General features: G+C 64.6%; 108 protein-coding genes, 4 tRNA genes and 3 pseudogenes (2 of these 115 cut by a window edge). 59 read left to right on the top strand and 56 right to left on the bottom strand.

Annotated features, from left to right (window positions below; translation table 11 throughout):
- The 3 genes in view from ACDI39_RS12895 to ACDI39_RS12885 are tightly spaced (each overlapping or abutting the next) and all read left to right on the top strand, a layout consistent with a single transcriptional unit that may run on beyond the window.
- Positions 1-572: the 3' portion of a paraquat-inducible protein A gene (locus ACDI39_RS12895; RefSeq protein WP_225789508.1), read on the top strand. The gene continues 88 nt to the left of window position 1, outside the view; only the last 572 of its 660 coding nucleotides appear in the window; its start codon lies beyond the left edge, outside the window; its stop codon occupies positions 570-572.
- Positions 559-1182 (top strand): paraquat-inducible protein A, encoded by a 624-nt coding sequence (locus tag ACDI39_RS12890; protein ID WP_225789509.1) that lies wholly within the window; start codon positions 559-561, stop codon positions 1180-1182. Before ACDI39_RS12895 ends, ACDI39_RS12890 begins: the two co-directional genes overlap by 14 nt.
- Complete coding sequence (locus ACDI39_RS12885) at positions 1175-3475, top strand: PqiB family protein (RefSeq protein WP_225789510.1); 2301 nt, start codon at positions 1175-1177, stop codon at positions 3473-3475. Before ACDI39_RS12890 ends, ACDI39_RS12885 begins: the two co-directional genes overlap by 8 nt.
- Before the next feature lie 256 nt (positions 3476-3731).
- On the opposite strand, the gene rpsT is transcribed toward ACDI39_RS12885, so the two are convergent.
- Positions 3732-4010 carry a 30S ribosomal protein S20 gene (gene rpsT / locus ACDI39_RS12880; RefSeq protein ID WP_023382471.1) on the bottom strand — a complete coding sequence of 93 codons (279 nt, stop codon included), beginning with the start codon at positions 4008-4010 and terminating at the stop codon, positions 3732-3734.
- 250 nt (positions 4011-4260) lie between these two features.
- On the opposite strand from rpsT, the gene murJ reads away from it, so the two are divergent.
- The 6 genes from murJ to ispH all read left to right on the top strand — a co-directional run bounded on the left by murJ (position 4261) and on the right by ispH (position 11596).
- Positions 4261-5799, top strand: coding sequence for a murein biosynthesis integral membrane protein MurJ (murJ, locus tag ACDI39_RS12875; protein WP_486538833.1), 1539 nt, complete (start codon positions 4261-4263; stop codon positions 5797-5799).
- A gap of 118 nt (positions 5800-5917) precedes the next feature.
- Positions 5918-6868 (top strand): bifunctional riboflavin kinase/FAD synthetase, encoded by a 951-nt coding sequence (gene ribF / locus ACDI39_RS12870; protein ID WP_225789512.1) that lies wholly within the window; start codon positions 5918-5920, stop codon positions 6866-6868.
- On the top strand, positions 6865-9696 hold the full coding sequence (gene ileS / locus ACDI39_RS12865) for an isoleucine--tRNA ligase (protein WP_253080045.1): 2832 nt from the start codon (positions 6865-6867) through the stop codon (positions 9694-9696). The genes ribF and ileS overlap by 4 nt, the downstream gene beginning before the upstream one ends.
- On the top strand, positions 9689-10204 hold the full coding sequence (gene lspA / locus ACDI39_RS12860; RefSeq protein ID WP_225789514.1) for a signal peptidase II: 516 nt from the start codon (positions 9689-9691) through the stop codon (positions 10202-10204). The genes ileS and lspA overlap by 8 nt, the downstream gene beginning before the upstream one ends.
- Entirely contained in the window at positions 10197-10634 is a 438-nt protein-coding gene (fkpB, locus tag ACDI39_RS12855) for an FKBP-type peptidyl-prolyl cis-trans isomerase (RefSeq protein WP_225789515.1), read from the top strand. The genes lspA and fkpB overlap by 8 nt, the downstream gene beginning before the upstream one ends.
- 14 nt (positions 10635-10648) lie before the next feature.
- Complete coding sequence (gene ispH / locus ACDI39_RS12850; RefSeq protein WP_225789516.1) at positions 10649-11596, top strand: 4-hydroxy-3-methylbut-2-enyl diphosphate reductase; 948 nt, start codon at positions 10649-10651, stop codon at positions 11594-11596.
- Here the strand turns inward: ispH and ACDI39_RS12845 are convergent, their stop codons facing one another.
- Positions 11597-12220, bottom strand: coding sequence for a GspH/FimT family pseudopilin (locus ACDI39_RS12845; protein ID WP_486538829.1), 624 nt, complete (start codon positions 12218-12220; stop codon positions 11597-11599). It lies immediately after the preceding gene.
- On the opposite strand from ACDI39_RS12845, the gene ACDI39_RS12840 reads away from it, so the two are divergent.
- The 5 genes from ACDI39_RS12840 to thiO are packed head-to-tail and all read left to right on the top strand — an operon-like array spanning position 12219 to position 15232.
- Positions 12219-12560, top strand: coding sequence for a type IV pilus modification PilV family protein (locus ACDI39_RS12840; protein ID WP_253091173.1), 342 nt, complete (start codon positions 12219-12221; stop codon positions 12558-12560). The genes ACDI39_RS12845 and ACDI39_RS12840 overlap by 2 nt on opposite strands.
- On the top strand, positions 12557-13222 hold the full coding sequence (locus ACDI39_RS12835; protein ID WP_410045281.1) for a PilW family protein: 666 nt from the start codon (positions 12557-12559) through the stop codon (positions 13220-13222). The genes ACDI39_RS12840 and ACDI39_RS12835 overlap by 4 nt, the downstream gene beginning before the upstream one ends.
- Positions 13219-13701: a hypothetical protein gene (locus ACDI39_RS12830; RefSeq protein ID WP_225789520.1), complete on the top strand. Its 483-nt coding sequence runs from the start codon at positions 13219-13221 to the stop codon at positions 13699-13701. The genes ACDI39_RS12835 and ACDI39_RS12830 overlap by 4 nt, the downstream gene beginning before the upstream one ends.
- A gap of 1 nt (position 13702) precedes the next feature.
- Positions 13703-14101, top strand: a complete 399-nt coding sequence (locus ACDI39_RS12825) for a type IV pilin protein (protein ID WP_225789521.1) — start codon at positions 13703-13705, stop codon at positions 14099-14101.
- A 33-nt stretch (positions 14102-14134) separates the two neighbouring features.
- Positions 14135-15232: a glycine oxidase ThiO gene (gene thiO, locus ACDI39_RS12820; RefSeq protein WP_486538825.1), complete on the top strand. Its 1098-nt coding sequence runs from the start codon at positions 14135-14137 to the stop codon at positions 15230-15232.
- Positions 15233-15360: 128 nt separating this feature from the next.
- On the opposite strand, the gene ACDI39_RS12815 is transcribed toward thiO, so the two are convergent.
- From ACDI39_RS12815 to ACDI39_RS12770, 10 genes are all read right to left on the bottom strand, one after another.
- A complete protein-coding gene (locus tag ACDI39_RS12815) occupies positions 15361-16770 on the bottom strand; it encodes an amidase (RefSeq protein WP_486538823.1) in 1410 nt (469 codons plus the stop codon).
- Between the two features lies 1 nt (position 16771).
- Entirely contained in the window at positions 16772-18049 is a 1278-nt protein-coding gene (locus ACDI39_RS12810; protein ID WP_486538821.1) for a Zn-dependent hydrolase, read from the bottom strand.
- Between the two features lie 13 nt (positions 18050-18062).
- Positions 18063-18758, bottom strand: a complete 696-nt coding sequence (locus ACDI39_RS12805) for an ABC transporter ATP-binding protein (RefSeq protein WP_225789524.1) — start codon at positions 18756-18758, stop codon at positions 18063-18065.
- Positions 18758-19510 (bottom strand): ABC transporter ATP-binding protein, encoded by a 753-nt coding sequence (locus tag ACDI39_RS12800; RefSeq protein WP_225789525.1) that lies wholly within the window; start codon positions 19508-19510, stop codon positions 18758-18760. The genes ACDI39_RS12805 and ACDI39_RS12800 overlap by 1 nt, the downstream gene beginning before the upstream one ends.
- Positions 19510-20517, bottom strand: a complete 1008-nt coding sequence (locus tag ACDI39_RS12795) for a branched-chain amino acid ABC transporter permease (protein WP_225789526.1) — start codon at positions 20515-20517, stop codon at positions 19510-19512. Before ACDI39_RS12795 ends, ACDI39_RS12800 begins: the two co-directional genes overlap by 1 nt.
- Before the next feature lie 2 nt (positions 20518-20519).
- On the bottom strand, positions 20520-21380 hold the full coding sequence (locus ACDI39_RS12790) for a branched-chain amino acid ABC transporter permease (RefSeq protein WP_225789527.1): 861 nt from the start codon (positions 21378-21380) through the stop codon (positions 20520-20522).
- Positions 21381-21444: 64 nt separating this feature from the next.
- Positions 21445-22647: an ABC transporter substrate-binding protein gene (locus ACDI39_RS12785; RefSeq protein ID WP_225789528.1), complete on the bottom strand. Its 1203-nt coding sequence runs from the start codon at positions 22645-22647 to the stop codon at positions 21445-21447.
- 89 nt (positions 22648-22736) lie between these two features.
- Positions 22737-23501 (bottom strand): FadR/GntR family transcriptional regulator, encoded by a 765-nt coding sequence (locus ACDI39_RS12780; RefSeq protein WP_225789529.1) that lies wholly within the window; start codon positions 23499-23501, stop codon positions 22737-22739.
- Positions 23502-23709: 208 nt separating this feature from the next.
- Positions 23710-23940, bottom strand: coding sequence for a PP0621 family protein (locus ACDI39_RS12775; protein ID WP_225789530.1), 231 nt, complete (start codon positions 23938-23940; stop codon positions 23710-23712).
- A 92-nt stretch (positions 23941-24032) separates the two neighbouring features.
- Complete coding sequence (locus ACDI39_RS12770; protein WP_225789531.1) at positions 24033-25052, bottom strand: outer membrane protein assembly factor BamD; 1020 nt, start codon at positions 25050-25052, stop codon at positions 24033-24035.
- A gap of 148 nt (positions 25053-25200) precedes the next feature.
- Here ACDI39_RS12770 and rluD point away from each other — a divergent pair, with 148 nt between their 5' ends.
- The 6 genes from rluD (at position 25201) to ACDI39_RS12740 (ending at position 30240) form a co-directional block, all read left to right on the top strand.
- The gene (gene rluD, locus ACDI39_RS12765; RefSeq protein WP_486538816.1) at positions 25201-26163 is read left to right on the top strand and encodes a 23S rRNA pseudouridine(1911/1915/1917) synthase RluD; all 963 of its coding nucleotides are present in this window, start codon (positions 25201-25203) and stop codon (positions 26161-26163) included.
- Positions 26160-26900 (top strand): peptidoglycan editing factor PgeF, encoded by a 741-nt coding sequence (gene pgeF / locus ACDI39_RS12760; protein WP_486538814.1) that lies wholly within the window; start codon positions 26160-26162, stop codon positions 26898-26900. Before rluD ends, pgeF begins: the two co-directional genes overlap by 4 nt.
- 122 nt (positions 26901-27022) lie before the next feature.
- A complete protein-coding gene (gene clpB, locus ACDI39_RS12755) occupies positions 27023-29587 on the top strand; it encodes an ATP-dependent chaperone ClpB (protein ID WP_253104170.1) in 2565 nt (854 codons plus the stop codon).
- 414 nt (positions 29588-30001) lie between these two features.
- Positions 30002-30077: transfer RNA gene (locus ACDI39_RS12750), tRNA-Asn, on the top strand.
- 4 nt (positions 30078-30081) lie between these two features.
- Positions 30082-30158, top strand: a tRNA-Pro gene (locus tag ACDI39_RS12745).
- Between the two features lie 6 nt (positions 30159-30164).
- Positions 30165-30240 (top strand) — tRNA-Lys (locus tag ACDI39_RS12740).
- Positions 30241-30490: 250 nt separating this feature from the next.
- On the opposite strand, the gene ACDI39_RS12735 is transcribed toward ACDI39_RS12740, so the two are convergent.
- The 3 genes from ACDI39_RS12735 to ACDI39_RS12725 form a co-directional block, all read right to left on the bottom strand.
- Positions 30491-31786, bottom strand: a complete 1296-nt coding sequence (locus ACDI39_RS12735; protein WP_225790869.1) for an NAD(P)/FAD-dependent oxidoreductase — start codon at positions 31784-31786, stop codon at positions 30491-30493.
- Positions 31787-31870: 84 nt separating this feature from the next.
- Positions 31871-32044, bottom strand: a complete 174-nt coding sequence (locus tag ACDI39_RS12730) for a DUF3094 family protein (RefSeq protein ID WP_225790870.1) — start codon at positions 32042-32044, stop codon at positions 31871-31873.
- Between the two features lie 132 nt (positions 32045-32176).
- The gene (locus ACDI39_RS12725; protein ID WP_225790871.1) at positions 32177-32806 is read right to left on the bottom strand and encodes a DUF1780 domain-containing protein; all 630 of its coding nucleotides are present in this window, start codon (positions 32804-32806) and stop codon (positions 32177-32179) included.
- Between the two features lie 119 nt (positions 32807-32925).
- Here ACDI39_RS12725 and ACDI39_RS12720 point away from each other — a divergent pair, with 119 nt between their 5' ends.
- A complete protein-coding gene (locus tag ACDI39_RS12720) occupies positions 32926-33609 on the top strand; it encodes an energy-coupling factor ABC transporter permease (protein ID WP_225790882.1) in 684 nt (227 codons plus the stop codon).
- Positions 33610-33686: 77 nt separating this feature from the next.
- Here the strand turns inward: ACDI39_RS12720 and yacG are convergent, their stop codons facing one another.
- Genes yacG through ACDI39_RS12700 form a run of 4 tightly spaced genes read right to left on the bottom strand, consistent with a single transcriptional unit; the run spans position 33687 to position 36583 of the window.
- Positions 33687-33887, bottom strand: a complete 201-nt coding sequence (gene yacG / locus ACDI39_RS12715; RefSeq protein WP_225790872.1) for a DNA gyrase inhibitor YacG — start codon at positions 33885-33887, stop codon at positions 33687-33689.
- Positions 33884-34507 carry a dephospho-CoA kinase gene (coaE, locus tag ACDI39_RS12710; RefSeq protein ID WP_225790873.1) on the bottom strand — a complete coding sequence of 208 codons (624 nt, stop codon included), beginning with the start codon at positions 34505-34507 and terminating at the stop codon, positions 33884-33886. Before coaE ends, yacG begins: the two co-directional genes overlap by 4 nt.
- Positions 34507-35373: a prepilin peptidase gene (locus tag ACDI39_RS12705; RefSeq protein WP_486538810.1), complete on the bottom strand. Its 867-nt coding sequence runs from the start codon at positions 35371-35373 to the stop codon at positions 34507-34509. The genes coaE and ACDI39_RS12705 overlap by 1 nt, the downstream gene beginning before the upstream one ends.
- A 1-nt stretch (position 35374) precedes the next feature.
- Positions 35375-36583, bottom strand: coding sequence for a type II secretion system F family protein (locus tag ACDI39_RS12700; RefSeq protein ID WP_225790875.1), 1209 nt, complete (start codon positions 36581-36583; stop codon positions 35375-35377).
- 217 nt (positions 36584-36800) lie between these two features.
- Between ACDI39_RS12700 and ACDI39_RS12695 the strand changes: the two genes are divergently transcribed.
- The 8 genes and pseudogenes from ACDI39_RS12695 to ACDI39_RS12660 all read left to right on the top strand — a co-directional run.
- Positions 36801-37211 carry a pilin gene (locus ACDI39_RS12695; protein ID WP_225790876.1) on the top strand — a complete coding sequence of 137 codons (411 nt, stop codon included), beginning with the start codon at positions 36801-36803 and terminating at the stop codon, positions 37209-37211.
- Positions 37212-37292: 81 nt separating this feature from the next.
- A tRNA-Thr gene (locus ACDI39_RS12690) sits at positions 37293-37368 on the top strand.
- Positions 37369-37597: 229 nt separating this feature from the next.
- Entirely contained in the window at positions 37598-38479 is an 882-nt protein-coding gene (locus ACDI39_RS12685) for a tyrosine-type recombinase/integrase (RefSeq protein ID WP_486538989.1), read from the top strand.
- Between the two features lie 258 nt (positions 38480-38737).
- Entirely contained in the window at positions 38738-40108 is a 1371-nt protein-coding gene (locus ACDI39_RS12680; protein WP_368816675.1) for a sigma-54 interaction domain-containing protein, read from the top strand.
- Positions 40109-40270: 162 nt separating this feature from the next.
- Positions 40271-41419: an iron-containing alcohol dehydrogenase gene (locus ACDI39_RS12675; protein WP_368816676.1), complete on the top strand. Its 1149-nt coding sequence runs from the start codon at positions 40271-40273 to the stop codon at positions 41417-41419.
- 173 nt (positions 41420-41592) lie between these two features.
- Positions 41593-42399: an N-acyl homoserine lactonase family protein gene (locus ACDI39_RS12670; RefSeq protein WP_368816677.1), complete on the top strand. Its 807-nt coding sequence runs from the start codon at positions 41593-41595 to the stop codon at positions 42397-42399.
- A gap of 125 nt (positions 42400-42524) precedes the next feature.
- Positions 42525-43076, top strand: coding sequence for a hypothetical protein (locus ACDI39_RS12665; RefSeq protein WP_368816678.1), 552 nt, complete (start codon positions 42525-42527; stop codon positions 43074-43076).
- A gap of 454 nt (positions 43077-43530) precedes the next feature.
- A pseudogene (locus ACDI39_RS12660) lies at positions 43531-43656 on the top strand (hypothetical protein); the annotation flags it as partial.
- A 68-nt stretch (positions 43657-43724) separates the two neighbouring features.
- On the opposite strand, the pseudogene istB reads toward ACDI39_RS12660, so the two are convergent.
- Positions 43725-44503 (bottom strand): annotated as a pseudogene (gene istB / locus ACDI39_RS12655) (IS21-like element helper ATPase IstB).
- Positions 44500-45186 (bottom strand): annotated as a pseudogene (istA, locus tag ACDI39_RS12650) (IS21 family transposase); the annotation flags it as partial. The pseudogenes istB and istA, both read right to left, overlap by 4 nt.
- 107 nt (positions 45187-45293) lie before the next feature.
- Between istA and ACDI39_RS12645 the strand changes: the two are divergent.
- Positions 45294-45788 (top strand): GNAT family N-acetyltransferase, encoded by a 495-nt coding sequence (locus tag ACDI39_RS12645; RefSeq protein WP_486538806.1) that lies wholly within the window; start codon positions 45294-45296, stop codon positions 45786-45788.
- Positions 45789-45962: 174 nt separating this feature from the next.
- Here ACDI39_RS12645 and ACDI39_RS12640 read toward each other — a convergent pair whose 3' ends face one another.
- On the bottom strand, positions 45963-46493 hold the full coding sequence (locus ACDI39_RS12640; RefSeq protein WP_368816680.1) for a glyoxalase superfamily protein: 531 nt from the start codon (positions 46491-46493) through the stop codon (positions 45963-45965).
- A 652-nt stretch (positions 46494-47145) separates the two neighbouring features.
- Between ACDI39_RS12640 and ACDI39_RS12635 the strand changes: the two genes are divergently transcribed.
- Positions 47146-47361 (top strand): hypothetical protein, encoded by a 216-nt coding sequence (locus ACDI39_RS12635; protein ID WP_225790878.1) that lies wholly within the window; start codon positions 47146-47148, stop codon positions 47359-47361.
- 73 nt (positions 47362-47434) lie between these two features.
- On the opposite strand, the gene ACDI39_RS12630 is transcribed toward ACDI39_RS12635, so the two are convergent.
- A complete protein-coding gene (locus ACDI39_RS12630; protein ID WP_486538803.1) occupies positions 47435-48988 on the bottom strand; it encodes a methylenetetrahydrofolate reductase C-terminal domain-containing protein in 1554 nt (517 codons plus the stop codon).
- 294 nt (positions 48989-49282) lie between these two features.
- On the opposite strand from ACDI39_RS12630, the gene metE reads away from it, so the two are divergent.
- Entirely contained in the window at positions 49283-51589 is a 2307-nt protein-coding gene (gene metE, locus ACDI39_RS12625) for a 5-methyltetrahydropteroyltriglutamate--homocysteine S-methyltransferase (RefSeq protein ID WP_486538801.1), read from the top strand.
- Between the two features lie 69 nt (positions 51590-51658).
- Here the strand turns inward: metE and ACDI39_RS12620 are convergent, their stop codons facing one another.
- The 3 genes from ACDI39_RS12620 to ACDI39_RS12610 all read right to left on the bottom strand — a co-directional run bounded on the left by ACDI39_RS12620 (position 51659) and on the right by ACDI39_RS12610 (position 54002).
- Positions 51659-52288, bottom strand: a complete 630-nt coding sequence (locus tag ACDI39_RS12620) for a TetR/AcrR family transcriptional regulator (RefSeq protein WP_225789499.1) — start codon at positions 52286-52288, stop codon at positions 51659-51661.
- Between the two features lie 313 nt (positions 52289-52601).
- Complete coding sequence (locus ACDI39_RS12615) at positions 52602-53780, bottom strand: acetyl-CoA C-acetyltransferase (protein WP_225789498.1); 1179 nt, start codon at positions 53778-53780, stop codon at positions 52602-52604.
- Between the two features lie 66 nt (positions 53781-53846).
- Entirely contained in the window at positions 53847-54002 is a 156-nt protein-coding gene (locus ACDI39_RS12610) for a hypothetical protein (RefSeq protein ID WP_253168106.1), read from the bottom strand.
- Positions 54003-54121: 119 nt separating this feature from the next.
- On the opposite strand from ACDI39_RS12610, the gene fabV reads away from it, so the two are divergent.
- The 3 genes from fabV to ACDI39_RS12595 all read left to right on the top strand — a co-directional run bounded on the left by fabV (position 54122) and on the right by ACDI39_RS12595 (position 57244).
- Entirely contained in the window at positions 54122-55333 is a 1212-nt protein-coding gene (gene fabV, locus ACDI39_RS12605) for an enoyl-ACP reductase FabV (RefSeq protein WP_225789496.1), read from the top strand.
- A gap of 169 nt (positions 55334-55502) precedes the next feature.
- Entirely contained in the window at positions 55503-56189 is a 687-nt protein-coding gene (locus ACDI39_RS12600; protein ID WP_253099546.1) for a GNAT family protein, read from the top strand.
- Between the two features lie 149 nt (positions 56190-56338).
- Positions 56339-57244 carry an alpha/beta hydrolase family protein gene (locus ACDI39_RS12595; protein WP_253099548.1) on the top strand — a complete coding sequence of 302 codons (906 nt, stop codon included), beginning with the start codon at positions 56339-56341 and terminating at the stop codon, positions 57242-57244.
- A gap of 37 nt (positions 57245-57281) precedes the next feature.
- On the opposite strand, the gene chrA is transcribed toward ACDI39_RS12595, so the two are convergent.
- The 5 genes from chrA to ACDI39_RS12570 all read right to left on the bottom strand — a co-directional run bounded on the left by chrA (position 57282) and on the right by ACDI39_RS12570 (position 60794).
- Complete coding sequence (gene chrA, locus ACDI39_RS12590) at positions 57282-58586, bottom strand: chromate efflux transporter (RefSeq protein ID WP_225789493.1); 1305 nt, start codon at positions 58584-58586, stop codon at positions 57282-57284.
- A gap of 224 nt (positions 58587-58810) precedes the next feature.
- The gene (locus ACDI39_RS12585) at positions 58811-59152 is read right to left on the bottom strand and encodes a HopJ type III effector protein (RefSeq protein WP_225789492.1); all 342 of its coding nucleotides are present in this window, start codon (positions 59150-59152) and stop codon (positions 58811-58813) included.
- Positions 59145-59441 (bottom strand): DUF1244 domain-containing protein, encoded by a 297-nt coding sequence (locus ACDI39_RS12580; RefSeq protein WP_225789491.1) that lies wholly within the window; start codon positions 59439-59441, stop codon positions 59145-59147. The genes ACDI39_RS12585 and ACDI39_RS12580 overlap by 8 nt, the downstream gene beginning before the upstream one ends.
- Before the next feature lie 9 nt (positions 59442-59450).
- On the bottom strand, positions 59451-60143 hold the full coding sequence (gene folM, locus ACDI39_RS12575) for a dihydromonapterin reductase (RefSeq protein WP_225789490.1): 693 nt from the start codon (positions 60141-60143) through the stop codon (positions 59451-59453).
- A gap of 78 nt (positions 60144-60221) precedes the next feature.
- Complete coding sequence (locus ACDI39_RS12570; RefSeq protein ID WP_225789489.1) at positions 60222-60794, bottom strand: antibiotic biosynthesis monooxygenase; 573 nt, start codon at positions 60792-60794, stop codon at positions 60222-60224.
- Positions 60795-61011: 217 nt separating this feature from the next.
- On the opposite strand from ACDI39_RS12570, the gene ACDI39_RS12565 reads away from it, so the two are divergent.
- Positions 61012-61926 (top strand): MerR family transcriptional regulator, encoded by a 915-nt coding sequence (locus ACDI39_RS12565; RefSeq protein WP_225789488.1) that lies wholly within the window; start codon positions 61012-61014, stop codon positions 61924-61926.
- A gap of 11 nt (positions 61927-61937) precedes the next feature.
- Here ACDI39_RS12565 and ACDI39_RS12560 read toward each other — a convergent pair whose 3' ends face one another.
- Positions 61938-62555 (bottom strand): hypothetical protein, encoded by a 618-nt coding sequence (locus ACDI39_RS12560; RefSeq protein WP_225789487.1) that lies wholly within the window; start codon positions 62553-62555, stop codon positions 61938-61940.
- Between the two features lie 217 nt (positions 62556-62772).
- Between ACDI39_RS12560 and ACDI39_RS12555 the strand changes: the two genes are divergently transcribed.
- Positions 62773-63228 (top strand): flavodoxin, encoded by a 456-nt coding sequence (locus tag ACDI39_RS12555; RefSeq protein WP_225789486.1) that lies wholly within the window; start codon positions 62773-62775, stop codon positions 63226-63228.
- Between the two features lie 31 nt (positions 63229-63259).
- On the opposite strand, the gene ACDI39_RS12550 is transcribed toward ACDI39_RS12555, so the two are convergent.
- Positions 63260-64150: a LysR family transcriptional regulator gene (locus tag ACDI39_RS12550; RefSeq protein WP_225789485.1), complete on the bottom strand. Its 891-nt coding sequence runs from the start codon at positions 64148-64150 to the stop codon at positions 63260-63262.
- A gap of 99 nt (positions 64151-64249) precedes the next feature.
- Here ACDI39_RS12550 and ACDI39_RS12545 point away from each other — a divergent pair, with 99 nt between their 5' ends.
- From ACDI39_RS12545 to ACDI39_RS12530, 4 genes are all read left to right on the top strand, one after another.
- Complete coding sequence (locus ACDI39_RS12545; protein ID WP_225789484.1) at positions 64250-64636, top strand: CidA/LrgA family protein; 387 nt, start codon at positions 64250-64252, stop codon at positions 64634-64636.
- Positions 64626-65312 carry an LrgB family protein gene (locus tag ACDI39_RS12540; RefSeq protein ID WP_253091182.1) on the top strand — a complete coding sequence of 229 codons (687 nt, stop codon included), beginning with the start codon at positions 64626-64628 and terminating at the stop codon, positions 65310-65312. Before ACDI39_RS12545 ends, ACDI39_RS12540 begins: the two co-directional genes overlap by 11 nt.
- A gap of 176 nt (positions 65313-65488) precedes the next feature.
- Complete coding sequence (locus ACDI39_RS12535) at positions 65489-66394, top strand: alpha/beta fold hydrolase (RefSeq protein WP_253091183.1); 906 nt, start codon at positions 65489-65491, stop codon at positions 66392-66394.
- A 140-nt stretch (positions 66395-66534) separates the two neighbouring features.
- Positions 66535-67449: an SDR family oxidoreductase gene (locus ACDI39_RS12530; RefSeq protein WP_225789481.1), complete on the top strand. Its 915-nt coding sequence runs from the start codon at positions 66535-66537 to the stop codon at positions 67447-67449.
- 436 nt (positions 67450-67885) lie between these two features.
- On the opposite strand, the gene ACDI39_RS12525 is transcribed toward ACDI39_RS12530, so the two are convergent.
- Complete coding sequence (locus ACDI39_RS12525; RefSeq protein ID WP_225789480.1) at positions 67886-68668, bottom strand: IclR family transcriptional regulator; 783 nt, start codon at positions 68666-68668, stop codon at positions 67886-67888.
- Positions 68669-68865: 197 nt separating this feature from the next.
- On the opposite strand from ACDI39_RS12525, the gene hmgA reads away from it, so the two are divergent.
- From hmgA to maiA, 3 genes are read left to right on the top strand one after another with little or no spacing between them, the layout of a single operon-like run.
- Positions 68866-70167, top strand: coding sequence for a homogentisate 1,2-dioxygenase (gene hmgA, locus ACDI39_RS12520; protein ID WP_225789479.1), 1302 nt, complete (start codon positions 68866-68868; stop codon positions 70165-70167).
- Between the two features lie 3 nt (positions 70168-70170).
- On the top strand, positions 70171-71463 hold the full coding sequence (fahA, locus tag ACDI39_RS12515) for a fumarylacetoacetase (RefSeq protein WP_225789478.1): 1293 nt from the start codon (positions 70171-70173) through the stop codon (positions 71461-71463).
- A gap of 11 nt (positions 71464-71474) precedes the next feature.
- A complete protein-coding gene (gene maiA / locus ACDI39_RS12510) occupies positions 71475-72107 on the top strand; it encodes a maleylacetoacetate isomerase (protein ID WP_253079968.1) in 633 nt (210 codons plus the stop codon).
- On the opposite strand, the gene ACDI39_RS12505 is transcribed toward maiA, so the two are convergent.
- Positions 72101-72907: a SirB1 family protein gene (locus ACDI39_RS12505; RefSeq protein ID WP_225789476.1), complete on the bottom strand. Its 807-nt coding sequence runs from the start codon at positions 72905-72907 to the stop codon at positions 72101-72103. The two genes, maiA and ACDI39_RS12505, sit on opposite strands and share 7 nt — an antisense overlap.
- 123 nt (positions 72908-73030) lie before the next feature.
- Between ACDI39_RS12505 and ACDI39_RS12500 the strand changes: the two genes are divergently transcribed.
- On the top strand, positions 73031-74050 hold the full coding sequence (locus tag ACDI39_RS12500) for a Leu/Phe/Val dehydrogenase (RefSeq protein ID WP_225789475.1): 1020 nt from the start codon (positions 73031-73033) through the stop codon (positions 74048-74050).
- Between the two features lie 139 nt (positions 74051-74189).
- On the opposite strand, the gene ACDI39_RS12495 is transcribed toward ACDI39_RS12500, so the two are convergent.
- Positions 74190-74453, bottom strand: coding sequence for a YebG family protein (locus ACDI39_RS12495; protein ID WP_253079967.1), 264 nt, complete (start codon positions 74451-74453; stop codon positions 74190-74192).
- A 252-nt stretch (positions 74454-74705) separates the two neighbouring features.
- Here ACDI39_RS12495 and ACDI39_RS12490 point away from each other — a divergent pair, with 252 nt between their 5' ends.
- Positions 74706-75179 carry a phosphate-starvation-inducible protein PsiE gene (locus tag ACDI39_RS12490; RefSeq protein ID WP_225789473.1) on the top strand — a complete coding sequence of 158 codons (474 nt, stop codon included), beginning with the start codon at positions 74706-74708 and terminating at the stop codon, positions 75177-75179.
- 75 nt (positions 75180-75254) lie between these two features.
- Here ACDI39_RS12490 and ACDI39_RS12485 read toward each other — a convergent pair whose 3' ends face one another.
- From ACDI39_RS12485 to ACDI39_RS12465, 5 genes are all read right to left on the bottom strand, one after another.
- A complete protein-coding gene (locus ACDI39_RS12485; protein ID WP_486538789.1) occupies positions 75255-75557 on the bottom strand; it encodes a DUF3509 domain-containing protein in 303 nt (100 codons plus the stop codon).
- A 123-nt stretch (positions 75558-75680) separates the two neighbouring features.
- Positions 75681-76016, bottom strand: a complete 336-nt coding sequence (locus ACDI39_RS12480; protein ID WP_225789471.1) for an HPF/RaiA family ribosome-associated protein — start codon at positions 76014-76016, stop codon at positions 75681-75683.
- A gap of 257 nt (positions 76017-76273) precedes the next feature.
- A complete protein-coding gene (fecA, locus tag ACDI39_RS12475) occupies positions 76274-78601 on the bottom strand; it encodes a TonB-dependent Fe(3+) dicitrate receptor FecA (protein ID WP_486538787.1) in 2328 nt (775 codons plus the stop codon).
- Positions 78602-78705: 104 nt separating this feature from the next.
- Positions 78706-79635, bottom strand: coding sequence for a FecR domain-containing protein (locus ACDI39_RS12470; RefSeq protein ID WP_253079965.1), 930 nt, complete (start codon positions 79633-79635; stop codon positions 78706-78708).
- On the bottom strand, positions 79632-80126 hold the full coding sequence (locus ACDI39_RS12465) for a sigma-70 family RNA polymerase sigma factor (protein WP_253079964.1): 495 nt from the start codon (positions 80124-80126) through the stop codon (positions 79632-79634). The genes ACDI39_RS12470 and ACDI39_RS12465 overlap by 4 nt, the downstream gene beginning before the upstream one ends.
- 196 nt (positions 80127-80322) lie before the next feature.
- Here ACDI39_RS12465 and ACDI39_RS12460 point away from each other — a divergent pair, with 196 nt between their 5' ends.
- The 3 genes from ACDI39_RS12460 to ACDI39_RS12450 are packed head-to-tail and all read left to right on the top strand — an operon-like array spanning position 80323 to position 82513.
- Positions 80323-80625 carry a DUF3649 domain-containing protein gene (locus ACDI39_RS12460; RefSeq protein ID WP_225789467.1) on the top strand — a complete coding sequence of 101 codons (303 nt, stop codon included), beginning with the start codon at positions 80323-80325 and terminating at the stop codon, positions 80623-80625.
- Positions 80622-82196, top strand: a complete 1575-nt coding sequence (locus ACDI39_RS12455; protein ID WP_225789466.1) for a PepSY-associated TM helix domain-containing protein — start codon at positions 80622-80624, stop codon at positions 82194-82196. Before ACDI39_RS12460 ends, ACDI39_RS12455 begins: the two co-directional genes overlap by 4 nt.
- The gene (locus ACDI39_RS12450) at positions 82196-82513 is read left to right on the top strand and encodes a DUF3325 domain-containing protein (protein ID WP_225789465.1); all 318 of its coding nucleotides are present in this window, start codon (positions 82196-82198) and stop codon (positions 82511-82513) included. The genes ACDI39_RS12455 and ACDI39_RS12450 overlap by 1 nt, the downstream gene beginning before the upstream one ends.
- Positions 82514-82552: 39 nt before the next feature.
- On the opposite strand, the gene ACDI39_RS12445 is transcribed toward ACDI39_RS12450, so the two are convergent.
- On the bottom strand, positions 82553-83428 hold the full coding sequence (locus ACDI39_RS12445) for a helix-turn-helix domain-containing protein (protein ID WP_225789464.1): 876 nt from the start codon (positions 83426-83428) through the stop codon (positions 82553-82555).
- Positions 83429-83676: 248 nt separating this feature from the next.
- Between ACDI39_RS12445 and ACDI39_RS12440 the strand changes: the two genes are divergently transcribed.
- The gene (locus ACDI39_RS12440) at positions 83677-84579 is read left to right on the top strand and encodes a DMT family transporter (protein WP_225789463.1); all 903 of its coding nucleotides are present in this window, start codon (positions 83677-83679) and stop codon (positions 84577-84579) included.
- A gap of 68 nt (positions 84580-84647) precedes the next feature.
- Here the strand turns inward: ACDI39_RS12440 and ACDI39_RS12435 are convergent, their stop codons facing one another.
- Both ACDI39_RS12435 and ACDI39_RS12430 read right to left on the bottom strand, forming a co-directional pair.
- Positions 84648-85622, bottom strand: coding sequence for a 2-hydroxyacid dehydrogenase (locus ACDI39_RS12435; RefSeq protein ID WP_225789462.1), 975 nt, complete (start codon positions 85620-85622; stop codon positions 84648-84650).
- A gap of 81 nt (positions 85623-85703) precedes the next feature.
- Positions 85704-86651 carry a LysR family transcriptional regulator gene (locus ACDI39_RS12430; RefSeq protein WP_225789461.1) on the bottom strand — a complete coding sequence of 316 codons (948 nt, stop codon included), beginning with the start codon at positions 86649-86651 and terminating at the stop codon, positions 85704-85706.
- Positions 86652-86830: 179 nt separating this feature from the next.
- On the opposite strand from ACDI39_RS12430, the gene ACDI39_RS12425 reads away from it, so the two are divergent.
- The 5 genes from ACDI39_RS12425 (at position 86831) to ACDI39_RS12405 (ending at position 93134) form a co-directional block, all read left to right on the top strand.
- Positions 86831-88357, top strand: a complete 1527-nt coding sequence (locus ACDI39_RS12425) for an efflux transporter outer membrane subunit (protein WP_225789460.1) — start codon at positions 86831-86833, stop codon at positions 88355-88357.
- Complete coding sequence (locus tag ACDI39_RS12420; protein ID WP_225789459.1) at positions 88354-90531, top strand: FUSC family protein; 2178 nt, start codon at positions 88354-88356, stop codon at positions 90529-90531. The genes ACDI39_RS12425 and ACDI39_RS12420 overlap by 4 nt, the downstream gene beginning before the upstream one ends.
- A complete protein-coding gene (locus tag ACDI39_RS12415) occupies positions 90521-90721 on the top strand; it encodes a DUF1656 domain-containing protein (RefSeq protein WP_225789458.1) in 201 nt (66 codons plus the stop codon). Before ACDI39_RS12420 ends, ACDI39_RS12415 begins: the two co-directional genes overlap by 11 nt.
- 10 nt (positions 90722-90731) lie before the next feature.
- Complete coding sequence (locus tag ACDI39_RS12410; RefSeq protein WP_225789457.1) at positions 90732-91592, top strand: efflux RND transporter periplasmic adaptor subunit; 861 nt, start codon at positions 90732-90734, stop codon at positions 91590-91592.
- Between the two features lie 507 nt (positions 91593-92099).
- Positions 92100-93134, top strand: coding sequence for a PDDEXK nuclease domain-containing protein (locus ACDI39_RS12405; protein ID WP_486538781.1), 1035 nt, complete (start codon positions 92100-92102; stop codon positions 93132-93134).
- A gap of 11 nt (positions 93135-93145) precedes the next feature.
- Here the strand turns inward: ACDI39_RS12405 and ACDI39_RS12400 are convergent, their stop codons facing one another.
- On the bottom strand, positions 93146-93592 hold the full coding sequence (locus tag ACDI39_RS12400; RefSeq protein WP_486538779.1) for a universal stress protein: 447 nt from the start codon (positions 93590-93592) through the stop codon (positions 93146-93148).
- A 163-nt stretch (positions 93593-93755) separates the two neighbouring features.
- Between ACDI39_RS12400 and ACDI39_RS12395 the strand changes: the two genes are divergently transcribed.
- From ACDI39_RS12395 to ACDI39_RS12380, 4 genes are all read left to right on the top strand, one after another.
- Entirely contained in the window at positions 93756-94661 is a 906-nt protein-coding gene (locus tag ACDI39_RS12395) for a LysR family transcriptional regulator (RefSeq protein ID WP_225789454.1), read from the top strand.
- A gap of 155 nt (positions 94662-94816) precedes the next feature.
- The gene (locus tag ACDI39_RS12390; RefSeq protein ID WP_225789453.1) at positions 94817-96355 is read left to right on the top strand and encodes an MFS transporter; all 1539 of its coding nucleotides are present in this window, start codon (positions 94817-94819) and stop codon (positions 96353-96355) included.
- Between the two features lie 27 nt (positions 96356-96382).
- The gene (locus ACDI39_RS12385; protein ID WP_225789452.1) at positions 96383-97444 is read left to right on the top strand and encodes an HlyD family secretion protein; all 1062 of its coding nucleotides are present in this window, start codon (positions 96383-96385) and stop codon (positions 97442-97444) included.
- Positions 97441-98889 carry an efflux transporter outer membrane subunit gene (locus tag ACDI39_RS12380; RefSeq protein WP_225789451.1) on the top strand — a complete coding sequence of 483 codons (1449 nt, stop codon included), beginning with the start codon at positions 97441-97443 and terminating at the stop codon, positions 98887-98889. Before ACDI39_RS12385 ends, ACDI39_RS12380 begins: the two co-directional genes overlap by 4 nt.
- A 73-nt stretch (positions 98890-98962) precedes the next feature.
- On the opposite strand, the gene ACDI39_RS12375 is transcribed toward ACDI39_RS12380, so the two are convergent.
- The 11 genes from ACDI39_RS12375 to algK form a co-directional block, all read right to left on the bottom strand.
- Positions 98963-99787 (bottom strand): SDR family oxidoreductase, encoded by an 825-nt coding sequence (locus ACDI39_RS12375; protein WP_225789450.1) that lies wholly within the window; start codon positions 99785-99787, stop codon positions 98963-98965.
- 77 nt (positions 99788-99864) lie between these two features.
- Complete coding sequence (locus ACDI39_RS12370; RefSeq protein WP_253079962.1) at positions 99865-100329, bottom strand: multidrug transporter; 465 nt, start codon at positions 100327-100329, stop codon at positions 99865-99867.
- Positions 100330-100471: 142 nt separating this feature from the next.
- Positions 100472-101926, bottom strand: a complete 1455-nt coding sequence (locus ACDI39_RS12365) for a mannose-1-phosphate guanylyltransferase/mannose-6-phosphate isomerase (protein WP_486538775.1) — start codon at positions 101924-101926, stop codon at positions 100472-100474.
- Between the two features lie 33 nt (positions 101927-101959).
- A complete protein-coding gene (locus tag ACDI39_RS12360) occupies positions 101960-102607 on the bottom strand; it encodes an alginate O-acetyltransferase AlgF (RefSeq protein WP_225789447.1) in 648 nt (215 codons plus the stop codon).
- A 13-nt stretch (positions 102608-102620) separates the two neighbouring features.
- Positions 102621-103778, bottom strand: coding sequence for an alginate O-acetyltransferase (locus ACDI39_RS12355; RefSeq protein WP_225789446.1), 1158 nt, complete (start codon positions 103776-103778; stop codon positions 102621-102623).
- 10 nt (positions 103779-103788) lie between these two features.
- Positions 103789-105246, bottom strand: coding sequence for an MBOAT family O-acyltransferase (locus tag ACDI39_RS12350; RefSeq protein ID WP_225789445.1), 1458 nt, complete (start codon positions 105244-105246; stop codon positions 103789-103791).
- Positions 105247-105424: 178 nt separating this feature from the next.
- On the bottom strand, positions 105425-106528 hold the full coding sequence (locus ACDI39_RS12345) for a mannuronate-specific alginate lyase (protein ID WP_225789444.1): 1104 nt from the start codon (positions 106526-106528) through the stop codon (positions 105425-105427).
- Between the two features lie 7 nt (positions 106529-106535).
- Complete coding sequence (locus tag ACDI39_RS12340; protein ID WP_225789443.1) at positions 106536-107978, bottom strand: alginate O-acetyltransferase; 1443 nt, start codon at positions 107976-107978, stop codon at positions 106536-106538.
- A gap of 13 nt (positions 107979-107991) precedes the next feature.
- Positions 107992-109554, bottom strand: a complete 1563-nt coding sequence (algG, locus tag ACDI39_RS12335; protein WP_253079960.1) for a mannuronan 5-epimerase AlgG — start codon at positions 109552-109554, stop codon at positions 107992-107994.
- Between the two features lie 31 nt (positions 109555-109585).
- Positions 109586-111064: an alginate export family protein gene (locus ACDI39_RS12330; protein WP_486538771.1), complete on the bottom strand. Its 1479-nt coding sequence runs from the start codon at positions 111062-111064 to the stop codon at positions 109586-109588.
- Positions 111061-111168 carry the final stretch of an alginate biosynthesis TPR repeat lipoprotein AlgK gene (algK, locus tag ACDI39_RS12325; protein ID WP_253079958.1) on the bottom strand. The gene runs 1323 nt beyond the window's last position, so only the last 108 of its 1431 coding nucleotides appear in the window; its start codon lies beyond the right edge, outside the window; the stop codon is at positions 111061-111063. Before algK ends, ACDI39_RS12330 begins: the two co-directional genes overlap by 4 nt.

Below are 111168 nucleotides of genomic sequence, written 5' to 3'. Positions count from 1 at the left end.
AGCCAGTGCTGCAGAATGACGAAAAGGCCCATTGCCCCCGCTGCGGCTACGAGCTCTACGCCCACCGCCATAACGTGGTCAATCGCAGCCTGGCGCTGGTGTTGACGGCCCTGCTGCTCTATGTGCCTGCCAACTTCCTGCCCATCATGCAGTTGCACCTGCTCGGCCAGACCTCCGACGACACCGTCTGGAGTGGCGTCGTCGGCCTGTACAACTCGCAGATGCGCGGCGTCGCCGTGGTGGTGTTCCTGTGCAGCATGGCCATCCCCTTGCTCAAGCTGCTGTGCCAACTGGTCGTGTTGCTGAGCATTCGCCTGAACATCGGACGCAGCCATGGCCTGCTGTTCTACCGCATCTATCACCACCTGCGTGACTGGGGCATGCTCGAGGTGTACTTCATGGGCGTCCTGGTGGCCATCGTCAAGTTGGTCGACCTGGCGGAGCTGACCATAGGCCTTGGCCTTTTCTGTTTCATCAGCCTGCTGCTGGTCCAGGTATGGCTGGAAGTGGTGATGTCGCCACACCAGATCTGGATCGCCCTGTCAGGGGAGGATATCCATGCGGGCGATTGATGCAGGCATCCTGGTCTGCAATGAATGCCATGAGCTGAACCGGCAGGTGCCTGGCGGCGACTCTCAGACCTGCACCCGCTGCGGCGCCGTGGTCCATGCGCGCCGCCCCAACAGCATCGTGCGCACCTGGGCCCTGCTCATCACGGCCTCGATCCTCTACATCCCCGCCAACGTGCTGCCGATCATGACGGTGAGCGCCTTGGGCCAGGGCAGCCCGGACACCATCATGTCCGGCGTCATCACCTTGCTCAAGCACGGCATGTTGCCGATCGCCGCGGTGGTGTTCATCGCCAGCATCCTGGTGCCGACCTTCAAGCTGGTCGGCATCGGCCTGCTGCTCTACTCGGTGCAGCGTCACCAGCCCTTGTCGGCGCGGCAGAGGATCCTGATGTACCGCTTCATCGAATTCATCGGACGCTGGTCCATGCTGGATATTTTCGTCATCGCCATCCTCGTGGCGGTGGTGAATTTTGGCCGCATCGCCAGTGTCGAAGCCAACCTGGGCGCCGTCGCCTTCGCCTCCGTGGTGATCTTGACGATGCTCGCAGCCTTAACTTTCGATCCCCGACTGATCTGGGACAATACGGAGTCGGATGACGACCATGAGTGACATGCCTACGGCTAAAACCCGCCCAGCTTCGAATTGGTCGGCCATCTGGATCCTGCCGCTGATCGCTTTGGTGATCGGTGGCTGGCTGGCCTGGCAGGCCTACCGTGACGCCGGTGTGGAGATCCAGGTCCGCTTCCTCACCGGCGAGGGCATCGTCGCCAACAAGACCGAAGTCATCTACAAGGGCATGTCGGTCGGCAAGGTGAAGAGCCTGGTGCTCGATGTCGAAGGCGACGGCACCGGGGTTATCGCCACCGTCGAGATGAACAAGGCTGCGGAGCCGCACCTGACCACCGGGACGCGCTTCTGGCTGGTCAAGCCGAGCGTCAGCCTGGCTGGCATCTCCGGCCTGGAAACCCTGGTATCGGGTAACTACATCGCCGTGAGCCCAGGCGAAGGCGAGAAGACCAAGCAGTTCACCGCCTTGTCGGAGGCGCCGCCGTTGTCCGACAGCGAGCCGGGCCTGCACCTGACCCTCAAGGCTGATCGCCTCGGTTCGCTCAACCGCGACAGCCCTGTGTTCTACAAGCAAATCCAAGTCGGTCGGGTGAAGAGCTACCGCCTCTCCGAGGACCAGGACACAGTAGAGGTCAAGGTCTTCATCGAGCCGGCCTACGCCAACCTGGTGCGCAAGCACACGCGGTTCTGGAACGCCAGCGGCATCAGTATCGACGCCGACCTGTCTGGTGTGAAGCTGCGCAGCGAATCCCTTGCCAGCATCGTCGCCGGCGGCATCGCCTTCGCCACGCCCGAGCACCGCAAGGACAGCCCGCCCACCGACCCGAGCCTACCGTTCCGCCTGTACGAGGATTTCGACGCCGCCCAGGCGGGGATCCGCGTCAAGGTCAAGCTGAGCGACTACGAGGGCCTGCAGGCCGGTCGTACGCCGGTCATGTACAAGGGGATCCAGGTCGGTTCGCTGAAGACCCTGAAGATCGAGGAAGACCTGTCCAGCGCCTCGGCCGAGCTGACCTTGGATCCGCTGGCCGAAGACTACCTGGTCGATGGCACCCAGTTCTGGGTGGTCAAGCCCTCCATCTCCCTGGCCGGCATCACCGGCCTGGAAGCCTTGGTGAAGGGCAACTACATCGCCATTCGTCCGGGCGAGAAGGGGGCCAGGCCGCAGCGTGAGTTCGAGGCGCGGGCAAAGGCGCCGCCGCTGGACCTCAAGGCCCCGGGTCTGCACATGGTGCTGTTCGCCGACACCCTCGGCTCCCTCGAAGTCGGCAGCCCGGTGACCTATCGCCAGGTCAAGGTCGGCAGTGTGCAGAGCTACCAGTTCGCCCGCGACAGCAAGCGCATTCTGATCGGGGTGCACATCGAGAAGGAGTATGCGAACCTGGTCAACGGCTCCACACGCTTCTGGAACGCCAGCGGCATCACCCTCTCCGGCGGGTTGTCGGGGATCAAGATCAAGAGCGAGTCGCTGCAGACCCTCATGGCCGGTGGCATCGCCTTCGACACGCCCAGGGCCGACGTGCCCCTGAAGCGGCGCATTCCACGCTTTCGCCTGCACGAGAGCCAGGAGGCCGCCGATCGCGCCGGTACCCTCATCACCATCCGTGTCGATCGCGCCGATGGCCTGAAGCCGGGCACCCCGATTCGCTTCCGCGGCCTGGACGTGGGCAGCATCGAGAGCGTCGACCTGACCGCGGACCTGCAGGCAGTCCTGCTCAGGGCACGCATCACCGCCGCGCAGGAGCGCATCGCCCGGGCCGGTACGCGCTTCTGGGTGGTCAAGCCGGCCTTCGGCCTGGTGCGTACCGAGAACCTCGATACCTTGGTGGGTGGCCAGTACCTGGAAGTCCAGCCGGCAGTGCAGGACAGGGGGCCGCAGCGTGATTTCATCGCTCTGCCCGAGGCCCCGGAAGCGGTCGCGCAGCAAGCCGGCCTGCCGCTGACGCTCAGCGCACCGCGCCGTGGCTCGATCAAGCCGGGCGTACCGGTGACCTATCGCGAGGTCACGGTGGGCAAGGTCACCGGCTTCGAGCTGGGGCAGACCGCCGACCGGGTGCTGATCCACATCCTCATCGAGCCTCGCTATGCGGCGTTGGTCCGGGGTGGCAGCCGGTTCTGGAACAGCAGCGGCTTCGGCTTCGACTGGGGGTTGTTCAAGGGCGCCACGGTGCGCACCGAGTCCCTGGAGACCTTGATCGACGGCGGCATTGCTTTCGCAACGCCCGATGGCGAGAAGATGGGTAACCCGGCACGCCCGCAGCAGACCTTTGCCTTGTTCGACAAGCCGGAGGATGAGTGGCTGCAGTGGGCACCGAAGATCCAGATCGCGAAGTGAGGCCTAAGGTCGGGCTTCGGTGCTGGCCGGTGGTCAGGTAGGGTTGTAAGCCTGGGGCTGCTTTGCAGCCCATCGCCGGCAAGCCGGCTCCCACAGGGTGCGAGTCGACCGAGAATGACGCGGTTTACAGGGGCCCTATGTGCGCGGGCTTGCCGGAGAACAGGCCAGCTTAGGCACCCGTTATCGATGGCAATGAACACAAATCACAGGCAACAAAAAACCGACCCTAGGGTCGGTTTTTCGACAAGCGTGTCGCTTAGGCAGCTGCAGCTTCTTTCAGCGCCTTGATGTGGCCATTCAGACGGCCTTTGTGGCGAGCAGCCTTGTTCTTGTGGATGATGCCCTTGTCGGCCATACGGTCGATTACAGGCACAGCCAGAATGTAGGCGGCTTGCGCTTTTTCGGCGTCTTTTGCGTCGATGGCCTTGACTACATTCTTGATGTAGGTACGGACCATGGAACGCAGGCTGGCGTTGTGGCTGCGACGCTTCTCAGCCTGTTTTGCACGTTTCTTGGCGGAAGGTGTGTTGGCCACCGTCGAGCTCCTCGAAAGACTTTAGGTAAATAGCAAACAAAATAGGCCGCGAATCATGCCGATCAGTCGAGCGGATGTCAAGGCCACTTGCAGGGTTCCGCCGAGTGGAGCGCAAGCGCGAAGGAATGATTCCTTTCTGCGCAGCGACCTGTAAACTCGGGAGTTTTGGCTTGCCCTGCATAGACGCGCAAGTATCGCATATTCGCGCGCCTTCTGGCAGCGCTCTCCGTCCCAGGCGTGAAACTTTTCGATGAACCTGCTCAAATCCCTGGCCGCGGTCAGCTCCATCACCATGATTTCCCGGGTGCTGGGGTTCGTCCGCGATACCATCCTGGCGCGGGTGTTCGGTGCCGGCATCGCCACCGACGCCTTCTTCATCGCCTTCAAACTGCCCAACCTGCTGCGCCGGATCTTCGCCGAGGGCGCCTTTTCCCAGGCCTTCGTGCCGATCCTGGCCGAATACAAGACCCAGCAGGGCGAGGAGGCGACCCGAACCTTCATCGCCTATGTCAGCGGCTTGCTGACCCTGTCCCTGGCCTTGGTCACCGCCCTGGGTATCCTCGCCGCGCCCTGGGTGGTCTGGGTCACCGCGCCCGGTTTCGTCGACAGCGCCGAGAAATACGAGCTGACCACCGCGCTGCTGCGGGTGACCTTTCCTTATATATTGCTGATCTCGCTGTCCTCGCTGGTCGGGGCGATCCTCAATACCTGGAACCGCTTCTCGGTTCCGGCGTTCACGCCGACCCTGCTGAACGTGGCGATGATCGCCTTCGCCGTGCTGCTGACCCCGTACTTCGACCCGCCGATCATGGCCCTGGCCTGGGGCGTGCTGGCCGGCGGCCTGGCGCAACTGCTGTACCAACTGCCCGCGTTGAAGAAGATCGGCATGCTCGTGCTGCCGCGCCTGAACCTGCGCGACACCGGCGTCTGGCGGGTACTCAAGCAGATGCTGCCGGCGATCCTCGGGGTATCCGTCAGCCAGATCTCGCTGATCATCAACACCGTCTTCGCCTCGTTCCTGGTAGCCGGGTCGGTCTCCTGGATGTACTACGCCGATCGCCTGATGGAGCTGCCTTCGGGGGTGCTGGGCGTGGCCCTGGGCACGATACTGCTGCCGACCCTGGCCAAGACCTACGCCAACCGTGACCGCCAGGAGTACTCGCGGATCCTCGACTGGGGCCTGCGCCTGTGCTTCCTGCTGGTGCTGCCCTGCACCCTGGCCCTGGCGATCCTCGCCGAGCCGCTGACCGTGGCGCTGTTCCAGTACGGCAAGTTCACCGCCTTCGACGCCGCCATGACCCAGCGGGCGCTGATCGCCTATTCCGTCGGCCTGTTGGCGATCATCCTGGTCAAGGTGCTGGCCCCCGGCTTCTATGCGCAGCAGAATATCCGCACGCCGGTGAAGATCGCGATCTTCACCTTGGTCTGCACCCAGCTGTTCAACCTGGCCTTGATCGGCCCGCTCAAGCATGCCGGCCTTGCCCTGGCGATCAGCCTCGGCGCCTGCCTCAACGCAGGCCTGTTGTACTGGAAACTGCGCAGCCAGCAGTTGTTCCAGCCACAGCCGGGCTGGCCCCTGTTCCTGGCCAAGCTGGTCCTGGCGGTGTTGCTGATGTCTGCGGTGCTGCTGGTGGGGATGCACTACATGCCCGCCTGGGCGCAGGGCAACATGCCCGAGCGCTTCCTGCGCCTGGGTGGGTTGATCCTGGCAGGCGTGCTGACCTATTTCGGCTGCCTGCTCCTGTGCGGTTTCCGCCCGCGGCACTTCGCCCGCAAGGCCTTGCACTGAGGCGAGGAGCGGGCCAGGCGTCGGTTTTTCGCATTCCACGCCCCACTGTGGCGCTGCTGCCTGTCACCGGCGCCCGGGTGTGGTTATAATCGGCCACTTTATGAGCAAGAAGCGCGTTATGCAGCTGGTTCGAGGACTTCACAACCTGCGCCCCGAGCACCGGGGCTGTGTCGCCACCATTGGCAACTTCGACGGGGTTCACCGGGGCCACCAGGCGATCCTGGGGCGCCTGCGCGAACGTGGGCAGGAACTTGGCCTGCCGACCTGCGTGGTGATCTTCGAGCCGCAGCCGCGCGAGTACTTCGCCCCCGATACCGCCCCCGCCCGCCTGGCCCGCCTGCGCGACAAGATCGAGCTGCTCGCCGCCGAGGGCATCGACCGGGTGCTGTGCCTGGCCTTCAACCAGCGCCTGAGCAAGCTCGGCGCCGATGAATTCGTCGAGACCATCCTGGTCGACGGCTTGGGCGTGCGTCACCTGGAGGTCGGCGACGATTTCCGCTTCGGCTGCGACCGCTCTGGCGACTTCGCCTTCCTGGTCGAGGCCGGGCGCCAGCATGGCTTCACCGTCGAGGCCGCCAATACCGTCGAGCGGGACGGCCTGCGGGTCAGCAGCACCGAAGTGCGCAATGCCCTGGCCAACGCCGACTTCGTGCTGGCCGAGCACCTGCTGGGCCGCCCCTATTGCATCAGCGGCCGGGTGCTGCACGGCCAGAAGCTGGCCCGCCAGCTCGGCACGCCGACCGCCAATATCCAGCTCAAGCGCCGCCGCGTGCCGCTGAGCGGGGTCTACCTGACCAGCGCCGAGATCGATGGCCAGGTCTGGCCAGGTGTCGCCAACATCGGGGTACGGCCCACCGTCGCCGGTGACGGGCGCCCCCATCTGGAGATTCACCTCCTGGATTTCGCCGGCGACCTGTATGGCCGGCGCCTGACGGTGGAGTTCCACCACAAGCTGCGCGAGGAGCAGCGATTCGCCTCCCTGGAGGCGCTGAAGTCGGCGATCGACGCGGACATCGCCGCCGCACGTGCCCACTGGCACGCTCAACCGCTAACGAAGAGCCTGAAATGACCGACTACAAAGCCACGCTAAACCTTCCGGACACCGCCTTCCCGATGAAGGCCGGCCTGCCTCAGCGCGAACCGCAGATCCTGCAGCGCTGGGACAGCATTGGCCTGTACCAGAAGCTGCGCGAGATTGGCAAGGACCGTCCGAAGTTCGTCCTGCACGACGGCCCGCCCTATGCCAACGGCAAGATCCACATCGGTCATGCGCTGAACAAGATCCTCAAGGACATGATCGTCCGCTCCAAGACCTTGTCGGGCTTCGACGCGCCCTACGTGCCGGGTTGGGACTGCCACGGCCTGCCGATCGAGCACAAGGTCGAGGTCACCCACGGCAAGCACCTGTCCCCGGACCAGACCCGCGAGCTGTGCCGCGCCTACGCCGCCGAGCAGATCGAAGGGCAGAAGACCGAGTTCATCCGCCTGGGCGTGCTGGGTGACTGGGACAACCCCTACAAGACCATGAACTTCGCCAACGAGGCCGGCGAGATCCGCGCCCTGGCCGAGATGGTCAAGCAAGGCTTCGTGTTCAAGGGCCTCAAGCCCGTGAACTGGTGCTTCGACTGCGGCTCGGCCCTGGCCGAGGCCGAGGTCGAGTACGCCGACAAGAAATCCCAGACCATCGACGTGGCCTTCGAGGTCGTCGATGCCGACAAGCTGGCCGCTGCCTTCGGCCTGGCGAGCCTGGCCAAGCCGGCCGCCATCGTGATCTGGACCACCACCCCCTGGACCATCCCGGCCAACCAGGCGCTGAACATCCATCCGGAGTTCAACTACGCCCTGGTCGATACCGGCGAGCGCCTGCTGGTGCTGGCCGAGGAACTGGTCGAGTCGTGCCTCGGGCGCTATGGCCTGGAAGGTTCGGTGATCGCCACCGCGCCGGGCTCGGCGCTGGAGCTGATCAACTTCCGCCACCCGTTCTACGACCGCCTGTCGCCGATCTACCTGGCCGACTACGTCGAGCTGGGCGCCGGTACCGGCGTGGTGCACTCGTCGCCAGCCTACGGCGAGGATGACTTCGTCACCTGCAAGCGCTACGGCATGCTCAACGACGACATCCTCACCCCGGTGCAGAGCAACGGCGTGTACGTGCCCTCGCTGGAATTCTTCGGCGGCCAGTTCATCTGGAAGGCCAACCCGGCCATCGTCGAGAAGCTGCGCGAAGTCGGCGCGCTGATGCACACCGAGACCATCAGCCACAGCTACATGCATTGCTGGCGCCACAAGACCCCACTGATCTACCGTGCCACCGCCCAGTGGTTCGTCGGCATGGACCGCCAGCCCAACAGCGGCGATACCCTGCGCGAGCGCGCCCTCAAGGCCATCGAAGAAACCAAGTTCGTGCCGTCCTGGGGCCAGGCGCGTCTGCACGCGATGATCGCCAACCGTCCCGACTGGTGCATCTCGCGTCAGCGCAACTGGGGCGTGCCGATCCCGTTCTTCCTCGACAAGCAGACCGGCGAGCTGCACCCACGCACCGTCGAGCTGATGGAGGAAGTGGCCAAGCGCGTCGAGCAGGAAGGCATCGAGGCCTGGTTCAAGCTGGACGCCGCCGAGCTGCTCGGTGATGAAGCCGCCCAGTACGACAAGATCACCGATACCCTGGACGTCTGGTTCGACTCCGGCACCACCCACTGGCATGTGCTGCGCGGCTCCCATGACATCGGCCACGCCACCGGACCGCGCGCCGATCTGTACCTGGAAGGTTCCGACCAGCACCGTGGCTGGTTCCATTCCTCGCTGTTGACCGGCTGCGCCATCGACAACCACGCGCCGTACCGCGAACTGCTGACCCACGGCTTCACCGTGGACGAGAGCGGCCGCAAGATGTCCAAGTCGCTGGGCAACACCATCGAGCCGCAGAAGGTCAACGACACCCTGGGTGCCGACATCCTGCGCCTGTGGGTCGCCGCCACCGACTATTCCGGCGAGATGGCCGTGTCCGAGCAGATCCTGCAGCGCAGTGCCGACGCCTACCGCCGTATCCGCAACACCGCACGCTTCCTGCTCTCCAACCTGACCGGCTTCGACCCGGCCCGTGACCTGCTGCCGGCCGAAGAGATGCTGGCGCTGGACCGTTGGGCGGTCGACCGTACCCTGCTGCTGCAGCGCGAGCTGCAAGAGCACTACGGCGAGTACCGCTTCTGGAACGTCTATTCCAAGGTGCACAACTTCTGCGTCCAGGAGCTGGGCGGCTTCTACCTCGACATCATCAAGGACCGTCAGTACACCACTGGTGCCAACAGCGTCGCCCGCCGCTCCTGCCAGACCGCGCTGTACCACATCAGCGAGGCCCTGGTGCGCTGGATCGCGCCGATCCTGGCGTTCACCGCCGACGAGATCTGGCAGTACCTGCCAGGCGAGCGCAACGAGTCGGTCATGCTCAACACCTGGTATGAAGGCCTGGCCGAGCTGCCCGAAGGCTTCGAGCTGAATCGCGCCTACTGGGATCGCGTCATGGCGGTCAAGGCGGCGGTCAACAAGGAGCTGGAGAACCAGCGCGCGGCCAAGGCCATCGGCGGCAACCTGCAGGCCGAGGTGACCCTGTTCGCCGAGCAAGGGCTCAGCGCCGACCTGGCCAAGCTGGGCGACGAGCTGCGCTTCGTGCTGATCACCTCCGCCGCCAGCGTGGTGCCGTTCGTCCAGGCGCCGGCCGATGCCGTGACAACCGAGGTCGAAGGCCTCAAGCTGAAAGTCGTCAAGTCCGGCCATGCCAAGTGCGGCCGCTGCTGGCACTTCCGCGCCGACGTCGGCAGCCATCCGGAGTACCCGGAGATCTGTGGCCGTTGCGTAGACAACATCAGCGGTTCCGGCGAGGTGCGTCACTATGCCTAACCCTGCTGCGGGGCGCTTCGGGCGCCTTGCCTGGCTCTGGCTGAGCCTGGTGGTCCTGGTCCTCGACCAGGCCACCAAGGTCTATTTCGAGGGTGCCCTGAGCCTGTACCAGCAGATCGTGGTCATCCCCGACTACTTCAGCTGGACCCTGGCCTACAACACCGGCGCCGCCTTCAGCTTCCTCGCCGACAGCTCCGGCTGGCAGCGCTGGCTGTTCGCCCTGATCGCCCTGGTGGTCAGCGCGGTGCTGGTGGTCTGGCTCAAGCGCCTGGGGCGCAACGAGACCTGGCTGGCCATCGCCCTGGCCCTGGTGCTGGGGGGCGCGCTGGGCAACCTGTACGACCGCATCGTGCTGGGGCACGTGGTCGACTTCATCCTGGTGCACTGGCAGAACCGCTGGTATTTCCCGGCCTTCAACCTGGCCGACAGTGCCATTACCGTTGGCGCGGTGATGTTGGCGCTGGATATGTTCAAGAGCAAGAAGTCCGGAGAACCTGTCCATGACTGAGACCCGTATCGGCCAGAACACCGAAGTCACCCTGCACTTCGCGTTGCACCTGGAAAACGGCGACACCGTCGACAGCACCTTCGACAAGGCACCGGCCTGCTTCAAGGTCGGTGATGGTAACCTGCTGCCCGGCTTCGAAGCCGCCCTGTTCGGCTTCAAGGCCGGTGACAAGCGCACCCTGACCATCGCTCCGGAGAACGCCTTCGGCCAGCCGAACCCGCAGAACGTGCAGGTGATGCCGCGCTCGCAGTTCACCGACATGGCGCTTTCCGAAGGCCTGCTGGTGATCTTCAACGATGCCGCCAACGCCGAGTTGCCGGGCGTGGTCAAGGCTTTCGACGACAACCAGGTGACCATCGACTTCAATCACCCACTGGCTGGCAAGACCCTGAACTTCGAGGTAGAGATCCTCGAGGTGAAGGCGCTGTAAGCCTGGAGCCGAGCATGCAAATCAAACTCGCCAACCCTCGCGGCTTCTGCGCGGGGGTCGACCGGGCGATCGAGATCGTCAACCGGGCCCTGGAAGTCTTCGGCCCGCCGATCTACGTGCGCCACGAAGTGGTGCACAACAAGTTCGTGGTCGAAGACCTGCGCAATCGCGGTGCTATTTTCGTCGAAGAACTCGACCAGGTGCCGGACGATGTCATCGTCATCTTCAGCGCCCACGGTGTTTCCCAGGCCGTGCGCCAGGAAGCGGCCGGCCGCGGCCTCAAGGTGTTCGATGCCACCTGCCCGCTGGTCACCAAGGTGCACATCGAGGTGGCCAAGTACAGCCGCGACGGCCGGGAATGCATCCTCATCGGCCATGCCGGGCATCCGGAGGTCGAGGGCACCATGGGCCAGTACGACGCCAGCAATGGCGGCTCGATCTACCTGGTCGAGGACGAGCAGGATGTCGCCAACCTGCAGGTGCGCGACCCGGATCACCTGGCCTTCGTCACCCAGACCACCCTGTCGATGGACGACACCAGCCGGGTCATCGATGCCCTGCGCGCGCGCTTTCCGAACATCGGCGGGCCACGCAAGGACGATATCTGCTATGCCACCCAGAACCGCCAGGATGCGGTCAAGCAACTGGCCGGCGAGTGCGATGTGGTCCTGGTGGTCGGCAGCCCCAACAGCTCCAACTCCAACCGCCTGCGCGAACTGGCCGAGCGCATGGGTACCCCGGCCTACCTGATCGACGGTGCCGAGGACTTGCAGCAAGGCTGGTTCGAGGGCGTCGCGCGTATCGGCATCACCGCTGGCGCCTCGGCCCCCGAGGTGCTGGTGCGTGGCGTGATCGACCAGCTCAGGGCCTGGGGCGCCAGCGGCGCCGAAGAGCTCGATGGCCGCGAGGAGAACATCACCTTCTCCATGCCCAAGGAGCTGCGGGTTCGCTCGCTGATCTGATCAGCGGCCTGCGCACAGTGGCGGATCAGCCGTCCCGGTGCGCAGGCTGATCCTGCCGCTGGGGGCGAGCACCACCTGCAAATGACTCGCTTGCGTGGTGCCCTGGCAGATCTCGAAGGTGCCCCCCAGAAACGCGCCGTTGCCACGCAGCGGAACCCCCAAGCCACTGAATTTCACTTCATTGCCCAGGTTACCGACGACCTTGAGCCTGCGGCCCAGGCGTCGCTCGTGCAGCAATTGCCCATCGTGCGCCAGCAGCGTACGCCAGCCGATCCCCCAGTCGTTTTGCAGTGCCCGAACCAGCACCGTTTGCTGTCGCAGCAAGGCATGGCCGCGTGCATTGCGCAGTGCATGTGCCAGCTCGCGGGCCGCAGCGGCCTGGTGCAGGCCTTCGCTGAGATGGTTGTAGGCCGGTATGCCCACCTGTGTCAGCAGGCTGACCAGCGCCAGCGCGCACAGGGTTTGTATCAGTGTTACTCCCTGTTGCTTCACCGTGCATTCCTCCCTGGAAGTGCTTCGCTGTAGCTTCGAGGCCGATGGGCAGAAGGTCCAGTCGGCCGGGTAGGAGAGGGCGGCAGGGAAAATTCGCAGGAGGCGCAGGATGCGGACAAAGGAATGCGGCATGACGTTGCTGGAGGTGTTGCTGGCGATGGGAGTACTGGCGCTCGGGCTGTTCGCCACCGCCGCCTTGCAAGTGCGTGCCTTGCAGGTGCTCGACAACACGCGGCGCGATAGCCAGGCGATCCACCTGGCGCAGGGGCTGCTCGAGCGGGCGAGGGCGGCGGGCCGGTTGGAGGCGGGCGAGCAGGCCGGCTGGCAGGCACGAATCCGGCAGGTGCTCGGTGGGGCAGCCGAGGGGCGGGTGCGGCGTAGCGGGGCGAACGTCGTGCTGGAAATCCATTGGCTGGAGGCCCGGGAGGGGACGCAACAGTCCGTCAGCCTGCAGGGCAGGGTACTGCCATGAGCAGGGCCCAGGCCGGTTTTGGCCTGCTGGAAGCATTGTTGGCGTTGGCGCTGGGCCTGATGCTGCTGGCGGCAGCGAGCCAGGTGTTCGTCGCCGCCTACCAGGCCTGGCGCCTGCAAGGCGCGGCGGCACGCCTGCAGGACGATGCCCGGCTGGCGCTGCACAGAATGGCCCAGGACATCCGCATGACAGGCATGTCCGGGTGCCTGCGCCAACAGGCGATCACGTTCGATACGGCCGCTGCCGCCCAGGCGTTTGCCCAACCGCTACGGATCACCCTGGCCGGCGATGGGCGCCTGGACAGCCTGAGCCTGGTGCTGGAGCAACTGCCGGGCAGCGCCAGGCAGCCAGCCTGGACCTTGCTGACCGATTGCCGCAGTTGGGCGCAGGTCAAGGAAGGGCGCCACCCCGGCAACGAGCGGACATTGGCATTCCCCATCGCCCGGATCACCTATCAACTGCGTGCGGGCAACTTGAGACGGATGAGCGGCAGTCAGGCCGAGGCGTTGATCGACCACGTTCGCGACCTGCGTGCGACCTTGGTGCCGACGGCGGAGGGCGGGCGCGTGGACCTGCAACTGACGCTGTTCGAGCCGCAACAGCGGATCGAGTTGCAGCACGAGCTGAGCGTGGCCCTGCGCAACCGGTTGCCCGAACCATGAGGCGCCAGCGCGGCATGGTCCTGCTGGTGGGGCTTCTGCTCAGCCTGTTGCTGGGGCTGCTCAGTGCTTCGGCCCTGCACGATGCCCTGATCCAGGCGCGCCTGGGCGGCCTGCTGCTGGCGAACGCACGAGCCCTGGAGCAGGCCGAAGCAGCCTTGCTCGAGGGGGCGGCCCGGTTGCTGCTGGCGCCTCCGGCACCTTGCCAGGCCTGCCTGCCGCCTCCTGACGCCCATGATGTGCAGGGCGGGGACCTGTCATGGCAGCGTACGGAAAACGGATTCTTCCTGTTACAGAACCTGGGCGAAAGCGCCCTGGCGGCACAGGTCCCTGAAGGTGTGCAGGTGACCCTCTACAGGGTCACCGCCGTCAGCCGCGAGCGCCAGGCGCGGCATGTGCTGGAGGCTGTGTACGCCCTGCAGGCCGACCAGGCTGTAGCGCCACGGCGGCTTCTGTGGCGCCAGCGATTGAGAGGACAATGACATGCAGCAAGGCCTGAGCCTGATCGAATTGTTGATTGTCGTGGCCGTGACCGGCATTCTGGCAGCCATTGCCTACCCCAGTTACCACGACCCGTTGAGACGTGCCGCGCGAAGCGAAGTGGTCGGCCTGCTGCACGATGCCGCCCTGCGCCTGGAGCGCCACCATGCACGTACCGGCCAGTATGCCGACAGTGACCAGCAGCAGACGCCATTGCCCGCCGGCAGCCGCTACTACAGCCTGCAGGCAGAGCGTGGCGACGACAGTTTCCGCCTGCTCGCCAGGCGCCTGCCCGGCGCTCTGATGGCGGACGATGGTTGTGGTGACTACCAGCTCGACCAGGCCGGCGTGCGGAGCAATCCGGGGGCTGTCGAGCCCGCCGAGGGCTGTTGGGGTAGCTGAAGGTCGCGTTTATTTCAGGTAGTGGATCGACGGATGAGCAAGCAAGTAGTGATTGTCGGTGGCGGGGTCATTGGCCTGCTGACAGCGTTCAACCTGGCGCCCAAGGTCGGCCAGGTGGTGGTGTGCGACCAGGGTGAAGTGGGGCGCGAGTCGTCCTGGGCCGGTGGCGGTATCGTCTCGCCCCTGTACCCCTGGCGCTACAGCCCGGCGGTGACGGCACTGGCGCACTGGTCGCAGGATTTCTATCCACAGCTGGGCGAGCGCCTGTACGCGAGCACGGGGATCGACCCCGAGGTGCACACCACCGGCCTGTACTGGTTGGACCTGGACGACGAGGCCGAGGCCCTGGCCTGGGCCAGGCGCGAGCAGCGGCCACTGAGCGCCGTGGATATCTCGGCGGCCTACGATGCGGTGCCGGTGCTCGGCCCAGGCTTCACGCGCGCCATCTACATGGCGGGTGTAGCCAACGTGCGTAACCCACGCCTGGTGAAATCGTTGAAGGCAGCCCTGCAGGCCCTGCCTAACGTGACCTTGCGCGAGCACTGCCAGGTCACCGGGTTCCGCCAGGAAGGCGGGCGGGTCACCGGTGTGCACACCGCCGAAGGCGTGCTGGCGGCCGATGACGTGGTGCTCTGCGCGGGTGCCTGGAGCGGCGAGTTGTTGCGCACCCTCGGCCTGGCGCTGCCGGTGGAGCCGGTGAAGGGCCAGATGATCCTGTTCAAGTGTGCCGAGGACTTCCTGCCGAGCATGGTCCTGGCCAAGGGACGCTATGCCATCCCACGGCGCGACGGGCACATCCTGGTCGGCAGTACCTTGGAACATGCTGGCTACGACAAGACCCCGACCGTGGACGCGCTGGAAAGCCTCAAGGCCTCGGCGGTCGAACTCCTGCCGGCGTTGGCCGATGCCACCCCGGTGGCGCACTGGGCCGGGCTGCGTCCGGGGTCGCCCGAAGGTATTCCCTACATCGGCCCGGTGCCGGGGCATGAGGGGTTATGGCTGAACTGCGGGCATTACCGCAACGGGCTGGTGCTGGCGCCGGCGTCGTGCCAGTTGTTCACCGACCTATTGACCGGCAGCCAGCCGATCATCGATCCGGTGCCCTATGCCCCGGCAGGGCGCCTGGGCTGAAGACTGGGGCTGCAAAGCAGCCCCCAACGCCACTCGAGAGATCAAGCCCTCCCGCAAATCACACACTCTGTGGCTGACTCGATCCCGGGGCGCCGAACCGCCGCGAACAGGGTTCAACGCACAGCCCCTCAACCAACGACCGGTTCCTGCAAATGCCGGCTCGGATAGTGCTGTTCATAGACCTTGCACACCCTCAGCACCTGCTCATCGGCAAACCGCCCGGCCACCACCTGCAACCCCACCGGCAGCCCTTCCCGGGTAAAACCGCAAGGCACCGAGGCCGCTGGCTGCTGGGTCAGGTTGAAGGGGTAGCTGAACGGCGTCCATTCCATCCACTGCGCCATCGCCGACCCTGGCGGTACGTTGTGCCCCGCTTCGAAAGCCACCAGTGGCAGCATCGGTGACACCAGCACGTCGTAACGCTGGTGGAAGGCGTTCATCCGCGCCACCAGTTCCGCCCGTGCCTCAAGGGCCAGGGTGTACTCGTCCAGGCCGATCCGCGCCCCTTGTTCGGCGAGCCACCGCAACCCTGGGTCGAGCAGCGCCCGCTGTTCATCCGAGAGCTGGCCAGCCAGCCGGGCAGCACCGGCGAACCACAAGGTATTGAACGCCTGCAGCGGGTCGGCGAACCCTGGGTCAACTTCCTCCACCTGCGCGCCCAGCCGCGCCAGGCGTTGCACCGCCTGGGCCACCAGCGCCTGTATCTGTGGATCGACCTGCACGTAGCCGAAATCGGCACTGTAGGCGATGCGCAGACCGCTCAGGTTTTGTTCGTCGCCCAGCCAGGGCGTTCGCCGTGGCGCGCCGGCCAAGCCGTCGCGTGGATCCGGCTGGGCTACGCAATCGAGCATCAGCACGGCATCGTCGACCGTGCGGGTCATTGGCCCCAAGTGCGACAGCAGGGTCATGGCACTGGCCGGCCACTGCGGCACATAGCCAAAGGTCGGTTTGATGCCGAAGGTGCCGGTGAAGGCACAGGGAATGCGGATCGAGCCGCCTGCGTCGCTGCCCTGGTGCAGCACGCCGAGGTTGAGCGCCGCCGCGGCGGCCGCGCCACCCGAGGAGCCGCCGGCGGTCAGGCGAGTGTCCCAGGGGTTGCGGGTGATGCCGTACAACGGGTTGTCGGTGACGCCCTTCCAGCCGAACTCCGGGGTGGTGGTCTTGCCCACCAGCACTGCGCCGGCCTCGCGCATGAACGCGCTGAATGGCGCATCCACCTCCCACGGCCCGGCCGCCGACGTGGTCCGTGAGCCCTTGCGGGTCGGCATGCCGCGGGTCAGGGTAAGGTCCTTGATCGAGGTCGGCAGGCCATCCAGCCTGCCACAGGGCTCGCCACGCCGCCAGCGCTGCTCGCTGGCGCGGGCAGAGGCGCGGGCGCCTTCGCCATCCACATGGCAGTAGGCATTCACCACCGGGTTGTAGCGGTCGATGCGCGCCAGTACATCGTCGATCACTTCCACGGGAGACAGCTGGCGGCGCTGGTACAGGTCGAGCAACTCGAGGGCGGTCAGTTCGCCGATGCAGGTCTTGCTGGTCATCTCATTGGGCTCCCTTGTTGGCGGCCTGGAACATGGCGCGCAGCAGCACGTCGCAGCCGTCGGCCAGGTCCTGCGGCGCAGCGTTCTCGATCTCGTTGTGGCTGATGCCACCTTCGCAGGGCACGAAGATCATCCCTGCAGGGCCCAACTCGGCGAGGAAGATCGCGTCGTGGCCGGCGCCACTGACGATGTCCATGTGGCTCAGGCCCAGCTCGCGGGCACCCTGGCGCACGGCATCGACGCACGCTTCGGCGAAGTACAACGGTGGGAAGTCCGCGGTGGGCGTGAGCTCGAAGCGCAGGCCGTGCTTGGCCGCGCAGGCCTCGATCGTTTGGCGTACCTCGCCGACCATGGCATCCAGGTGGCCGGGGTCGAGATGGCGCAGGTCGATCGTCATCTGCACCTGGCCCGGGATCACGTTGCGCGAGGCTGGGTGCACGTTCAGGCAGCCGACGGTACCGCAGGCATGGGGCTGATGAGCGTGGGCGATGCGGTTGACCGCGGTGACCACCTCGGCGGCACCGACCAGGGCATCCTTGCGCAGGCGCATCGGGGTAGGGCCGGCATGGGCCTCGACGCCGGTCAGTACCAGGTCGAACCACTTCTGTCCCAGGCAGCCCTGGACCACGCCGATGGTGGTGCGCAGGTCTTCCAGCACCGGGCCCTGCTCTATGTGCGCCTCGAAGTAGGCGCCGACCGCATGGCCGGTGGGCACACGGGGGCCGGCATAGCCGATGCGGGTAAGCTCCGCGCCCACCGACAGGCCCTGGTCGTCGACCTTCTCCAGGGTCTCCTGCAGGTCGAACTTCCCGGCGAACACCCCCGAGCCCATCATGCACGGCGGAAAGCGCGAGCCTTCCTCGTTGGTCCATACCACCACCTCCAGCGGCGCCTCGGTGGCAAGGCCCAGGTCGTTGAGGGTACGCACCACCTCCAACCCGGCCATGACCCCATAGCAACCGTCGAACTTGCCGCCGGTGGGCTGGGTGTCGATGTGGCTGCCGGTCATCACTGGCGCCAGGTTGGGATTGCGTCCGGGGCGGCGGGCGAAGATATTGCCGATGGCATCGATGCTGACAGTGCAGCCCGCCTCGGTGCTCCAGTGCACGAACAGGTCGCGGGCCTGGCGGTCGAGGTCGGTCAGGGCCAGGCGGCAGACGCCTCCCTTGGGCGTGGCGCCGAGCCGGGCCAGGTCCATCAGCGATTGCCACAGGCGTTCACGGTTGACCAGCGTGCCCTGGCCGAGCAGGTGCCGCGAGGGATCGATACGGGTATTCATGGGCCGTCTCCTTTCAGGCACTCAGGGCCAGATAGCGATTCTTGATGCTCGGGTCGGCGCGAAACTGTGCAGCGCTGCCCTGGTAGGCCACCCGACCTTGTTCGAGCACGTAGTGACGGTCGGCGAGGGCGTCGCAGACCATCAGGTTCTGTTCCACCAGCAGGATCGACAGCCCTTCGTCCTTGATCCGCCGCAGGATCCTCACCAGTTCGTCGACGATCACCGGTGCCAGGCCTTCGGTGGGTTCGTCGAGGACCAGCAGCCTGGGGTCGTTGAGCAGGGCGCGGGCGATGGCGAGCATCTGCTGTTCGCCGCCCGACAGGGCAAAACCGCCATTACGCCGCCGTTCCTTTAGCCGCGGGAACATGGCGTATACGTCCTGCAATTGCCAACGACTGTCCTTGCGCACGGCGATCTTCAGGTTTTCCTCGACACTGAGCTGGCGGAAGATCCCGCGATGCTCCGGCACCAGCGCGATACCTTGCCGGGCGATGTCGAAGATCTCGCGGCCGACCAGGGGCTGGCCATTGAAGGTGATCTGCCCCTGGCGCGGCCGCACGATGCCGAGGATGCTGCGCAGGGTGGTGGTCTTGCCGGCGCCGTTGCGCCCGAGCAGGGTCACCAGTTCGCCGGCCTCGACCTTCAGCGAGACCCCTTCGAGCACATGGCTCTTGTCGTAGTAGGAATGGATCGAATCGACGTTGAGCATCAGGCGGCCTCTCCTAGGTAGGCGGTGCGCACGCGCTCGTCGTTGCGCACCAAGTCCGGGGTGCCTTCGACCAGGATCTGGCCATGGCTCATGACAGTGATGCGCTGGCTGATCGACATGACGATGCTCATGTTGTGCTCGATCAGCAGCACGGTGTGGTCGCGGCCCAGGTCGCTGATCAACTCGGTCATCACCGGGATGTCGTCGATGCCCATCCCGGAGGTGGGCTCATCGAGCATCAGCAGGGTTGGGCGGGCGCAGATCGACATGCCCACCTCCAGCACCCGCTGCTGGCCGTGGGACAACTCGCCGGCCAGGGTGTCGGCGCGGGCGGTGAGCTTGAGGCGTTCGAGCACCTGGTCGGCGGTGTCCCAGTGGCTGCGCTTGTGCTCGACGCTGCGCCAGAAGTTCAGCGCACCGAGGCCATCGCGGCCCTGGGCCGCCAGGCGCAGGTTCTCGCGCACCGACAGGTTCTGGAACAGGCTGGTGAGCTGGAACGAGCGCGCCATGCCCAGCGCTACCCGGCCATGGGACGGCTTGCGCAGGATGTCCTGGCCATTGAACAGGATCTTGCCACCAGTGGCCTGGCGCTCGCCGGTCAGGCAATGGAACAGGCTGGTCTTGCCGGCGCCATTAGGGCCGATGACGGTATGGATGGTGCCGGCACGCACGTTCAGGTCGACGCCGTCGACCGCGCGAAACGGCCCGTAGGCCAGTTCCAGGCCACGGGTTTCCAGGAGGTAGTCGCTCATCACAGGGTCTCCTTGGTCTTGGCGCTGAACGGGCGGCTCGGGCACAGGCGCTTGCCCAGTTCGGCGAGGCCGCCCCACAACCCGCCGCGCATGAACACCACCACCAGGATCAGGATCGCCCCCAGCAGCATCAGCCAGCGCGGCCACAGTTCCGACAACACGTCGCCCAGCACGACGATGGCGCCGGCGCCCAGCAAGGAGCCGAACAGCGAGCCGGTGCCGCCGACGATGGTCATGATCAGGATGTTCTCGCTCATCATCAGGTCGATGTTCGACAGCGGCGCGAAGTGCAGCAGCATCGCGTACAACGCCCCGGCGATACCGGTGATGGCGCCGGACAGCATGAACACCAGGATCTTGAAATGGCGGGTGTCGTAGCCGATGGCCGCGGCGCGGGTCTCGTTCTCGCGGATCGCCAGCAGGGTGCTGCCGAACGGCGAGCGGATCACCCGCAGGGCGCCGGCGAAGATCAGCAGGAACAGCACCGCGACGAAGGCATAGAAGTGCCGTGGGTCGGCCAGGTCCACCAGCACCTGGCCGGCGACCTGGATGTTCGGCCGTGGTACGTCGAGCAGGCCGTTGTCGCCACCGGTCCAGTCACTCAGGGTATAGGCCAGGAAGTAGGCCATCTGGCTGAAGGCCAGGGTCAGCATGACGAAGTAGATGCCCTTGCGGCGGATCGCCAGGGCGCCTACCAGCAGCGCCAGGAAGGCGCCGAACACCGCCGCGCCGAGCAGGGCGCTGAACAGCCCCCACTTGAGGTGGATCATCAGCAGCGAGGCACCATAGGCCCCGACGCCGAAGAAGATGCCCTGGCCGAACGACAGCAGGCCCGTGTAGCCCAGCAACAGGTTGCAGGCCAGCGCCGCCAGGGCAAAGATCAGGATCTCGGTGGCCAGGGTCGCCGACGGCAGCAGCAGTGGCAGGCCGACCAGGGTGACGATCACCAGGCCCAGCAGGGCCGGCGCGCGGCCCTTGGCCACGGGCAAAGGATTTTTCTCGCTCATCTTCATGCTCTCCCGAACAGGCCGTAGGGACGTACCAGGATCACCGCCGCCATGGCGCCATAGATCATCAGGCTGGCGCCTTGCGGCCAGAGGCTGGTCATCATGCTCTGCACCACGCCCACCAGCAGGCCTCCTACCAGGGCGCCGCCGAACGAGCCCATGCCGCCGATCACCACCACCACGAAGGCGATGCCGAGGATCTCCGGGCCGACGAACGGCTGGGCGCCGCGCAAGGGAGCGAACAGCACCCCGGCGACCCCGGCCAGGCCCACGCCGAGAGCGAAGGTCAGGGAGAACAGGCGGAAGATGTTGGTGCCCAGCAGCGAGACCGTTTCGGTGCTTTCACTGCCGGCGCGCACCAGCGCCCCGAAGCGCGTGCGCTCCAACAGCAGCCACAGGCCCAGGCCGATCAGCGCGGCGAAGCCGATGAGGAACAGGCGGTAGTAGGGGTAGATGAAATCGCCGACGATCAGCACCCCGCGCAGCTCCGGCGGCACCGCGATATGTTTGCCGACCGGGCCCCAGATCAGCACCGAGGCTTCCTGGATGATCAGGGCTATCCCCAGGGTGACGAGGATCTGGAAGGTATGCGGCAGGTGGTAGATGCGCTTGATCAGCATGCGCTCCACGGCCCACGCCAGCGCAGCGACGGCCAGTGGCGCCAGCAGCAGGGCCAGCCAGAAATTGCCGGTCAGGGCCACGGCGGTGTAGCACAGGTAGGCGCCGAGCAGGAAGAACGCACCATGGGCGAAATTGACGAAGTTGAGCAGGCCGAAAATGATCGTCAGGCCCACGGCGATGAGGAAGTAGATCATCCCCAGGCCCAGGCCGTTGAGCAGCTGGAACAGGTACAAGTCGAGCATGGACGTGCCCTCTGCAGCGCGCCGGGCGGCTGCATGTCTGGATGGTTGGGACGAACGCCGCGGCTCAGGCCAGGGCGCAACCGGTGTGGTCGACCTCGATGAACGAGCGGCCGGCACTGAGTACCTCGGCCAGGTCGTCCTCGTCGCGCATCTGGCCCTGGGGTTTGCCGCGCAGCAGGTAATAGTCCTTGAGCACCTGGTGGTCGCCCGGGCGGATCAGCTCGTCGCCGGTCGGGCCCTGGAAACGCATGCCCTGGAGGGTGCGGGCCACGCTCGGGCCATCGAAGGTGCCGGCCTTGGCGATGGCCTCGAGCATGACCTTGGTGCCGATGTAGTCGGCCGCCAGCGGGTAGTTGGGGTTGACGCCATAGGCCTTGCGCGTGGCTTCGACCAGGTGCCTGTTCAGCGGCGTGTCGACCTGGTGCCAGTACTGTGCGCCCAGGTACACGCCCTCCAGTACGTCGCTGCCCAGTTCCTGGAACTGGTCGAGGCCGGCCGACCACACCAGCAGTACTTTCATGCGCTCCTTGATGCCGAAGTTGACCGCCTGGCGCAGGGCGTTGGACGACTGGCTGCCGAAGTTGAGCAGTACCAGCACATCGGGCTTGGCAGCGATGGCGTTGGTCAGGTAGCCGGAGAATTCCTGTTCCTGCAGGGAGTGGTAACTGTTGCCGATGTGCTCGACGCCGAACTCGGCGAACACCTTGCGTGCGTTGTCCAGCAGGGCATCGCCGAACACGTACTGCGGGGTGATGGTGTACCAGCGCCTGGCCTGCGGCAGTTGGCGGATCATCGGCACCAGGGTCTCGCGGATGGCCCCGTAGGTCGGCACCGACCAGCGGAAGGTCGAGGCGTTGCAGTCCTTGCCGGTGATCTCGTCGGCGCCGACTGGGGTCATGAACACGCCACCGGCCTTATGGATCTCCTTCGACACCGCCAGGGCCGAGGACGACAGGGTGCAGCCCTGGAAGAAGCGGGCGCCATCCTGGCCGATGGCTTCCTGTACCTTGCGCACTGCCTTGCCGGCGTTGCCCTCGGTGTCGATAACCTTGTACTTCAAGGGCCGTCCGAGCAGTTGGGGATGCTCGGCGATGGCCAGGCGCGAGCCCATGTCGGCGTACTTGCCATAGCTGGCGAAGGCACCGGACATGGACTTGAGCCCGTAGAAGGTCAGCGGTTCGTCGGCGAATGCCCGGTGCGCCCCGAGGGGGAGGCTACCGAGGGCACCCAGGGCAAGGCCTGCCTTGAGCAGGGTACGTCTTTGCATGGGTAACTCCTTGGTTGTGGTTATTAGGCAGGAGTGGCAATGGCAAAGCGGGTACGGCGGGCCTGTGTGCAGGCCTCTTTCCAGGCTGATCAGTGGTGGTGTTCGAACTCCAGCAGGAAGTTGCGTGCGACCTCGCCCTCCAGCGCGGTCATGTGGTGCTCGGCGTCGCACATGTGTGCATGCATCAGCCGGCGCACGGCCTGTTCGTCGCTGGCGCGCAGGGCCAGCAGGAGCTGCTTGTGGTAGTCGATGTTGGCGGCGGCGAACTGCTGGCGCTTGGGCAGGTAGGCCTTCTTCAGCACCACCAGGTCGCGCAGCAGGTCGTTGAGGAACACCGCCATGAAGCGCAGCAGCGGGTTGGGGCAGCGGTGCGCCAGCAGGGTGTGGAACTCCAGCTCCGCCAGGCGCTGCTCGCGCTGGCCCTGTTCGCTGTCTTCCGGGGCGCTGCAGAAGTCGATGTTGGCCTGTAGCGCGGCGTAGTCGGCTTCGCTCAACTGGCCCATCACCGACACCGCCAGTTCCACTTCGATGACCTTGCGCAGTTGGTACACCTGCTCGCCGTCCAGGTGCTGGAAGTGCAGGTAGTTGCGCAGGGCGCGGCTGGCCGGCTCGGTGCCCACCTCGTTGAGGTAGGCGCCGCCGGCCGGGCCGGTGCGGGTGCTGACCAGGCCCTCGACCTCCAGGGCCTTGAGTGCCTCGCGGGCGGTGCCCTTGGAACATTCGAAGTGCTCCATCAGCTCGCGCTCGGTGGGCAGGCGATCGCCGGGGTGCAGGGCCTCGGTGACGATCGAGCGCTTGACCGATTCGACGATCACGTCGGAGAGCTTCTGGCGCTTACGCTTGGGTTTGAGCATTTGTACTGTTTTTCATATTTATGCGGATAAATAGGATTTAGCGAACTTTGCCGGGTTCGGTCAATGGTGGCGTCAGGGAAGGGGTCGTAAATGGTGCGAAAGGGTCGGGGAGGGATAAGTGGGAGGGCTTGGCCTAATGCCGGTTTTGGGGCTGCACGGCAGCCCCAGGATCACAAGGCGCTATTCGACGGGCCGGTAGGGCAATCGATCAGTCTTTCTGGCCAGGCCCCTGCTCCAGGTGCGCCTGGCTGCAATACCAGTCGTTACCCAGTTTCAGGGCCCGGTCGTTGGGCAGGTGCACGCCGCAGTGGGCGCAGCGCACCATCTTCAGCGGGTCGTCGAGCGTAGGCTCGTGACGGCCTTGCTGACTGGTCTTGAACTTGCGCCACAGCCAGAACGCGGCGGCGATCAGGGCGATCCAGAAGAGTAGGCGAACCATGGTGTCCAGCTTGTCGGTAAATAGAGCAGACAGTCTAGGGCGCAGGCATGAAAAAAGGGAGGTCTGGACCTCCCTTTCTCATGCGTTGCAGATCAGTCGAACAGACCGAAGGTCATGTAGCTGAACCAGGAACGCTCCTTCTCGGCTTCCTTTGGACCTTCCGGCAGGATCGGGTCGCCGTTCTCGTCCTTGGGCAGCAGCTCTTCTGGCATCTCGGCGCGGGCATCCTGGAACTGCTTGACCACGTCCTGGTTGGCGCGGGTCTCGCCCGGCGGCAGCGGGGTTTCGGTCTCGATCAGGCCCAGGGTGGCCTTGGACAGCCAGGAGCGGTTGTCGGCCTCGTCCCGCTTGGGGCGGAACTCGCCATCGACCAGGCTCGGGTGGTCGGGGTAGTTGAGCTTGAGGGTTTCCAGGCTGGTGGCGGCCAGATCGTCCAGGTGCAGGCGCTGGTAGGCCTCGACCATCACGGCCAGGCCGTCGCCGACCGACGGCGTCTCCTGGAAGTTCTCCACCACGTAGCGGCCACGGTTGGCGGCGGCCACATAGGCCTGGCGGCCCAGGTAGTAGTCGGCCACGTGGATCTCGTAGGAGGCCAGCAGGTTGCGCAGGTAGATCATGCGCTGCTTGGCGTCCGGGGCGTAGCGGCTGTTGGGGAAGCGGCTGGTGAGCTGGGCGAACTCGTTGTAGGAGTCGCGGGCGGCACCCGGGTCACGCTTGGTCATGTCCAGCGGCAGGAAGCGCGCCAGCAGGCCGCGGTCCTGGTCGAACGAGGTCAGGCCCTTGAGGTAGTAGGCGTAGTCGACGTTGGGGTGCTGCGGGTGCAGGCGGATGAAACGCTCGGCGGCGGATTTGGCAGCCTCCGGCTCGGCATTCTTGTAGTTGGCGTAGATCAGCTCCAACTGGGCCTGGTCGGCGTAGCGGCCGAACGGATAGCGCGACTCCAGGGCCTTGAGCTTGCTCACGGCGCTGGTGTAGCTGTGGTTGTCCAGGTCGGCCTGCGCCTGCTGGTACAGCTCGGCTTCGCTGAGATTCTCGTCGATGACTTCCTTGTTCGAGGAACAGGCAGCGGTAAGCCCGAGGATGGCGATCAGCAGCAGGTGTTTCACTTGCATGGCGGCTTGCGTCCCTTTGACGGCCGCTGTCTTGGGCGGTGCCGTCCTGTTATGATGAGCGCCCCCGGCCAATCCCGGGGCAAAAGAAGCCGTATTTAACCACAAGCGCGCAGCCGAAACCAAAGGCTGTACGCCCGCCGAATCGAGCATGTCCGAGATCATTCAACTTAGCGCAGAGGTACCGTCCGAACTGGGCGGTCAACGCCTCGACCAGGTCGCTGCCCAACTGTTCGCCGAGTATTCGCGCTCGCGTCTTGCCGCGTGGATCAAGGAAGGCCGCCTGACGGTCGACGGCGCGGTGCTGCGCCCGCGCGACATCGTCCATGGCGGCTCCCTGCTGGCCCTGGAGGCCGAGCACGAAGCCCAGGGCGAATGGGAGGCCCAGGCCATCGAACTGGACATCGTCTACGAAGACGACCAGATCCTGGTGATCAACAAGCCCGCCGGGCTGGTGGTCCACCCCGCTGCCGGGCATGCCGATGGCACCCTGCTCAATGCCCTGCTGCACCATGTGCCGGACATCGTCAACGTACCGCGCGCTGGCATCGTCCACCGCCTGGACAAGGACACCACCGGCCTGATGGTGGTGGCCAAGACCCTGCAGGCGCAGACCAACCTGGTCGAGCAACTGCAGCGCCGCAGCGTCAGCCGCATCTATGAATGCATCGTCGTCGGCGTGGTCACCGCTGGCGGCAAGGTCGATGCACCGATCGGCCGGCATGGCACCCAGCGCCAGCGCATGACGGTCACCGAAGGCGGCAAGCCGGCGGTCAGCCACTACCGCGTGCTGGAGCGCTTCCGCTCGCACACCCATGTGCGGGTCAAGCTGGAAACCGGGCGGACCCACCAGATCCGCGTGCACATGGCCCACGTCAACTTCCCGTTGGTCGGCGACCCGGTGTACGGCGGGCGCTTCCGCATCCCGCCGGCGGCCAACCCGACCATGGTCGAGGCGCTCAAGACCTTCCCGCGCCAGGCCCTGCACGCGCGTTTCCTGGAGCTGGACCACCCGACCACCGGCAAGCGCATCGGCTGGGAGTCGCCGCTGCCGGACGATTTCGTCTGGCTGCTGTCGCTGCTCAAGCAGGACCGCGAGAGCTTCATCGGATGAACGACCTGACGCAGGCGCTGCTGTTCCCCGACTGGCCGGCCCCGGCGTCGGTACACGCCTGTGTCACCACGCGCGGGGGCGGCAGCAGCCTGCCGCCCTACGACACCTTCAACCTCGGCGACCACGTTGGCGACGACCCGGCAGCGGTCGCCGAGAACCGCCGGCGCCTGAGCGATGCGCTGCACATCCAGCCGGCCTGGCTCAAGCAGGTACATGGCCTGGCCGTGGTCGAGGCCGACCCGACCGTGGTGGCCGAAGCCGACGCCAGTTGGACCGCCCGTCCCGGCATCGCCTGCGCGGTGATGACCGCCGACTGCCTGCCGGTGCTGTTCTGCGACCGCGCCGGTACGCGCGTGGCGGCCGCCCATGCCGGCTGGCGCGGGTTGGCCGGCGGGGTGCTGGAAGCCACCCTCGACACGCTGGCCGTGCCTGCCGAGGACGTGTTGGTCTGGCTCGGCCCGGCCATCGGCCCGCAGGCCTTCGAGGTCGGGCTGGAAGTGCGCGATGCCTTCACCGCCGTGCACCCCGAGGCTGCCGAGGCCTTTGTCCCAGGCGAGCGGCCCGGCAAGCTGATGGCCGACATCTACACGCTCGCGCGTATCCGCCTGGCTGCCCGTGGCGTGACGGCCATTCATGGCGGCGGCTTCTGCACGGTCAGCGACCCGCGCTTCTTTTCCTATCGGCAAACCCCGCAAGGCGGGCGCTTTGCATCGCTGGTCTGGCTCCAGCCGAGCTGACCCAGGTCAAGCCCGCTAAGCTTGAAACTTCCAGAATCAACCTTATCTACAGGTTATCTCTGGCAGGTTTCTTCATCAGGTGTGTCCATCGCTCCGACCTGCCCTTATAGGAAGGTATCCCCATGCGAATAGACCGTTTGACCAGCAAGTTGCAACTGGCGTTATCCGATTCCCAATCCCTGGCGGTGGGCATGGATCACCCGGCCATCGAGCCCCTGCACCTGATGCAGGCGCTGATCGACCAGCAGGGCGGCTCCATCAAGCCGCTGCTGATGCAGGTCGGCTTCGACATCAACAGCCTGCGCCAGGCCCTGGTGAAAGAGCTGGACCAATTGCCGAAGATCCAGAACCCCACCGGCGACGTGAACATGTCCCAGGACCTGGCGCGCCTGCTCAACCAGGCCGACCGCCTGGCCCAGCAGAAGGGCGACCAGTTCATCTCCAGCGAACTGGTGCTGCTCGCCGCCATGGACGAGAACAGCAAGCTCGGCAAGCTGCTGCTCGGCCAGGGCGTGAGCAAGAAGGCCCTGGAGAACGCCATCAACAACCTGCGTGGCGGCGCGGCGGTCAATGACGCCAATGCCGAGGAATCGCGCCAGGCCCTGGACAAGTACACCGTCGACCTGACCAAGCGTGCCGAGGAAGGCAAGCTCGACCCGGTGATCGGCCGTGACGACGAGATCCGCCGCACCGTGCAGGTGCTGCAGCGGCGCACCAAGAACAACCCGGTGCTGATTGGCGAGCCGGGCGTGGGCAAGACCGCCATCGCCGAGGGCCTGGCCCAGCGCATCATCAACGGCGAAGTGCCCGATGGCCTCAAAGGCAAGCGCCTGCTCGCCCTGGACATGGGCGCGCTGATCGCCGGCGCCAAGTACCGCGGCGAGTTCGAGGAGCGCCTCAAGGCCCTGCTCAACGAGCTGTCCAAGCAGGAAGGCCAGATCATCCTGTTCATCGACGAGTTGCACACCATGGTCGGTGCCGGCAAGGGCGAGGGCGCCATGGATGCCGGCAACATGCTCAAGCCGGCCCTGGCCCGTGGCGAGCTGCACTGCGTCGGTGCCACCACGCTCAACGAGTACCGCCAGTTCATCGAGAAGGACGCGGCGCTGGAGCGGCGCTTCCAGAAGGTGCTGGTGGAAGAGCCGAGCGAGGAAGACACCATCGCCATCCTGCGTGGCCTGAAGGAGCGCTACGAGGTGCACCACAAGGTGGCCATCACCGACGGCGCGATCATCGCCGCGGCCAAGCTCAGCCACCGCTACATCACCGACCGCCAGTTGCCAGACAAGGCCATCGACCTGATCGACGAAGCGGCCAGCCGCATCCGCATGGAGATCGACTCCAAGCCGGAAGTGCTCGACCGCCTCGACCGTCGCCTGATCCAGCTGAAGGTCGAATCCCAGGCACTGAAGAAGGAAGAAGACGAGGCCGCCAAGAAGCGCCTGGAGAAACTGACCGAGGAAATCGAGCGTCTGGAGCGTGAGTACTCTGACCTCGAAGAGATCTGGGCGTCCGAAAAAGCGGAAGTGCAGGGTTCGGCGCAGATCCAGCAGAAGATCGAGCAAGCCCGCCAGGAGCTGGAAGCTGCCCGCCGCAAGGGCGACCTCAGCCGCATGGCCGAGCTGCAGTACGGGGTGATCCCGGACCTTGAGCGCAGCCTGCAGATGGTCGACCAGCACGGCAAGACCGAGAACCAGCTGCTGCGCAACAAGGTCACCGAGGAAGAGATCGCCGAAGTGGTGTCCAAGTGGACCGGCATCCCGGTGGCCAAGATGCTCGAAGGCGAGCGCGAGAAGCTGCTGAAGATGGAAGCGCTGCTGCACCAGCGTGTCATCGGCCAGGACGAGGCGGTGACCGCCGTGGCCAACGCCGTGCGCCGTTCCCGCGCCGGCCTTGCCGACCCCAACCGGCCGAGCGGCTCGTTCCTGTTCCTTGGCCCGACCGGCGTGGGCAAGACCGAGCTGTGCAAGGCGCTGGCCGAGTTCCTGTTCGACACTGAAGAGGCGATGGTGCGTATCGACATGTCCGAGTTCATGGAGAAACACTCCGTCGCTCGCCTGATCGGCGCCCCACCCGGATACGTGGGCTACGAGGAGGGTGGCTACCTGACCGAGGCCGTGCGGCGTAAGCCTTACTCGGTGGTGCTGCTCGACGAAGTGGAGAAGGCCCACCCGGACGTGTTCAACGTGCTGTTGCAGGTGCTCGAGGATGGCCGCCTGACCGACAGCCATGGGCGCACCGTGGATTTTCGCAACACCGTGATCGTGATGACCTCCAACCTGGGCTCGGCGCAGATCCAGGAACTGGCGGGTGACCGCGAAGCGCAGCGTGCAGCGGTGATGGATGCGGTGAGTTCGCACTTCCGTCCGGAGTTCATCAACCGGATCGACGAAGTGGTGGTGTTCGAGCCGCTGGGCCGCGAGCAGATCGCCGGTATCACCGAGATCCAGCTTGGCCGCCTGCGCAGCCGCCTGGCCGAGCGCGAGCTGTCGCTGACCCTGAGCCCGGAGGCGCTGGACAAGCTGATCGCTGTCGGCTACGACCCGGTGTATGGCGCACGGCCGCTCAAGCGTGCGATACAGCGCTGGATCGAGAACCCGCTGGCGCAGTTGATCCTCGGCGGGCAGTTCCTGCCTGGCGCGGCGATCACGGCCAAAGTCGAGGGCGACGAGATCGTCTTTGCCTGAGCCTTGCTCCCGACGAGCCCCGCATTCGCGGGGCTTTTTTGAACGCCTACAAGCCATTTGGGGCTGCCTTGCAGCCCCAAATGGCCGCTGAAAGCCTTGACCGACCGGCATTGCTCCACAGGCTTCCAGCGGCCGTAACGTTGGATTCTGAATAACTCTTTGAGAATGTTGAAAATTTTCTTTGCATTTTGCTTCGGGTGCGCTTAATATGCGCCCCGCTGTCAGGCACTACACAGATCACCGGCGGTAGAGGCGATCTGAAAACAATTTGCAAATCAGTAAGTTGAAAGCAAATTGGGGGTTGACAAGCGATTCGGAGGATGTAGAATAGCGCGCCTCGGAGACATGAACGCAAACGCGAATGTCGAAGAGTTCGAAGCTGAACAGCCTTCGGAAGTAGTACGAAGTTGTAGTTCCGCGATAGCTCAGTCGGTAGAGCAAATGACTGTTAATCATTGGGTCCCTGGTTCGAGTCCAGGTCGCGGAGCCAAATTCGGGGTGTAGCGCAGTCCGGTAGCGCGCCTGCTTTGGGAGCAGGATGTCAGGAGTTCGAATCCCCTCACCCCGACCATTTTCCGGGTCGTTAGCTCAGTTGGTAGAGCAGTTGGCTTTTAACCAATTGGTCGAAGGTTCGAGTCCTTCACGACCCACCATGTAAAAAGGGCATCTCGCATGAGATGCCCTTTTTCTTTTGTCTGTCGAATTTTTCTCGTGCAGCTTGTTGCACAGAGAGCATTCGGCACTTGGCAAATTGCTTCGTGCCGCTTCCCCACAGGCTACAGCGCCGCTCTCGAGGGCAACGGTACCGGCGATGGGCTGCGCAGCAGCCCCAGAACCTGTCCAGTCGCATCCCAGCGACAAAAAGGGCCGCATCGCGGCCCTTCAGTTTCAATTCCATATGGATCAGTGCAGCTTCAAGCGCGGTTCGGTCCCACGCCCGATCTTGCTGCCCAGCATCAGCATCAACGTGCGGAAGGTCCCATACAGCGCCATCTGGTGCATCCGGTACAGCGACACATAGAACATCCGCGCCAGCCACCCCTCCAGCATCACGCTGCCGGTGAGGTTGCCCATCAGGTTGCCCACCGCCGAGAAGCGCGACAGCGACACCAGCGAGCCGTAGTCACGGTATTCATAGCTCGGCAGCGGCTTGCCTTCCAGGCGCGCCTTGAGGCTCTTGGCCAGCATCGAGGCCTGCTGGTGCGCGGCCTGGGCCCGTGGCGGCACGTTGCGGTCGCTGCCCGGTTGCGGGCAGGCGGCGCAATCGCCGAAGGCGAAGATGTCGTCGTCGCGGGTGGTCTGCAGGGTCGGGCGCACCACCAACTGGTTGATACGGTTGGTCTCCAGCCCATCGATATCCTTGAGGAAGCCCGGTGCGCGGATACCCGCCGCCCAGACCTTGAGGCTGGCCTGGATGACCTCGCCGCTGGCGGTCTTCAGGCCATCCTCGGTCACTTCGCTGACGGCTGCATTGGTCATCACCGTCACTCCCAGCTTCTCCAGGGTCTTGTGCACCGGCACGCTGATGCGCTCGGGCAGGGCCGGCAATACCCGTGGCCCGGCCTCGATCACGGTGATGTGCATGTCCTTGGGCTGGATGCGGTCCAGGCCATAGGCGGCCAGCTCATGGGCGGCATGGTGCAGCTCGGCGGCCAGCTCCACGCCGGTGGCGCCGGCGCCGACGATCGCCACGCTGATCTTCTCGCTGGCCGTATCGCCCGCATGGGCGCGCAGGTAGTGGTTGAGCAACTGCTGGTGGAAGCGCTCGGCCTGCTTGCGGGTGTCGAGGAACAGGCAGTGCTGGGCTGCGCCAAGGGTGCCGAAGTCGTTGGTGTTGCTGCCCACGGAAATGACCAGGGTGTCGTAGCCCAGGGTCCGCGCAGGCAGCAGTTCGCGGCCCTCTTCGTCGAGGGTCGCGGCCAGCTGGATCTGCTTGTTCTCCCGGTCCAGCCCGCTCATGCGTCCCAGCTGGAAGTTGAAGTGGTTCCACTTGGCCTGGGCCACGTAGTTCAGTTCGTCTTCCGAGGAGTTGAGCGAACCTGCGGCCACCTCGTGCAGCAGCGGCTTCCAGATGTGCGTCAGGTTGGCGTCGACCAGGGTGATCTCGGCCTTCTTGCGCTTGCCCAGGCTTTTACCCAGGCGGGTCGCCAGTTCCAGGCCGCCGGCGCCGCCGCCGACAATCACGATGCGATGAGTCATGGGGATATCTCACAAGTTTTACGGAATCCTTGGCCCCGGGGGCCGGCCGCACACTGCAGGAGGGGAGGGCGAGCGCGAGGCAGCTCATAGCACCAGTCCACTCAACAGGCGGCTAAGCAGGCCCAGACCGATGGTCACGATCACCACCAGCGCAAGGAGCAGCAAGGGCCGGAAAGGCTTGCGCTCGACCTGGTGCTGGGGGGCTCGCAGGTATTCATCGACACGACGCTGATCTTCTGGATTCAGGCGGCTGGTCATGGTGGGCCTCGTCAGATAGACGTTTGTGATTGCATGAACGCTACAACGATCACGCAAGCGCTTGAAACAAATGATAATGCTTTCTATCTCCGGCGCCGAGTGTACGCCATCGCAAAGACTCTCGGCACTGGATCAAAGACTGATACCTACATCGAAGACGATGCTGCGCCCCAGGTTGCCGCGTAAAAAATCCGGCGCGTCAGGGTGGGCGAACAGCACCCGGGCGAAGGTCGGCCCGACCAGCGACAGCGAGCGCCAGCCCTGGCGCAGGTATTCGGTGGGGGGCGGGAAGTGGCTGTTGAGGTCCAGCACTTCGCGCTTGAGGCTGGCGAAGGCGATGATGTCCAACTCGCCCAGGTCGAGCCCACGCTCCCGGTAGTTGTGCGCCTTCTTGCGCAGCGTTGGCGCCAGGCGCGCGAGCAGCTCCTGGGCACTGATCCGTCGTGGCCGTGCTTCGCGGCGCACCAGCTGGCTCAGGGAGAACGCACTGCGCCTGCGCTGCAGCTCCTCACGCCACTCATCGTTGAGCCGACGCCCCTCGTCGAGGACGAAGAACACCTCGAAGGCAGCATCGCGAAACAGCACGTCCGGCGGTTCCTGGCCGGCCGGCATGAAGTCTTCGCTGCGATAAGGGATGTTCAGCCCTTGCAGCAGGCGCTGGCACACCCAACGCTCACGCTCCCACTTGCGTGCATTGGAGAGAAAGGCATTGGCTTGTTCGGCCTGGATGGTGAGCAGGCGCAGGTAGTCTGAGTCATCCATGGGAACAAGCTTAGCCGCTAATCCATGACGGTAAGATGCTGTTTGTGCGCAGGATTCGGTCGGGGGCCGAGTTGAATGGGTGTAGACTCGTGATTGTTCGACACGGGAGCGAGTTCGAGGTGATCAGCGCACAGGTCCTGTCCACCACCAGCCTGACCCTGGGCTGGCTGGCCTATGTACCGCTATTGATCTGGGCGGCGAGCCGTACCCGCTGGGTCGAGCTGTTCAGCGACAGCCGCCGCCAGCACCTGTTGTTCGGCACGGTGTTCGGCCTGTTCGCCCTGTGGTTGGTGCGGCGCGATTTCGATACCGGCGTGTCGTACCACTTCATCGGCATGACCGCCGTGACCCTGCTGCTGGACTGGCCGCTGGCGATCCTCGGCGGTTTCCTCGCCCAACTCGGCCTGCTCCTGCTCGGGCGCCAGGACCTGGCGGCCCTGGGCATCAACGGCCTGTTGCTGATCGGGTTGCCGGTGCTGGTCACCGAGGTGTGTGCGATCCTGGTCGAGCGGGCGCAGCCGCGCAACCTGTTCGTCTATATCTTCTGTTCAGGGTTTTTCGCCGCAGCGCTGGCTGCCTTGCTCTGCCTGTTGGCCGGGCTTGGCCTGTTGTGGCTGGATGGGCGCTTCGCCATGCCGGAATGGTTGGAGGATTTCGTCGGCTACCTGTGGTTGATCATCTTCCCCGAGGCCTTCATCAACGGCACGGTGATCAGCGCCCTGGTGGTGTTCTGCCCCGAATGGCTGGAGACCTTCAACCGTACCCGCTATTTACAGGCGCCCTGGAAGGATGATGAACGCTGAGGCACTTCTGCTTCTAAGTAGGGGCGTCTTGGGGCTGCAGCGCAGCCCCAGCAATCTCCCAGGCCCCACAAGCAGACTCAGTGCCGTGGCTCCAGATCCCCGGAGTACAGCTCATCCTCGGCCTCGCTCGAGCCAGGAATCTTGTGCTCCTCCGCCGCCCAGGCGCCCAGGTCGATCAGCTTGCAACGATCGGAGCAGAACGGCCGGAACGGGCTTTTCTCGCTCCATTCCACAGGTGCACCACAGGTCGGGCAGTCAACGGTCAATGGCTGGCTCATGGCTGGCCTCCTCGTAAAGTCAGGTAAAAATGATGCAGGCGATCGACCTGCTCGTGCAGCCAGCCCAGGTCGCGGTCATTGACCACCACGTCATCGGCATGACGCAACCGCGCTTCGCGCTCCAGCTGGGCCTGGAGGATGGCCTGCACCTGCTCGGGGCTGGTGTTGTCGCGCAGCAGGGTGCGCTGTACCTGCAGCGCAGGCGGGGCATCGATCACCAGCACCCGCTGGGTCTTCTGGTGCTGCCCAGACTCGATCAGCAGCGGTGAGACGTACACCGCATAGGGCGATTCGGCCTTGGCCAGGTAGCTGAAGATCTCCTGGCCGATCAGCGGATGCAGCAGCTCCTCCAGCCAGCGGCGCTGGGCCGGGTCGGCGAAGATCAGCTGGCGCAAGGCCGCACGGTCGAGCTGGCCGTCATCCAGCAGCACGCCAGCACCGAAGCGCTCGACGATGCTGGCCAGGGCAGGGCGGCCAGGCTCGACGACCCAGCGCGCCGCCTGGTCGGCATCGACCAGGTGCACGCCCAACTCGACGAAGCGCTGCGCCGCAGCGCTCTTGCCACTGCCGATGCCGCCGGTCAGGCCAAGAATCCAAGGGGTAAAAGCCGCGGTGGTCATCAGATTCCAAGCAGTTGCATGTAGGAGGTGTATATTTCATCACCCCAGAGCACGGCGATCCAGCCCGCAATGGCCAGATAGGGGCCAAAGGGCATGGCCGAGCCCATCGACGCCTTGCGCAGGCGCAGCAGGCACAGCCCGATCAGCGCGCCTAGCACCGAAGACAACAGCAGCGTCAACGGCAGCACCTGCCAGCCCCCCCAGGCGCCGATCATCGCCAGCAGCTTGAAGTCGCCATAGCCCAGCCCCTCCTTGCCGGTCACCAGCTTGAACAGCCAATACACCAGCCACAGGCTCAGGTAGCCGAAGATCGCTCCCCAGAGCGCGTCGTGCAGCGGTACGAACAACCCCAGTGCATTGCCGACCAGGCCCAGCCAGAGTAGCGGCAGCACCAGCACGTCCGGAAGTAGCTGATGTTCGCTGTCGATCAGGCTCAGGGCCAGCAGCCCCCAGGTCAGCAGCAGGGCGAAAAGCAGTTCGAGGGTCGGCCCCGAATGCCAGGCGACAGCCACGGAAAACGCCGCGCAGCCCAACTCCACCAGCGGGTAGCGCGGGCTGATGGAGGCCTTGCACGCAGAGCAGCGCCCCCGTAGCGCCAGGTAGCTCAGCAGCGGAACGTTCTCCCACGCGCGCAGGCGATGGCCGCAATGGGGGCAATGCGAGGCAGGCAGGCACAGGTCGAAGCGCTCGTGCGCCACCGTCGGCAGGCCAAGCGCCTCCTGCGCCTCCCGTTGCCACTGGCGCTCGAGCATGACCGGCAGGCGGTGCGCCACGACATTGAGAAAACTGCCGGCCAACAGGCCCAGCAGCCCCGCCAACGTCAGGAAAAGAGCCGGCTCGCCGGCCAGAACAGTCCACAGGTTCATGTCAGATCAAGCTACCCAACTGGAAGATCGGCAAGTACATGGCCACCACCAAACCACCCACCACCACGCCGAGAATCAGCACGATGGCAGGCTCCAGCAGGCCTGTCAGCTGGTCGAGCGCCTGGCTGACCTGTTCCTCGTAGTGGCTGGCGGCCTTGCCCAGCATCTGGTCGAGGGTGCCACTGGATTCACCGATGGCCGTGAGCTGTACCAGCAATGGCGGAAACAGCGGTTCCAACGCCATCGCCTGGTGCAGCCCCTGGCCGTTGGCCATGCCCTGGCGCAAGCGCAGGATCGCCTGTTCATGCACTCCCGAGCCACTCACCGCCGCCACCGTGCCCAGCGCATCGAGCAGCGGAACCCCGGCGGCATAGGCCGTGGACAGGCTACGGGCAAAACGCGCCAGCGCCGCCCGGCCCAGCAGCCCGCCGAGGACCGGCAGGCGCAGTACCTGCCGGGATATCCACAGGCGTGCGCATTCATGACGTCGATACAGCTGCACCAGGCCCGCGCCCAGCATGATGCTGGTGACCAGCAGCCACGGCGCATGGCGCCCCAGCCCTGTGGACAAGTCGATGACCCACTGGGTGAGCGGCGGCAGAGCCCTGTCGAAGCTGGCGAACAGCGCCTGAAAGCGCGGCACCACCTCCAGCAGCAGAAGCGCCGACACGCCCAGCCCGGTCAGCAACAGCAGAAGCGGGTAGAGCATCGCCTTGCGCACCCGCCGCCGCAGGGCCTGGCGCTGTTCCAGCAGGGTGGCCAGCTGTTCGAGCTGGCCATCGAGCGTGCCGGACTGCTCGCCCACCCGCACCAGGTTGCAGTACAGCCGATCGAACCAACGCGGATGGCGCTGCAGCGCATCGGCCAGGCCCAGGCCTCCGGCGACATCCTGCTGCAACCGCGCCAGCAGCCTGGCCAGGCTCTCGTCCCCACCGCTGCGCCCCATCACCTCGAATGCCTGCAACAGCGGTACCCCGGCCTTGAGCAGCGTCGCCAACTGCCGGCTGAAACCCGCCGGGTCGGCCTTGTCCCGGCCACGGGGCCAGCGCCACCCCAGGCGGCTGGCCGGCCGCAGGCTGGCGACCTGGATGCCCTGGCGCTGCAACCCGGCGCGCACGTACGCCGGGCTACGCCCCTGGGTTTGCCCACTGATGCGCTGGCCGCTGGGGTCGGTGCCTTCCCAGGCATAGAGGCGTGTCGAATGGCTCATGCGAAAGTCCTTGCTGCTGTCGCGACAAGCCCCGTAACAGCTTGCCGTGCCCATGACCAGGCGGGTTGCTCTGATGGTCACTAGAGTAGTTCAGCGAACAGGACGTCCAGGCGGGCAGGGGTGACAAAAGGTGTCCGTTCGGCTCTACTGCGCGCCTGTCGGCCTGGTGTCCGAGACAGGAACCAAGGCATAGCCGTATCAACAAGGAAACACGCTCATGAAAGGGCAACGAGGCATTACCCTGATCGAACTGATGATCGTCGTGGCGATCATCGGCATCCTGGCGACCATCGCCGTCCCCATGTACACCAACCACCAGGCGCGGACCAAGGCGGCAGCCGGGTTGCTGGAAATCTCCGCGCTCAAGACCGCCATGGACCTGCGCTTGAACGAGGGCAAGGATGTGGCGGATGTCGCAGCGCTGGGGGGCCAGGCGAGCACAGCGCACTGCGCCATCACTGCCAGCGGGACGGCTGCCGATGGTAGTGCCAGCATCGTCTGCACCCTCGCCGATGCGCCTGCCACGGTGCTCGGCAAGACGCTCACGCTGACCCGCTCCGCGACGGGGTGGAGCTGTACCACGACGGTGGAGGCAGACCTCGCGCCGAATGGTTGCAAGGCGTCTTGAGGTTGGGGCTGGGGGTGGGGAATAACCGAGGCGAAACAGGGGTTTGCGTATCTGTCACGGCAGTGGTAGCGTTGCGCTCACGCCGGTGTAGCTCAGTCGGTAGAGCAGCGCACTCGTAACGCGAAGGTCGCAGGTTCGATTCCTGTCTCCGGCACCATGACATTCTCCGGTAAGGCCCAGTAACTACCGGAAACCCCAATGAAACCGCCCTCTGTGGCGGTTTTGTTTTTCCGGTAGGTTCCGAGTCCTTCCAGCACATTCCGGAAACTTTTAGTACATTGCGCAGCACATCGTAGATTCGAGTGCACAGGTGATGTACTAAATGCCCCTCACAGACACAGCGTAAGCCCCAGGACAAGGCCTACACCCTCAAGGACAGCGACGGGCTGTTCCTGTACATCGCGCCCAACGGCACGAAGTCCTGGCACTACCGGTTTACGTGGCACGGTAAGCAGGCGCGGATATCGATGGGCACCTATCCAGCCATCGGCCTGCGTGATGCACGGGAGCGCCGCGACGAGGCCCGCTCGCTGGTGGTCAAGGGCATAGGCCCACGCGACGAGCGCCGCCGAGCCAAGGCCGAGGCCGCCGTGCACCAGGAGAACACCTTCGAGGCGGTGGCCAACCGCTGGCACGCTTTCAAGCTGCCGCGCTGGTCGGCGGCCAGGAAGGGCGCAGCGATGCAGGCCCGCTTCTATCTGGACACGGACTTGCTGCCAGAGCTGGGCCGAATACCCATTGCGCAGATCAAGCGTGCCAATGTACTGGAGGCCATGCGCCGGGTCGAGCGGCGCGGGGCCTTGAACTCGGCACGCAAGTGCCGCTTCTGGCTCAACGAGATTTTCCGGTACGGCATGGCCGAAGGCTTGTTGGACGTCAACCCGGCTGCCGACCTGGACATCGTTGCAGTTCCTGAGCCACCAGAGCAGCACAACCCGTTCCTGCGGCGCGACGAGTTGCGGGAATGCCTGCTGGTGCTGCGTGGCTACAAGATGGCCGGGTACGTGCGCAGCGCCATCCGACTGTTGCTGCTGACCGGCGTGCGCACGATCGAGCTACGCAGCGCAACGATTGACCAGTTCGACTTCGATGATGCCCTGTGGTCGGTGCCGGCCGGGGTGGTGAAGCAGTTGCAGAAGAGGGTAAGGACGCAAAGCGGGGGAGATTCCACCGTACCTGGTCCCGCTGTCGCGGCAGGCCGTGGAAGAGGCGAAGCGCGTACACAAGCTGACCGACGGCTACCGCACGCTTATCGCGGGTCGCAATGACCCACGCAAGCCTATAAGCGATGGCACCGTTAACTCTGCCTTGCAGCGCATGGGGGACAAGGGCCGGCTGACCGGGCACGGAATCCGCGCCACGATCTCGACGAACAGAAGGTTAGACAACCGCAGATGTTTTCACACAGCCTGGACCAGAAGCGGACGGTTCCGAGGGCATATCACGCCGCCCTTTAGGTGTGGAGGGGTCTAAGAAATCAGGGACGGCAAGGTTACACTAACGCTTTACTAGCTCGGAGCGTTGTTTTGAACTTCACTGGTCAAACATTCGATACGATTCTGAACGCACTGCACGACGGCGTGTACATCACGGATGGGGTAGGGATTACAGTTAAGGTAAACAGCGCGTACGAGCGTCTGACTGGACTGCAGAGCGAACAGCTCATTGGACGCAGCATGCACGACCTGGTACGCGACGGTGTCGTTTCTCAATCCGCATCTTTGCGCGTACTCCAGCAAGGCGCTCCGGTTTCTGTCATGCAGAGCCTCAGTAACGGTAAGAAGCTGCTGGTGAGTGCAACCCCTATTTTCGAGAATCGCCGTATCAGCTACGTCGTCAGCGCCGTACGTGACATGACCGAGCTTCTGCGTATGAAGCATGAGCGGGATGAGCTCGCTGGGCTCAAGAAGCTGCGTCAGAGCACAGCGCAGTTGCATGCTGGCGAATATGAAAAACTGGCTCAGTCTTCGCTGGTCTTTGACCAGGCGCAATCAGGCCCACTTTTCGCACAGGCACGACGCGTAGCAGGCAGTGACGTGAAGGTGCTGCTGTTAGGGGAGACGGGGGTCGGCAAAAGTCTCGTCGCTCAGTACATTCACAATTCTAGCGCTCGGGCTAAGGAACCTTTCATTCCGCTCAACTGTGGAGCAATGCCGGAAAACCTGATCGAGGCGGAGTTGTTTGGCTACGCGCCTGGGGCGTTTACTGGCGCAGCTGCCAAAGGTAAGCGAGGGCTCCTAGAACTGGCGAATCATGGAACGTTGTTCCTTGACGAAATTGGCGACCTTCCTTTGTCGCTTCAGGTCAAGCTTCTGAAGGTCATTGAGGAGAAGCGGTTCATACCCGTGGGTGGGCTTGAACTGCGCGAAGTAGATATCCGAATCATAAGCGCCACCCACCATGACTTGCGACAGAGAGTAGAGCAGGGGTTGTTCCGTGCTGACTTGTACTATCGACTGAACGTGGTGCCCATCCGCATTCCCGCGCTTCGCGAGCGCGCCGGAGAGATCTCTACGCTGTTGGAGCATTACCTAAGGCAGTTCAACGAGCGCTATGAGCGCAACATGTCTTGGGGGCTAGAGACCCTAGACCTGCTCTGTGATTATGCATGGCCTGGAAATATTCGCGAATTGATCAACCTGGTCGAGCGTTTGGTAGTTATCTGCGAAAGTGACACGATTGAGGCGTTGGATCTCCCCGAGGAGATCCTTAACCTGCACGATGATCGCTTAAATCAAAATCGTCTGCCGCTGCGCAAGGTCCTAGAAAACGCAGAGCGGAGCGCGATCCTTTCAGCAATGCGCGTCCACAAGACCACGCGCCTAGCAGCCAAAGCGCTGGGTGTGAGCCAAGCAACCATCGTCCAGAAGATGAAACGCTGGGAAAGATCTGATTAGGTTTCTAATCGGTAGTCGCTTTTGTGATTGAAACTGTGATCACACGGTCGTGTCGGAGGTTAGCAAGAACGGGGCGAAACCCTTCAAGCACGGGCCTTTCAAGAAATTGGCACATGTTTTGTTCTCTCGTGGTTCATCTCAATAAAAAATGAGGATGAGCCGATGAGTGTTTCTGCCTTTCTAATCGCCAATAAACTCCTGACCGGCTCCAGCGCGGTTGAACAGCTGGACGCTGAGCTGACCCGGCTGAAGGTTAATAATCCATTAATCGTGACCGATGCGATCCTACTCAAGTCGGGTACAGTTGACCTCGCCTTGGCCCACATGGGGGGCCGCCGCTATGGCCTCTATGACCAAGCTCAACCAGAGCCTGAAATCAGTTTGGTCGAAGATTGTACCCGTGCATTTCGCGAGGGTGGTCATGATGGGCTCATTGGGCTGGGGGGCGGTAGCGCTATCGACATCGCTAAAGGTGTCTCGGCCTTCGCGGGACACGATGGCACGTTGGACGAGCTGTTCGGCGTCGATCAAGTAAGCCGCAAGGGGCCTGCGCTGATCGCGATTCCTACTACGGCAGGCACGGGTTCGGAAGTCACTAACGTGGCGATCTTCTCCGACAAAAAGGCGCAGCTCAAGAAAGGCATTGTGAGCAACTACCTGCTGCCTGACGTTGCTCTCGTGAGTCCAGTCATGACGCGCACTTGCCCACGTAACGTAACCGCTGCCAGCGGTGTCGATGCGCTTGTGCATGCGATCGAAGCGTACCTTTCGATCAATCGCTCACCGATCACCGATGCCATTGCTCTTGGAGCCATCAAGGTGATTGCTCGCGCTTTGCCTAAAGCGTATGCCAACCCCGATGACCTTGTTGCTCGGGAAGACATGGCTACGGCGAGTCTGATGGCTGGCATGGCTTTTGGAAACGCAGGCGTGGGCGCAGTACATGCGCTGGCCTACCCGCTGGGCGGACGCTTCAAGATCGCACACGGCGTTAGCAACGCTTTGCTGCTGCCCTATGTAATGCGCTGGAACAAACTTGCCTGTGCGGAGCGTCTTCGCGACGTCGCTCAGGCAATGGGCGTGAATATCGTCGGTTTAAGCGATCGCCAGGCTGCAGACGCGAGTGTCGATGCGATGGCTGAACTGTGTGCTGCGGTAGACATTCCTAACGGCCTTCGCGCTTTCAACATTCCAGAGGACGCTTTGGCACCAATGGCCGAGGAGGCCAGCAATATTGACAGGTTGATGCGCAACAATCCCCGAAAGTTCACAGCTGCAGATATCGAGGCGATCTATCGGGCGGCCTGGTAACGGGAAGTTGGTTTTGTTTTCATAATGAGCTTGCTGTATTGGTATTTGAATGGTCAAATTTTCAGGCTTGGCTGTTATGGATAGAAGTGTGATGTGCTAGAATGGATAGAAATGAAATTAATGATTGCCTGAAATATTAAAGCCTAACCATTATTATTCAAAGGGCTATAGCTATGGAAGAAGTTAAGTTATATGCAATGACCTGTGGCTGGATCACTATGCCTTATGGTTTCTTTATGGCTGGTGAAACAGGGGATCTGGCAATTCCAGTGCCGTGCTATTTAATCGAGCATCCCAAGGGTACTGTCCTTTTTGATACAGGGCTTGAGTTGCCTTTGCAGTCGAAAGATCCAGATGTGGTAAAAAAATCACTCGGCGTTTTTGCTGATTTAACTACGGTTAATTTTGTGCCTGGTGAGGATGTAGCTAAACGTTTGGAAGCTTTTGGCGTTGACCCATTAAAGATAAATTTCATCATTAATTCTCATCTGCATTTCGATCACTGTGGTGGAAATGCTTGTATCCCTAACGCACAATTGGTTATTCAAAAGCGTGAGTGGGAAGCCGCGAAGAATGAAGAAAATATCGAAAAAGAAATATATTCACCTCGACATTATGATTTAGGTCACGACCGTCTTGAGGTTGATGGGGAACATGATCTTTTCGGTGATGGATCGGTTGTGCTAGTTCCTAGCTTTGGACACACGCCCGGGCACCAGTCACTTAAAGTCAAGGTAGATGGTAAAGAAGTCGTAATTACCGCGGATGCTTGCTACTTAAAGGCTTCTCTTGAAAAGATGACGCTTCCCGATGCAATGGTGGTGAATGATGCTCAAGGAATGCTTGATAATTTTAACTTGTTTAAGCTGCTGAAGTCTAAAGGGGCCTTTATCCTCTATGGTCATGATCCAGAGCAGTCAAAATTACTCACGGATGGTCCAATTCGCAGAATTAGTTCGGAAACTCTATTTGGTCTGTAATGAGAATTTGTGAGTCATCATAAGATTGCTCACACTTGAAGTGCTTGATTTTTCGAGCGAAATTAAACGGATCCTGTTTTGTCGCAGGGTGCCAGACTGTAAATGTAAAATAATAAGGAATGATTATGAAATCTGTATTTAAAGCACCTTTGTTTTTGGTTGCAGGGATTGCCACCTCCCAAGCCTTTGCAGCGACCGCTCACGCTGACCTGCCAGATAGTTGTGCAAAGGATGCGAAGGGGAATTATAGTCAGGAGTTTGATGTTCCATGCAAAGCGTTGGATAACTTCCTGACAACATTCAATGCCAAAGATGAATTGGCTTGGGCTAAGACGCTCAACTACCCGCATGTGCGCATGTCTGGTAACCAAGTCACTGTCTGGCAAACACCTGAGGCCTATGCAAAAGACCAAAACTTGCAACAGCTTGCAAAAGAAATTGGATGGGAAAATACCCGCTGGGACTACCGATATGTTGTTCAGTCTGGTAGTGACGGAAAGGGGAATGCAAACAAGTATCATGTAGCGCTTAAATTTACACGCCTGGACAAGGCTGGAAAACCTATTCCGGGTCATACGTTTGACTCTTTCTATATTATTACAAATGTAGATGGTCATTGGGGTGCTCAATTTAGATCAAGCATGGCTGGTTCTTTGCATGGTAAATCAGCTTACTGATATATAATATTTCCTGAATAAAAGTTGGAGCGGCCAGCTCCAACTTTTAACCGCGCCATGCTCCCAGTGGCATCGCATAAACTTTACAAGCGCTGAGCTACGCTCGCTTAATTTTCTTGTCAGGCAGCACCCTCACCGCCGTACCCAGGTTTAAGGTCTTGGTGCAAGCTGCCAGCCAGGTAAGACGGTTCAGTGTGGCGGAGACTTGGCCCCGCCCAGTGAAATGGTGTTTCACCAAGAACGTGCTGTAGTAACCCAGCTACTCAATCTCAACATTGAAATCGATGCAGTCGCGCAAGCCGCGTCCCTTACCAGCAGCGAAATGTGCACTGTTTGCCTGTGAATCGTCCCTGCCCTCGTATACACCTTTGAATGACTGTTTCTGGCCCAGGCTGTGTGAAAACACCTGCGACTGACTAATCTTCTGATCGTCGAGATCGTGGTGGGAACGCTCATGAAGCGATTCATTGAAAGTGAGGTTCGGACGCAAGTCATGTTGCTGCCGGAGTTCCTGGAAGATTACATCACCGAAGAAAATCCAGTTCGGGTGGTCGACGTTTTCGTCGATGAACTCGACCTGTGTCAACGCCGACTTAAAACCGACCCACTTAATGCCCGATTTGCCGAAGTAATAATGACCCACCCGGATCACTCGGGTTTATGGTTCTGGCGGATCACACCCGATTTACGTTTGTCCTTGAGTCGGTAACTTTCACCTGTCAGGGTCAGGATGTGAGCGTGGTGTAGCAGCCTGTCCAGCATGGCGGCGGTCAGTGTCGTGTCGTCGCTGAAGGCATTGGCCCATTGGGTGAACGGCAGGTTTGACGTCAGGATCATCGAGCCTTTTTCGTAGCGCTGGGCTACCACCTGAAAAAACAGATTGGCCTCTTCACGGCCAAAAGGCAGGTAGCCGATTTCGTCGATCACCAGCAGTCTTGGTGAAAGGATCGCGCGGTTCAGATAGGCTTTGAGCCGCCCTTGTCGCTGTGCGGCTCCCAACTGCAGCATCAGATCGGCTGCGGTGATGAAGCGTGTCTTGATTCCGCTTTGCACCGCCCGATACCCCAAGGCAATGGCCAGATGAGTCTTGCCGACACCGGACGGGCCGATCAGCACTACGTTCTCGGTTCGGGCTACAAATGCCAGAGCGGCCAGCTCCTGCAGCAGCGCCTTGGGAACGCCCGGGCTGAAACTGAAATCATATTCCTCCAGCGTCTTGATCCCGGGAAAACACGCCATGCGCGTCAGCAACTCGCGACTGCGTTGTTGGCGAAAGCCATGCTCATGACGCAGTAGTTGCTCCAGAAAGTCGCTGAAGCCCAGATCGTCCTTCACCGCTTGTTGAGCCAGCATCGGTAATGCTCGGCTGTGCATTCGAGCTTGAGTGCCTGGCACCGCTCGACGATGGCCTGATGTTGGAGGTTCATGCGCAGGCCTCCCGACTCGCCTCATAGATGGATAGCGGATGCTGAAGCGACTCATGCGGGATCGGACGGGGCGCATTCCCCAGCAGGGCTCTCCAGGTCTGACGCACGGCGTGAGGCAAAGGTGTCAGCAGCTCTTGCTCCTGACGCCAACGGTCGATCGGGCGTTCCTTGAGCGTGGCATGGGTGCGTACATTGGCCTCCTCGGCCAGCCATTCGCCGACCAGGCGGTTGGCGGTGCCGCAATCCACCAACAGGCCGGCAGAACTGACCCGGCTGTTCAGCGGGTTGTAGAAGCTCTCGCGCAGGTAGCGGTTGAATCGCTCGACCTTGCCCTTGGTTCGGGCCCGGTAAGGGCGGCAAAGACGTATGCGAAAGCCCAGGTCGTCGGCCATCTGCAGCAGCCCGGCGTGAAAGCGATGCTGGCCATCGCCGTAGGCATCGCGCTCGATGACTGCGGTTTTCATGTTGTCGAACAGGATTTCGTCAGGCACACCGCCGAAGTAATCGAAGGCCAGCAGCAATGAGTCGTGCACTGACTCGAATGACTCATCAGGCACAAAATGGACGTAAGTCATCCGGCTATAGCCCAGCGTGGCCACGAAGGCTGACATCGGGGATTTGGCTCGGCGAAACACGATGAAGTCGGCCTGCATCTGTTTACCCGGCTCGATTTCGAACCGCATGCCGACGCAGAAGTCTAGCGAAATTGCTAAGCTGTTTACCCCACACTTGGTGCATGAATGCTACCGTCAGCTAGCCGGGTACTTTAAGGACTATTGATGAGGTGAACATGGACGTTAGGCAAATTACCCTAGATGACCTCAACGGATTTTACTTACTTTTTTGTGAGGTGAATGCCGAAGGCCGTTACTCAGCTCGCTCAACCCCGCCCCCTCTAGAGGCAATAGAACGAGCATTAATGCAAGTTGTAAAAAAATCTTGGCCTGTATACGTGATAGAGCATGATGGTCAAATAGTGGGCTCGGCGGAGGCCTACCCGGAAAGCTTCTGCCGACCTGGCGGTAGCGATAGCATTGGGGTTCTAGGGATGCAAGTGAAGCGAGAGTATCGCCGTAATGGCCATGGATCTGCTCTACTTTCCGCCGTGATTGAGCATTGCCGAGGTATTGGCTTCACCTCGGTGGATCTCAGTGTCTTTGAATCAAATAAGCCCGCCAGATCACTTTACGAAAAGATTGGATTTACCCGCCTAGAAGACCTTCCGCCGTGCTCGCTTCCGTGTGGGAAGCTTGAACAGCCCATTAAAATGCGACTAGCGCTCTGATCGCCCTTTGGGGCTGGGCTCAGGGACAACATTGTCAATGCGTGATGCCAGACGCTTGCCTCTAGGCACCCGGTTGCACATCATCGGCATAGGCAAATTGCACATCCCTCGGGCAGCGCAGGTGGTAGATCTCAAGATTAGCTGCTGCGTCCGTACCCCACCTAGACCTGGTAATCAGCTTTGACAGAACCGAATACGATTACCAAAAGGATCGTACACCTCCAAAAGCTGCCCCCAGTCCTGTTGAACAATATCCGGCCGCCCATAGCCATAGCGCTTAGCCAGTAACTCGTCACGAAGCATCTCTATGTTTTGCATCGGAACGAATATCGTCGCTCCAGGGCTCGCATCGCCATGATGTTCAGACAGGTGTATCTGTAGACCGCCTCGGTTGAGTCCAAGATAGAGGGGCAAGTCAGCCTCGAACCGATGCTCGAATTCGATACTGAAACCCAGAAAATCAACGTAGAACTCCCTCGCCTTGGTTTCGTCGAACATCCGCAGTATCGGTATGGCCTTGTCGAAGGTAATGGCGGGGTGGGGAGCCTCGTGGGGAAGTAGCGCCGAGGCGGTGTTCCAATCCTTGTATCCCAATTGCTGCGCTACCATTTCAAGCGCAACTGCATGGGAAACTTCGTGACTGCGGGCGTCTAGAGAGGCGCGCAGGCTCTTGGCCATCCGTTTGGCTTTCTCGATTGACAGCATCATTCCTCCTGGAGTCGAGGCATTCTGGTGCTCGCGTTGCCAAACCTCGACTATCAAGAGAGATGCGATAGGGGCTGGAGCAGAGATGCTTTCACCTTTCCTTCCGGAGCGAGCGGCGGGCAGCATCGGCCTTCGTCGATAGTACACAGTCCTGATTGAGGTCGGAAGCGGCGCCTTCGGCTGATTCAGTTACACCACTTCCCGGGACACGATCGACAGTTCTTACAGAAACGAGCGAGACTTCGTATTCGAGTGATGCTTGCGTTGGCCGGCTCACGGGGATAGATTGCCCTGGTCGCGGCCAATTCCGCGACCGGGTTTGGCGACCCGAACGAAAAGGCGCAAAGGCGCCCAGATCACGATTGCAGGCGCTTTTTTTGTGTCCGCAGTTTCGTGTAATGGCGGCTGTGCGTGGGAGACCCTTCGGGTCTGCCGAGTTCCTTTTCCTCGGTTCGCCAACCTGCGTACAGCTGCCACCCTAATCGTTTGGCGACGATTGGTGTGGTGCTTCAACTGAAAAGGACCTCATGCATGACCATCGTAAGTCCATTCAGGATCCTCGCATCCGTTCCCCACCGTCCAATCCCGCCGGTGACTCGACCCCACCGTTTCTACCCCATCCACAGCCAGGGCAACCTGAGGCAGGTGCGCCATGACTGACCACGAGCGCATAACCTCCATCCAGAGCTACATCTGGACCCTCGAATTACTCGGCGAGGCGCTGGTGCAGCATGACGAGCATCTGGAATGTGAACACCCACCACAACTGAGCTTCCGCACCACGGCGGGTATTCACCAGGCGATCAAGATCATCAGCCGTTTGGCCAGCGAGCAATGCGGCAAGTTGCTGAGTAATGAGCCGACATGATTGAAGCCGCGTCCCATTGTGTTTTAGTGGGACGCGGCTCGTGGTTCGCCCTGTGGATAAACCCTGATGCGGATCAGTTATCCAGTTCGGTAATGACACCTGGTTGGGATATTCGTAGCGCCGTTTTTTGTTCGGCCCGTTGCCCCAATCGCGACGCCACCCCGCCCCCACAGGGTGATGCAGAAGCACACCCCCGCGCCTCGAACCACCCCGGCCAGGAACTCCGGTGCCGGCTGTTTTCCTCGACGCAAGGAATCAGCCGTTCGACCAGCACTTCGGTCTGCCCCACAGCCTTGGCCATCCGGTACTTGACGCTATGTATGCATTCCCTGTCCCCAAACTCGCAGCGGTTGAGCGAGGTCCCGCCGCAGGGCCCATTCGCCAAGCCCTTCGGGCAGGTCTCGGGGCAGACGTAGAGGGTATCTTCCAGGCGGCAGCGCCCACAGGTGTCGCACCCCACCAGCGGCCTTTTCACGCTGCGCTCCAGGCGATGGAGCACGCGGGCGCCGGTAGGCGTGGCCCAGACCGGTCGTTGCACGGCCCAGCCGAACGCCTGGCTCAGCCACGAACTGCGGCTGAACAGCAGCGAATGAAAGCCAGACAGCAGGTGATAACGCGCTGTTTCCTTGCGCGAGGCGGTAACGCGGGATTCGCCCAGCCGCCAGTTCGCCTCAGGCGGATGGAAGGTCACCGCAGGCAGCCCGGGCATCTGCCAGCAGGCCGCCCATGCCGGTGCCCATTGCTCCAGCGAATGAATGCGCGATTGCCAGCGGTTGATCGTCTGCTCCAGCGTCAGCAATTGCTCGACGTCATGGATGCCGGACAGGTGAATCCCGGCGTACCCCATCAGGCGCAGGCCGATGATCTGCAAGGCCAGGCGTTCGAGGCTGCGTGCCTGGGCATGGGCCTTGGAGAGGGCCGCCTCGGCTTCGAGCAGGTCGCGCATGGAGGGGGTGACCACGATGCCGGCCACCTGCTCGAAGATCCGCGCGCGCCCCAGGGTCAGGCCCATGACGCAGGCCAGTAGCGGCTTGGGTGAGGGTTGGCGGCTCATCCACTGGATGGCTTCACGGTGCTTGCTGGCATCGTAGCCTAGTTGCAGGGTGAGGAAGTCCGCGCCGGCGGCGAGCTTCTTCTCGGCCTTGAAGTACTGCGCGCCGCCTTCTTCCTCGCGGTATTTGAACGGGTGCATGCCGGCGCCCAGCAGCCAGCCCGGTCGGGCCTGGCGGACGATCTGCAAGGCCGCCACCGACTCCAGGTAGCGCACCGGGCGCTGGCCGGGTTCATGGCCGGGCAGGCGGTCGCCGGTGAGCAGCAGGAGTTGGTCGAGGCCTGCGGCGTCCATACGTTGCAGTTGCTCCAGCAGATGCTGGCGTTCGCGGTCCTTGCCGGAGAAATGCAGCAGGGCGGGGTGGGGCTGCTCGAGGCTGGCGAAGGCCTCCAGGGGAGACATTTCGAAAGGGCTGCCGACGCGGTCGGCGATAGCCACGGTCATGGGCCAGCCGCACAGGTGCGAGCGGGCCATCAGGGCCTCGATGCTGGCGAAGTGCGGGCTGGAGGACTTGGGGACGAACTCCATGACGCAGACGAAGGATTTTTCGTGCAGCGCCTTTTTCAACTGGCTCATGGGCGGTTGGCTATTGGGTTGGGGCACGGTGGCATTGTGAAGGAGGGTGGGGGAGGGGTCATGTCCGGGGGCGTAGGGAATTGCTTTGAAAGAGACATCCTGGGTGCCTGGGCTGGCCATTCGCGGCGGTTCGGCGCCGCTCTCAAGCAGCGCCGCACTATCCCTGCGAACCAGGCATGCTTCAATAGGATCATGAGTAAATCTTGTGATCATCTTAAATTAAATGAGTTTGTCTCACGATGGCTGCGCGCCGACAATCCTCTCATTCATTTCTGCATGCTGAGGGACAAGAACATGGCACTGGCGCACAACCTGGGTTTTCCGCGCATCGGGCGCGACCGTGAATTGAAGAAAGCCCAGGAAGCCTTCTGGAAGGGCGAACTGGACGAAGCCGGCCTGCGCACCGTGGGCCGTGAGCTGCGCGCAGCCCATTGGCAGGTGCAGAAAGACGCCGGCATCGAGCTGTTGCCGGTCGGCGACTTCGCCTGGTACGACCAGGTCCTGACCCACTCGCTGACCTTCGGCGTGATCCCGGAGCGCTTCCGGGGCCATGAGGGTGCCAAGCCGACCCTGCAGACCCTGTTCGCCATGGCGCGAGGCACCGTGGCGACGGACCGCAGCGACAGCTGCTGCGGTGGTGCCCACGCCCAGGAAATGACCAAGTGGTTCGACACCAACTACCACTACCTGGTCCCCGAGTTCACCGCCGACCAGCAGTTCGCCCTGAGCTGGGAGCAGTTGTTCGAGGAGGTGGACGAGGCCAAGGCCCTGGGCCATGCAGTCAAGCCGGTGGTGATCGGCCCGCTGACCTACCTGTGGCTGGGCAAGACCAAGGGCGCCGACTTCGACAAGCTGGAGTTGGTCGACCGCCTGCTGCCGTTGTACGACCAGATCTTCAACCGGCTGGCCGCCCAGGGTGTGGAGTGGGTGCAGATCGACGAGCCGATCCTGGTCCTCGACCTGCCGCAGGACTGGAAGAACGCCTACGAGCGTGTCTACAACATCCTGCAGCGCGCACCGCTGAAGAAGCTGATCGCCACCTATTTCGGCGGCCTGGAAGACAACCTGGGCCTGGCCGCCAACCTGCCGGTCGATGGCCTGCACATCGACCTGGTGCGCGCCCCTGAGCAGTACCCGACCATCCTCGACCGCCTGCCGGCCTACAAGGTGCTGTCGCTGGGCCTGGTCAACGGCCGCAACGTCTGGGCCTGCGACCTGGAAAAAGCACTGGATGTGCTGCGCCACGCCGCCGAACGTCTGGGCGATCGCCTGTGGGTGGCGCCCTCCTGCTCGTTGCTGCACAGCCCGGTCGACCTGGCCCGTGAAGACAAGCTGGATGCCGAACTGAAAAGCTGGCTGGCCTTCGCCGTGCAGAAGTGCCAGGAGGTCGCGGTGCTGACCAAGGCCGTCAACGAACCCGGCGTGGCCGACGTCGCCGCTGCCCTGGCGCGCAGCCGGGCCATCCAGGCCAGCCGCGCTGCGTCGCCACGCATTCACAAGCCTGCCGTGCAGGCCCGTCTGGCGGCGATCAAGCCGGCCGACAGCCAGCGCCAGTCGGCGTTCGAGCAGCGCATCGCCAAGCAGCGTGCCGGGCTCGACCTGCCGGCTTTCCCGACCACCACCATCGGCTCCTTCCCACAGACGTCGGCGATCCGCCTGGCGCGGCAGTCGTTCAAGCAAGGCAAGCTGACCGAGGCCGAGTACGTCGAGGCCATGCAGAGCGAGATCCGCCATGCGGTGCAGATCCAGGAAAACCTGGGCCTGGACGTGCTGGTGCACGGCGAGGCCGAGCGCAACGACATGGTCGAGTACTTCGCCGAGCAGCTCGACGGCTACGTGTTCACCCGCTTCGGCTGGGTGCAGAGCTACGGCTCGCGCTGCGTCAAGCCGGCGGTGATCTTCGGTGACTTGAGCCGTCCGAAAGCCATGACCGTGGCGTGGATCGAGTACGCCCAAGGCCTGACCGGCAAGGTGATGAAGGGCATGCTGACCGGCCCTGTGACCATGCTGATGTGGTCGTTCCCACGCGAGGACGTGAGCCGCGAGGTCCAGGCCCGTCAGCTGGCGCTGGCGATTCGCGACGAGGTGGTCGACCTGGAGGCGGCCGGCATCAAGATCGTGCAGATCGACGAAGCGGCCTTCCGAGAGGGCCTGCCGCTGCGCAGGGGCGCCTGGGCTCATTACCTGGAATGGGCCACCGAAGCCTTCCGCCTGTGCGCCTCGGGCGTGCGGGATGAAACCCAGATCCACACCCACATGTGCTACAGCGAGTTCAACGACGTGATCGAGTCGATCGCCGCCATGGACGCCGACGTGATCACCATCGAGACCTCGCGTTCGGACATGGAACTGCTGGAGGCCTTCGAGCAGTTCGACTACCCGAACGAGATCGGCCCAGGCGTGTACGACATCCACTCGCCGCGAGTGCCGAGCAAGGACGAGATGGTCAAGCTGCTGCGCAAGGCCGCCCGGCGCATTCCCGCCGAGCGCCTGTGGGTCAACCCGGACTGCGGCCTGAAGACCCGCGCCTGGCCGGAAACCGAGGCGGCATTGGTCAACATGGTTGCCGCTGCCCGCGAGCTGCGTAGCCAGGGGGCCTGATTACCCTGGATCGACGAACGGGACGCCTTGCGTCCCGTTTTGCGTATTGGGCTCTCGATATTTGTTTTTCTATATAGCGATGCGTTGTTCAGGTCGTCCTGGCTGCAAGCCCCGCAGCAGCATCCTGGTGAGTGCCGAGGCCAAGGGTTGCAGGTCGTGGCCATCGTGCGTGCGCGATTGCGCCAGCCGGCTCCCCTGTGGGGCGAAGCGGATATGCGCCATGGGCATCGACCAGAGGAACAGCAGCAGGTGTTCCGGCGCGGTGCGGGCGATCAGGCCCCGGCCCATCCAGGTGGTGAGGCAGCCCAGGTTCTGCCGGGCGATCTCGCGCATGGCCTCGGCGTGGCTGCCGGAGAGGTGATGGGCACCGTGCAGCATCTCCCGCACCAGGACCTTGCAGGCATGTGGATATTGCCGGATCACCCCTATCTTGGCCTGGACATAGCGTTCCAGCGCGTCTTTCGGCAGCGCTTCGGGATCGAGGCTGCGCGCCGCGCGCAGGAGCGGCTCCATGACCCGGTCGAGCACACAGGCATAGAGGTTGCGTTTGGTTTCGAAGTAATAGTGGACGTTGGCTTTCGGCAGGCCGGCGCGGGCCGCGATGTCTTCGACCGTGGACGCTTCGAAGCCCTTGTCGGCGAACTCCGCGCTGGCGGCCTCGACGATCAGGCGGCGGTTGCGCTCGCGGATACTAGGCATGGCGGTGCTGCTGTGGGGCAGGGTGGGGATGGCGGATCGGCATGGCTACGGCAAAAGGGAAAGCGGATGCTCGCTACAGTGTCATAACGCTATTGTAAAAGTATATAGCGAGGTGGCTTTAGCCGTAGATGAAGACGTAGCCCTGGCCATGCTCAGGGGGCAAGGCTGGCCTGTCGCGGCGGTTCGGCGCCCCGACAAGCCCGCTCTCACAGGGTGCTGAGTCGACTACACATGATGCAGTTTGCAGGGGCCTGTGGGGGCTTGCCGGCGATGGGCTGCAAAGCAGCCCCGGAACACACTCGCAGCGAACGGCTCAGCGCTCGATCGCCAACGCCACGCCCTGCCCACCCCCGATGCACAGGGTGGCCAGGCCTTTCTTGGCATCGCGCTTGATCATCTCGTGCAGCAGGGTCACCAGCACGCGGCAGCCGGAGGCGCCAATGGGGTGGCCGAGGGCGATCGCGCCGCCGTTGACGTTGACTCGCGAGGCATCCCATTCCAGGCGCTTGCCAACGGCCAGGGCCTGGGCGGCGAAGGCTTCGTTGGCTTCGATCAGGTCCAGGTCGCCCAGCTGCCAGCCGGCCTTGTCCAGGCAGCGCTGGGTGGCGGACACCGGGCCGATGCCCATGACTGCCGGGTCCACGCCAGCACTGGCGTAGGCGGTGACCTTGGCCAGCACCGGCAAGCCCAGGGCCTGGGCCTTGCTGGCGCTCATCAGCAGCACCGCGGCGGCGCCGTCGTTGAGGCTGGAGGCGTTGCCGGCGGTCACGCTGCCGTCCTTCTTGAAGGCCGGGCGCAGCTTGGCCAGGGACTCGGCGGTGGTGCCGGGGCGCGGTTGCTCGTCGGTGTCGAAGACCTTGGGGTCGCCCTTCTTCTGCGGCAGGACGATGGGGGTGATCTCGTCCTTGAAGCGGCCAGCCTCGATGGCGGCCACGGCCTTGCGCTGGGACTCGGCGGCGAAGGCATCCTGCTGCTCGCGGCTGATGCCGTATTGCTCGACCAGGTTCTCGGCGGTAATGCCCATGTGGTAGTCGTTGAAGGCGTCCCACAGGCCGTCGGTGATCATGCTGTCGACCAGCTGGCCGTGGCCCATGCGCTGGCCGGTACGGGCGGACGGCAGCACGTAGGGCGCCAGGCTCATGCTCTCCTGGCCGCCAGCGATCACCACCTCGGCGTCACCGCAGCGGATCGCCTGGGCCGCCAGGTGCAGGGCCTTGAGGCCCGAGCCGCAGACCTTGTTCAGGGTCAGCGCGGGCACGCCATAGGGCAGGCCGGCCTTGATCGCCGCCTGGCGCGCCGGGTTCTGGCCGGCAGCGGCGGTGAGCACCTGGCCGAGGATCACCTCGTCGACCTGGGCCGGGTCCAGTTGGGTCTGCTCCAGCAGGCGCTTGATCACCGCGGCGCCCAGGTCCACGGCCGGTACGTTGGCCAGGGCACCCTGGAAACTGCCGATGGCGGTGCGGGTCGCGGCGACGATGACGACGTCGTTCATGTTGTTGTTCTCCGTGAAGGGTGGACGCCAGCTCGGCGCATTCCTGTCAGCATCGGTGGGAATCGCTCATTTGTTAAATTTGTTTTTCTTTCTCATTGATGTGAAAAACAAATGAGTGGCAGGCGTGAGCCTATACGATTCCGCTGCAATGCCGCTCATATCCGGCAGGCGCTCATCAACGATCTGGCCGGCATGGGCGAGCGCAATGTTCTCTTGAAACACCACGATCAGTCCTTAAGATGTGTCGGATCGCTTCCGGGTGTAGTCTCACCCTCCAATAAACGGGTCGTCGCCATGGTTGGCGGCTGTCCCATGCCTAAACACCTGATGAGGTACAGACATTGGCCATCATTCATCCTAAGGTCCGCGGTTTCATCTGCACCACGACCCACCCGAAGGGCTGCGAGCTCAACGTCCGTGACCAGATCGAAGCCACCCGCAAGCTGGGCGTGCGCGAGGATGGGCCGAAGAAGGTCCTGGTGATCGGTGCATCCAGCGGCTATGGCCTGGCGGCGCGCATCACCGCGGCTTTCGGCTTCAAGGCCGACACCCTGGGCGTGTTCTTCGAAAAGCCCGGCACCGAGACCAAGGCCGGTACCGCCGGTTGGTACAACGCCGCGGCCTTCGACAAGTTCGCCAAGGCCGAGGGCCTGTACAGCAAGTCGATCAATGGCGATGCCTTCTCCGATGAAGCCCGTGCCAAGGTCATCGAGCTGATCAAGCACGAGATGGGTGGCAAGGTCGACCTGGTGGTCTATTCCCTGGCCTCTCCTGTACGCAAGCTGCCGCAGACCGGTGAACTGGTGCGCTCGGCGCTCAAGCCGATCGGCCAGCCGTACAAGTCGACCGCCATCGACACCAACAAGGACACCATCATCGAGGCCAGCATCGAGCCGGCCACCGAGCAGGAAATCCAGGACACCGTCACCGTCATGGGCGGCCAGGACTGGCAGCTGTGGATCGACGCCCTGGCCGGCGCCGGCGTGCTGGCCGAAGGTGCGCGCACCGTCGCCTTCAGCTACATCGGCACCGAGATCACCTGGCCGATCTACTGGCACGGCGCCCTGGGCAAGGCCAAGCAGGACCTGGACGAAACTGCCCTGCGCCTGGACCGTAAACTGGCAACCGAGATCAAGGGCGGCGCCAACGTGGCCGTACTGAAGTCGGTCGTCACCCAGGCCAGCTCGGCCATCCCGGTGATGCCGCTGTACCTGTCGATGGTCTTCAAGATCATGCAGGAGAAGGGTGTTCACGAAGGTACCCAGGACCAGCTGGACCGTATGTTCCGCGACCGCCTGTACCGTGCCGACGGCCAGGCCGCTGAAGTCGACGAGAAGGGCCGCCTGCGCCTGGACGACTGGGAACTGCGTGACGACGTCCAGGACGCCTGCAAGGCCCTGTGGCCGCAGGTGACCACCGAGAACCTGTTCCAGCTGACCGACTATGCCGGCTACAAGAAAGAGTTCCTCAAGCTGTTCGGTTTCGAGCGCGCCGACGTCAACTACGACGAAGACGTAGCCACCGACGTACGGTTCGACTGCGTCGAGCTGTAAGCAAGCCCTTGACCGTGCAGCCGTTCATGGACGGCTGCACGGTTCCCTCCGGGGCCTGCACATAATCTGAAACAATTCCTTCGCTGGCCCTTTGCTATGAGGGCGCTCCGGCTGATCTATACCGCTGCTAATGACCAGGTAATTCCGCCTGGGCTGGGGAGGCAGCAGTATGAGCACATTGCAAAAAATACAAGAACGAATCCGCCAAAAAGGTCTTAAACGCACCCTCAAGACCTTGTTCGAGCGCTATGTGTTTTTCCATTGGGAGTTGTTGTGGATGGAGCGTGACCTGGTCAGCCCCGTACCGCCGTACAACCTCAAGGAACACCCACCGGTAACCCTGGTACAGATCACCTCCGAGAACGCCGACGCTTTCGCCCGCTACTTCGGCGACCGCGTCGAGACCATGCGCGAGCTGGCCGCCGAAGGCCACACCGGGCACATGTACCTGGACGAGCAGGGCGATGCGGTGGCGTTCATCTGGGCCAGCGTGGTGGACTACCGCGACAAGCACTACTACGGCTGCACCTTCCCGGTGAAGCCGGGCGAGTTCTTCGAGTTCGGCGGCGAGATGACGCGCCGCTATTTCGGCAGCGAGCTGTCGGTCACCGCCCAGGTGGAGCTGTGGAACGCCATGCGCGAGAAGGGCTGCAACAAGGTGGTGGACGTGGTCGAGACCCACAACGTCCCAGCCATGAAGCTGCATTTGCGCATGGGGTATCACGAGCAAGGGCGGGTGATGCATGTCTATGGCCTGTTCGGGCGCTTCAAGCTGTTCCGCGAAACCCGCTACCAGGGCTCGCGGCTGGAGGTGCTGCGCAAGCCGGGCGTGGCCCGGGCCTTGCCGACTGCCTGAGAGGTTGGCCGGGAGCGGGCTATGCCGTTGGGGTGGGCAAATGCTGGGGCCAAATAGTTGAAATGACGCGCGCTCAATACTAGCGTTGGCGGACGAACAATCGCCCGTGCCCGCGCCCTGTCGGTGCGAGACGCCGCAGGGAGTGCGCCATGAGCAGCCTCATCCAGCCCGCCAGCGCTTTTCGCCAGGACGCCGCCGATGGCTATAGCCTCGGCGGCTTTCGTTGGCGTCATGCCCAAGCCGCCCCCCAGCGCCCGCTGGTGATCATCAACGCCGCCACCTCGGTGCGCTGCCGCTATTACGCGCGCTTCGCCGACTACTTGTTCGCCCAGGGCTTCGACGTGCTGACCTACGACTACCGTGGCATCGGCGAATCGCGTCCGGCGTCGCTGCGTGGCTTCCAGGCGTCCTGGAGCGACTGGGGACGGCTCGATTTCGAGGCCATGCTGCAACTGGCGGCCAATGAGTTTCCCGGCCAGCCGGTGGACGTGGTGGGGCATAGCTTCGGTGGCTGCGCGGTGGGCCTGGCGCCGTCTGCGGGCCAAGTACGGCGGCTGGTGATGGTGGGGGCGCAGTTCGCCTATTGGCGTGACTATGCGGCGCAGCAGCGCTGGCGGCTGTTCGGCAAGTGGCATGTGGTGATGCCGCTGCTGACGCGGTTGTTCGGTTACTTCCCAGGCAAGCGCCTGGGCTGGCTGGAAGACACGCCGGCGGGGGTGGTACACGACTGGACCACCCGCACGCCCCGCTACGAGCACCGCCCCAGCGGACGCACGCTGGCGGAGCCGCCGTTCGCCAAGGTGCGGGCGACGACCCTGGCGATCAGCCTGGCCGACGATCCGTTCGGCACCATTGCCGCCACCGAACGCTTGCTGGGTTACCTCAATGACGCCGAGCGCCTGCACCTGCGGGTGGCGCCTGTGGATATCTCGGTCGGCGAGATCGGCCACTTCGCCTTCTTCCATGATCGCTTCCGCGACAGCCTGTGGCCGATCGCACTGCAGTGGCTGCAGCAGGGCAACTTGCCACCTGGTACCCCGGGGCAGCGTTTGTGAAAGCCGCCGGCCCATTCGCGGGCAAAAGGCCCAGCACTCAAGCCTGATACCCATACAACACCGCCAGCAACCCTGCCAGCGCACAGGCGAGCAACACTTCCAGCACGCCCCGCCGGAACAGCAGCAACCCCACGGCCGCCAGCACCGCGACCAACAGTGCCAGCCAGTCGATCCCTTGGGCGAACCCATGCGGCCAGAACACGTGATAGCCAAAGAACAAGGCCAGGTTGATGATCACCCCGACCACGGCGGCGCTGATCGCCGTCAAGGGTGCGCTGAAACGCAGTTGGCGCCGGGTGCTCTCCACCAGCGGTGCGCCGATCAGGATGAACAGGAACGACGGTAGGAAGGTGAACCAGGTGACCAGGCAGGCTGCCAGTGCCCCGGCGAGGAAGGCCTGGTCGGCCCCGAGCGGGGCCTGGGCGTAGGCACCGACGAAGGCGACGAAGACCACCAGCATGATCAACGGCCCCGGCGTGCTTTCACCCAGGGCCAGGCCGTCGATCATCTGCGTCGGTGTCAGCCAGCCGAAATGGCTCACCGCGCCCTGGTAGACATAGGGCAGCACCGCGTAGGCGCCGCCGAAGGTCAGCAAGGCTGCCTTGGTGAAGAACCAGGCCATCTGGGTGAACGTGCCTTGCCAGCCGAACAGCAGGAGCAACAGGCCCATCGGCAGGCACCACAGGGCTGCGCCACAGGCCAACAGCCGCAGCAGGTGTGGCCAACGCCAGCGGGTATGCCCGGGTTGTGCCGGCGATGCGTCCGGCAAGGGCTCATGCGCGGCCTGGAACAGCCGGGGCTGCCAACGCCCGCCCAGGTAGCCGAGCAAGGCGGCGCCAAGGATGATCAGCGGGAACGGCAGGCCCAGGCCGAACAAGGCGACGAACGCTGCCAGGGCAACTGCCCACAGCGCGGCGTTGTGCAGGACGCGTGAGCCGATGCGCCAGGCCGCTTGCAGGACAATGGCGGTGATCGCCGGCTTCAGGCCGTAGAACAGCCCGGCGACCACCGGTTGCTGGCCGTGGGCGACATAGACCCATGACAGGCCGATGAGAATGAACAGCGAAGGCAGGACGAACAGCGCCCCGGCAACGATGCCACCCCAGGTACGGTGCATCAGCCAGCCCAGGTAGGTGGCCAGTTGCTGGGCCTCGGGGCCGGGCAGGAGCATGCAGTAGTTGAGTGCATGGAGAAAACGGGATTCGCTGAGCCAGCGACGGCGCTCGACGATTTCCCGGTGCATCAGGGCGATCTGCCCGGCGGGGCCGCCGAAGCCGATGAAGCCCAGCTTGAGCCAGAACAGCATGGCCTGGCGGAAGGGGACGGGGTGCTCGATCGGCATGTGGGGCGGTCCCTGGGGCAAAGGAGGGCTATGCGCCAATGTCAGTCAGTTAAGCGGCGTTTTTTCATTTTTGGGGCTGCCTTGCAGCCCATCGCTGGCAAGCCAGCTCCCACAGGGTACGAGTCGACCATAAATGATGTGGCTTGCGAGGCCATGTGGGGCTTGCTGGCGATGGGGCGCGAAGCGGCCGGCCGGCATTGGGCCATACCCTCCGCTCGCAGTCGTCAGGCCAGCCGCGTGAGCGGCTGCTGCGCGAACTTCACGCCTGCCAGCCCATGCGCCATCAGCGCGCGGATGTTGGCATGGTCGCTGCCCTCGGGGGTGGCCAGCACGCTGCGGTAGTGCTCGCCGAAGGCCAGCAGCGCTTCCTGGTCGCTCAGGCCTTCGAGCAGGGCCAGGCCCAGGGTCTTGCACGAGCCTTCGTTCTGCCCGGCGGCGTTCTCGACGCCACCGTTGACGAAGGCCTGGGGCTGGTAGCTGTAGTTCGCGGCAATGAACGCCAGGGTGTCGGCGAAGGCGTGTTCGCCGCTGGCGAGGCTGTCGCGCAGGGTGTTCAGATCAGTCACGTGGCTTTCCTTTTTCGAACGCCGCCTGTTGTTCGGCGCTGGCTTCTTTCTGGTACTGGGCTTTCCACTCGGCATAGGGCATGCCGTAGACCACTTCCCGGGCATCATCCAGGCTCAGGTCGATCTGCCGCTCGTCGGCGGCGGCCTTGTACCACTTGGACAGGCAGTTGCGGCAGAAGCCGGAAAGGTTCATCAGGTCGATGTTCTGCACGTCGGTGCGTTGGCGCAGGTGTTCGACCAGGCGCCGGAAGGCGGCGGCTTCGAGTTCGAGCTGTTGTTGGGGCGTCATGGGCTTCTCTCAGGTCATGCGGTTCTTCAGGTGGCGGCCACCATTGATGACCACCTGGCTGCCGGTGCTGTACTGGCTCTGGAGCAGGAACATCACCGCCTCGATCAAGGGGCGTGCACCGGGCTCGAATTCCAGCAGGGCCTTCTTCAGGGTCTGCTGGCGGTAGGCCTCGTCGCCGCCCTCCTTGAGGATCAGCAGGCCTGGCAGGATACCGTTCACGCGCACCTTCGGCGCGTATTTTTCGGCGAACGACAGCACCATGTTCTGCAGGGCGGCCTTGGTCGCGGCATAGCCGATATGGCTCTTGCTGCCGCGCGAGGAGGTTTCGTCGCAGATGTGGATGATGTCGGCCTTGTCCACCTTGGCCAGCAACTCGCCCAGGGCCAGGTTGAGATGGTAGGGCGCCTCGACGTGCAGGCGGAACATGGTCTCGAGGTTGTCCAGGCCGTCGTCCAGCCACAGCGAGGCGTTGTGGATGATTGCGCGCAGGCCGTCATAGTGGCCGTGCAGGTGGTCGATCAGCGCCTGGCGGTCGGCTTCCCGGCAGAGGTCGGCCTGGAACTGGAGGATGTTCGGGTGCGGGGACTGCGGCTGGAGGCTACGGCTGGCACTGACCACCGTATGGCCGGCCTGTGCCAGTTCGAGGGCCAGGGCCAGCCCGACGCGCTGGCTGGCTCCGGTGACGAGGATTGGGCTGTTCATGTTCGGGGCAATCAACTTGTCTGTCCTTGCATGGATGCCCCAGCATACCCGAACTGTTTCCCTTTGTATGACCTGGCCTCAGCGGCTGCGCAGTCCGCGCGCCGCCTGTGCGGCGGATGCCGGGGCTGCGTTCAGCCAGCCGGCCAGCAGGCGGGTCGAGAGTGGGATGAACAGGTACACCATCACCGGCGTCAGGCCCAGGGTACTGAGCAGGACCCGTGGCACCAGGTCCAGCGGCGCCAGCCAGTGCCCGAACAGCACGTTGAACAGCAGCGAGACCGGGAAGAACGCCAGCCAGATGGCCACGGTCTGCTTCCAGCGTGGCGGTTTGTGCACCAGATGGGTGCCGAACCAGTCGTCCAGGCCGGTCACGCGCCGCTCTTCGGGGCGCTCGAACAGGCCGTTGCCACGCTGCAGCCAGGCGCGACGGGAGGCGGAGTGCTCCCAGGCATGCAGGGTCTGTTCGTCGGTGAAGCGGAAGACGATCTGGAACTCGTCGCCGTCGGCGGGTGGGGCGAGGATGCCCGAGCCCAGGTAGCCGGGAAAGTCGGTGGCCAGTTGTTCGCCTTCGTGGAGCCAGGCCAGCAGCTCCTGGTAACGGCCATGGGCGGCGCGGCGCGACACCATCAGGGTGACGGGTGGGGTAGACATCGTGTATCTCCTGGCGACGGGGCTGGCGGGTAGCTGGCCCCTTGGCTTGCGTGGCCCGGGGTGATGGGCGACACAGGCGTGATGCAAGAATCGGGCACGGATTATCGCGGATTTTTCGTGACCGGTCAGTGCCGGCTGGCAGGCGGTCGCGCTGACCCTGCGTGGCCTCCCGTCGTAGAATGCCCCTCAGACACACATGACAGGGTTGCCAGCGCAGATGAACGAAGAGGTAGCGGCCTTGGCCAATGGCGCGGGCCTGGAACCCCAGGCGCGGGTGCCGATTCGCGAAGTTTCCCGGCAGACCGGCGTCAACCCGGTGACCCTGCGGGCGTGGGAGCGCCGCTATGGGCTGATTCGGCCGACGCGGACCCGTAGTGGGCACCGCCTTTATTCCCAGGACGACATCGACACCATCCGCAGCATCCTGGGCTGGCTGGCGCGTGGTGTGGCGGTGAGCAAGGTCGGCAGCATCCTGGCCCGCGACCAGGCGCTGGCCCAGGATGCGTGTGCCGCCGCCCATGCCGACGACCTGGCGCGCTGGCGGGTGCAGGTGCACGCGGCGGCGCAGCGCTTCGACGGTGGCGGCCTGGACCGGCTGTTCGACCAGGTATTCGCCGGCCTTGCCCTGGACCAGGTCTTCGGCGAGGTGTTCATGCCGGTATGGCAGTCACTGCGCGCGGGCCATGGGAGTTTCGGCCAGGCCAGCGCCTGGTTGTTTCTCGACCAGTTCCTGCGTGGCCGGGTGCTGCTGCGCCTGCAACTGGCTCGCGAGCCGCGTGGCAGCCGCGTGGTGCTGGCGCCTTTGCCGGGGCAATGCCATGAACTAGAGCTGCTGGTGGCAGGCTTGCTGTTGGGCTACGACGAAGTGAGCGTGACGCTGCTGCCCCTGGGGCAGCCACTGGAGGAACTGGCGCTGGTCTGCGAACGCTTGGCGCCCGATGCGCTGGTACTGTTCGCCAACCACCAGCCGACCGTGGAGTTGGGCAAGCGTCTGGCGCGTCTGGCGCCAGGGCTGGGCTGCCCGTTGTTGTTGGCGGGGGAGACGGCGGAGCTTGCCCAGGGCAACCTGGCGGGGAGCGCCATGGCCTGCCTGGGCGCCGAGGGTGGCCTGATGCGCAGGCGCTTGCGGTAGTACCTGGGCGGTCAGCCGGCGACCTGAGCGTGCAGCTCCGGGTGGGCCTGGCGATGGGCCTGGAGGATGTATTCGCGCAGGCGCTCGATCTCTTGCGCTGGGCTGCGGCTGAGGTCGTAGGCGGCCAAGTCCGGGCCGATGCGGCGGCGCAGTACGCCATGCAGGCCGATGGCTGGGATGCCTTCGGGAGCGAAGTGCAGGTCGAAGCGCGCAGGCGCTTCTGGCAAGTCGCGCACTTGCACCAGTACACCTTTGAAGGAAATCTCCCGGACCCACAGGCCGCTGCCTGCGCCGTGCGCGTCGAGCAGCGCGGCCGGCTCTTCCAGCGACAGGCGCCAGGGGCGCAGCATGGGGCCGTCCTCGTAGATCTCCGGTGAGCCCAACTGCAGGTGCAGGGCGTGGAATTCGTCTTCCACCAGTTGCAGGGGAAAGCTGATCTGCTGGTTGTTGAACTGCGCCTGGAGCGTGACCTGCTCGTTGGCCACCAGGCGGGTGAGCAACTGCTGGAGCCGATGGTCGCCATTGACCAGCAGGCCCGACATGGGGTCGGCCAGGTTCAACTGGGGCGAATGCTGCATGTTCTGGATGAAGTCCAGTTCGTCCTGGGTCAGGAGGGCGTCTGCTTGCATGGTCGAACTCGAAGGTGGCTGTTTCTTCAACGTCATGGACAGCACGCAAGGCGCTTCGTTCAGAAGCGTTGGTCAGATTTCCGACGGCCAACCTGGGCCGGTGCTGATGCATGCCCGGGCCCTTGGGTGGGAAGGAGACTTTGGTGGGAGGCGGCCTTTTGCCACTGTCGGATGCTAGTATCCTACGTTTTCACTCAGTTTCGGAATCCTCTGCCCGATGAAAGTCGCCATTATTTCTGGTTCGGTGTACGGCACCGCCGATGAAGTCGCCCGTCACGCCGAGTCCCTGCTCAAGGCTGCCGGCCTGCAGGCCTGGCACGCTGCCCGCGCCACCTTGCAGGACCTGCAGGGTTTCGCCCCCGACGCCTTCCTGGCCGTGACCTCGACCACGGGCATGGGTGAGCTGCCGGACAGCATCATCCCGTTGTTCAGCAGCATTCGCGACACCCTGCCTGCCGAGTGGCGTGGGCTGCCGGGCGCGGTGATCGGGTTGGGCGATTCGAGCTATGGCGATACCTACTGTGGCGGTGGCGAGCAGCTGCGCGAGCTGTTCGCCGAGCTGGGGTTGCGTGAAGTGCTGCCGATGCTGCGCCTGGATGCCAGCGAGACCGTGACCCCGGAGACCGATGCCGAGCCGTGGATCGCCGAGTTCGTGGCGGCGCTGCAAGGCTGAGCCTTTTTGGGGGCTGGTACTGGCCCCCGTATCACCCACCAGGCGCCGGCCGCTCGCGCAGCAGTTGCAACCAGGCCTGCGCTGCCCGTGACAGGTAGGCCCCGCGCCGCCAGATGAAGGCTATGTCCCAACGCAAAGCCGCCGGCGCCAGCAGCGGCAAGCGCACCACGCCGGGCCGCTCCAGCGCCCGCGCCACCACCCTGGGCAGCAACACCACGCCCTGGCCCGCCGCGACCAGTGCGGCGAGGAAGTCCGCCTGGCCGCTGCGTCCACCTTCCTTCGGGGTGAATCCCATCTGCTGGCAGGCGCCCAGCAGGCGGTCATTGAGCACGAAGCTGCGCTGGTACAAGAGAAACGGCGTGTCCGCCAGCTGGCGCAGCTCGACCTGTGGCAAGCCCGCCAGGGCATGCCCGGCCGGCAACAGGGCATCCAGCGGTTCGTTGCAAAAGGGCTGGTACTCGAAGGCCGGATCGCTCGGCGTCAGGCTGCCGCCCAGCTCCAGCTCGCCGCTGGCGACCGCTTGCTCCACGGTGCGGCTACCCCCTTCGAGCAACTGGATGTCGATGTTCGGATGACGCCGCCGGTACTCGGCGAACAACCCCGCGAACAGCGCGTCGCTGCCCAGCAGCGGCAGCCCCAGGCGCAGCTCGCCCCGGGCCATCTGGTCGAGGTCGTCGAGCTCGCCCAGCAACGCCTGGCGCTGGCGCAGCAGGGCTTCGCCACGTTCGAGGACGATGCGCCCGGCAGCTGTCAGGTGCAACTGCGAGCCCTGGCGCTCCAAGAGCGGCTGGCCGAGGTCCTGCTCGAGCTGGGCAACCTGCTTGCTCACCGCCGATTGGCTGATGTGCAGGGTCTGGGCGGCCTGGGTGAAGCCCCCTCGGTGCACCACTTCGATGAAACTGCGCAGCTGTTTGAATTCCATGCGTTGAATTCCATTATGGAATGGCGATCAGTCTAACAATTCGCTTCTGGCCTAGGCAGGTGAAATCTTAAAATGAACGCCTGTCGAGGACTCCGTACCATGAAACCCCTGTCGTTGAAGAAATGCCTGCGCCTGCTAGCCGAGCTGGCGATCCTGCTTGCCCTGTTCCTGCTTGGCGGCCAGCTCGCCGTCTGGCTGGGGTGGCCGATTCCCGGTGGGGTGATGGGGCTGGCGCTGCTGTTGCTGCTGTTCGCCTGCGGTGTGGTGAAGCCGGCCATGCTGCAGTTGGGGGCCGGCTGGCTGATGGCAGAGATGCTGCTGTTCTTCATCCCGGCGCTGATGAGCCTGCTCGACTACGGCAACCTGCTGCGCAACGAGGGCTGGCGCATCCTGCTGGTGATCGCCGTGAGTACCTTGCTGGTGATGGTGGTCACGGCCGTGACCGTCGAGCTGGTGTGCCGCTGGAGGCTGCGCCATGAGCCTTGAACCCATGCCGCTGTTCTGGCTGGCGCTGACCCTGCTGGCCTACCTGGGCAGCCGTTGGCTGTACCGGCGCAGCGGGCGCTACCTGCTGTCGCCGCTGATCCTGGTGCCGGCCCTGTTGCTGGCGGTGGCCGTACCGCTGCACACCGCCTACGCCGAATACGCGCGCAACACCCACTGGCTGATGAGCGTGCTGGGCCCGGTGACGGTGGCCTTCGCCGTGCCGATCTGGCAACAGCGGGCTTTGCTGGCGCGGCACTGGCCGGCGCTGCTGGTGGGCATGCTGGCCGGTAGCGGCGCTTCGATCGCCAGTTCCTGGGGCCTGGCGCACCTGCTGGCGCTGGACGATTCGGTCAGCCTGTCGCTGCTGCCGCGCTCGATCACCACGCCATTCGCCATGCCGTTGGCCCGTGACCTCGGTGGCGTGCCGGAGCTGACCGCCGTGTTCGTCATGTTCACCGGCGTGCTCGGTGCAGTGTTCGGCGGCATCCTGCTGCGCTGGCTGCCCCTGCGCACGCCCTTGGCCCGCGGTGCGCTGTTCGGTGTCGGCGCCCATGGCGCGGGTGTCAGCCGGGCCCAGGAGGTAGGGGGCGAGGAAGGCTCCGTGGCCGGCCTGGTCATGGTCCTGACCGGCCTGCTCAACCTGTTCGCCGCACCCCTGCTGACGTGGCTGCTCTGACCGTTCATACCGCTGACCCGCAAAGCCAGCAAGCTGGCTGCCAATGCAAGTTTCGCCGCCCCATGCGCTGACTAGACTGAGCCTCGACATAGAGAGCACATGTAAGTGCCGAGGTGACACGCAATGAGCGCAACCCTGCCCTATATCGCCAACACTTATCCACCGGGACAACTCTGATGCCACTGGCTGAAATACCATTGTGCGTCTGGCGTACCCGAGGCCAAAGTTTTTCCTTCCGGGGCCAGAGCATCCGTTACTGGACAGCAGGGCAAGGAGAGCCACTGCTACTGCTTCACGGTTTCCCCACCGCCAGCTGGGATTGGCACTACCTGTGGGCACCCCTGACCCAGCGCTTCTGTGTGCTGGCCTGCGACATGCTCGGCTTTGGCGATTCGGCCAAGCCGCTTGACCACGACTACAGCCTGATGGAGCAGGCCGACCTGCAACAGGCCCTGCTCGCGCACCTGCGCATCGATCAGCCAGTCCACCTGCTGGCCCACGACTACGGTGGCAGCGTGGCCCAGGAGCTGCTGGCCCGGCACCACGAGCGACGCCTGGAAGTCGCCAGCTGCGCGTTCCTCAACAGCGGCCTGTTCCCCGAGTGCTACCAGGTGCTGCTGCTCCAGAAGCTCTTGCTCAGCCCCTTGGGCTGGTTGGTGGGCCGCAGTTTCGGGCGGGACGACCTGGTGCGCAACGTCAGCCATATCTACGGCCCCTGCACCCATCCCAGCGAAAGTGCCCTGGATGACTACTGGAGCCTGATCGTCTCCAACCGTGGCACGCGCATCCTGCACAAGCTGATCAGCTACCTGCCCGAACGCCGGGTGCATCGCGAGCGCTGGGTCGGTGCGCTGCAGCGCCGGGGCGTGCCGCTGCGCTTCATCAATGGCGTGGTCGACCCGGTCTCCGGCGCGCGGATGGTCGAGCGCTACCGACAACTGGTGCCGGAGCCGGACACCGTGTCGCTGCAGGGTATCGGCCACTACCCGCACACCGAGGCGCCGCTGCAGGTGCTGCGGCATTACCTGGCCTTTCGCGAGCAGCCCCTGACGTGCTTCACGCAGAAAGTCGCCTGGTCCTGAAGGCGGGTCGCACAGATTAGGCGGTGGGCGATCATCGGCCTGTCTTATCGCCCGCCATTCAGCCCCCGTGCGCTTGATTGTCCGCCGTCCGCGGCTGGCGGACACTGCCCGGACCCCAATCCCTGCCTGGAGCCTTGGACATGAGCGAAGCGGTACGACTGCAAGATCGTGTGGTGATCGTCACGGGGGCCGGTGGCGGCCTGGGCAGGGCCCATGCGTTGCTGTTCGCCGCGCGTGGGGCCAAGGTGGTGGTCAACGACCTGGGGGGCTCGACCCACGGCGAAGGCGCCAGCGCCTCGGCGGCCGACCGAGTGGTGGAGGAGATCCGCGCAGCGGGTGGCATGGCGGTGGCCAACCATGACTCGGTCACCGACGGCGCACGCATCGTCGAGCAGGCCCTGGATTGCTTCGGCCGGGTCGATGTGCTGGTGAACAATGCCGGCATCCTGCGCGACAAGACCTTCCACAAGATGGAGGACGGCGATTGGGACCTGGTCTACCGGGTCCATGTGGAGGGGGCCTACAAGGTCACCCACGCCGCCTGGCCACACTTGCGCGAGCAGAACTGGGGGCGGGTGATCTTCACCGCGTCGACCTCCGGCATCTACGGCAACTTCGGCCAGGCCAACTACGGCATGGCCAAGCTGGGTCTGTATGGCCTGACCCGTACCCTGGCCATCGAAGGACGCAGGCACGGCATCCTGGTCAACGCCATCGCCCCCACCGGCGGGACGCGCATGACCGAAGGGTTGATTCCGCCCCAGGTGTTCGAGCGGCTCAAGCCCGAGCTGGTCAGCCCGCTGGTGGTGTACCTGGGCAGCGAGCGCTGCGAGGACAGCGGGCAACTGTTCGAAGTGGGCGGCGGTTGGGTCGGCAAGGTGCGCTGGGAGCGTAGCCTGGGTGTCGGCTTCGATCCTCGGGAAGGCTTTACCCCGGAGCAGGTGGCGGACAACTGGGGACGGATCTGCGATTTCGACGGCGCGGTGCATCCCGAGGACAGCCTGCAAGCGTTGCAGCAAATGATGGCGAACCTGCAGAAGTATCCGCTGGGTTGAGGCCATTGGGGCTGCGCAGCCCATCGCCGGCAAGCCGGCTCCCACAGGGGCCCCGTTGCCCTTTCGGCCTCTGTTCTCCGCGTGCAGGGTAATCCTCCACAGATGTTCCCGGCAGGGCACATGATTTGTGAACGCCGCTGGACCTGTGGGAGCTGGCTTGCCGGCGATGGGCCGCGCAGCGGCCCCGATATTCCTGCAGACATAAAAAAGGCCGCTGCAAACGCAGCGGCCAATCGAGACGTTAGATCAAGGAGCTTCAAAATCAACGTCGGTGAACCTTGCAGGCCCGAAGAACAGGGGGAGAGCCCTTCGTGCCAGCCAGTGAGGTCAGAATAAGCGCTTGATCCCGTAGGAAAAATAGCGACTTCCGACATTCACCTTTACGTTTAGGGTAAAAGTCCTGGCACGAACCGTGCCCCTCACGCGATACGCCGTGTCAGTGCGCTGGCGCGTAGCCCATCCGCCAACTGGCAGCCTGCGTCGCCGCCAGCAAGCGCTGGGCCGCCGGGCCATGTTCGTCGGCATGGAAGATCGACGTCGGGCCGACCACGGTCATCACCGCAGCGATCTGGCCCATGGCATTGAACACCGGTGCCGACAGGGCATCCACGCCCGGCATCAGCAGACCATGCACATGGTGCAGGCCGCGCTCGCGGATCTGCGTCAGCAACGGCGCATAGTCGCTGAACGGCTGGTTCAGCGTGGCCAGCTCCCGCTCGCGCAACTCGACAGTTTCGCGCTCCGGCAGGTAGGCGGCGAACACCAGTCCCGTGGAGGAGCTGAGCAGCGGCAGGACCGAGCCGATCTGCGTCACCACCGTCACCGCGCGTACCGCCGGTTCGATGCTCACCACCGTGGCGCCCTGGTTGCCCCACACGGCCACGAAACAGCTCTCGTTGAGCGCGTCACGCAGTTGCGACAGCGGCAGGGCCGACACCTTCAGCACATCGATGCTCCCCAGCGCAGCCATCCCCACCCGCAGGGCCTCGCGCCCCAGCCCGTAGTGGTTGGTGGCCGGGTCCTGCTCGGCGAAGCCGCTGGCGATCAGCGCCTGCAGGTAGCGGTGCACCTTGCTGGCGGGCATGTCCACATGCTCAGCCAGGCGCGACAGGGAGGTGGACGGCGAGAGTTCGGCAAGGGCCTTGAGAATATCGGTGCCGACTTCCGCCGAGCGAACCTTCTGCTTGCCGTTGTCGGCGGGGGAGCTGGCTTTGGCCATGGGCTTGGGCATCCAGGGAGACAGATGGGCGTCTTTATAGCTTGACGGCATGTGGCAATCAAATTACGTTATTCGTAATCTGATTACGATAAAAACAATGCAGACGCGCTGCCACGCCTGGGTCGATCGCCGGAAAGAGCCGGAACGGGCCAGCAGCCAGCTGCCAGCAACGGCTCCCTGGGAGCCCGGAGGCACCGATGAATCGCGACCATTCCCCTGTTCTTGAATACCTGAGCGGGTTCGGCAACGAATTCGCCAGCGAGGCGTTGCCCGGCGCCCTGCCTGTGGGGCAGAACTCGCCGCAGAAAGCCCCTTATGGCCTGTACGCCGAGCTGCTCTCGGGCACCGCGTTCACCATGCCGCGCAGCGAACTGCGCCGCACCTGGCTGTACCGCATCCGCCCCTCTGCCCTGCACCCGCGCTTCGAGCGCCTGGAGCGCCAGCCACTGGGCAGCCCGCTGGGCGACGTCACCCCCAACCGCCTGCGCTGGAGCCCACAGCCGATCCCGTCCGAGTCCACCGACTTCATCGAGGGCTGGGTGCCCATGGTGGCCAACTCGGCGGCGCAGAAGCCGGCTGGCGTGAGCATCTACATCTACCGCGCCAACCGCTCCATGGAGCGGGTGTTCTTCAACGCCGACGGTGAGCTGCTGCTGGTGCCGGAGCAGGGCCGCCTGCGCATCGCCACCGAGCTGGGCGTGATGGAGGTCGAGCCGCTGGAGATCGCCGTGATCCCGCGCGGCATGAAGTTCCGCGTCGAACTGCTCGACGGCCAGGCCCGTGGCTACATCGCCGAGAACCATGGCGCGCCGCTGCGCATCCCGGATCTGGGGCCGATCGGCAGCAATGGCCTGGCCAACCCGCGTGACTTCCTCACCCCGGTCGCCCACTACGAGGAGGCCGAGGGGCCTGTGCAACTGGTGCAGAAGTTCCTCGGCGAACACTGGGCCTGCGAGCTCCAGCACTCGCCGCTGGACGTGGTGGCATGGCATGGTAGCAACGTGCCCTACAAGTACGACCTGCGCCGTTTCAACACCATCGGCACGGTCAGCTTCGACCACCCGGACCCGTCGATCTTCACTGTGCTGACCTCGCCGACCAGCGTCCACGGCCTGGCCAACATGGATTTCGTGATCTTCCCGCCGCGCTGGATGGTGGCCGAGAACACCTTCCGTCCGCCATGGTTCCACCGCAACCTGATGAACGAGTTCATGGGCCTGATCCACGGCGCCTACGATGCCAAGGCCGAAGGCTTCCTGCCCGGCGGCGCTTCGCTGCATGGCGTGATGAGCGCCCACGGCCCGGATGCCGAGACCTGCGCCAAGGCCATCGCCGCCGACCTGGCGCCGCACAAGATCGACGACACCATGGCGTTCATGTTCGAGACCAGCCAGGTGCTGCGTCCGAGCCGCCATGCCCTGGAGTGCCCGCAACTGCAGGCCGACTACGATAGTTGCTGGGCCACCTTGCCGAGCACCTTCAACCCGAACCGGAGATAACCCATGAACCAGACCGCCATCGCCCGCAGCTGGGTCGAGCACGCCAACGGCCACCGCGACTTCCCGTTGCAGAACCTGCCCCTGGGCATCTTCAGCCGCCCGGGCGAAGCGCTGCGTTGCGGCGTGGCCATCGGCGACGCCATCCTCGACCTGGAGGCGGTACTGGCCGCCGGGCTGTTCGACGGCGAGGCCAAGGCCGCGGTGCAAGCCACCCGTGGCGGCGCGCTGAACGCCTTCTTCGCCCTCGGCCGCCCGGCCCGTGTCGCCCTGCGCGAGCGCCTGCTGGCGCTGCTCGGCGAGCACAGCGAGCACCAGGCGGCGCTGAAAGCGGCGCTGTACCCGGCCAGCGAGTGCCAGATGCACCTGCCGGCCAAGGTCGGCGACTACACCGACTTCTACGTGGGCATCGAGCACGCCAAGAACGTCGGCAAGCTGTTCCGCCCAGACAACCCGCTGCTGCCCAACTACAAGTACGTGCCCATCGGCTACCATGGCCGCGCTTCGACCATCCGCCCCTCCGGCACCGACGTGCGCCGGCCCAAGGGCCAGACGCTGCCGGCCGGGCAGGCCGAGCCGAGCTTCGGCCCTTGCGCGCGCCTGGACTACGAGCTGGAGCTGGGTATCTGGATCGGCCAGGGCAACGCCATGGGCCAGCCCATCCCGGTAGGCGACGCCGCCGAGCACGTGGCCGGCTTCTGCCTGCTCAACGACTGGTCGGCGCGTGACATCCAGGCCTGGGAATACCAGCCGCTGGGCCCATTCCTGTCCAAGAGCTTCATCACCACCGTCTCGCCCTGGGTGGTCACCGCCGAGGCCTTGGAGCCGTTCCGCTGCGCCCAGCCGGCCCGCCCGCAAGGCGACCCGCAGCCACTGTCGTACCTGCTGGACACCCGTGACCAGGCCAACGGCGCCTTCGACATCGAACTGGAAGTGCTGCTGCTCACCGAGCGCATGCGCGAGGAGGGCTTGCCGGCCCATCGCCTGACCCTGAGCAATACCCGCAGCATGTACTGGACCGTGGCGCAGATGGTCGCCCACCACAGCGTCAACGGCTGCCAGTTGCAGCCGGGCGACCTGTTCGGTTCGGGTACCCTGTCTGGCGCGGTGCCTGGCTCCTTCGGCAGCCTGCTGGAGATCACCGAGGGCGGCAAGCACCCGGTGGAGCTGGCCAGCGGCGAGGTGCGCAAGTTCCTCGAGGACGGCGACGAGATCATCCTGCGCGCCCGCTGCACCCGCGACGGCGTGGCCAGCATCGGCTTCGGCGAATGCCGCGGCAAGATCCTGGCGGCCAACTGAGGGGCAGGGCGATGGAGCTGTTCACCTACTACCGTTCCACCTCCTCGTATCGGGTGCGCATCGCCCTGGCGCTCAAGGGCCTGGATTACCAGGCCCTGCCGGTGAACCTGCTGCAGGGCGAGCAGCACACGGCGGGCTACCTGGCGCTCAATCCCCAGGGCCGCGTGCCGGCCCTGCGTACCGACGGCGGCGCACTGCTGGTGCAGTCGCCGGCGATCATCGAGTACCTGGAAGAGGTTCATCCACAGCCGGCGCTGTTGCCAGTCGATGCCGAGGCGCGCGCCAAGGTACGTGGCGTGGCGGCGATCATCGGCTGCGACATCCACCCGCTGCACAACGTCAGCGTGCTCAAGCAATTGCGCCAGTTGGGCCATGACGAGGCCCAGGTCAACCAGTGGATCGCCCATTGGATTGGCCAGGGCCTGGCAGCTGTCGAGCAGTTGATCGGCGACGAGGGCTTCTGCTTCGGCGACGAGCCTGGGCTGGCGGATGTCTACCTGATCCCGCAGCTGTATGCGGCCGAGCGCTTCAACGTCGACCTCGGCAGCTACCCGAGGATCCGCCGCGTCGCCGCCCTGGCCGAGGCGCATCCCGCCTTTCTCAAGGCCCACCCTTCCTGCCAGGTGGACACACCGGCTCAGTGAATCGAGCGCTTCGCCGAGGGTAGCTGGGCGAGGCGTTCGCTCAGCTTGAGGCGCTGCACCGGGTCGTCAGTCAGCAGCAGGGCATGCTCCAGGTCGAAGCGTTCGGCCTGGGGGCAGTCCAGATGCTGGTAGAGGGTGGCGCGGGCCAGGTAGTCGTTGACCGTCACCGGCCCCAGTTGCATGACCCGCTCGGCGTCGATCAGCGCGGCCAGGTCATTGTCGTTGCTGGTGTGCAACTGGCGCAGGTTGCGTGACAGGCGCTGGAGCATCTGCAGGGGGCTGGCCGTGCGCAGATGCTCGGCGCTCAGCGGCAGGTGCGGGCCGAACTGGCGGGCGAGCAGTTCGCGGCAGTCGGTCGGATACAGGCGCCGTCCGCCGCACGGGTCGAGCAGGTGATCGGCGCCCGGCACGCGCAGCAGGAAGTGGCCGGGGAAGTTCACGCCTTCCAGGGGAATCGACAGGCGCCGGGCCAGCTCCAGGGCGAGGATGGCCAACGGCAGCGGTTGCCCGCGTCGACGCTGCAAGACCTTGTCCATCAAGGCGGCCTGGGGGCGCAGGGGATGGTACTCGTCCTGCTGGAAACCCAGGGCGTTGAGTTGGCGCAGCAGTGGCTGGGCCAGTTCGCCGAGCGGCAGCATCGGCAGGTTGGCGCTGACCTGGCGTTGCAGCTCGTGCAACTGGGCAAGGCCTGCCGCCGGCTCTACCGTCCGGTCATGTTCGGCGGCGATCCACAGGGTCGCCTCCAACAGGGCGACAGGTTCGCGTTCCAGGCAGGCCAGGCAGGCTTGACGTGGGTTCATGGGCATCTCCACACACGCTTATCTTTTAGCCCTGGCGCCGTGATTCGTCCAGTGGTCCGTCAGGGGATCGAGCGTCAAAGAGCTGCCTATACTGGAAAGAGCACCTCTTCGGGGAGCCCGTTGATGTTCGCGCTCATGCAAAGCACCCGCACCCAGTCGCTGCACCTGTGCATCGACCCGCCCACAGGCCTCAAGGCCGTGGTGGCGATCCACAGCGAGCAATTGGGGCCGGCCATGGGCGGTTGCCGCTACCTGCCCTATGCCGATGACGAAAGCGCCATGACCGATGCCATCCGCCTGGCCCAGGGCATGAGCTACAAGGCGGCCCTCGCTGGCTTGCCGCTGGGCGGCGGCAAGGCGGTGATCATGCGCAATCCGCATGTGGAAAACCGCGCGGCATTGTTCGAGGCCTTCGGCCGTTTCGTCGATACCCTGCAAGGGCGGTTCATCACTGCGGTGGACAGCGGCACCTCGACCCTGGACATGGACTGCATCGCCCAGGTCACCCCCCATGTCACCAGCACCACCGCCTCGGGCGATCCTTCGCCCCACGCGGCCATGGGGGTGTTCGCCGGTATCCGCGCCACGTCCGTGGCCCGGCTGGGCAGCGACAATCTCGAAGGCTTGCGGGTGGCGGTGCAAGGGCTGGGTAACGTCGGCTACGCCCTGGCCGAGCAACTGCATGCGGCGGGAGCGGAGCTGCTGGTCAGCGATCTCGACCCGGGGCGGGTGCGTTTGGCCGTGGAGCAGCTGGATGCGCATCCGGTGACCAACGATGCGCTGATCAGCACGCCTTGCGACATCTTCGCGCCTTGTGGCGTAGGGCCGGTGCTCAATGGCCAGAGCGTGATGCAGCTGCGTTGCGCGGCGGTGGCGGGTGCGGCGAACAATCAGTTGACCACGTTGCAGGTGGCCGACCAGTTGGAGAAGCGCGGCATCCTCTATGCGCCTGACTATGTGATCAATGCCGGTGGCCTGATCTACGTAGCGCTGACCCACTGTGGCGAAGACCTGGGCACCATCACCGCGCACCTGGCGCGCATCCCCACCCGGCTGACCGAAGTGTTCGCCCATGCCCAGGCGGAAAAGCGCTCGCCGGCGCGGGTGGCGCAGATGCTGGCGGAGCGGTTGCTTTACGGGTGAGTTCCGGGGCTGCCCCACGGCAGCCCATCGCCGGCAAGCCCCACAAGTCCTTTGCAGGGCACATTATTGGTGAACAGCGCTGGCCCTGTGGGGGCTTGCCGGCGATGGAGCGCGAAGCGGCCCCAAGCGACGGTGAGGCTTACTCGCCCCCACTACTTTCGAGCAACTCCCCCAGCGCATCCGGCTGGTTCTTGAACGCCCGGGCGAACACATCACGATGCCTGGCCATGTAGATACCGGCTTCCTCGACCTGCTGCTCGCTCAGCGAAGGCACCGCCTTGTGCAACACCTCGGCCAGGCGTTCGGCCAGCTCGAGCATCTTGTCGTGACGATCTGCTTCAGCCTTATCCATGAACAAGCGCTCCGGGTCTCGGCTGCTGCGGTACACCACTTCGACGGCCATTCATCACCTCTGTGCCTTTTGCTGTTGGGGTTACTGGCTAACTGTATTTATATACAGTATCCGTTTCAGCCGCCTCGTTGCAACCACGATGATGGCTTTTCATCTCCAAGGCATTCGGCAAAAGCGTAGCCCACAGGTGCCTTGCGGCAATCGGTCGCCTTCCAAGACGAGGGCCTGGCCCTTTAACTGCATGGCACAAGCGTCACAGGCGTGGCGCATCATCCTTCAGGTCGTATCGGGGAATCGAACATCGTGAACATCAAATGGGCTGAAAAGCTGCGCAAGGGCCTGCATGGCTCCGCCGACTCGCTGGGCAACCTGTGCGTCGAGTCGTTCCACTACCTGGCGTTGTTCGGTATCGGTGGCATCACCGCCTACGCGGCGCTGATGACCTTCCTGGACATGCTGGGCAAGGGCGGGGTGAGCGTGGACGACATCCTGCTGCTGTTCATCTACCTGGAGCTCGGCGCCATGGTGGGGATCTACTTCAAGACCAACCACATGCCGATCCGCTTCCTGCTCTACGTGGCGATCACCGCGCTGACCCGCCTGCTGATCGGCGATGTCTCGCACCACAAGGCGCCGGATGCGGGCCTGTTATACCTGTGCGGGGGCATCCTGCTGCTGGCGTTTTCCATCCTGGTGGTGCGCTATGCCTCGTACCGCTACCCCTCCACCCGGGTGATCGATGCCAGTGGCAAGGACCTGGACGACGGCAAGGTCTGAGTTTCTGCCCAGGAGCGGTGGATGTACCGGCGGGGGTTCGAAGCACAATGTGCGCAGGCGCTTCGGCTGGCAGCGCTAGCGGGCGATATTGCTGGGCTGCCAGGCGATACCACGGCGGGTGCCGCCTTCGGTCAGCGCGGCGAGGACTTCCATGACGCTATGGCCCTGCTCGATGGCCAGGCCCAGGCGGATGCTGTCGATGAGCCGCTGCAGGCGTACCGGGTCGTTGCGCTGGACCTCGGTGATCAGCCGCTTGGCGACCACGCCGCTGTCGTCGGAGAGGGTCAGCATGATGCTGCCGTCCAGGCGTTCGATGCTCAGGTTGACCCGGTATCGGGGGGCGAAGGCGTCGCTGATCTGGTCGAAGGGGTTGTTCATGGTCGGTGTCTGCGAATGAATGTCTGCAGGAATTGACCGGGTGAGCGGGAGGTTGGTTCAGGGCCTTCGATCGGCGGGAACGAAAACGCCCGGTGCGGGCACCGGGCGTCGAGGGCTACAGGGTTACTCGGGCTGGATCACCGAGCGGCGGCTGCGCAGCTTGCCGTAGAAGTGCTCCAGCGCATTGTTCAGCTTGCTGGCGGCACCATCGACCGCCTGGTCCAGCGAGGCGGCGGTGTGGGTCACGGAAATCGGTTGATGGCCTTTCGGGCGAGCCTCCATCTGGCAGCGTTTGTCCTGGGGGCCGGGCTTGGCGCCGTTCTCGTCGCGCAGGTGGACCTCGATGCGGGTGAGGTCGTCCTCGTAGCGTTCGAGCGTGCTTTCCAGCGTGCTGCGGACCCACTCGTTGAGCCGGATGTTGCCTTGGAGGTGATTGCTGCTGTTGACCTGGATTTGCATGATTCAATCCTTATTCAGCTTGCTCGCGTGGAGGCGTGCCTAGGCCACTGAGGCCCTTGGAATTTCTTCGCCTCTTGACTGTAAAGTCAGGCAATGGCGAAACGAATTCAAGCCCTTCTGCAAAATAAATTTCCTGTTGCAAATTCGGGTGGAGAGGGTGGGTTCGCTCTGGGCTGGTCGGTCGGGACTTTCCATTGCCACTTGGGGCTGCAAAGCAGCCCCAAGACTCGAAGCACTATTCAACTGACCCGTCGTCTTCAGAACGCCACGGACGTTTGCACATACACCGTCCGCGGTTCCCCCACGTACTTGCCCTTGTTGTTGTCATCGAACGAGCGGGTGTAGTACTCGCGGTTGAACAGGTTCTTCACCCCCACCGCCACCTTCAGGTTCGACAACTGCGGCCCGAAGTCATACCCGGCGCGGGTGCTGACCAGCATGTAGCCGGGGATGCGCCCGGTGCTGCCGTCGGCGCTTTCGCTGCCGGTGTTGGCGTTGTCGGCGTACTGGCTGCTCTGGAAGCTGCTGTCCAGGTTCAACTGCCATGGGCCCTCGGTGTAGCCGATACCCAAGGTGCCCTTGTGCCGCGAGGAGAACGGCACCTGGTTGCCCTTGTTCGGCCCGTCCTCGCGGATCGTGGCGTCGACGAAGGCGTAGCTGGCGTGCACATCGAAGCCGGCCAGTGCCGGGTTCAGGCCGTCGAGGGCATAGCGCACGCTGGTCTCGATGCCCTGGTGGCGGGTTTCGCCGCGGGCGATCACCGAGTCGTTGGTCTGGTTGCTTTCGTACTGGTTGTCGAAGTTGATCAGGAAGGCGCCGATCTCTGCCTGCAGGTCACCGTTGTCGTAGCGGGTGCCGACTTCCCAGGTGCGCGCTTTTTCCGGCTTGACCTCGCCGCTGCTGACCCGGTTGGGCATCTGGCTGTACTGCACGCTGCCGAAGGAGCCTTCGGTGTTGGCGTAGAGGTTCCAGGTGTCGGTCAGGTGGTACATCACGTTCAGCGCTGGCAGGGCGGTGTTGTAGCTGCCTTGGTAACGCTCGCCGGTAAGCTTGTTGCTCTGCTCGGAGTCGATCATCTCGTAGCGGATGCCTGGGGTGATGGTCCAGCGGCCGATGTCGATGCGATCGTCCAGGTAGATCGCGTGGGCCTCGGTGCCGCCACGGGTATCGCGGTCGTTGCGGCTGGCGGTGGTCGGCAGATCACCGTTGATCGGCTCGCGGAAGCGCAGCTCGTGGCCGGCTTCGTTGACGTAGCGGTAGCCGATGCCCAGCTCGTGCCAGCTGTCGCCCAGGGCCAGGCCTTGCGAGAAGCGGGTCTCGATGCCGCGCACCCAGTATTCGCGTGGCGACAGCGAAACGAAGCTGCCCTGGTCGAGGTAGCCGCTGCGCAGAGTCTTGGTGAAGAAGCTGTTGACGCTGAACTGGCGGTCGTCCTGCTTGTAGTCGTAGCCGACATTGACCAGCGTACGGCGGCCCCAGAACTTGTCCTGCAGGCGTGTCGACTGGTACGGGTCGGCGTCGAAGTCGGCTGTGCTCAGGCCGCCGGGCATGTCGGCCTCGCCCTCGTAGTACTGGGCCATGGCGTGCAGGCTGTTGGCCTCGTCGAGCTGCAGCTTGCCCTTGAGGATCAGGTCGTCGATCTGCGTGTCGCTGTGCTCGCGCCAGTCGCCGCCGCGGGTGCCGGAGTACAGCAGGGCGCCGCCCAGGCCGTTGTCGTGGGTGCCGCCGACCAGCAGGTTGGCGCTGTTCTTGAAGCCGTCGTGGCTCGACGAGGGGCTGATCTGGTTCTGCATGGCGGCCTTGAAGGTCGCTTGCTCCGGGATCGCCCGGGTCACGAAGTTGACGATGCCACCGACGTTCTGCGGCCCGTAGCGCACCGCGCCGCCGCCGCGTACCACATCCACCGCGTCCATGTTGCCCAGGCTGATCGGTGCCAGCGACAGCTGTGGCTGGCCGTAGGGGGCGAAGGGGACCGGGATGCCATCCATCAGCACGGTCGAGCGCGAGGCCAGGCGTGGGTTGAGGCCGCGGATGCCGAAGTTCAGCGCCAGGTCGTGGCTGCCCGTGCCGTTGTTTTCCGGTGCGTTCACCCCCGGGATGCGGTTGAGCACTTCACGGGCGGTGCTGGCGCCGTTGCGCTCGAAGTCTTCGCGGCGCACCACGTCGCGGGCGCCGGGGTGTTCGAAGACGTTGTCCTGGCGCGCTTCGGCCAGCCAGTCGCCGACCACGGTCGAGGCGCTCAACTCCACGGGCGCACCGGCGGTGCTGGCGGCGGCCGGTTGCAGGCTGTAGGCGTTGTCGGCTTCCTGGCGTGCCTGCAGGCCACTGCCGCGCAGCAACGTATCGAGGCCCTGGCGTACATCGTATTCGCCTTCCAGGCCTGGGCTCTGCAGGCCTTGGGTCAGGTGCGAACCGAAGCTGATCAGCGCGCCGCTCTCGCGGCCGAACTGGTTGAGGGCATCTTCCAGGGCGCCGGCGGCGATGTGATAGGCGCGGGCATCGGCGGCCTGGATGGTAGGTACGGTGAGGCCCAGGGCGGTGGCGAGCAACAAGGCCTGGACGAGGGGGCTGGGACGAAACAGCATGCGAGTGGTCCTTGAGAAGGGGGTTCTGCCTTCTCTGTCACGCGAGCCTTTGAAAATGGCTCAGGTGAATTGCAATTTTTTTCCGGGTTTCGCTTGGCGGCGGGTCAACCGATTCGCGGCTCCACCTTCACCCAGTAGCGGGTAAACCGCTTGACCCGTACCGGCAACGCCACTTCCAGCATCTCCAGGATCCGTTCACTGTCGTCCAACGGATACGACCCGGAGATCCGCAGCTCGGCCACCTGGTCGCTGCACCCCAGTTGCCCGTGCCGATAGCGCCCGAGCTCGGCGAGAAAGTCCGCCAGACGCATGTGCGAGGCCACCAGCATGCCGTCGACCCAGGCTCCGATATTGCGGTTCAGCGGTGCAATGTCATGCCAACCACCGTTGGCGAACCTGGCCTGTTGACCGGCCAGCAACGCTTGCCCGGCCAGGCTCGCCGAGCCACTGAACACCGAGACCAGGCTGAAGTCGGCGAACTGCCGTACGTTGAAACGCCCCTGCGTCAGTTGCAGCGCACCCTCGCCAGTGCGTAGCAGCAAGGGGCGCGGGTCCTTGGCCACCTGCAATTGCACTTCACCTTCGAGCAGGTGCACCTGCCGTTGCTGGCCATCGAAACGTACGTCGGCGGCGCTGCGAGTGTTGAGCTGCAACAGGCTGCCGTCGTCCAGGTGCATCCGCCGGCGCTGGCCGACCGGGCTACGGTAGTCGGCCATCAGCCCTGGCAGGGGATTGTGCTGTCGCAAGCCCAGCCCCGTGGCACTGGCCACGCCGACCAGCAACAGCGCCTTGAGCGCTCGCCGCCGCGCAGGAGAGGGGGGCGCCTGCAGCGTGGCGTGCACCACCGGCGAGGCCACCCCGCGCAAGCGTTGGTTGACCTGCTGGATATGCGCCCAGGCGCGCTGGTGCTCGTGGTCGGCCTGCAGCCAGCGCTCCAGGGCCTGCTGCTGGGCCAGGTCGAAGTCCTCGCCCTGGGACTCGATCAGCCAGTGCACGGCCTGCTCGGCCACCTGCGGGGAGAAGCTGGTGTTCATAGCGCGAAGTAGCAGCGCAGGGCTGCCTTGTTCAGGTAGCGCTTGACCGTGGCCAGCGAGATGCCCAGCTCACGGGCGATGTCGGCCTGGCCCAGGCCGTCGATCTGGGCCAGCAGGAAGGCCCGTTTGACCAGCGGTGGCAGGCCGTCGAGCAGGCGATCGAGTTCCAGCAGGGTCTCGAAGATGAGTGCCTTCTGCTCCTCGCTCGGCGCCACCTCTTCGGGAACCTCGGCCAAGGCCTGGAGATAGGCACGCTCCAGCTCCTGGCGGCGAAAGTGGTTGCACAGCACGCGCTTGGCCACGGTGATGAGGAAGGCGCGCGGCTCGACCAACTGGGGCGCTTCGCGGGCCTGTAGCAGGCGCACGTAGGTGTCCTGGGCGAGGTCCGCGGCGCTCTGCGGGCAGCCCAGGCGGCGGCGCAGCCAACCGGTCAGCCAGTTGTGATGGGCGTGGTAGAGGCCTTCGACCGTGGAAGAGAGGGCACTGGGCACCGATGCGACTCCGGCGCCTTTCGACGCATCTGCAAGTAAGAATTGTTCGCATTGTATTCGGGCAGGGCGGTGCAGGGCAATCGCTGCCGATGCCATGCGGGGCAAAGCCCCCGCAAACCCAAGGCATCGCCCAGGCTTTGCCTATGAGAATTGAAATCATTACTATTGAGCCCCCGATGCTTCCCGGACCGCCGCCATGAAAAGCAAAGCCGGCCTGCCCCTGGCCTATCGACTGGCCGTGACCTCGCGCAGCCTGGCCGCCTTGCTGGGCGGCTACCTGCTGGCCTCCATGGCGAGCGTGTGCATCTCGCTGCTGGCGCCGATGCGCCAGGTCGATGCGGCCTTGACCGGCATGATGCTGTCGTTCCTGTTCTACCTGCTGGCCTTCATCTGGTGCTTCGCCTGCCGTAGCGCCGCACGTGCCTGGCTGGGCGTACTGCTGCCGAGCCTGGTGCTGGGGGCGATCAACGGGCTGGCCTACTGGATGAAAAACCCATGAAAGAGGGCTTCCGCCAGGCCATGGCCTGGCTGCACACCTGGACCGGCCTGATCTTCGGCTGGCTGTTGTTCGCCATCTTCCTCACCGGGACGCTGTCGTACTTCAAGGAGGAGATCAATCACTGGAGCCAGCCGGAAGTCCACAGCCATCCGCTCGATTCGATGGCGAGCCTGGGCCTGGCCCAGCGCTACCTGGAAACCAACGCCGGCAATGCCGGCAGCTGGTTCATCCGCCTGCCCAACGCGCGCGAGGCGGCGCTGAGCGTCAATTGGCGCGACAGGGACGCCGGCGGGCGCCGTGGCTTCACCGGCAAGTCGCTGGACGCCCAAAGCGGCCAGGAGGTCGAGGCCCGCGACAGCCGCGGCGGCGAATTCTTCTACCGCTTTCACTTCCAACTGGAGATGCCCTATCCCTGGGGCCGCTGGTTGTCGACCTTCTGCGCCTTCATCATGCTGCTGGGCCTGGTCACCGGCATCATCACCCACAAGAAGATCTTCAAGGAGTTCTTCACCTTCCGCCCGGGCAAGGGGCAGCGCTCATGGCTCGATGGCCACAACGCCATCGGCGTGCTGGTGCTGCCGTTCCACCTGATGATCAGCTACAGCAGCCTGGTGCTTTTCATGTACCTGGTGATGCCGGCCGGCATCCTGGCCAGCTATGGCAGCCCCAACGGCTATTTCAACGACCTCTTCGGGCGCGACGAGCCGCCGAAGCTGGCCGGTGTCGCGGCGCCGCTGGTGCCGCTGCCGAGTCTGTATGCCAAGGTCCAGGAGCGGGTACCGGGCGGGCGCATCGGTTACATCCAAGTGCAGAACCCCGGCGACGCCAATGCCCGCGTGACCTTCACCCAGGCCTCGGCAGATAACGTGGCCTACAAGCGCAGCGCCAACTGGACCTTCGACGGCGCCAGCGGCGAGCTGCTGAGCCAGGGTGCGCCGGAAAGCGCGGCGATGATGACCTCCTTCACCCTGGTCGGGCTGCACATGGGCAACTTCGCTGGGCCCTGGTTGCGCTGGTTGTACTTCGTCTTCGGCGTGGCCGGTACGGCGGTGATCGGTACCGGGCTGGTGATGTGGCTGGGCAAACGCCAGCTCAAGCATGCCAAGAGCGCGCACATGCCGGCTGAGCTGCGCCTGGTCGAAGTGCTCAACATCGCCAGCATGAGTGGCCTGATGCTTGGCGTGGCAGCGTTCTTCTGGGCCAACCGCCTGCTGCCGGTGGCCCTGCAGGGGCGTGCCGACTGGGAGGTCAATGCCTTCTTCCTGGCCTGGACGCTGTCGCTGGTCCACGCGCTGCTGCGCCCGGGGCGCCGGGCCTGGGTCGAGCAGTTGGGGCTGGGGGCGTTGGCGTTTGCTTTGTTGCCGCTGCTCAATGGCCTGAGCACTGGCCAGGGCCTGGATCATTCGATCGCCGTGGGCGACTGGGCCATGGCCGGCTTCGACCTCACCGCGCTGGCCTCCGGCCTGTTCCTCGCCTGGGCTGCCAGCAAGATGCTGCGCACGCCCAAACCCACTGCCAAGCGTGCGCCGCGCGCGGCCAAGTCCGCCGGCGATACGGCGCAGGTGAATTGATGTTGAGTATTGCCTTGATCGGTTTCGCCGGTTTTGCCGCCCTTTGCCTGGCCATGGAAAAGCACTTCAACGACCTGCTGGGGTGCAAGCCCGGTGCCCAGCTGGTGCGTGCTCTACGCATCGGCGGTTGGGTGCTGCTGGCGCTGTCGCTGGTGCTCGCGGTGCACCTGCGCGGCTGGGCGCTGGGCCTGGTGGAATGGATCGCGGTGCTGATGGCCGGGGTGACCCTGTGGGTCTTCGGCCTGCCGTACCAGCCGCGCCTGCTGCTGGGGCTGGCTGCGGCGAGCCTGGTGCTGGGGCCGCTGCTGGCTGTCTAAGCTGTTCAACTGCCATTTGGGTAGCGGCCCCAATGCTGACTAATTCGAGAAAGCGGCCCGGTATTCGCCGGGCGTCGCCCCCAGCACCTGGCGGAAGCGGTTGCTGAAGTGGCTGGCGCTGGCGAAGCCGCAGAGCAGGGCGACCTGGCCCAGCGGCAACTGGCCCAGGCGCAGCAACTGGCAGGCGTGGTGCAGGCGGCGGGCCAGCAGGTACTGGTGTGGCGGCAGGCCGAAGCTGCTGCGGAACATGCGGGCGAAGTGGTACTCGGAGAGATTGCAGCGCAGGGCCAGCTCGCCCAGGGTGATGGGCTGGTCCAGGTGCGCCTCGATGTAATCGACCAGTTGCCGGCGCTGGTGTGGCGCCAGCCCGCCTTTCAGGCGCACGCCCTGGCGCAGGCCGGCCTGGCAGAGCACCGCGTGGTCGATGATCTCGTGGGCCAGGCTGCTGGCCAGCAGGCGCTCGCCGGGTTCGCTCCAGTCCAGGGCGATCAGTTGGCGGAAGCGCCGGGCCTGCTGCGGATCGTCGAGGAAGGTCGCCTCTTGCAACTGCATCTCGCGTGGTTCGCGATCGAGCAGGCGGATGCAGCCGAGGGCGAACTGTTCTTCGCTGATGTACAGGTGCGCCAGGCGGATCGGGCCATTGACCACCCAGTTCGACTCGTGGCCGGCAGGCATGATGCACAGTTTGTCCGGCGCGCCCTTGTCGGCCGGGCGCTGGCGGCGGAAGGTGCCGGTGCCGTCGGCGATGTAGCACGACAGGGTATGGTGGCTGGGGGCAAGGTAGTCGCGGGCGTCGTCGCGGTTGCGCCACAGGGCTGCAGCCAGCCCGTCGCCCAGTTGCGCGCTCAGTTCCAGGCGGGCATGGGGCGAGGCGTGCATGGCATTGAAGACGTGCAGCTGGGTCAGTGGGGTCATCGGCGCTTCCTCTCGATGCCATCCTACTGCGACGACCTCGGGCTGGCAGCCCCTGACGCTGCAAAAGCGCAAGTTTGTGCAAGCGTGGCGACGGAGGGGGAGGGGAGACTGTAAGTCCTGGCGAGGGCTGCGCCCTCGATCGCGGGCAAGCCGCTCCCACAGGGAACGCGTCGCTCTCGACGGCGTGGGGGCGGCGTGTCTTGCGGTGTGCCGGGCACCGACTTCGCTATGCCCGAGGAATTGCTGCCATGAACCTGTCGCTGTACCTGCTCACCGTCTTGATCTGGGGCACCACCTGGATCGCCTTGAAGCTGCAACTGGGCGTGGTCGCCATCCCGGTGTCGATCGTCTACCGCTTCGCCCTGGCCGGGTTGATCCTATTCGCCATCCTCCTGCTGACCCGCCGCCTGCAACCGATGGATCGACGTGGCCACCTGGTCTGCCTGGCCCAGGGCCTGTGCCTGTTCTGCGTCAATTTCATGTGCTTTCTCACCGCCAGCCAGTGGATCGCCAGCGGCCTGATCGCCGTGGTGTTCTCCACCGCGACCTTGTGGAACGCATTGAATGCGCGGGTTTTCTTCGGCCAGCGCATCGCGACCAATGTGCTCGGCGGCGGCGCCCTGGGGCTGCTCGGCCTGGGGCTGCTGTTCTGGCCGGAGCTGTCCGGCCATGCGGCCAGCCGCCAGACCCTGTACGGCCTGGGCCTGGCGTTGTTCGGCACCTTGTGCTTCTCGGCGGGCAACCTGCTTTCCAGCCTGCAGCAGAAGGCCGGCCTCAAGCCCATGACCACCAATGCCTGGGGCATGGTCTATGGGGCGGCGATGCTGTCGGTGTATTGCCTGTTCAGTGGCATTCCGTTCGCCATGGAGTGGAATGCACGCTACATCGGTTCGTTGCTGTACCTGGTGATCCCGGGGTCGGTGATCGGCTTCACCGCCTACCTGACCCTGGTGGGCCGCATGGGGCCGGAGCGGGCGGCCTATTGCACGGTGCTGTTCCCGCTGGTGGCGCTGAACGTGTCGGCCTTTGCCGAGGGCTATCAGTGGACGCCGCCGGCACTGCTGGGGTTGGTGGCGGTGATGGTGGGCAACGTGCTGGTGTTTCGCAAGCCAAGGGCCAAGGCGCCTGCAGCGGTGGTTACGGTCAAGTAGTGCTGCGTTGCCTGTGCGGCCCTATCGCCGGCTTGCCAGCGATAGGGCCTGAGTGGTCAACCCATCGATCAGTGTTTCCACACCTGCGGGTTCACCAGGTCCTGTGGCCGCTTGCCCAGCAGCGCCGCACGCAGGTTGTCCATCGCCCGGTTGGCCATGGCGTCGCGGGTCTCGGCGGTGGCCGAGCCGACGTGCGGCAGGGTCAGGGCGTTGGGCAGGCTGAACAGCGGCGACTCGGCCAGCGGTTCGCGCTCGTACACATCCAGCCCGGCGCCACGGAGGGTGCCGTCTTGCAGGGCCTCGACCAGCGCTGCTTCGTCCACCACCGGCCCGCGGGAGATGTTGACCAGGAAGGCGCTAGGCTTCATCAGCTTCAGCTCGCGCGCGCCGATCAGCTTGCGCGTGGCATCGGATAGCGGCACCACCAGGCAGACGAAATCGGCTTCGCCGAGCAGTTGCTCCAGGCTGCGGTACTGGGCACCGAGCTCCTGTTCCAGGGCCGGCTTGCGGCTGTTGCCGCTGTACAGCACCTGCATGCCGAAGCCGAAGCGGCCACGGCGGGCGATGGCCGCGCCGATGTTGCCCAGGCCAACGATGCCCAAGGTCTTGCCGTACACGTCGCTGCCGAACTGGGCTGGGCCCACGGTGGCTCGCCACTGGCCGGCCTTGGTCCAGGCGTCCAGCTCGGCGACCCGGCGGGCGCACCCCATGATCAGGGCGAAGCCCAGGTCGGCGGTGCTTTCGGTGAGCACGTCGGGGGTGTTGGTCAGGGCGATGCCGCGTTCGTTGAAATAGGCCAGGTCGTAGTTGTCGTAGCCCACCGAGATGCTGGAGACCACCTCGAGCTTCGCCGCCCCTTCGAGCTGCGCACGGCCCAGCTTGCGGCCGACGCCGATCAGGCCGTGGGCCTCGGGCAGGGCTTCGTTGAACTGGGCGGCGATGTCGCCGAGCTTGGGGTTGGGCACGATCACGTTGAAGTCTTGCTGCAGGCGCTCGGCCATGGCCGGGGTGATGCGGCTGAAGGCCAGGACGGTCTTTTTCATCGGGCTACTTCTCTGCAAGGCGGGGGAGGGCAGTTTCGGACTTCGGACTTCGGGCTGCAAGCTTGCAGCTTGCGGCCCCCGTCAGTTGGCGATCAAAAGCTCGTGGGTCTTCAGGTCGGCCTCGTGCGCCGCGAGGATCTCGGGCAGGGAATTGCGCAGGTACTCGACCCAGGTCTTGATCTTGGCATCCAGGTACTGGCGCGAAGGGTAGATCGCGTACAGGTTCAGCTCCTGCAGCCGGTAGTCGGGCATGATCCGCACCAGGCTGCCGTCGCGCAGGCCGTCTATGGCCGAGTAGATCGGCAGCACGCCCACGCCCATGCCGCTGCGGATCGCGGTCTTCATGGCGTCGGCGGAGTTCACCTGGAACGGCGAGGTGGTGATGTTGACCATCTCCTGGCCTTCCGGGCCGTTGAACAGCCACTTCTCCAGGGGGATCACGGGGCTGACCATGCGCAGGCAGGCATGCTGGAGCAGGTCGGCCGGCTTGTGGGCGATGCCGTGCCTGGCCACGTATTCCGGGGAGGCGCAGACGATGCTGTAGGTGATCCCCAGGCGCTGCGAAACGAAACCGGAGTCCGGCAGCTCGCTGGCCAGCACGATGGATACGTCGTAGCCCTCGTCGAGCAGGTCCGGTACGCGGTTGGCCATGGTCAGGTCGAAGGTCACGTCCGGGTGCGACTCGCGGTAGCGGGCGATGGCATCGACCACGAAATGCTGGCCGACCCCGGTCATCGAGTGCACCTTCAACTGCCCGGCCGGGCGGGCGTGGGCGTCGCTGGCCTCGGCTTCGGCCTCCTCGACGAAGGTCAGGATCTGCTCGCAGCGCATCAGGTAACGCTTGCCGGCCTCGGTGAGGGCGATGCGCCGGGTGGTGCGGTTGAGCAGCCGGGTTTGCAGATGGGCTTCCAGGTTGGAGACCGCCCGCGAGACGTTCGCGGTGGTCGTATCCAGTTGCGCGGCGGCAGCGGTGAAGCTGCCGAGCTGGGCCACGCAACTGAAAGCACGCATGTTTTGCAGGGTGTCCATGGGTCACTCTCAAGGTAGAGGACAAAATTGTGACATGAAGTAACCTAAACGGTCTTCCGACTAAAGCCGGATTATCGCTGTTTTGGTAACAAAGATTCGCAGGAATATGCGCTTATCGCCAGTGCGAGCGCCCCCTAGAATTGCCCGGCCTCATCCACCTCATCCGGGAAATCGCAGCTGTGCCGCGTCGCATCATCAGAGCGCTGAATGCGCTCAGTGCCTGTGCCCTCAGCCTCACCTTGAGCGGCTGTATCGGAACCTGGGGCATCGCCCCGCAAAGCAAGACGCTGCAAGCCAACACCCTGACCACCGACGACGCGATCCGCGAAGCCGCTCACGACGCCCACTGGCCCGAGCAGCAGTGGTGGCGTGCCTATGGCGATGCGCAACTGGACCACTGGGTGGCGCTGGCCCTGGCTGGCAGCCCGACCCTGGCCTTGGCCGCGGCGCGGGTGCGCGAGGCCAAGGCCATGGCCGGCGTGGTCGAGTCGGCCGAGAAGCTGCAGGCCAACGGCGAGGCGACCCTCAAGCGTCACAACTGGCCAGAGGATCAGTTCTACGGCCCCGGCGCGCTGTCCGGCGCCAACACCTGGGACAACAATGCCGCCATCGGCCTGAGCTACGCCCTCGACCTCTGGGGCCGCGAGCGCAATGCCAGCGAGCAGGCGGTGGACCTGGCTCACATGAGCGTCGCCGAGGCGCGTCAGGCCCAGCTGGAGCTGGTGAACAACCTGGTCAAGGTGTATATCCAACTGGCCTTGCACTTCGCCCAGCGCGACATCGTCAAGGCCGAACTGGGGCAACAGGAACAGATCCTCGCCCTGGCCAAGCGTCGTCTTGCCGGCGGCATCGGCACCCACTTCGAGGTCAGCCAGGCCGAGGCGCCGTTGCCGGAGACCCATCGCCAGCTCGATGCGCTCGGTGAAGAGATCGCCCTGGCGCGCAACCAGTTGGCGGCACTGGCCGGGCAGGGGCCGGGGGAGGGCGCGCAGATCCAGCGCCCGAGCCTGACCCTCGGCGCGCCGCTGAAGCTACCGTCGAACCTGCCTGCCGAACTGGTCGGCCAGCGCCCCGACGTGGTCGCCAGCCGCTGGCAGGTGGCGGCCCAGGCCCGTGGCATCGACGTTGCCCATGCTGGTTTCTTCCCCAACGTCGATCTGGTCGGCGGCCTCGGCTTCATGGCCACCGGTGGTGGCCCGCTGGAATTCATCACCGGACGCAAGTTCAACTACAACGTGGGGCCGGCCATCAGCCTGCCGATCTTCGACGGTGGTCGCCTGCGCTCACAACTGGGCGTGGCGTCCGCTGGCTACGACGTGGCCGTGGCACGTTACAACCAGACGGTGGTGGGGGCGCTGAAGAACATCTCCGACCAGCTGATCCGGCGCGAGTCGATGAAGGAGCAGGCGCACTTTGCCGCCGAGTCCGTGGCGGCCGCGCAGAAGACCTATGACATCGCCATGGTCGCCTTCCAGCGCGGCCTGACCGGCTACCTCGAGGTGCTCAACGCCCAGACGCTGCTGTTTCGCCAGCAGCAGGTGCAGCAGCAGGTCCAGGCCGCGCGCCTGACCGCCCATGCCGAACTGGTCACCGCCCTCGGTGGTGGTTTGCAGGCGGGCCAGGATGTGCCGGAGCAGGAGCGCCAGGCGGCGCCCAGGACACCGGCGACCCTGGCCATCTTCGACCGACCGGGCCACGCCGAATGAGCGTACCGAGCCTGGCCCTGCGCTGGCTGCACAGCCTGGAATGGCGCCGGGGCTTCTTTGCCTGGGCGCGTACCGACGGGGTGACCTGGGTCTACATCTTCAAGATCCTCGCGGCGGCCTTCATCACCTTGTGGCTGGCCATGCGCCTGGAGCTGCCGCAGCCGCGCACGGCGATGATCACCGTGTTCATCGTCATGCAGCCGCAGAGTGGCCATGTGTTCGCCAAGAGCTTCTACCGGGTGCTTGGCACCCTGGCCGGCTCGGCGATGATGGTCGCGCTGATCGCCCTCTTTCCGCAGAACACCGAGCTGTTCCTGCCCAGCCTGGCGCTGTGGGTCGGCTTGTGCTCGGCTGGTGCCATGCGCTACCGCACCTTCCGCGCCTATGGCTTCGTCCTGGCCGGCTACACCGCGGCGATGATCGGCCTGCCGGTGCTGGAGCACCCCGACCGGGCGTTCATGGCGGCGGTCTGGCGGGTGCTGGAGATCTCCCTGGGCATTCTCGTGTCCACCCTGGTCAGTGCGGCGATCCTGCCCCAGTCGGCCAGCGCTGCCATGCGCAACGCCCTGTACCAGCGTTTTGGCGTGTTCGCCAGGGTGGTGGTCGAGGCCTTGCACGGCGATAGCCAGCGCGACCGCTACGAGAGCAGCAACGTGCGCTTCATCGCCGAGGCGGTGGGCCTTGAGAGCCTGCGCAACGTCACCGCCTTCGAAGACCCGCACATGCGTCGGCGCAGCGGCCGGCTGGTGCGCATGAACAGCGAGTTCATGGCCATCACCACGCGCTTCAACGCCCTGCACCGGCTGCTCGAGCGCCTGCGCGCCCGTGGCCCGCTGCAGATCGTCGGCGCCATCGAACCGGGCCTTGCGACCCTCGCCGAGTTGCTCGAACCCTATGTCGACCGGGCCCTGACCGACGCCGACGCGCTGCGCCTGACGCTCGAGCTGGCCGCCTACAAGGACGGCCTGCAGGCCCAGGTACGCGGCCTGCGGGCGGCCTACCTGCAGACCCAGCCCAGCGAGGCCGACCTGCTGGATTTCCACACTGCCTACGAGCTGCTGTACCGCTTCGTCGACGACCTGTACAGCTACGCCCAGACCCACGCCTCGCTGGCCGTGCACAAGCATGAGCGCGAGCAGTGGGACGAGCCCTACGTGTCGCGGACCAACTGGCTGGTGTCGTTGGCGGCGGGCATGCGCGCCTCGGCGGTGCTGTTGCTGCTGGGCAGCTACTGGCTGCTCAGCGACTGGCCGAGCGGCGGCATGATGACCCTGATCGCCTGCGTCACCGTGGGCTTGTCGGCCGCCTCGCCGAACCCTCGGCGCATGTCGTTCCAGATGGCCTGCGGGACCTTGCTCGGCGCCTTCGTCGGCTTCTTCGAGACCTTCTTCGTCTTCCCCTGGATCGATGGCTTTGCGCTGTTGTGCATGGTGCTGGCGCCGGTGTTCGTGCTCGGCGCCTTCCTTTCCTCGCGTCCGGCCTATGCCGGCTATGGGATCGGCCTGCTGGTGTTCTTCGCCATCGGCTCGGTGCCCAACAACCTGACGGTCTACGACCCCTACACCTTCATCAACGATTACCTCGGCATGGTCATCGGCATGCTGGTCTGCGCGGCTGCCGGGGCGATCATCCTGCCGCCCAATAGCCGCTGGCTGTGGAGCCGCCTGGAGCAGGACCTGCGCGAACAGGTGCTGTTCGCCATCAGCGGGCGCCTGCGCGGGCTGGGCTCGGCCTTCGAAAGCCGTACCCGCGACCTGCTGCACCAGGCCTATGGCCTGGCGGCCGGCAAGCCGCAGGTGCAGAGCGAGCTGATGCGCTGGATGTTCGTGGTGTCGGAGATCGGCCACGCCATCATCGAGCTGCGCAAGGAGCAGGCCGGTGCCCCGGTGCACCCGGCCTACGCCGAATCGCAGCCCTGGCGCCAGGCCATCCGTGTCATGGGCCGGGCCCTGGCGCGGCTGTTCCTGCTGCCCAACGCCAGCAACCACGAACGCGCCCTGGTGGCGGTGGACCATGCCATCAGCCGCGTGCGGGCCACCGACGAACCCTTCGCCCGGCACTTCGACACCTCGGTGCTGCGCCGGGTGCAGAGCTACCTGCATTTCATCCGTACTTCCCTGCTCGACCCACGATCGCCGCTGGCGCCGGCGAAAGGATTGCACCATGCCCCGTGAGATCGCCTTCCATGGCGTGTACATGCCCACCATGACCTTGATGTTCCTGTTCGCCGCGGGCCTGGCCTGGGGCCTGGACCGCTTCATCGCGAGCGTGGATGGCTACCGTTTTTTCTGGCATCCGGCGCTGCTGCGCCTGAGCCTGTTCGTCTGCCTGTTCGGCGCCCTGGCGCTGTCGCTCTACTGGTGAGAGTCCTTCGATGAAAAAGTTCTTCAGCCTGGTCGCCACCCTGCTGGTGCTGGCCGCCGCCGTGGTGATCGGCCGCCAGTTGTGGCTGCACTACATGACCACGCCCTGGACCCGCGACGGCCGGGTGCGCGCCGACATCGTCAATGTCGCCGCCGACGTGCCCGGCTACGTGGTGGACGTGCCGGTGCGCGACAACCAGCGGGTGAAGAAGGGCGATGTGCTGATCCAGATCGACCCCGAGCATTACCAGCTGGCGGTCGAGCAGGCCCGGGCACAGGTCGCCTCGCGCAAGGCCACCTGGGAGATGCGCAAGGTCAATGCCAGGCGCCGTGCCGACCTGGACAACCTGGTGATCTCCAGGGAGAACCGCGACGACGCCAGCAACATCGCCACTGCTGCCCTGGCCGACTACCAGCAGGCCCAGGCCCAGCTCGCCGCCGCCGAGCTGAACCTCAAGCGCACGCGGATCGTCGCCACGGTCGATGGCTACGTGACCAACCTGAATATCCACAGGGGGGATTACGCCCGCACCGGGGAGCCGGTGATGGCGGTGGTCGACGAGCACTCGTTCTGGGTGTACGGCTTCTTCGAGGAGACCAAGTTGCCCCATGTGAAGGTGGGCGATGAGGCCGAGTTGCAGATGATGAGCGGCGAGCGCATCAAAGGGCATGTGGAGAGCATCGCGCGCGGCATCTACGACCGTGACAATCCGCAGAGCCGGGAGCTGATCGCCGATGTGAACCCGACCTTCAACTGGGTGAGGCTGGCCCAGCGGGTGCCGGTGCGGATCCATATCGATGAAGTGCCGGAAGGATTTTTGCTGGCGGCGGGGACGACCTGTACGGTGGTGGTCACGCCGGGGGAGGGGTGATCCTGATTGGGCATCGATGCAGGGGCTGCTTTGCAGCCCATCGCCGGCCGGCTTCCACAGGGTCCTCTGTATGACACATGGTGTGCTTGCACCGCTGCCCACTGGGAGCCGGCTTGCCGGTGAAGCGGCCCGAAAAGGCGGCAGAAAGTCTTGCCTGACAACCGCTAGGTATTGAGCCGCTCCATTGCGTCAGTAGCCTCTTTCAACATTTCATCCCAGTCATCAGGAGCGTGGCCGCTGAGCAAGTCTTCTGGAAAACCCTGTACGCATCGTCGTTGTTTTCGTAGGCCCGCTTGGTACCGTCCTCGTTCACTGGCGTGGGCTTGTCCATATGATGGGACAGGAGCCTGCATTTTGTGCTGATAGCACGCAATGTTTTGAATATTTATTTTTGGGAAATGGACTACAGGCAGTGAGGAAAATCTGAGAGTTGCCAGTATTGGCCATGATTTCCAATGGAGGCAGTCTGGGATTACCACTTCCCTTCGATCATGCAGATTCTATCTAATGCCTGACACGCCCATATCACTCACTTCCCCGCCAGAAGGCTACTCTGACTGGCTAGCCGATCTGAAAACTCGTATCCACAATGCCCAGCAGCGGGCGAGCCTTGCAGTCAACCACGAGCTGATCAGCCTCTACTGGCATCTGGGGCGTGGCATCATTGAGCGCCAAAAGGCCCAGCGCTGGGGGGCCAAGGTCATCGAGCGTCTTGCATACGACCTGAAAACGGCGTTTCCGAGCATGAAAGGATTCTCACGTGCCAATTTGATGTACATGCGTGCTTTCGCTGACGCTTGGCCAGACGAAGCAATTGTCCAACAGGTTGTTGGACAATTGCCCTGGGGGCATAACCTCGTGCTCCTGAGCAAGTTAAAAAGCCCGGAACAAAGGCTCGCCTATGCTCAGCGAGCACGACAGCACGCTTGGTCGAGAGCGACCTTGCAGTTACACATCGAATCTAGATTGTTGGAGCGTGAGGGCAATGCCATCACTAATTTCTCGACACGCTTGCCATCATCAGGAACCGACCTTGCTCGTCAGACCCTCAAGGATCCCTATTTATTCGATTTTTTGAATATTGCCCAAGAGGCCAGTGAGCGAGAGATCGAAGCAGCGTTGGTCGAGCACATTACTCAATTTCTGCTGGAGCTGGGGGCAGGGTTCGCTTTCGTTGGATGGCAAGTTCATCTGGAGGTTGGCGGTGATGATTTCTACATTGACCTTCTGTTCTACCACCTCAAACTACGTTGCTATGTCGTCATTGAATTGAAAACTGACAAATTCAAACCTGAGCATCTAGGGCAGTTGAGCTTCTATCTCACGGCTGTCGATCTCCAAGTGAAGACAGAGCAGGACAGTCCCACCATCGGTTTACTGCTTTGCAAAGGCAAGAACAAGGTCGTTGCCGAATATGCATTACGCGACAAGGCCCAACCGATTGGCGTTGCGGAATATCAATTGATCGAGTCCTTGCCGGAAGAGTTGCAGACAAGCTTACCGAGCATCGAACAGATTGAGAGGGAATTGGCAGGCCATTGATTGCAACAGGCTCAAGCCGCCCCCACCAACACCGGAATCTCTACCCTGTCGATCACCTTCGTGCTGATCGAAGGGTCTAGCAAGCGTCCCAGCCGCGACAGGTGGCGGTGGCCCATGATGATCAGTTCGCAGTCCAGTTCGCGGGCTTTGTCGACGATGGCCTCGACGGGCTCGTCGGCGACCACGTAGCCGTGGCTGTCGAACCCTGAATCGCGCAGGGCACGCACCGCCGTGGCCACGGCATGGTCGGCCAGGCGCTGTTCCTCGCAGGCGGCGGGGTATTCTTCCTGTTCTTCCTCGGTGTAGGCCGTCGGGCGCTCGTGCACGGCGAAGGTCGAGTCGATGGCCAGCAGTACGTGCAGTTCATGCTCGCCAGGACGGCAGTAGCGGTGAGCGAGGGCGAGCAGGGCACTGGCGGCAGGAGAGGCGTCGATGGCGATCAGGACCGGGTGGGGCATGGAGGTTCCTTGGAGAGGCTGGGGGCGACGGCGGCTGTACCGGCCCCATTCTTGACCCTTTCACCTGTCTGATAAATAGCCCACCGTGCACGGGGACATTGCACCAGACGCAATCATCCGACCTGATAAGATCACTTTCCCACAGCTGTCACGGATAACGGCCATGCAACTGCCAGACATGAACCTGCTCGTCGCCCTCGATGCCCTGCTCGACGAGGGCAGCGTGGTTGGCGCGGCCCAGCGCATGAACCTGAGCCCGGCGGCCATGAGCCGGACCCTGGGGCGGATCCGCGATGCCCTCGGCGACCCGATCCTGGTGCGCGCCGGCCGTGGCCTGGTACCGACGCCACGGGCGCTGGCGCTGCGCGAGCAGGTGGCGACGCTGGTGGAGCAGGCCGGGCAGGTGTTTCGCAGCGGCGACGACGTGGACCTGCCCAACCTCGAACGGGCCTTCAACATCCGCACCAACGACCTGTTCATCGCGCTCTATGGCGCCCAGTTGCTGCGCATGATGCACGAGCAGGCACCACGCACGGTGCTGCGCTTCGTGCCGGAAAGCGGGGGCGACGACGATGCGGTGCTGCGCGACGGGCGCACCGACCTGATCATCAGCTCGACCATCGACCTGGGGCCAGAGATCAAGGTGCAGAGCCTGTTCCATACTGTCTACGTGGGCCTGGCCCGCCGCGATCACCCGATCTTCGACGACGAGATCACTCCCGAGCGCTTCGCCGCCTACCCGCAGATCAGCGTGTCGCGACGCGGCCGGGCCAATGGCCCGATCGATGTGGAGCTGGCCAATTTCAAGGTGCAACGGCGGGTCGCACTGATCACGCCGAGCTTTCATTCGGCGATGTTCTCCCTGCCGGAGTCGAACCTGATCCTGCCGATGCCGGCCAACATCCTGAGCAGTGTGAACAAGCTTGGGTTGCCCTTGCGTTCGTTCGAGATTCCGTTGCCGCTGGAGCGGGTGACGGTGGTGCAGGCGTGGCACCCGCGGTTTCACAACGATCCGGCGCATCGCTGGTTGCGGCAGATGCTGAAGGCCTGCTGCAGCGCCGATCCCTGACGGCTTGCGATGGATGTACCGGCGCATTCGCAGGCACACACGATCCATGGATTGCGTCTGACGCAACTTAAAACTGCCAATAAGTCAGTTTTCGTCAGCATTCGACCTTCTTAGACTTTCCCAGCCCCTGAAATTGTTGCTGGAGATGTCTGCCCATGAGTTCCCTGTCCGCGCCTTCCGCCGCGCTCGCCGCCCCCGCGCCGGCTGCGCCGGTGCAAGCCGCGTTCGGTCTGCGGGTGGTGGCCGGGCTGTTCGGTGTGCTGCTGGCGGTACTCTGCGCCGGCCTCAACGAGTCGGTGACGAAGATTTCCCTGGCCGATATCCGTGGCGCCATGGGCATCGGCGCCGACGAGGGCGCCTGGCTGCTGGCGGTCTACAGCGCCGCCTCGGTATCGGCCATGGCCTTTGCGCCGTGGCTGGCCACCACCTTCTCCCTGCGCCGCTTCACCCTGGCTGCCATCGGCCTGTTCGCCGTGCTCGGCCTGCTCCAACCCTTCGCCCCGAACCTGCATAGCCTGATGCTGCTGCGTATCGTCCAGGGCCTGGCGTCGGGAGCATTGCCGCCGATGCTGATGAGCGTGGCGCTGCGTTTCCTGCCGCCGGGTATCAAGGTCTATGGCCTGGCCTGCTACGCCCTGACCGCGACCTTCGGCCCCAACCTGGGTACGCCGCTGGCAGGCTTGTGGACCGAATATGTCGGCTGGCAGTGGGCGTTCTGGCAGATCATCCTGCCCTCGGCCCTGGCCATGTTCTGCGTCGGCTGGGGCCTGCCCCAGGACCCGCTACGTCTGGAGCGCTTCAAGCAGTTCGACTGGCGCGGCGTGATGCTCGGCTTGCCAGCGATCAGCAGCATCGTCCTTGGCCTGTCGCTGGGGGATCGCTGGGGCTGGTTCGACTCGCCGCTGATCTGCTGGCTGCTCGGCGGTGGCGTGCTGCTGTTGGTGCTGTTCCTGTTCAACGAATGGTCCGAGCCGCTGCCGTTCTTCCAGTTGCGCATGCTGTCGCGACGCAACCTGAGCTTCGCCCTGCTGACCCTGGCCGGGGTGCTGGTCGTGCTGTCGGGCGTGGGGAGCATCCCGTCGGCGTACCTGGCGCAGATCCAGGGCTATCGTCCGGCGCAGACCAGCCCGCTGATGATGCTGGTGGCCATGCCGCAGTTGCTCGCCCTGCCGCTCACGGCGGCGCTGTGCAACATCCGCGCGGTGGATTGCCGCTGGGTACTGGCGGCGGGCCTGGGGATGCTGGCGCTGTCGTGCCTGGGCAGCAGCCTGCTGACCAGCGAGTGGATCCGCGACGACTTCTACGTGTTCTACCTGCTGCAGGTATTTGGCCAGCCGATGGCGGTACTGCCGTTGCTGATGCTCTCCACCAATGGCATGACCCCGCAGGAAGGCCCGTTCGCCTCGGCTTGGTTCAACACCGTCAAGGGCCTGGCCGCGGTGATCGCCACCGGCCTGCTGGACGCCCTCGGCACCCTGCGCCGGCATTTCCATTCCAACCACCTGGTCGACAGCCTGGGCAATGCACCGCTGCTCGACGACCGTGCTCCGGGCTTGGCCCAGCGCATCCACGAACAGGCCCTGGTACTGACCTCGGCCGACCTGTATCTGGTGATGGCCGGCGTCGCCGTGGCCTTGATTTGCCTGATTCCTTTCGTGCCTACCCGGGTCTATCCACCGCGCGCGGTGGCTTGATCCCGGGATGAATCCGAGACTGCTGAAATGACCAACAACCGCAAGACTATCGTGATCGGCTCGGTGCTCGCCGTGGCCGTGCTGGCCGCCCTGGTCGGGCCCTGGCTGCTGGGTAGCGACCACCGGCAGACCACCAACGATGCCTACGTGACCGCCGACTACACCGTGGTCGCACCCAAGGTCGCAGGCTTCATCAAGGACGTGCTGGTGGAAGACAACCAGCAGGTCAAGGCCGGCCAGTTGCTGGCGACCATCGATGCCCGTGACTACCAGGCCGCCCTCGACGCCGCCCAGGCCCAGTTGCTGGTGGCCAGGGCGCAGAGCGCCGATGCCCGCGCCACCCTGGAGCGCCAGGCCGCGCTGATCGCCCAGGCCGAGGCGGCGGTCAAGGCGGCCCAGGCCGAGATGGCCTTCGCCGAGCATGAGGTCAAGCGTTACAGCCGCCTGGCCGAGCAGGGCGCCGGCACCGTGCAGAACGCCCAGCAGGCGCGCAGCCGGGTCGACCAGGCCCGTGCCCGCCTGGCCAACGCCCAGGCGGCGCGGGTAGCGGCGCGCAAGCAGGTGGATATCCTCAGCGCCCAGGTGGCCAGCGCCGACGGCCAGCTCAAGCGCGCCGAGGCAGGCCTGGAGAAGGCCCAACTGGACCTGTCCTACACCCGCATCACCGCGCCGGTGGACGGTATGGTCGGCGAGCGCGCCCTGCGGGTCGGTGCCTACGTCAACCCGGGGGCGCGCCTGTTGTCGGTGGTGCCGCTGCAGCGGGCCTACGTGGTCGGCAACTTCCAGGAGACCCAGCTGACCCACGTGCAACCCGGCCAGCCGGTCAGCATCAGCGTCGATACCTTCTCCGGCGAGCAACTGCACGGCCATGTCGAGAGCATCGCCCCGGCCACTGGTGTGACCTTCGCCGCCGTCAAGCCAGACAACGCCACTGGCAACTTCACCAAGGTGGTCCAGCGCATCCCGGTGAAGATCGTCTTCGATGACGGCCAGCCTCTGCTGGAGCGCCTGCGCGTGGGCATGTCGGTGGAGGCGACTATCGACACCCACGGCGACAGGCTCGCTGGCAAGGAGGTCACCGCGCGATGAAACCGGCATCACGCTTGAGCCCGCTGCTGCTGACCCTGCTGCTGGCCGGTTGCACCCTCGGGCCGGACTTCCAGCGCCCCGACAGCCAGGCGCCGCAAGCCTGGGCGCCCTTGCAAGGCGAGGCGGCGGCCAGCCAGCCGACGGCAGAACCTGTGGAGTTGCGCTGGTGGGACAACTTTCACGATGCGCGCCTGAGCGCGCTGATCCAGCGCGTCGCCGAGCGCAACCTGGACCTGCAGATGGCCAGTGCGCGCCTGCTGCAGAGCCGCGCCCTGCGCAGTACCGTGGCCGCCGACGAGGCGCCGTCGGTGGACCTCGACGGCAACTACAGCCGCGCCCGCAATAGCGCCGAAGGCCTGAACGACCCGTCCGGCAAGGCCGGCAAGTCGGCCTTCAACCTCTGGCAGGGCGACCTGATCGCCGGTTGGGAACTGGACCTGTGGGGCCGTGTACGGCGCCAGGTCGAGGCCGCCGACGCCACGGTGGAAGTGGCCGAGAACGACCGTCGGGGTGTGCTTCTGGCGCTGTTGGCTGAAACCGCCGGTGACTACATCCAGTTGCGCGCGGTGCAGCACACCCTGGAGGTCACCCGCGACAACCTCAAGGTCGCCCAGCACAGCCTGAAGCTGTCCCAGGACCGCCAGACCGAGGGTGTCGCCACGCGCCTGGACGTGGCCCAGGCCAGTGCCCAGGTGGCCTCGATCGAGGCGCGCCTGCCGACCCTGGAGGCGCGGCGCGATGATCTGATCAACGCCCTCAGCCTGCTCGCCGCTGAGCCGCCACGCAGCCTGCAGGATGAATTGCTGGCCGTGGGCGAGTTGCCGGCGCCGCAGCAGGCCTTCGCCATCGGCTTGCCGTCCGAGCTGGCCGAACGGCGCCCGGACATCCGCCAGGCCGAGGCGCGGCTACATGCCGCCACCGCGAGCATCGGTGTGGCCAAGGCCGACTTCTACCCGAGCATTCGCCTGTCTGGCAGCGTGGGCTTGCAGGCCATGCAGCTGTCTGATTTCGGCGCCTGGGACTCGCGGCGCTTCGCCTTCGGCCCGCAGCTGTCGTTGCCGATCTTCGAGGGCGGACGGTTGAAGGGCACCCTCGAGTTGCGCGAGGCCCAGCAGCAGGAGGCGGCGCTGAACTACCGCAAGGTGGTGCTGGGCGCCTGGCATGAGATCGACGATGTGCTGCGCCTGTACAACGCCAGCCAGTTGCGCCGCGACCACCTGGCCGAGGCGGTGCGGCAGAACCGCGTCGCCCTGGAGACGGCCCAGCGGCAGTATGTGGAAGGGGCTGTGGATTTTCTCAATGTGCTGAGCGTGCAGGGGGCGCTGCTGGCCAGCGAGGAGCAGTGGATCGACAGCTCGGCGGCAGTGTCCCAGGCCTTGGTGGGGTTGTACAAGGCCCTGGGTGGTGGCTGGCAGGCGTTCGACGAGCAACCTCCGAAGGTGTAGGGCTGCGAAGCAGCCCCAGAGCTGAACGTCTTGACGGGTTCTTCCACAGGTTCGCCAATGGGGCGACGCGGTCTCAAAGCGGTCGCAGCAATCCGAACCGCTTGCGCAGCACCTTGTCCAGTAGCCGCTGCGGCAGCCACCGGGCCATCAGTGGCAACGCCGTACTGCCGTTGCCCAGCCGCACCAGGGCCGGTGTCGGCACCTTGCGGGTCGCATCCAGCAACCCCTTGGCGAACGCTGCCGCCGAGGTCGGCTTGTCCTGGGATGCCCGGGCCCGCGCCTGGACATGCTCGCGCAGCGGCCACCAGGGCGAATCGGCGGCGAGCACCTGCTCGGCCTGGCGCTGGGCATTGCTGGCGAACTGCGAGGCGATCGCCCCCGGCTGCACCTCCATCACACGGATGCCGAACGGTGCCAGTTCCAGGCGCAGGGTGTCGCTCAAGGCATGCACGGCAGCCTTGGACGCACAGTAGGCACCAGCGAACGGGGTGACCAGCACGCCGGAGACGCTGCCGATGTTCACCACCAGGCCACGGGCGCGGCGCAACAGCGGGAACAGGGCACGGGTCACGCCGACCAGGGCGAAGACGTTGGTCTCGAACTGCTGGCGAATGGCATCGACGCCGCCGTCGAGCAGCGGCCCCATGGCGCCGTAGCCGGCATTGTTGATCAGGATGTCCAGGCCGCCGTAGCGGTCTTCCAGCTCCTCGGCCAGGCGAGCCAGGTCGTCGCTGTCGTTGACATCCAGTTGCCGCGCGGCGAAGCCGGCGGCGGCCAGTTGTTCGACGTCTTCGGGCTTGCGGGCGGTGGCCCAGACTTCGTGGCCGGCATCGCGAAAGGTGTCGGCCAGGGCGCGGCCGATGCCGCTGGAACAACCGGTGATCAGGACGGTGGGCATGGGGAGGCCTTTGTGGTGGGCGTGTGGATCCGTGGTGTGTCAGTGCCGGCCCATTCGCGGCGGTACCGACAACCTGTTCAGTTGGCGAATGTACCTTGCAGGTGCTCGGCACGGAACTCCAGCGTCTGTGGCCGGTAACCGGAGCGTAGCGGTGGCAGGGGCAGGCAGTCGCTCCATTCGGCACCGGGCTGCAGCTCACCGGGGCCGCGGTAGCGGGGCGCGTTGTAGGTGTTTTCGGCGAGGTTGACGGTATCGCCCGGGGCATAGGCGGCCACACGCCAGCGCAGTTCGGTCAGGGGGACGTCGTTGCCGTTCTTCATGCGTACCTGCAAGGCACGGTCGGCGGGACATTTGTCCGGTGCGTAGGTCAGTCGCAGGTCCAGTCGGGCCAGTCGCGAGGCTTCACGGTTGTCTTCCCACACCACCCACAACGCCACCAATCCCAGGCCGAACACGGCGGCCAGCGAAATCGGCAGGGCCTTGGCCGGGTAGCGCAGCAGCAAGACCAGCCAGGTGAGAATGAGCAGGGCGCCGATGATCATTGGGATAGGGGCCTTGAGTGCTTGGGTTCGGACATCTTGGAACGGCAAGCTTCAAGCTTCAAGCAAAAGCAAAAGCAGGACAGCGGTAGGGCCAGTATCGTCGGCACACCGCTGCCCTGCTTTTTCTTGTAGCTTGCAGCTGCTATTGGGCGATGGTCTTCACGGAAACGCCCCGCTCGGCAGGCGTCGAAGTCCGCCCATACACATCATCGAAGCGCTCGATGTCATCCTCGCCCAGGTAGCTGCCGGACTGCACCTCGATGATCTCCAGCGGGATCTTGCCCGGGTTGCGCAGGCGGTGGATCGAGGCGATGGGGATGTAGGTCGACTGGTTCTCGGTGAGCAGGAACACGTTCTCGTCGCAGGTCACCTCGGCGGTGCCGGACACCACGATCCAGTGCTCGGCGCGGTGATGGTGCATCTGCAGCGACAGGCTGGCGCCTGGCTTGACGGTGATGTGCTTGACCTGGAAGCGCCCGCCCATGTCCACCGAATCGTACGAGCCCCACGGGCGGTACACCTCCAGGTGGTTCTGGGTTTCGCTGCGGCCCTGCTGGTCGAGGGTGTTGACCAGTTGCTTGACGCCTTGGACCTTGTCCTTGTGGGCGATCATCATGGCGTCCTTGGTCTCGACCACCACGATGTTCTCGAGGCCGATCACCGACACCAGCTTGCCGTTGCCGTGGATCATGCAGTTGCGGCTGTCCTGCACCACCACGTCGCCCTTGGTGACGTTGCCGTTGGCGTCCTTCTCGTGCACGTCCCACAGCGACGACCAGCAGCCCACGTCGCTCCAGCCGGCGGTCAGCGGCACCACGCAGGCGCGCTGGGTCTTCTCCATCACGGCGTAGTCGATGGAGTTGTCCGGGCAGCAGGCGAAGGTGGCCTCGTCGATGGCCAGCACGTCGCCGTCATCGACGCTGCGCTCCAGGGCCAGCAGGCAGGTGTCGTAGATGTCTGGGTCGTGCTTCTTCAGCTCCTCGAGGAAGCGGCTGGCGCGGAACAGGAACATGCCGCTGTTCCAGAAGTAGCCACCGGCGCGGACGAATTCGTTGGCGCGCTTCTCATCGGGCTTCTCGACGAACTGCGCGACCCGCGCCACGCCTTCGGGCAGCAGGGCGTCCTGGCTGGAGCGGATGTAGCCGTAGCCGGTCTCGGGCTTGGTCGCCGGCACGCCGAACAGCACCATCTCGCCGCGCTCGGCGGCCACGGTGGCCAGGGCCAGGGCGCGTTGCAGGGCCTTCTGGTCTTCGATCACGTGGTCGGCTGGCAGCACCAGCATGAGCTCGTCGCGGCCTTCGTTGACCAGCTTCATCGCGGTCATCGCCACCGCCGGCGCGGTGTTGCGGCCGAAGGGCTCCATCAGGATGGCCTGGGTCTGCAGGTTCAGCCCGGACAGTTGCTCCTGGACGATGAACTTGTGGTCCTTGTTGCACACCACGATGGGGGCGTCCATGCCTTCGAACACCAGGCGCTGGAGGGTTTGCTGGAACAGGGTGTGCTCACCGGTCAGCGCCAGGAACTGCTTGGGGAACTGCTTGCGCGACAGGGGCCACAGACGGGAACCGCTACCACCAGAAAGAATTACCGGGATCATGATGTTTCTCCAAAGGTCGATAGAGGCAGGGGATCAGTTGCTGGCCACGGGACGGGTGACCCACACCGGCGACAGGCTGCTGCCGGAGCCGGTGACGTAGAGCACGGCCGCTTCGCCGCGTTCGAGGGCGACGGGCTTGACGTCGCTGACTTTCTTGTCACCTTCGTAGAGGGCGAGGTTGACCTTGACCGGGTTGATCTCGCGCTCGCCACGGCCCTTGGCCGCCACCGGCTTGACCACTTCGGTCTTGCCGTCGGCGGTCTTGAGGGTCAGCGACTGGTCGCTGAGGTTCTGTACCCGTACCAGGGCCTTCTGCTTGTTCTTGAACGGCGGTTCCTCGATCAACTGCGGGCTGCCGCTGGCGCTGTTGACCAGGGTGTAGTACTTGTCCGAGGCCAGCTTGACCGGGACGCTCTTGCCGCCGACCTGGGCGGTGTAGTCACCACCAGGCAGGAAGCTGAAGTCGCTGCTGGCCTGGGCGCCGACCTGCTTGATCTGGGTGTTGCCCACGCTGGCGGCGACCGGTGCGCTGCTGGCGTTGTACAGGCGCACGAAGGTCGAGCCTTTCGGTGCGCTCGGGCCGTAGAGCGCGGCGTCGGCGCCGGCGAAGGCCTGCAGGGAGGCCAGGGACAGGCCGGCCGCGAGGGTGAGTGCTTTGGCGATGGAAGGCTTGTTGGTCATGTGCGTTTCCTCTTCAGTGGTCCGTCCGATTGGACGACAGGGCCAGGTTTGCGTCGGTATTGCGGGTGTTCTTCAACTGCGCGATCCACTGCGGATCGAAGGCGCTGAGGTCGTTCTTCATTGGCAGATAGCGTTCCGGGAACTCCCACACCACCACTTGCGGGGCAGCGTCCTTGAAGGCGTCGCTCTGCAGGTACTTGAGCATCGGCAGCAGCGGGCCATGGCCGTCTTCGGCGTAGTTGGCCACGTCGCTGCGCAAGGCTTGCTGCAGGGCGCCGAGGAAGTTCCAGTGCGGGTTGGCGCTGTAGCTGGTACCGACCAGCGCCACCGGGATCTGGGTGTCGGCGAACAAGGCGTCGCCGCTTTCGCCTTCGGCCTGGACAGGCTGGGTGCTGCGTTGCTGCAGGTTGTCCGGGGCTGGCAGCAGCTCGCTGAACAGCGGGTCCAGGGGTAGGAAGTTGGTCAGGTCGCCCTTGTACGGGCCGCTGTCGCCGGCCTGGGTGACGAACGCCTGGGGCTCGCCATCGAGCAGGTGTTGGCGCGCCACCGCCTCGGCCAGGGTTTGCGCGGCGACCTCGGCGCCCATGGGCGTCCAGTGGGTGTCGGTGCGCAGGAACACCTGGCCGCGGGCCTTGGCCTGTTCCATCGGGGTCAGCAGGTCGGGGGCGAACACGCCGGCCTGGCGGGCCTGGGCATGGAAGCGGTTGTACAGGTCATCGTGCAGGCTGGTCGGCAATTCCTTGCCCAGGTACTCGGCATAGATCCGCGCCTTGGCCGGCACGATCGCCAGCACCAGTTGGCTGCCGTGGCGTTGCAGGGTGTCGCGTACGCCGCGGATCAGCGCCAGGTTGTCTTGCATCAGTTGCTCGGCGTCGGCGCTGGGCTTGAATTCCTCGTCGGTGAACAGCCACTGCTCACGGCCCAGCACCACGCCCGGGCGGCCTTCGTTGAACAGCTTGAAGTCCAGGGCCGCCCACAGGTTGGTGCCGATGCGCTTGATCGGGAACTGTTCGTCGTAGTGGGTCTCGGCGGCCTTGGCCAGCTTGCCGTCGAGCAGGGTCATCTGCCCGGTGCGGTTGAAGCTCTCCAGGCCACCGACGGACCAGGCGCCGAGCCCGACCAGCAGGCCGAGGAACGACAGGGAATAGGTGATGCGCAGTGTCCGGTTCATGATCATGACCTCAGAACTGGAAGTAGAGGAACGGCGAGTAGCTCTGCGCCGAGAGCTTGAGCACCGAGGCGACGAACAGCAGCAGGACCAGGGCGCGGGTCATGACCCGGGTCCAGTCCAGGCCCAGCGAGCCGTCGGCGTTGACCTGCACCGGGGTGGCCTTGGGCGTCGGTGCGGCATTGCGGTAGAAGTCGCGCAGGCCGAAGAAGGCCAGGGTGGCGTAAGCCAGCACCAGGGTCGCCACTTGCAGCCCGGTGAGCTGGGCGCGGTTGAGCTCCGACAACTGCCAGTCGCCGAAGCTGAACATGGCGCCGTACATGCGCGCGGCCACGTCCAGGTTCTCGGCGCGGAAGATCACCCAGCCGGTCACCACCAGCAGGAAGGTGAAGGCCCACTTGACCGGGTTGAAGCGCTGCGGGTTGGTGTCCAGGCCCAGCGCACGTTCGATGGCCAGCCACATGCCGTGCCAGGCGCCCCAGATGATGTAGGTGAAGTTGGCGCCATGCCACAAACCGCCCAACAGCATGGTCAAGAACAGGTTGCGGTAGGTGTTGAAGGTGCCTTTGCGGTTGCCGCCCAGGGTGATGTACAGGTAGTCGCGCAGCCAGGTCGACAGGCTGATGTGCCAGCGCCGCCAGAACTCGGTGATCGACTGGCTGATGTAGGGCTGCTTGAAGTTCTCCATGAAGCGAAAGCCCATCATCAGACCCAGGCCGATGGCCATGTCGCTGTAGCCGGAGAAGTCGAAGTACAGCTGCGCGGTGTAGGCCAGGGCGCCGAGCCAGGCATCGCCGGTGGTGGGGTTCTGCAGGGCGAAGCAGTGGTCGGCGACCACCGCCAGGGTGTCGGCGATGAACACCTTCTTGATGAAGCCCTGCATGAAGCGGGTGCAGCCTTCGGAGAACTTGTCGAGGGTGTGGGTGCGGTTGTTGAACTGATCGACCAGGTCCTTGAAGCGCAGCACGGGGCCGGCGATCAGGTGCGGGAAGATCGCCACGAACGCTGCGAAGTCGATCAGGTTGCGCGTGGCCGGGGTGTCGCCGCGGTACACGTCGATGATGTAGCTGATCGACTCGAAGATGTAGAACGAGATACCGATCGGCAGCAGCACGTGGGTGAGGATGAACGGCTCCAGGCCAAACGAGGTGATGATGGCGTTGAGGCTGTCGACGCCGAAATTGGCGTACTTGAAGTAGCCGAGGATCGCCAGGTCCACGCCCACGCCCAGCAGCAGCCAGCGCTGTGCCGGCTTGGTGCGCACGCCGGCGGCGCCGACCTTCAGGCCGATCCAGTAGTTCCACAGGGTGACCCCGGCGAACAGGGCGAGGAAGTCCACCCGCCACCAGGCGTAGAAGATATAGCTGGCGACCAGCAGCAGCAGGTTGCGATAGCGTTGCCCGCTCAGGTAGTACAGGCCGAGGAAGATCGGCAAGAACAGGAACAGGAACACGTTTGACGAGAAGACCATCCCGGTTCTCCTAATTTGTTCACAGCATCCAGGGCAAAGCGCCCCCCAAACCCCCCGGTGCAAGACCGGAAGGCAACCTGGTACCTCTGTGGGAGCCGGCTTGCCGGCGACGCAACTAGCGTTGGTCGGGACCGCTTTGCGGCCCATCGCCGGCAAGCCGGCTCCCACAGGGGTCGTGTTACTTTTTCAACTGCGCACCCGGGTCGTAGACCCGTGTCACATCGCCCCCCAGCCGGAAGCTGTTGAACGGCTGCATTCCGCGCTTGCGCTGCAAGGTGTCGCCACTGCATGGGTAAAGGCTGCAGTACGGCTCGAGCCAGGCGTACTTGCTGTCGACCTTGAGGTCCTTCATGTCCTGCTTCTGGCCATTGCGCGAGGCGAAGGCGCTCGGGTCCTTCGCACCGGCCAGGACTTTCTGCGCCAGGCGCTGCAGGGCGTTGTCGTTCTCGCCACGCAGGTCGACGCCGTTGGCCTGGGCGAAGCTGGCGATCATCGCCAGCGGCGGCAGGGCATAGTTGTGGTAGGCCAGGGCGCGCTGGCGGCGCTTGAGCTCGTTGGGCAGGAAGCCCTGGGCATCGACCTGGTTGGCGCCGACCTTGTATTCCTGCACCGCCCAGTCGAACAGGTCGCGGCGGTCGGTGGCCACGGCGGTGGCCATCACCGACCAGGCGGCCCAGTAGCTGTGGTTGTTGATCTTCTCCAGCGGCAGGTCGCTCCAGTCGCGCACGGTCTGTTCGGCCAGGCGGCCCAGCCACTTGTCGATCAGCTCGGCTTCGGCCTGGTGCGCGGCCAGTGGCTGGGAGTTGGAGAACTTCAGGCGCAGCCAGGCGCCGCTGATGCTGCCCAGGGCCCATTTGCGCATGGACTTGCCGGTGTGGTTGTAGTCGGTCGACATCAGCGCATTGGCGCGCGCCCAGGTGCCGAGCCAGGTCAGGGTGCAGTCGAGCTGGGCCGGGCGGCCGTCGCGCATGTACTGGCCGACCATCTTGCTGATGCCGCGCTCGAGGGTGGTGATGTCCTCGGTGGATTTGCGGAAGGCTTTCTCCGAGGCGACGTTGAGGGTCGCCCGGGCGCTGTCGGAGCCTTCGTATTTGCTGCGAAATTGCAGGGCGCCGGTATACGGCTTGGGGGCCGCCTGGCAGCGGAAGTTGCCGTCGCCGGTCTTGAGCTTCTCGATCCCGGCGTAGTAGCCCTGCGGTGGCACCAGCGCGGCCTGCGCGGCGCCGCCGAACAGGGCCAGGGCGAGCAGGGCGGGGGCGGTCTTTCTGGGGATAAGGGTCATGGTCGCCTCACTGGCCGGTCTGCGCAGTGTGTTGCGCGGCGCCGGCGAAGTCGTTGCGTTTGCACAGCTTGGCCTCGACCTTCTGCGTGCCGCTTTCCGGGCCCTGGATTTCCACGGCCAGCAGGTTCTGGCTGGCCCAGTCCTCGTCCTCACGCATCTGGAAGACGAAGCGCCCGTCGGTCTCGGAGGTCTCGGGTTTTTCGATCTTGATGTCCTCGTGGCGGCCGTTGAGGTACCAGAGGGTGGCTTGCAGGGTCTTGACCGAGGTGTCCTCGAAGCGGATGTCCATCTGCAGGTTGCGGTTGACCAGGTCCTTGATCACGCCGCCCTTGCCATTGACCATCAGCTCGTTCTTGCCCGGCTTGAGCGAGGTGCTGGCGCTCATCTGCGCCGGGCGTCCTTCGCAGCCGTCGTCGAGCAGGGCGAGGATCTGCCGCCAGATGGTTTCCTGGTCCAGGCGGTAGAGCGGGGAGAATTCCCAGATCAGGATCTTCGGCGGGTTGCTCTTGAATTCCTCGCTGCCCAGGTACTGGATCATCGAGCCTTCCAGGCCGCCACCGGGGAAGGCGACGTTGAGCACGTCGGCGCCGATGTACTGCTGCAGGAAGCCCGAGAAGTTGTAGTTCTTGCCACTGTGGCTGGTGCCGACCAGGGTGATCCGGGCATTGCCGCCATCGCCGAACAGGTCGTCGCCGCCGGCCTCGCCCTTGGGCTCGGTGGCGAACTGGTCCATGTACTGCACCGCATAGCTGGTGCCGCACAGTTGGCCGGCGACATTGTGCAGGGTGCCGGTCTTGCCCATGCGCCCGGACTTGTGGGTCTCGAATTCCTTGCGCGGGATGCCTTCGAAGGCCGGCATCTTGTGCACGGTCTCGGCCACGATCTTCGCCGCGCGCTCGGCGCCGTAGGGCGTCCAGTGCTGGTCGCCACGGAAGTAGAAGTCCTTGCCCTGGTCGGCGGCGGCCAGTTGCTCGTTGGTCAGCGGCGACAGGTCGGGGACGTTGTAGCCCATCTTGCTGAAGCGCTGGAGCATGGCCTGGTAGTTGCGCAGGGCCTTCTGGTAGTCGAAGGCGGCCTTTTCCTGGGGGTTGAGCATGTTTCGGTTCACCAGGCCGCGGGTCGGCTGGTACACCAGCACCAGCTCGATGCCGCGCTTGGCGAAGGCGTCGTGTACCTGCTGCAGGCGCTTGTAGCCGGCCGGGGTGGTGTCGAACTCGGTACGCAGGTCCTCGCGGGTACGGAACAGCCAGTCGCCCTGGGCCTGCACCAGGGTGGTGAAGTTCTGCTGGTAACGGGTCACGTAGCGGCTGGCGTCATGGGCCTCGGGGCACAGCTGGCAGCAGGGTTCGGCGGTGAAGGCAGGGGCCTGTACCTCATCGGCGCGCACGCCCTGGCTGATGGCCAGGAGGGCGGCGGACAGGCCGAGTAGTTTCATCAGGTGTGGGGTCATGGTCGGGGCTTCCTTAATCGATCATTTCGGTCTGGCGTTCGACCGGGTCGATCAGCACGGCCTTCTGCTGGCGTACCAGCAGGTCGAGGATTTCGTCCTGGCGCTCGCCCAGCACGCCATTGAGGCTGATGCCACTGGCCTTGCGCGGGGCGAGCATGGAGACCTTGTACAGCTCCACCGACAGGGGCGAGTCGATCGACAGGGGGCCGGAGCCATTGGCTGCCAGCTCGCCACCGACGATGATCAGCGAGACTTTGGTGTCGAACGGGTCGAGGGCGATGTCGCGATCGGTGTCGGAGAGGTCCTTGATGTGCCCGTACACACCCACCAGGCCGTTGGCCATGGCGATGTTCTCGTACAGGCGGATGTTCACGCTGTTGCGCACGCGGATACCGTGGCGGCGGTTGTTGATCAGCTTGTTGCCCCAGATCAGGTTGTCGCCGCTCTCGTACAGGGTGATGCCGTCGGTGTGGTTGCGGTAGACCTCGTTGTAGGCGATCAGGTTGTTGACGCTGTTACGGTCGATCACCACGCCCGAGAGCTTGTTGTCGTAGCTCTTGTTGTTGATGATCCAGCTGTCGTTGACCTCGCGCGAGACGATGATCCCGTGCTTCTTCTTGGTCCCGTACACGGTGTTGCCGGCGATGATCAGGCGGTGCGAGCGGTCGTGCGGGTCGATGCCGTAGACGATGTTGTCGCGGTAGGTGCTGTCCTTGATCACGAAGTCCTGGGTTTCGTAGCAGTAGAAGCCGTACCACATGTCGCTGAACTGCGAGCCGATGATCCAGCCGGTGGGTTCCGCGCGGCCCATGCGCTTGGCCATGTTCGGCGTGTACTGGGAGATGCTCACGCCGTACGACTTGCTCTTGGCGTAGCCGAAGCTGGCCATCTTGCTGTTGACGATGTAGGTCTCGGTGCCGCCCCACGACAGTAGGAAGGGGCGGAACTCGTCGGGCTTGCGGAAGGTGGCCGGGCCGTTGTCCTGCTCGCGCCAGGCGGTGACCTGGGTGTCGGTGACGAACAGCTTGCCGTCGTTGACCAGGAACGAACCGGCCTCCTGGGACAGGCGCAACTCCTTGACCTTGCCGTCGATCTCGAGGATGCCCTTGCGCCCGACCACGATCGGCAGGCGCGCCAGGTACACGCCCGGGGCGGTCTCGCGCAGGTACTGCCTGGGCACCTGACGGCTCAGTTGCTGCAGGTCGACATGGCCGTCGTCGATGAAGATCGCCTGGGGAATGCCATGCTGGCGCCTGACCCATTCGGCGCCCTTGTTGTCGCCGCCGATGAACTCCTTGAGGGTGTCCTCCTGGAGCATACGGCGCACGCTGACCTTGCCCTTGCGGCTGCGGTCGAGCTTCTTCTGCACCGCCTCGGCGGTATAGCCAGAGAGGTCGGGCAGCCTCGGCGGCGCCATGTGCAGCGGTTCGACCGGCGCGCTGGAGACCGTGTAGGTCTTGGCCTGCTGCAGCTCCTTGGCCACCGGCTTGACCGGCTCGGCCAGGGCCATGCCGCTGCCCGCCAGGAGCAGGGCGCTGGCCAGCAGGCCGTGGCGCAATTGCGGGTTCAGGTTCATGTCGGTTCTCTCTGTCCTCTGGGGCCCGGGCTCAGAAGCGCCAGATCACGTCGACGAAGGCGCGGTGCATGTACGAGTCGGCCTCGCTGCCGTAGGCATCGCCCGGCTTGAACACGCCGGCGCGCAGGCGCACCAGGGCCGAGGGTTCGTCGATCGACTGGCTCAGCGCGGCGGGCAGCAAGCCTTGCTTGAAGTACTTGGTGACGACCACGTCCATCTCCTGGCCCAGGTCCTTCTCGCCGTTGACCAGCGGGCGGCTGACGCCGTTGTCCTCGACCACCGCGTTGATGCCGCTGGAGCCGATGTTCTGTTCGCCATCGACACGCCAGAACTTGTGGTAGATGAAGCTGGCGTCGTAGTCCTCGCGCAGCTGCCAGGAGGCGAACAACGTGGCCGCCTGCAGGTTGCCCAGCTCGCCGCGGAAGGCTTCGCCGAAGCGGTGCACGCGCGAGCGGGTGCCGGTGAAGTTGGAGCGGTTGCTCTCCAGGCCGGTCTGTTCGTAGTTGCTCGAACCATCGCGGCCGCCGCCGCCACTGCCACGGGCATAGGCGGCGCCGACCTGCCAGTTGGGGTTCAGGCGCAGGCGTACGCCGAGGTCGGTGGCCCAGGCGTTGACGTCGCCGCTCTGCTTGCCAGTGGCGACTTGCTCGCCCCCTACCGGCTCGCTGCTCAAGGTGTCGCGGTCGCCAGTCAGCCAGGTGACGCTGCCCCAGTAGTTGAGGGTATGGTCGTTGCGCCAGTTGTAGGCGTCGCTGTTGGCCTCAAGGCCCAACCAGGTGAGGTCGCCGGTGCGGGTCTTGTCCAGGGCATCGACGGTTTCGCCCGGGTCCTTCAGGCTGCCGCCGTCATGGGTGTGGTGGGCACGCAGGCCGACCCAGTGCCCAGGCGTCCACTGGGTGGCGATGTTGCCGTAGACGTGGGTGCGGTCCTTGTCCTGCGGCGCCAGCTCGGTGAGGTCGGTGCGGTATTCGCTGAAGCGTTGGGCGATGCCCAGGTCGGCCTTGAGCAGGGTGGTGTCGAAGGTCCAGTTCAGCGCTTCGATGTTGGTGTCGCGCCACATGCCGTCATCGCTGCGCAGGCGCTGGCGACCGAGGCGCAGTTGCTCGCCCGGGTAGGGCGTGAAGCCGCTGTAGCCGATCCAGAACTCACGCAGGGCCAGGTAGCTCTTGTCCGGTTCGCGGCTGCCGTCGTCGGCCTGGATGGCGCTGCCGTCGTCGGACTGGCGCAGGGTATCGGTCTCGATGATGTCGGTGGCGGCCACGGCCTGGCCCATGGCGAAGGCACTCCAGTTGCCGCGCTCGCCGTAGACCCATGGGCGCAGGTCAAGGCCCAGGCCGTTGACGTCGCCGCCGGAGCGGGTGCCCAGGTCGCGGTCGTCCTCGGACTGGCCGGTGATCTTCACGTCCATGCCGAAGTTCTTCTCGGCGGTCATGTCGGCCAGGGTCGGGCAGGACCACAGCAGTGCGAAGCTCAGGCCAATGCCGGCTTTCACGAATGGGTTGAGCGTCATAGGGAGGAATCCTCGGCGTCGTCGTCTTCTTCTTGCAGGGCGTCGAGGGCCAGGGCGCTGGGGGCGCCCTGGACCATGCTGCCGCGCGCCTGCTTCTCTTGCGC

It is taken from the genome of Pseudomonas sp. Tun-23181, from assembly GCF_057415455.1.
The sequence above is the reverse complement of the archived record's forward strand: the minus strand, read 5'-3'. Positions and strand labels throughout refer to the sequence as shown.

Bases quoted from the DNA above. Each gene is read 5' to 3' on its own strand.
- clpB (WP_253104170.1), top strand. From the start codon at position 27,023: ATGCGAATAGACCGTTTGACCAGCAAGTTGCAACTGGCGTTATCCGAT.
- ACDI39_RS12340 (WP_225789443.1), bottom strand. From the start codon at position 107,978: ATGACCCCACACCTGATGAAACTACTCGGCCTGTCCGCCGCCCTCCTG.
- ACDI39_RS12330 (WP_486538771.1), bottom strand. From the start codon at position 111,064: ATGACGCTCAACCCATTCGTGAAAGCCGGCATTGGCCTGAGCTTCGCA.
- ACDI39_RS12615 (WP_225789498.1), bottom strand. From the start codon at position 53,780: ATGAACGACGTCGTCATCGTCGCCGCGACCCGCACCGCCATCGGCAGT.
- ACDI39_RS12620 (WP_225789499.1), bottom strand. From the start codon at position 52,288: ATGCCTAGTATCCGCGAGCGCAACCGCCGCCTGATCGTCGAGGCCGCC.
- fahA (WP_225789478.1), top strand. From the start codon at position 70,171: ATGAACCAGACCGCCATCGCCCGCAGCTGGGTCGAGCACGCCAACGGC.
- ACDI39_RS12485 (WP_486538789.1), bottom strand. From the start codon at position 75,557: ATGAACAACCCCTTCGACCAGATCAGCGACGCCTTCGCCCCCCGATAC.
- ACDI39_RS12505 (WP_225789476.1), bottom strand. From the start codon at position 72,907: ATGAACCCACGTCAAGCCTGCCTGGCCTGCCTGGAACGCGAACCTGTC.
- ACDI39_RS12540 (WP_253091182.1), top strand. From the start codon at position 64,626: ATGAGCCTTGAACCCATGCCGCTGTTCTGGCTGGCGCTGACCCTGCTG.
- ACDI39_RS12595 (WP_253099548.1), top strand. From the start codon at position 56,339: ATGAGCAGCCTCATCCAGCCCGCCAGCGCTTTTCGCCAGGACGCCGCC.
- ACDI39_RS12570 (WP_225789489.1), bottom strand. From the start codon at position 60,794: ATGTCTACCCCACCCGTCACCCTGATGGTGTCGCGCCGCGCCGCCCAT.
- ACDI39_RS12780 (WP_225789529.1), bottom strand. From the start codon at position 23,501: ATGCTCAAACCCAAGCGTAAGCGCCAGAAGCTCTCCGACGTGATCGTC.
- lspA (WP_225789514.1), top strand. From the start codon at position 9,689: ATGCCTAACCCTGCTGCGGGGCGCTTCGGGCGCCTTGCCTGGCTCTGG.
- murJ (WP_486538833.1), top strand. From the start codon at position 4,261: ATGAACCTGCTCAAATCCCTGGCCGCGGTCAGCTCCATCACCATGATT.
- ACDI39_RS12770 (WP_225789531.1), bottom strand. From the start codon at position 25,052: ATGCAAGTGAAACACCTGCTGCTGATCGCCATCCTCGGGCTTACCGCT.
- ribF (WP_225789512.1), top strand. From the start codon at position 5,918: ATGCAGCTGGTTCGAGGACTTCACAACCTGCGCCCCGAGCACCGGGGC.
- ACDI39_RS12420 (WP_225789459.1), top strand. From the start codon at position 88,354: ATGAGCGTACCGAGCCTGGCCCTGCGCTGGCTGCACAGCCTGGAATGG.
- ACDI39_RS12555 (WP_225789486.1), top strand. From the start codon at position 62,773: ATGAAAGTCGCCATTATTTCTGGTTCGGTGTACGGCACCGCCGATGAA.
- ACDI39_RS12405 (WP_486538781.1), top strand. From the start codon at position 92,100: ATGCCTGACACGCCCATATCACTCACTTCCCCGCCAGAAGGCTACTCT.
- ACDI39_RS12730 (WP_225790870.1), bottom strand. From the start codon at position 32,044: ATGACCAGCCGCCTGAATCCAGAAGATCAGCGTCGTGTCGATGAATAC.
- ACDI39_RS12375 (WP_225789450.1), bottom strand. From the start codon at position 99,787: ATGCCCACCGTCCTGATCACCGGTTGTTCCAGCGGCATCGGCCGCGCC.
- ACDI39_RS12735 (WP_225790869.1), bottom strand. From the start codon at position 31,786: ATGACTCATCGCATCGTGATTGTCGGCGGCGGCGCCGGCGGCCTGGAA.
- ACDI39_RS12600 (WP_253099546.1), top strand. From the start codon at position 55,503: ATGAGCACATTGCAAAAAATACAAGAACGAATCCGCCAAAAAGGTCTT.
- ACDI39_RS12630 (WP_486538803.1), bottom strand. From the start codon at position 48,988: ATGAGCCAGTTGAAAAAGGCGCTGCACGAAAAATCCTTCGTCTGCGTC.
- ACDI39_RS12890 (WP_225789509.1), top strand. From the start codon at position 559: ATGCGGGCGATTGATGCAGGCATCCTGGTCTGCAATGAATGCCATGAG.
- thiO (WP_486538825.1), top strand. From the start codon at position 14,135: ATGAGCAAGCAAGTAGTGATTGTCGGTGGCGGGGTCATTGGCCTGCTG.
- ACDI39_RS12560 (WP_225789487.1), bottom strand. From the start codon at position 62,555: ATGCAAGCAGACGCCCTCCTGACCCAGGACGAACTGGACTTCATCCAG.
- ACDI39_RS12500 (WP_225789475.1), top strand. From the start codon at position 73,031: ATGTTCGCGCTCATGCAAAGCACCCGCACCCAGTCGCTGCACCTGTGC.
- ACDI39_RS12480 (WP_225789471.1), bottom strand. From the start codon at position 76,016: ATGCAAATCCAGGTCAACAGCAGCAATCACCTCCAAGGCAACATCCGG.
- ACDI39_RS12455 (WP_225789466.1), top strand. From the start codon at position 80,622: ATGAAAGAGGGCTTCCGCCAGGCCATGGCCTGGCTGCACACCTGGACC.
- ACDI39_RS12430 (WP_225789461.1), bottom strand. From the start codon at position 86,651: ATGGACACCCTGCAAAACATGCGTGCTTTCAGTTGCGTGGCCCAGCTC.
- ACDI39_RS12550 (WP_225789485.1), bottom strand. From the start codon at position 64,150: ATGGAATTCAAACAGCTGCGCAGTTTCATCGAAGTGGTGCACCGAGGG.
- ACDI39_RS12675 (WP_368816676.1), top strand. From the start codon at position 40,271: ATGAGTGTTTCTGCCTTTCTAATCGCCAATAAACTCCTGACCGGCTCC.
- pgeF (WP_486538814.1), top strand. From the start codon at position 26,160: ATGAACGACCTGACGCAGGCGCTGCTGTTCCCCGACTGGCCGGCCCCG.
- ACDI39_RS12390 (WP_225789453.1), top strand. From the start codon at position 94,817: ATGAGTTCCCTGTCCGCGCCTTCCGCCGCGCTCGCCGCCCCCGCGCCG.
- ACDI39_RS12535 (WP_253091183.1), top strand. From the start codon at position 65,489: ATGCCACTGGCTGAAATACCATTGTGCGTCTGGCGTACCCGAGGCCAA.
- ACDI39_RS12810 (WP_486538821.1), bottom strand. From the start codon at position 18,049: ATGAATACCCGTATCGATCCCTCGCGGCACCTGCTCGGCCAGGGCACG.
- ACDI39_RS12525 (WP_225789480.1), bottom strand. From the start codon at position 68,668: ATGGCCAAAGCCAGCTCCCCCGCCGACAACGGCAAGCAGAAGGTTCGC.
- ispH (WP_225789516.1), top strand. From the start codon at position 10,649: ATGCAAATCAAACTCGCCAACCCTCGCGGCTTCTGCGCGGGGGTCGAC.
- coaE (WP_225790873.1), bottom strand. From the start codon at position 34,507: ATGACCACCGCGGCTTTTACCCCTTGGATTCTTGGCCTGACCGGCGGC.
- chrA (WP_225789493.1), bottom strand. From the start codon at position 58,586: ATGCCGATCGAGCACCCCGTCCCCTTCCGCCAGGCCATGCTGTTCTGG.
- ACDI39_RS12355 (WP_225789446.1), bottom strand. From the start codon at position 103,778: ATGAACCGGACACTGCGCATCACCTATTCCCTGTCGTTCCTCGGCCTG.
- ACDI39_RS12785 (WP_225789528.1), bottom strand. From the start codon at position 22,647: ATGCAAAGACGTACCCTGCTCAAGGCAGGCCTTGCCCTGGGTGCCCTC.
- ACDI39_RS12640 (WP_368816680.1), bottom strand. From the start codon at position 46,493: ATGCTGTCAATCGAGAAAGCCAAACGGATGGCCAAGAGCCTGCGCGCC.
- rluD (WP_486538816.1), top strand. From the start codon at position 25,201: ATGTCCGAGATCATTCAACTTAGCGCAGAGGTACCGTCCGAACTGGGC.
- ACDI39_RS12495 (WP_253079967.1), bottom strand. From the start codon at position 74,453: ATGGCCGTCGAAGTGGTGTACCGCAGCAGCCGAGACCCGGAGCGCTTG.
- ACDI39_RS12835 (WP_410045281.1), top strand. From the start codon at position 12,557: ATGAGCAGGGCCCAGGCCGGTTTTGGCCTGCTGGAAGCATTGTTGGCG.
- ACDI39_RS12825 (WP_225789521.1), top strand. From the start codon at position 13,703: ATGCAGCAAGGCCTGAGCCTGATCGAATTGTTGATTGTCGTGGCCGTG.
- ACDI39_RS12815 (WP_486538823.1), bottom strand. From the start codon at position 16,770: ATGACCAGCAAGACCTGCATCGGCGAACTGACCGCCCTCGAGTTGCTC.
- fkpB (WP_225789515.1), top strand. From the start codon at position 10,197: ATGACTGAGACCCGTATCGGCCAGAACACCGAAGTCACCCTGCACTTC.
- ACDI39_RS12725 (WP_225790871.1), bottom strand. From the start codon at position 32,806: ATGGATGACTCAGACTACCTGCGCCTGCTCACCATCCAGGCCGAACAA.
- ACDI39_RS12360 (WP_225789447.1), bottom strand. From the start codon at position 102,607: ATGACCAACAAGCCTTCCATCGCCAAAGCACTCACCCTCGCGGCCGGC.
- ACDI39_RS12470 (WP_253079965.1), bottom strand. From the start codon at position 79,635: ATGAACACCAGCTTCTCCCCGCAGGTGGCCGAGCAGGCCGTGCACTGG.
- metE (WP_486538801.1), top strand. From the start codon at position 49,283: ATGGCACTGGCGCACAACCTGGGTTTTCCGCGCATCGGGCGCGACCGT.
- ACDI39_RS12795 (WP_225789526.1), bottom strand. From the start codon at position 20,517: ATGAGCGAGAAAAATCCTTTGCCCGTGGCCAAGGGCCGCGCGCCGGCC.
- fecA (WP_486538787.1), bottom strand. From the start codon at position 78,601: ATGCTGTTTCGTCCCAGCCCCCTCGTCCAGGCCTTGTTGCTCGCCACC.
- ACDI39_RS12395 (WP_225789454.1), top strand. From the start codon at position 93,756: ATGCAACTGCCAGACATGAACCTGCTCGTCGCCCTCGATGCCCTGCTC.
- ACDI39_RS12830 (WP_225789520.1), top strand. From the start codon at position 13,219: ATGAGGCGCCAGCGCGGCATGGTCCTGCTGGTGGGGCTTCTGCTCAGC.
- ACDI39_RS12800 (WP_225789525.1), bottom strand. From the start codon at position 19,510: ATGAGCGACTACCTCCTGGAAACCCGTGGCCTGGAACTGGCCTACGGG.
- folM (WP_225789490.1), bottom strand. From the start codon at position 60,143: ATGAACAGCCCAATCCTCGTCACCGGAGCCAGCCAGCGCGTCGGGCTG.
- ACDI39_RS12705 (WP_486538810.1), bottom strand. From the start codon at position 35,373: ATGAACCTGTGGACTGTTCTGGCCGGCGAGCCGGCTCTTTTCCTGACG.
- ACDI39_RS12435 (WP_225789462.1), bottom strand. From the start codon at position 85,622: ATGAAAAAGACCGTCCTGGCCTTCAGCCGCATCACCCCGGCCATGGCC.
- ACDI39_RS12440 (WP_225789463.1), top strand. From the start codon at position 83,677: ATGAACCTGTCGCTGTACCTGCTCACCGTCTTGATCTGGGGCACCACC.
- ACDI39_RS12665 (WP_368816678.1), top strand. From the start codon at position 42,525: ATGAAATCTGTATTTAAAGCACCTTTGTTTTTGGTTGCAGGGATTGCC.
- ACDI39_RS12350 (WP_225789445.1), bottom strand. From the start codon at position 105,246: ATGGTCTTCTCGTCAAACGTGTTCCTGTTCCTGTTCTTGCCGATCTTC.
- ACDI39_RS12385 (WP_225789452.1), top strand. From the start codon at position 96,383: ATGACCAACAACCGCAAGACTATCGTGATCGGCTCGGTGCTCGCCGTG.
- ACDI39_RS12545 (WP_225789484.1), top strand. From the start codon at position 64,250: ATGAAACCCCTGTCGTTGAAGAAATGCCTGCGCCTGCTAGCCGAGCTG.
- ACDI39_RS12840 (WP_253091173.1), top strand. From the start codon at position 12,219: ATGACGTTGCTGGAGGTGTTGCTGGCGATGGGAGTACTGGCGCTCGGG.
- ACDI39_RS12450 (WP_225789465.1), top strand. From the start codon at position 82,196: ATGTTGAGTATTGCCTTGATCGGTTTCGCCGGTTTTGCCGCCCTTTGC.
- ACDI39_RS12370 (WP_253079962.1), bottom strand. From the start codon at position 100,329: ATGATCATCGGCGCCCTGCTCATTCTCACCTGGCTGGTCTTGCTGCTG.
- ACDI39_RS12645 (WP_486538806.1), top strand. From the start codon at position 45,294: ATGGACGTTAGGCAAATTACCCTAGATGACCTCAACGGATTTTACTTA.
- ACDI39_RS12400 (WP_486538779.1), bottom strand. From the start codon at position 93,592: ATGCCCCACCCGGTCCTGATCGCCATCGACGCCTCTCCTGCCGCCAGT.
- ACDI39_RS12805 (WP_225789524.1), bottom strand. From the start codon at position 18,758: ATGCTCAACGTCGATTCGATCCATTCCTACTACGACAAGAGCCATGTG.
- ACDI39_RS12380 (WP_225789451.1), top strand. From the start codon at position 97,441: ATGAAACCGGCATCACGCTTGAGCCCGCTGCTGCTGACCCTGCTGCTG.
- ileS (WP_253080045.1), top strand. From the start codon at position 6,865: ATGACCGACTACAAAGCCACGCTAAACCTTCCGGACACCGCCTTCCCG.
- ACDI39_RS12885 (WP_225789510.1), top strand. From the start codon at position 1,175: ATGAGTGACATGCCTACGGCTAAAACCCGCCCAGCTTCGAATTGGTCG.
- yacG (WP_225790872.1), bottom strand. From the start codon at position 33,887: ATGAGCCAGCCATTGACCGTTGACTGCCCGACCTGTGGTGCACCTGTG.
- ACDI39_RS12790 (WP_225789527.1), bottom strand. From the start codon at position 21,380: ATGCTCGACTTGTACCTGTTCCAGCTGCTCAACGGCCTGGGCCTGGGG.
- algG (WP_253079960.1), bottom strand. From the start codon at position 109,554: ATGAACCTGAACCCGCAATTGCGCCACGGCCTGCTGGCCAGCGCCCTG.
- ACDI39_RS12845 (WP_486538829.1), bottom strand. From the start codon at position 12,220: ATGCCGCATTCCTTTGTCCGCATCCTGCGCCTCCTGCGAATTTTCCCT.
- ACDI39_RS12410 (WP_225789457.1), top strand. From the start codon at position 90,732: ATGAAAAAGTTCTTCAGCCTGGTCGCCACCCTGCTGGTGCTGGCCGCC.
- ACDI39_RS12670 (WP_368816677.1), top strand. From the start codon at position 41,593: ATGGAAGAAGTTAAGTTATATGCAATGACCTGTGGCTGGATCACTATG.
- ACDI39_RS12565 (WP_225789488.1), top strand. From the start codon at position 61,012: ATGAACGAAGAGGTAGCGGCCTTGGCCAATGGCGCGGGCCTGGAACCC.
- ACDI39_RS12460 (WP_225789467.1), top strand. From the start codon at position 80,323: ATGAAAAGCAAAGCCGGCCTGCCCCTGGCCTATCGACTGGCCGTGACC.
- maiA (WP_253079968.1), top strand. From the start codon at position 71,475: ATGGAGCTGTTCACCTACTACCGTTCCACCTCCTCGTATCGGGTGCGC.
- hmgA (WP_225789479.1), top strand. From the start codon at position 68,866: ATGAATCGCGACCATTCCCCTGTTCTTGAATACCTGAGCGGGTTCGGC.
- ACDI39_RS12695 (WP_225790876.1), top strand. From the start codon at position 36,801: ATGAAAGGGCAACGAGGCATTACCCTGATCGAACTGATGATCGTCGTG.
- ACDI39_RS12415 (WP_225789458.1), top strand. From the start codon at position 90,521: ATGCCCCGTGAGATCGCCTTCCATGGCGTGTACATGCCCACCATGACC.
- ACDI39_RS12775 (WP_225789530.1), bottom strand. From the start codon at position 23,940: ATGGTTCGCCTACTCTTCTGGATCGCCCTGATCGCCGCCGCGTTCTGG.
- ACDI39_RS12445 (WP_225789464.1), bottom strand. From the start codon at position 83,428: ATGACCCCACTGACCCAGCTGCACGTCTTCAATGCCATGCACGCCTCG.
- ACDI39_RS12700 (WP_225790875.1), bottom strand. From the start codon at position 36,583: ATGAGCCATTCGACACGCCTCTATGCCTGGGAAGGCACCGACCCCAGC.
- ACDI39_RS12580 (WP_225789491.1), bottom strand. From the start codon at position 59,441: ATGACGCCCCAACAACAGCTCGAACTCGAAGCCGCCGCCTTCCGGCGC.
- ACDI39_RS12345 (WP_225789444.1), bottom strand. From the start codon at position 106,528: ATGACCCTTATCCCCAGAAAGACCGCCCCCGCCCTGCTCGCCCTGGCC.
- ACDI39_RS12365 (WP_486538775.1), bottom strand. From the start codon at position 101,926: ATGATCCCGGTAATTCTTTCTGGTGGTAGCGGTTCCCGTCTGTGGCCC.
- ACDI39_RS12635 (WP_225790878.1), top strand. From the start codon at position 47,146: ATGACTGACCACGAGCGCATAACCTCCATCCAGAGCTACATCTGGACC.
- ACDI39_RS12530 (WP_225789481.1), top strand. From the start codon at position 66,535: ATGAGCGAAGCGGTACGACTGCAAGATCGTGTGGTGATCGTCACGGGG.